Origin of the sequence: Ancylobacter sp. (assembly GCF_965249975.1) — a bacterium.
Classification (GTDB): domain Bacteria; phylum Pseudomonadota; class Alphaproteobacteria; order Rhizobiales; family Xanthobacteraceae; genus Ancylobacter.
In genome coordinates this window covers 230,687-342,362 of the sequence record NZ_CBDFNE010000018.1, presented here as the reverse complement: position 1 = coordinate 342,362, position 111,676 = coordinate 230,687, and the positions used below count along the sequence as shown (strand labels likewise).

Below are 111,676 nucleotides of genomic sequence, written 5' to 3'. Positions count from 1 at the left end.
GCGCGAGGCGAGGGCCACGCCGCTCCCCGCCCGCCTGCGTCTGCCGGGCCTCAATCTCTGGGGCCTGCTGGTGCCGGCGCTGGCGCTGGGCGGGCTGGAGGCGGCCGTCGCCTTCGGCCTGGTGCCGGCGCGGCTGATGCCGCCGCCGAGCGCCATCCTTGAGACCTTCCGCGAACTCTACGACCAGGGGCTTGTCACCCATCTCGCGGTCTCGACGGCGCGGGTGCTGGCGGGCTATGCGCTCGGCGTCGTGCTTGCCGTGCCGATCGGTGCGCTTGTCGGGCTGAACCGGCGGGCGGAATCGCTGCTCGACCCCACCTTTCAGGCCCTGCGCGCCATACCCGGCCTTGCCTGGGTGCCGCTGCTGCTGCTCTGGCTAGGTATTGATGAGGGGCCGAAAGTGACGCTTATCGCCATCGGCTCGTTCTTTCCGGTCTATCTCGGCCTCATCGCCGGCATCCGCAATGTCGACCGCAAGCTGGTCGAGGTCGGCGAGATGTATGGGCTGGGCCCGGTGGCGCTGGTGCGCCGCATTTTCCTGCCAGCGGCGTTGCCGAGCCTGTTCACCGGCCTGCGCCAGGGCCTCAGCCTCGCCTGGATGTGCCTGGTCGCCGCCGAGCTGATCGCCGCCACCCAGGGCATAGGTTACCTGCTGACTGACGGGCGGGAAGTGAGCCGTCCCGACATCGTCATCGCCGCCATCCTGATGCTCGCCCTGCTCGGCAAACTGTCCGACACGCTGCTGAAGCGGCTGGAGCGGCGTGCCTTGCACTGGCGCGATTCCTTCGAGACCCGGCTCGGCTGAGGAGGCCTGTGATGAGCGAATTGTTGCGGGTGCGCGTGGCCGCCAAGCGCTTCGGCACCACGGCCGTGCTGCGCCATATCGACCTGTCGGTAGATGAGGGCGAGATCGTCGCGCTGGTCGGCCCCAGCGGCTGCGGCAAGAGCACGCTGCTTCGCATCATTGCCGGTCTCGATCGGGATTATGATGGCGAGGTGGTGTTCGCCGGCCTGCGCCAGAGCGGGCTGAACCGCGAGATCGGCTTCGTCTTTCAGGAGCCACGGCTGTTTCCTTGGCTCGATGTCGCCGCCAATGTCGGTTTCGGCGCCGGCTCCGCAAACCCATCGCGCGTCTCGGCGCTGCTGGCGGAGGTGGGGCTCGCGGGACGCGAGCGGGCGCTGCCCAAGGAACTGTCCGGCGGGCAGGCGCAGCGCGCTTCCATCGCCCGCAGCCTCAACACCCAGCCGCGCCTGCTCCTGCTCGACGAGCCGTTCAGCGCGGTGGACGCCTTCACCCGGATGAAGCTGCAGGACCTGCTGGTGTCAGTCGCGCGTCAGCATGCCATCACCCTCATCCTGGTGACGCATGATGTCGACGAAGCGCTGTTTCTCGCCGATCGGGTCGTCACCATGGGCGCCCATCCCGGCGTGGTGCGCGATACGCTCAAGGTCGGGCTTTCCCGCCCGCGCGACCGCCGCGACCCGGAACTCGCCCGGATGAAGTCGGGCGTGCTCACGGAACTCTATGCCGCCCACGCCATCTGACGCAGGGCCGCCCGGCGACGGCGGCCCGCGCAAGGGTCCCACGGGCCGGCATTGCCGCTTTCACGACTGGGCCGCGCGCGGGGCGGGTCTGTAGTCATTGGCGATGGTCTCGCCGAAGGGTCCGGTGTTCACGGTGCCGCTGGGCTTGGCGAGGGTGTGGTTGAGCTTGAGGCGCGGCAGGGCGAGTTCGGCGACCCGGTAGGCCTCTTCGAGGTGCGGGTAGCCGGAGAGGATGAAGCTGTCGATGCCGAGATCGGCATATTCCTGCATGCGCGCCGCCACCGTCTGCCCCGAGCCGACCAATGCCGTGCCGGCCCCGCCGCGCACCAGCCCGACGCCGGCCCACAGATTCGGGCTGACCTCGAGCTTATCACGCCGCCCGCCATGCAGCGCCTGCATGCGCGACTGGCCGACGGAATCGAGCCGCGAGAACACTTTCTGCGCCGCCGCGATGGTGGCGTCGTCGAGATGGCCGATCAACTCGTCCGCCGCCTCCCACGCCTTGGCGTCGGTTTCGCGGGCGATGACATGCAGGCGGATGCCGAAGGAGACCTTGCGGCCCTCGGCCTCGGCCAGCGCGCGCACCTGTTTGATCTTGGCTTCCACCGCCGCCGGCGGCTCGCCCCAGGTGAGGTATTTGTCGACATGCTCGGCCGCGACCTTGTTCGCCGCCTCCGACGAGCCGCCGAAATACAGCGCCGGGCCGTTCTCCTGAAGCGGGGGAAAGAGCAGATGCGCGTCGTCGACCTTGATGTGCTTGCCGAAATAGGTGACGTGCTCGCCGGCCAGCAGGCGGCGATAGACGGTGAGGAACTCGTCCGTCACCTCGTAGCGCTCGTCATGATTGAGGAAGATGCCGTCGCCGGCATTCTCCACCGGGTCGCCGCCGGTGACGATGTTGATGAGCAGCCGCCCGTCGGAGATGCGGTCGAGGGTTGCCGTCATGCGGGCATAGAGGGTGGGGGAGGCAAGGCCTGGGCGCACCGCCACGAGATAGCGCAGCCGCTTGGTCGCGGGTGCCAGCGCGGAGGCCACCAGCCAGCTGTCCTCGCAGCTCTTTCCCGTGGGAATGAGCACGCCGTAATAGCCGAGCCGGTCGGCGGCCTGGGCGACCTGGCGGAGATAGTCGATATCGGTCTCGCGGGCGCCGAGCGCGGTGCCGAGATAGCGCCCGTCGCCATGGGTGGGCAGGAACCAGAGCACGTTGAGGCCGTCGCCTTGGGTCTGTGCGGGGCTGATGTGCGGCATGGGGGGTCCTGTCGGTTCGCGCGGGCGGCGCGGCCGGCCCTGGGGCGGAGGTGCTGCCGGAGCAGGTGAAGGTCACCGACTACGTGGCTGTGGTGTGAGGGTGTCATGAACAAGCCGCTCGACGCGCTCGCCCTGCGTCCGCCCGCCGATGGCGAGGCGGCGCTCGCCCGTCTTCAGCCGCTGTTCGACCGGATCGAGGAGGGGGCCGCCGAGCGTGAGCGCGAGCGTATCCTGCCTTTTGCCGAGGTGGCGCTGCTGCGCGAGGCCGGCTATGGCGCGCTGCGCCTGCCGCGCCCGGACGATGCCGGGCTCACCTTCCGGCAGTTGCTGAAGATCGTCATCCGCCTTGCCGCGGCGGATTCCAATGTTGCGCACATCTTCCGCAACCACTTTTCGGTTAATGAGATCTATGTGCGGCGCGCGCGCGAAGGGCAGGGCCTTCGCTGGCAGGAGGCGGTGGCGGGCGGGGCGATTTTCGGCCTGGGCAATATCGAGCTTGGTTCCAGGAGCGCCGGCGGCGTGCTGCCATCGACCACGCTTACGCCTGACGGCGACGGCTTCCGGCTTGACGGCACGAAATACTACACCACCGGCACCCTCTATGCCGACTATATGCTCGTGCGCGCGGCGACGCCGGATGAGCGGCTGGCTTCGGTCATCATTCCGGTGGCGCGCGAGGGGATCGAGATCGTCGACGATTGGGACGGTGTTGGCCAACGTCTCACCGCCTCCGGCACCGGCCATTTCCGCAATGTCCGCGCCGAGGCAGCGGAGGTCGTGTTTGACGCTGACGGCATCGGCTACGGCCTTGCCTATTCGAACACGCTGGCGCAGCTCTATGTAACCGCCATCGTTGCCGGCATCGCCCGCGCCGTGCTCAACGATGCGCGGCGCCTGCTGCTGGGGCGCAGCCGCACCTTCTATTACGCCACGGCGGAGCGGCCGGCGGAAGACCCGCTGCTGCTTCAGGTGCTCGGCGACCTCGCCACTGATGCCTTCGCGGCGGAGGCGGCGGTGCTGGCCGCCGCCGAGGCGCTCGATGCCGTCGGAGCCGCCCGGGACAGTGGACGCGACGACGAAAGCCTCGCGCATGAGGCCGCGCTCGCCGCGGCGAAGGCCAAGCTGATCGTCGACGAACTCGCCATCCGTGCCGGCGGGCGCCTGTTCGATCTCGCCGGTGCCAGCGCCGCCAGCCGCGCCCGCAATCTCGACCGCCACTGGCGCAACGCCCGCACGCTCGCCACCCATAATCCCGGCGTCACCAAGGCCGCTGCCATCGGTGCCTTCGAGGCGAACGGGACCAAGCTGCCGGCGAAGGGTTTCTTCTAGGGGGGCGGCCGGTGAACCGGAGTTCACCGGCCGTTGCCTGGTGCAGCGCCGCCGCGCGAGCGCCGCCGAGCGTCGTTGAGCACGGTGCGGGTGAGTCAGGTTGACCATGACACCGGAACGCCGCCAAAGGCAAAGCCCTAGACGGCGACCGACGTGTCAGGGTGCGTTTCAGCCGTAGCCGACGATGCCCTTGATTTCCAGGAAGTCACGCAGGCCGAAATCCGCGTATTCGCGACCATTGCCCGACTGCTTGTAGCCGCCGAACGGCGCGAACAGGTCCCAGTCCGGATAGTTCAGATAGATGGAACCGGCGCGCAGCCGGCCGGCGACGCGGCGCGCCTCGTCGAGATCCGTGCCCTGCACATAGGCGGCGAGGCCGTAGAGCGTATCGTTGGCGATGCTGATCGCTTCATCGACCGTCTCATAGGGGATGATCGACAAGACCGGCCCGAAGATCTCCTCGCGCTCGATGCGCATGCCCGGCTTCACGTCGCCGAACACGGTGGGCTTCACATAGTACCCCGTCTCAAGCCCGGCCGGCTTGCCGGTGCCGCCGATGACAAGCGTCGCGCCCTCGTCGATGCCAGCCTGAATGAGCGCCTGCACCTTGGCAAACTGCACATCGCTGACCAGCGGCCCGATCTGGGTCTCGACATCGGTCGGGGAGCCGACGCGCACGGTCTCGGAGGTGCGGCGGGCGATCTCCAGCGCTTCCGCGTGCCGTGCGGCCGGCACGAGCATGCGGGTCGGGGCATCGCAGGACTGTCCCGTGTTGGAGAAGCAGGCGAGCACGCCCTGGGACACGGCGGTTTCGAGATCGGCGTCCGGCAGCACGATATTGGCCGATTTGCCGCCAAGCTCCTGGGCCACGCGCTTGACGGTCGCCGCGGCGTTGCGGGCGACGTCGATGCCGGCGCGGGTCGAGCCGGTGAACGACACCATGTCGATGTCCGGGTGCGAGGAAAGCGCGGCGCCGACTTCCGGCCCCGTGCCATTCACGAGGTTGAACACCCCCGGCGGGAGGCCCGCCTCATGCACGATCTCCGCGAAGACCATGCCGGAGATCGGCGCGATCTCGCTCGGCTTCAGCACCATGGTGCAGCCGGCGGCGATGGCCGGCGCCACCTTGCACATGATCTGGTTGAGCGGCCAGTTCCAAGGGGTGATCAACCCGACGACGCCCACCGGCTCATGCGTGACCCGCGTGGTGCCGCGCGTCTCGTCGAACTCGAAGCGCCGAAAGGCCTCGATGGTCGCCTTGAGGTGCCCGAGCCCGGCATAGGCCTGGGAGTCGCGAGCACGCGCGATCGGCGAACCCATTTCGCGGCTGATTGCCTGGGCGACATCTTCGTAGCGGCGCTCATAGACCGCGAGCAGCGCCTCAAGAAGCGCGAGACGCTCTTGCTTGGACGTGAACTGGAAATGGGCGAAGGCGGCCTTGGCGGCGGCGACGGCATGATCCACGTCGGCCTGCCCGCCGAGCGAGATGGTGGCGAACGGTTGCTCGGTGGCGGGATCGATCACGTCGAGCGTCCGGCTGGCCGCCGGATCGACGAAAGCGCCGTCAATGTAGAAGGTGAGATAGCGGGACGTCATGGAATGCCTCGTCTCTGTGAAGGCGGCTCAGATGCCGAGCGCATTGCGCGCCCGGCCATAGGCTATGCGTATCGAAGCACCGATCGGCCACAAGCTGTGGAACGGGAAGGCCCTCGCGGGACGCACCGGCATGTCGAGGGTATCCGGCTCAGCGCCGGTTGCCCAGCGGGCGAGTTCGCCGCCCATGGCCGTCGCCATCGCGACGCCGCGGCCATTGTAGCCGATGCATGCCATGAGACCGGGAGCCGGCGCGGTAAGGTTGGGATAATAGTCGGCTGTGATGGCGAGTTGACTGTTCCAACCATGCGTCCAGCGGATGTTGCCGAGAAACGGCCACAGCCGCTTCGCGTAGCGCATGAGATCGGGAAACCCCGCCGGGCCGTGCAGTGGCCGCAGCCGGCTGCGCCCACCGATAAGCAGGCGATTGGCTGAATCGAGCCGATAATAGACGGTGATCGATTCGTGCTCATAGAGGACGTGGCGACCGGGCAGGATGCCGGCTGCCGCAGCCAAAGACAGAGGCTCGGAAGCGACGATGCCGCCATAGACCGGCACCACCGAGCGTTTGAGGCCGGGAAAGAGATCGTCCGTGTAGCCATTGGTCCCGAGGATCACCCGGTCGGCATCGATCTGGCCGCCGGAGGTCCGAACCGTCCACCCGCCGGCGCGCCGCGTCAGCGCCGACGCTGGCGTGTGGGCAAAAAGCCGCGCACCGGCTGTTGTGGCGGCATGGGCAAGGCCACGGCTATAGGCGAGGGGGTTGAGCGACCCGCCGCGCCGGTCGAGAGCGGCGGCGACGTAGCGATCGGTGCCCGTCGCCTCCTGCACGGCTGCACGATCAAGCCATTGGACGGGGGCTCCCCGCCGCTGCAGTTCGGCCGTCGCGCGCTGCAGGAAATCGACGGAGCCGCCGCTGAAGGCGGCGCGCAGGGTGCCGGTGCGTTTGGCGTCGCACGCGATCCCGGCCTCCTCGACGAGGCGGAAGACCTTGTCCGGCGCGGAGCCGGAGAACGCGACCATCCGGGAGCCAAGGTCCGGGCCGAAGGTCTTCTCGATCTCGGCAGGTTCGTGCTTGAGCCCGGCATTGATCTGCCCGCCATTGCGGCCCGAAGCCCCCCAGCCGACGCTGCGGGCCTCGATCAGTGCGACATCCGCGCCGGCGCGGGCCAGATGATAGGCCGCAGACAGCCCGGTGATCCCGCCGCCGATCACCACGATGTCGGCGCGCAGCTGGCCGGACAGAGGCGGCGCAAGCGGTTCGGGCCCCGCGGACGACGCGTAGACGGTGTCGGCGTCGCGCGGATCGCGATCCGCCCTGCGGGCGTGCCCGGGATCGGAATGGCTCACCGACACGCTCCTCGCGCATGATCGCATGGCATCGCCTCTCAGGCCCCCTGCAGGACGATGACGTCCTCCGGCGCCCAGGCAAGGCGCACCGACGCGCCCGGGTGCAGGTCCTGGATCTGCTGCATGTCCCGGCTGCGCACCTGCAAGGCGGCGCCGTCCGGCAATGTCAGGAGCAGGCGGTACTCCACGCCGAGATAGACGCTCTGGCGGACAACCGCCTCGACGGTGCCGGAGGCATCGACATGGATCTTCTCCGGGCGGATCGCGACGCGCACAGCCTGACCCGGCGGCCCGAGCCGCTGTGCCGGCGCCGTACAGCGCCAGCCCGCTCCGATGAGTGTGCCGCCCGCGCCGACGGTGCCGCTGAGAATATTGGCTTCGCCGATGAAGTCGGCGACGAAGGAGGTCGACGGCCTCTCATACAATTCCTGCGGAGTGCCGATCTGCACCAGACGGCCGCTCTCGAACAGCGCGATGCGGTCGCTCATGACAAGAGCTTCTTCCTGATCGTGCGTGACCGAAATGACGGTCGCGCCCAATTGCTTGACGATGCGCAGGATTTCCGTCTGCATGCTGCCGCGCAGCTTCTTGTCGAGGGCGGCCATCGGCTCGTCGAGCAGCACCAGTTCCGGCCCGAAGACGAGGGCCCGTGCCAGAGCCACGCGCTGACTCTGGCCGCCGGACATCTGCCGGATGGAGCGCGGGCCGAAGCCGGCAAGGCCGACGACCTCGAGCATCGCCTCCACCTTCCTGGCCCCCGTCCGGCGATCGCAGCCGCGCGCCAGCAACGGGAAGGCGACGTTCTCGGCGACGCTCATATGCGGAAACAGCGCGTAGTCCTGAAACACCATGCCGATATTGCGCTTGTTGGGCGGCGCGTGGGCGACGCTCTCGCCATGCATGCGAACGTCGCCGCTGTCCGGCTCCATGAAGCCGGCAATGATGCGCAGCGTCGTGGTCTTGCCGGAGCCGGAGGGGCCGAGCATGGTCAGGAACTCGCCCTTGTTCAGAGTGAACGCAATGTCGGACAGGGCGGCAACGTGGCCGAAGTTCTTGCAGACGCCGGCGAGCTCGAGCGCGTGAGGCGCGGTTTCAGCGGGGGAGGGCATCACGCGTTCCGTGTCTAGAGCAGGGTTATGGCGCCGAGACCGAGCGCGGAGATGGCGATGAGTATGGTGCCCACGGCGGCCATGGTCGGGTCGAGCTCGGCGCGCAGCTGGCTCCAGATCAGCACCGGGACGGTGCGCAGTCCGGGGTCGGTGAGGAAAATCGCCATCACCACCTCGTCCCAGGAGGTGATGAAGGCAAATATGCCGCCCGACACGACGCCCGGCGCGATCAGCGGCAGCAGAATCCGGCGGAACACATAAAGGCGGCTCCCGCCCAGCCCGAGCGCCGCGAGTTCGAGGTTGCCGTTGACGGCATGCAGGCTCGCCGTCACCGAAACCACGACGAAGGGCAGGGCGAGCACGGTGTGGGCAATGACGAGTGAGGCGAGCGTGCCCGACAGGCCCCAGCGCGCGAAGACGAGATAGACGCCGACGGCGAGAACGATCACCGGCGTCACCAGCGGGCTGAGCAGGAGGCCCTGCACGATGGCCTTGCCGCGGAATTCGGTGCGATAGAGGAAAATGGCCGCCGCCGTGCCGAGCGCCATGGAAAGACAAGCGGTGCCGATGGCCGTCTGGAGACTGGTGACGGTCGCCGCCCGCCATGCCGGATTGGCGAGCACGTTCTCATACCAGCGCAGCGAAAAGCCTTCCGGCGGGAAACGGATCACCGTGTCGGCGGCGAAGGAGATCGGCACGATCACCAGAGTGGGCAGGAGAAGAAACAGGGCGATGGCGAGGATGAGCGTCCAGAACGCGATCGCAGCAAGGAGCGAGCGGAGCTTCATGGCCGTGAAACCCTCGTGTGGGGGCGCCCCAGCCGGATCATCAGGCCCGCCACCGCGAAGATGGCGGCGGTCGCCAGCAGCAGGACGGCCGCCAGGGCGCTGCCGAAGCCGAGATTGAGCAATTCCGTCACCTGCGCCGCGACGAGCTGGGCGATCATGGTGTCGCGCGGGCTGCCGAGCAGAGCGGGCGTGATGTAGAAGCCGAGCGCGAGGGTGAAGCTGAGCAGCGCGGCGGCATAGACGCCGGGCAGGGTGAGCGGCAGGTAGACCTTGAAGAAGCAGCGCATCGGCCCGGCGCCGCAGATGCGCGAGGCCTCCATCAGCCTGATGTCCACCTTGCGCATGGCGGCGAAGATCGGCAGCACCGCATAGGGCAGCAGGATGTGCGTCATGCCAATGATGACGGAAAGCTTGTTGCGGATGAGCTGGATCGGCGCGTCGGTGAGGCCAATGTCCATCAGGAGCCGGTTCACCAGCCCGCTATCCTGCAACAGGATCATCCAGGAAAAGCTGCGCAGCAGAAGGCTGACCCAGAAGGGCAGCAGCAGGCACATCGCCAGCAGGGCGAACAGCACGCGGCCTGCCCGCGCCATCGCATAGGCATAGGGGTAGGCCAGCAGCAGGCAGATGACGGTCACGATGGCAGAGGTCTGGAACGTCTGCAGGATCACCCGGCCGTAGAGCGGTGTGCTCCACAGGCGGGCGTAATTCGCCAGTGAGCCCTCCGGCACGCTTGAGGCCAGCACAAGCGCCAGCGGATAGACGAAGAACGCCGCGAGGAACAGGAGCGCGGGCACGCCGAGCAGGGCGACCGCGCTGCGGCGCCGCCGGGCCGGCTGCGCCACCGGTGCGCCGCCATGGGCGAAGTCCGTTCCGGAAGGGGCATGGGCTGCTGACATCGTGTTCTCTTCGTGCCCGCCCGCGCCACGCGTCACGCGCGTCGCGGGCTTGGTCCGGCCTCCCGAAGCCGGCCGGTCACAGCCGGCATCCGGGTATGATCGCGCGGGGGCTAGATCATTTCACCGTTTCACGGAAACAGTGAAATGATCTAATTCTTTGTTTTGTCGCGTTTTCTTCACGCGAACCGGTATCCACTTCGCTCGAAAACGCTCTAGGCGGGGTCGGTCACAGCAGCAGCCATTCCTGGAAGCGCTCGTTCACGGTGGTTTCGTTTGCCGACCACCACTGGTAGTCGACCTCCACCTTCGTCGCGAGATGATCCGTGGGCAAATTGCCCTTGAAGGGGCTGTCGATGAGCGGGACGGCGGCCTTGTTGGTCGGGCCATAGGGCATGAGGGCGGCAAAAGCGGCCTGTGCCTCCGGCGAGGTGAACACCTTCAGCGCTTCCATCGCCTGCTTGCGGTATTTCGTGCCCTTGGGAACGACCCAATAGGCGTTCTGGGTCGTCCACTGACCCCAGGCAATGGCGACCGGGGCGGATTTCGCCGCCTGAAGGCCGCGTCCCACCCACACCAGACCCATGCTGGCCTCGCCGCTGGTCAGGAACTGTTCGGACTGGGAGCCGGTCTCCCACCAGATCAGGTGGTCGCGGATGGTGTCGAGCTTCTTGAGCGCCCGGTCGATCTCGAGCGGATAGAGATCTTTCGGCGCCACGCCATCCGCGAGCAGCGCAGCCTCGAAAATGCCGCCCGAGGCATATTTCCAGACCGCACGCTTGCCGGGAAACGTCGTCACGTCGAAGAAGTCGGTGAAACCTACCGGCTTCTTGCCGTCGAACTTGTCGGTACGATAGGCGATGACCGTGCCCTCGACATCTGCGCCGAGGCGGTAGTCGCCAGCATAACCCGGCAGGAAAGTGCCCCGGTCGATGACGCCGTAGTCGATGGCTTCAAGCCATTTGGCCTAGGCCGCCTGGCCGAAATTGTCGGCGACGACGATATCCCAGGTGACATTGCCGGCATCGGCCATCGCGATGATCTTCGCATCGCTGGACGGGCTGTCCTGCCGAACGGAGAGGCCCGGGGGCAGACGGTCGAACATCGCCTTGGCCTGCGCCTCCTGATAGGCGCCGCCATAGCTGGCGACCGTCAGGACCGTGCCGTCAGCGGCCCGGACCGTGCCCACCCAGGCGGGCATCGCCGATGTGAAGAGGCCTGCCGCGCCGATGCCCATGCCCTTGAGTACCGCACGGCGCGAGCTGCTGCCCTTGTCCTTGTCCATGAACATTCCTCTGGAAACGGCCGCATCGCTCGGCCCTGGCGCTAGATTGCCACCATGCCTCGCGGGACGGCAACAGCAATTTTCGTAAAAATGAAAATCTGTTGCCATTTTCATTTTTATGGATGCTAGATTGATGAACACTCGCAACATTCTGAAGATTGGAGGGGCTGCGCTGTGAACGAGCCGGTGAGCTTCTTTTGGAACGGCCGCCCCGTAGCCGGACAGGCGGGGGAGAGCCTCGCGGCCGCGCTGTGGCGGGCGGGCATCCGCACGACGGCGAGCACGCGCAAGCGGCACCGACCGCTCGGGCCCTCGGGCAGCTTCATCGCCGGTTGTCTCGCCGGCGTGGACGGGCGCCCGAACACCCGCCTCGATCGCGTGTTTCTGGCCGAGCCGGTGAGGGCGACGGAGCAGAACACCTGGCCTAGCCCCCGTTTCGATCTTCTGCGTGCCGCGCGCCTGTTGCCGGCGCGCCTCGTCTATGGCGGCTTCGAGCATGGCGCTTTCGCGCCGCGCCATCCGCGCCTGTTCACCGCGTGGGAGCGGCTGCTTGCCTTCCTCGCCGGTGTGGGTGACGCGACGCATGTCGAAGAGGGGCCCTTGCCGCAGGGACGTCGTATCGCCGTGGACGTTCTCGTCGTCGGTGGCGGCGTCGCCGGGCGTACCGCCGCGAACGCGGCCGTGGCCGAAGGACGGTCCGTTGCCCTCGTCTCACTCTCGCGGGAGCCCGGCAGCTTCGCCCGGGCGGTTGGCGCCGACTTGCCGGCGCTCGACCCGCGCGTCGACATCTTCAGCCGGACCGAGGTGTTCGGCATTTATCGCAAGGGAGGGCTCGTCGCGGCGGCGCCGTTCGATCCGCGGCAGGGGGCGCTCGTCTTCACGCCGGGGCGCACCGTGCTGGCTCTTGGTCGTCGCTCCATTCCTCCTCTGGTGCGCGGCAACCATCTGCCGGGCGTCGTGGATGCGCACTTCGCCCTGGCGCTGGCGGCCGACGCGGGTGTCGCACTCGGGCGGCGGGTGGTTGTCGTGGGCACCGGCGCCGAGACGGCGATCGCCACGCGGCTGAAGAATGCGGGAGCCAATGTCGTTGCCGTCGCGTCCGTCGGGAAGCTGCAGAGCATTCTCGGTCGCAACGCGGTGACAGGTGCGGTTCTCGACCGCCGTATCGCCTGTGACTGCCTAGTGCATGCCGGGCCCTGGCGCGCCGATCCGGGGCTCGGTTTTCAGGCCATGGCTGAGGGTCTCGGCCAGTTGGGAACCTCCACCGATGCCGGTTCCTCGGTGTCCGTCATCGGAGCGGCTGCAACGGCCCCGGACAGCCTCCTGCTGCCGGAGCGGCTCGACGCGGATGCCTATGTCTGCCCCTGTATGGATGTGACGGTTGGCGAGGTCCTGCACCGCATCCGTGAGGGTGAAACCGATCTCGAGGTGCTGAAGCGGCTGACCTCCTGTGGCATGGGCCCCTGCCAGGGCTTTCCCTGCTGGGAGATGCTCGCCGCCGTCGTCGCGAAGGCGGCACCGCAGGCTGCCCAGGCGGTGCCGCGCCCCAGCCACCGCGCGCCGCGTCGCGCCATCACCGTGGCGCAGGCCGCGGGCCTGCACGGACTGGTGGAGCCCGACCGATGAGCACCTCCCCCCTCAACCTTCCCTCCAAGGCGTCCGTCGTCATCATCGGCGGTGGCATCCAGGGCCTCGCCTGCGCCTTCAATCTCGCGGAACTCGGGGTCACCGGGGTGGTGGTTCTCGATGCCGGCTACTGGCAGGGTGGCGCCTCCGGCCGCAATGGCACGCTGATCCGCGGCGGTTTCGGCACGCCCGAATGGACCGGCCTGTTCCAGTACTCCAACCAGGCGTGGCAGAGCCTTTCGCGCAGCCTCGGTTACAATGCCATGTTCACCCGGCGGGGCTACATGATGGTGGCGGAGACCGACCGTACCGCCGACATGCTGCATTCCATCACCGGCATTCATGCGCAATACGGCGTGCGCAATGAAATGATCCGTGGCGCGCGGATAGCCGAGGTGCTGCCGGCGATTGACGGGCGGCAGGTGAAATGTGCGCTGATGCTGCCGGAGGGAGGCGTCGCCCCTCATCATGCCGCGATGAAGGCCCTGCTTCACGCCTGCGAGGACCGTGGCATCATGGTGCGCTATCGCACGCCGGTCACCGGCATCGAGCGCACCGGCGGGCGGGTCGCCGGCGTCACGGTGGGTGAACACCGCATCGCGGCGGACAGCGTGATGGTGGCCGCCGGCGGCCACAATCCGGAGGTGGCCGCTCTGGCGGGCGTGACGCTGCCCGGCTTCGGCATGCGCATCGAGGCAATGGCGCTCGAGCCGGTGCGCCCACTCATCCGCCCCGCCATCGCGCTGATCGACAGCCTCTGCTACATGCACCAGACCGGACGTGGCGAGGTGGTTGGCGGCACGGAGGTGCCCGAGCGCCCGCGAATGAGCCTCAGCACCGATCTTCCCGTGCTGGCGCAAACGGCCGCCGTCTACGCCCGGCTCTTCCCCCGGCTGCGCACGCTGCGCGTGCTGCGGCACTGGGCCGGTTTGATCCACGCCACGCCCGATTATGCTCCGTTGATCGGCGAGCACCCCGATCTCAAGGATCTATGGTTCAGCGCCGGCTGGTCCTATGGCTGGGCAGGTGGTCCGGGAACCGGCATACTTCTTGCGCGCGCGATTGCGAGGGGCGAAGTCGACAGCCGGATCGCGCCTTTCGCCATCGACCGGTTCGCGCGGGGCAAGCCGTTGAAAGACCCTGCAATCGTGCTTTGATCGTTGGCGCTTCGCCGCACTTTCCCTTCTGCCGAGGATGCATATGACGCCGGAAACCGCCGAACCGACCACGCCGTCCGCGCAGAACGAGCGCGAAATCGATACGGCGCAGCGCGAGGTCGGACGCCGGATCAAGGCGTTGCGGCTGTCCAACAGCCTGACCCTGACCCAGCTTTCGGAAAAGACGGGCCTGTCGATCGGTACGCTGTCACAGATCGAGCGCGGACTGACATCGCCGACCGTGCGAACCCTGTTCGGGCTGGGCACAGCGCTTGGCGTGTCGCCGGCCTGGATTCTCGATCCCGCCGTCTCGGGCGGCGGCGAGGATCCGTTCGTCACCCGCTCCGGCCGTGGCCAGTTACTGATCAGCAATCGTGGCCTCGAGAAGGTCATCATAACCCCTCCCGCCGCTTCGCGGCTGAAGGCCTTTCTCGTCAATCTCGACCCCGGCGCGAGTTCGGGAGACGAGCCCTATTCGCATAACGGGCAGGAGGTCGGCTATGTCGTCTCCGGCTCGATGGAGCTTGAGATCGGCGACAAGAGCTATGTGCTGAACGCGGGCGACTGCTTTGCCTTCGACAGCGATATTGCTCATCGGTTCTGGAACAGCGGCAGCAAGGCAGCCTCTATTCTGTGGGTCAACGCGCCCACGTCCTCCTAGCGGCTTCGCCGCTGGTGACGCCCACAGACAATGAGCAAGGCTCGCGCCTGCGCCTGCGCGGGCGCGGGCGCGGCTCAAGCGGCGCGAGAACGCGCCAGTTCCAGCGCGAAGTCGATCGCCTCGATCAGGCTTTCCTCATTGGCGACGCCCTTGCCGGCGATGTCGAAGGCCGTGCCGTGGTCGACGGAGGTCCGGATGATCGGCAGCCCCAGGGAGATGTTGACGCCGGACAGCGCCTTCCATTCCCCGGTCGCCGGGTCCACGTCGAAGCCGAGAAGCTTCACCGGCACATGGCCCTGATCATGATACATCGCCACCACGGCATCGTAGCTGCGCCCGCGCAGCTTGACGAAGACCGTGTCGCCGGGCACCGGGCCGATCACCGTGATGTCCGAGCCCTCATAGGTCGCCACCAGCGGGGCCGTCACGTCGATATCTTCACGGCCGAAGATGCCGCCTTCGCCGGCATGCGGGTTCAGGGCGGCGATGCCGATGCGCGGATGCGGGATGCCGAGCGAACGCAGCATGGCCGCCGTCAGGTCTATGACGCGGCGAAGCCGCGCCGGCGTGAGCTTTGAGGGGACATCGGCCAGCGCGACATGCGTCGTGAGATGGCTGACGCGAAACGCGCCATGGGCCAGCATCATGACGGAATCGCGCGCGCCGGTGAGGTCGGCGAGCATGTCGGTGTGCCCGGAATAGGCGTAGCCGGCGAGATTGAGCGCCTCCTTGTTGAGCGGCGCGGTGACGAGGCCCGCAATGGCCCCGGACTGGGCGAGGCGGACCGCCTTTTCGATGGCGAGATAGGCAAGGCGGCCGCCTTCCGCGCTCATCTGGCCGAGGCGGATCGGTTCGCGCTCGATTCCGGCTGCCAGGATGGCGAGCGGCGCGGGCTGCGCGGCATCTTCAATCTCGGGGATCGGCTGTGTCGCGAGCAGGGCTTCCGCCGCGCGCAGGGCGGTCACGCTGCCGATGACGAGTAGCGACAGTTCGCCGGCCTGCAGGCGGGGCGCGAGGCGGGCGCCGGCCTTGGCGATGATTTCCGGGCCGATGCCGGCGGGATCTCCCATGGTGATGGCAAGGCGCGGCACAGCCATGAAAGCGACCTTCTTTCCAGAATGCGTCATTTGATATCAAAAGTTATCATACGTGCGCAACGGCGTTGTTAGCGGTTCTCCGACGCCTCGTCGAACAGAGTGCGCAGCAGGTCGGGACGGCCGAAGCCGCCCGACTTCGAGACCACGCGCACGCCCTCGAACCGTCCGCCGTGCAGATACGACACGGCCAGCCCCGGCTCGCGTGCGCCCTCCACCGCGAGGCTGTCAGCGCCTATGGCCTGGGCCACGTCCCGCAGCGTCTCGCCGCCCGCCACGAACAGCGTGCCGGGCGGTGGGCAATGGACGAGCAGTTGCGCAAATCGCTCGGCAATGACGGAAGCTGCCGCGGCACGCGTCCCCTCGAAGGCCACGGTGACGATGCAGGACAGGCCTTGCGTGAGACGTTCAAGAACTGCGTCGATGTCCGACGGGTCCGCCGAAAGCCGGACATGCCGGCGCGGGTCCGGCGCGGCGGCATGGTCGATCTGCCCCCGCATGACCGGATGATGCGAGCCGATGAGTGCCAGCAAGGGGCTGCGCATCCGTGCCTCCGTCGGCGGCTCGGAGGCGTGAGGCGAGGTGGGCCGAGCCCGGGCGAGCGCGGCGGCGAGACCGCCGGTGCCGACCCACAGCACGCGGCCATCCTCGCGCATCTCGCGCGCGACGATGGCATCGAGATCGGCGTCGGTCTCGGCGTCATGTACGCGGATGTCGGCATGGAGCAGCCCCGCCGTACGCAACGTGGCGGCGATGTCACCCCAAAGTGGCTGAGCGGACTCCCTCTGCCACTGGCAACCCGCCCGGGTGACCCGTCCCTGGAAGGGAAAGGCCGGAGCGACGACGAGGCGCCAGCCGGCCATCCGCGTCGAGAGCGCGGCAAGCTCCGCCGCCCAATTGCCGCGCAGGAGGCTGTCGATCTTCTTGAAGGCGGGCGCACCGTCGAGAAGCCAGTCGGCGAAGCGGGCCTGGCGGCGGATCGCATCATCGCCCTTCATCTCTCGCGTGCCCGCGTCGATCGCCGCCACGGGGGGCAGCGCACGCAAGGGGTCCCAGAGAACCGGGATCGGGCAGCGGGGCGTGGCAAAGGCGGCGGCACTGTCCAGCGCGCCGGTCAGGTCGTCGGCGAGAATGCGCAGTCCCGTGCGTTCAAACACGGCGGCGATCCTGTCGCAGCACGGGAACGACGCGCAGGACGACGTTCAGCTGCCTCAACTCTTCCAACGCCAGGGGATCGATACCGTCATCGGTGACGATCTCCTGGATGTCGGCGACATCGCAGATGGTGCAGAAGCTCGGCGCGGTGAATTTCGAGCTATCCGCCAGCACCATGACGTGCCGGGCCGCGGCAATCATCGCCTGCTTCATCGCCGCCACATCGAGCGAGGTCTCTGTCAGCGTCCTGCCGGTGATGGCATGGGTGCCGAGCAGAGCCATGTCGGCATGCAGGCTGCGCAGGAAGTCCTCCCCGGGCCGGCCGACCAGCGTCGTCGATCCCGGCCGCACCGTGCCGCCCGGCACGATGAGATGCACCTCCGGGGCGTCGGCCAGCACCTGGGCGATGGCGAGGCTGTTGGTCACGGCGGTCAGCGGGAGCCGCCGGGCGGCGACGGCGCGCGCCACAGCAAGCACCGTCGTGCTGGCGTCGAAAATCACGCTCTGTCCGGGCCGGAGCTCCTCGGCGACGGCGGCAGCGATGGCGTTCTTTTCCTCGCGCCGCAGCTGCGCGGCGAGGGCGATGTCGGGCTCGAACGTGGCGCGCGCGGTGCTCTGCAGCAGGGCGCCGCCATGGGTGCGTTCCAGCGCGCCCTGCTTCACTAGATGTTCGAGATCGCGGCGGATGGTCGATGGCGAGGCGTTGATGGCATCGGCCAATTCCTGGATGCCCGCCGCGCCCTCGCGCCGAAGGCGTTCCAGGATGAGCGCTCGCCGTTTCGCCGGAATCATCTCCACGCGCCCACGCGGCGCCTCCTCGCCGCCGTCACCCTGGCTTTCGCGACTGTTCATGGCGCCTCCGTACCGCTGTGCGGGAGTGTCCGCGACGTGGGATGATCGATTCTGGAAGATTTTGACGGTTTTCGCGACGGTTTCCTACTGGCGTCGGCACATTTCCAACGCCTGGGTGCTTTGGGAAGCCGGTGCTCGGCAACCCTCCCGCGCTCGGCCGCAGGGCCTTTCTCCTGCGTGAGCCCTCTACGGAGAAAAGGTGGCTCCAAGGCGCCTGTCCCTCCCGAAAGGGTGCGGAAGTTATCCCCACAGGTTCAATGGGTTGAGGCGTAGGTCCGGCCGCAGGCCTTCTAGTGTCGCGACAAAATCGACCGAGGGCGCTTGACCGGGATCGGAAACGTCGTCAACAATGAGAACGTTCTCAGAGAACGTTCCCGTTAGTGGAGCGGCTCCGGGCACGGGAGGACTCACATGATCGACGCCACAGGTCGCCCCGACACCGGGGAGCGGCACCCTTCGTCTCGCGAAATGCGCGCCTCTGGCGTCAGCAAGTCCTATGGCGCGACCGTCGCGCTCGAACACGCGGATATCGCGCTGAAGGCCGGCGAGGTTCATGCGCTGCTCGGCGAAAACGGGGCGGGCAAGTCCACGCTCGTGCGCATCTTCACCGGCGCGGTTATCCCGGATCGTGGCGAGATGCGGCTGCACGGCGAGACCTACGCGCCGCGTTCCATCATCGAAGCGCGCAAGCGCGAGGTCGCCACGGCGTTTCAGGAGCTGAGCCTCGTCCCCAATCTGAGCGTGGCGCAGAATTTCCTGCTGCCGGCTCTTGCGGGGCGTGGTTCGCCGCTCATCTCGCATCGCCAGGTCATCGCCCGTGGCGCGGAAATCCTGCAACGTCACGGGCTCGCGCGTATCGATCCGGCCGCGCGCGTCGGCGATCTGCCGCTCGCCGAGCGCCAGCGCATCGAGATCGCCCGCGCGATCGAGAATGCCGGCCGCGTGCTGATCCTCGACGAGCCGACCGCCTCGCTGGCCGAGACGGACTGGCTGTTCGAACAGATCGGCAAGGCGCGGGCGCGGGGCGTCGCCATTCTCTACATCTCGCATCGGCTCGCCGAAGTGCGGGAAATCTGCTCGTCGGCGACCGTGCTGCGCAATGGCCGCTCCATCGGTACGGTGGGCCTCGGCAGCGCCAGCGACGGCGACATTTTCGAGATGATGGTCGGCCACCGGGTCGAGCATGCACGCCGTCCCACGCGGGTGGCGGACCCGGCCCGCGCGCCGCGTCTTGCCGTCGAGAATCTGGCCGGACACGGGCTGCGCGGGGTTAGCCTGCACCTCGGAGCGGGCGAAATACTCGGCGTCGCCGCGCTGGAAGGCCAGGGTCAGCGCGGTCTGTTCCGCCTCCTCGCCGGGCTGGAGACGCCGACCGATGGCGTGATCCGCGTCGACGGAAAGGTGGCCGCCTATCGCAGCCCGCGCGCCGCGCTGCGCTGCGGCTCGGGCATCAGCTATCTCCCGGAGGAACGCAAGACGGAGGGCATCCTCGCCGGCCTGTCGGCGGCCACCAATGTGGTTCTGCCGCTCCTGCCGCGCGTGGGCCGGGCGGGGTTCATCGGCCGGCGCGACGAGGAAAAGGCGGCGCAGCCTTCGGCGGACCAGGTGGCGCTGAACCCGCGCTATCTCGGCTTCGCCATCGGCGACCTCTCCGGCGGCAATCAGCAAAAGGCACTGATGGCGCGCACACTGGCCACCGGCGCGCGCACGCTGCTGCTGTTCGACCCCACGCGCGGCGTCGATGTCGGCACCAAGGAATCCATCTATGCCGCCATCCGCGCCTTTGCCGAGCGCGGCGGTTCGGTTCTCTTCTATTCCTCGGAACTGCCGGAGATCGTCCAACTGGCTGATCGCTGCCTCGTTCTCTATGGCGGGCAGGTGTTCCGCGAGCTGCAGGGTGACGACATCGCCGAGCAGACGCTGGTGGCGGCGATGATCGGCCATGACCCGCATGCGCCGGCCGGCCGTGCGCCCGCCCCCTCCGCCACCCCCGCCCACGTCGTCGCGGAGAATGCCCGATGAGCGACATCGCCACTGCGGGCGCCTCAGGGTCCGCCCCTACCGCTGTTCGTTCGGGCTTGGCCTCGCGTCACCGTCTCTGGCGGCTGACGCAGGGCGCCGGCCTGATCTTCGGTCTCTACGTGCTGCTCTATGCACTTTATGCCTACCAGCAGCCGCGCGCGCTCGACAGCTACGCCATCGCCGCACTGATGAACAACACGGCCCCGCTGGCGCTCGCGGCGGCCGGGCAGACGCTCGTGGTGCTGAGCCGCGGCTTCGATCTCTCGATCGCGGGTGTGATCTCGCTCACCAATGTCGTGCTCGCCGTCTATCCCCTGGAAGGGCCGGGCGGTGCGCTGCTCTCGCTGCTGCTCTGCCTCGCCATCGGCGGTGCCGTGGGGGCGGTGAATGGCTGGCTGGTGGCCTATCTCCGGCTCCAGTCCATCGCCGCCACGCTGGCGACCATGATCATCTGCCAGGGCATCGCGCTCGTCATCCTCAACGCGCCGGGTGGGGCGGTCTCCGACTGGATCGCCGACGAATTGACCGGGCGGCTGTGGGGTTTCGTGCCGGTGTCGGGGCTGGTGGTCGCCGTGGTGATCGGGCTCTGGCTGCTGGTGCGTCGCACCAACTATGGGGTCGCGCTCTATGCCATCGGCGCCGACGAGCCCGCCGCCGCTCTCTCCGGCGTGAATGTGAGGCGCACCCGCTTCCTCACCTTCGTCGCCGCCGGCATGCTGTACGGCCTCGCCGGGCTGATGCTGAGCGCGCAGACGGCGACCGGCAATCCCAATTCCGGCACGCCGCTGCTGCTGCTGTCCTTCGCCGCCGTGGCGCTGGGCGGCACATCGCTGAGCGGCGGACGCGGCGGGCTGTTCGCCTCGGTGATGGGGGCGGCGACGCTCACCCTGTTGCAGAAGGTGCTGTTCTCCAGCGGCGTCTCCTCCTTCTACACCGGCCTGTTCCAGGGCGTGGTGCTGATCGTGGCCGTGGTCTTCAGCGGCCTGCTGACCCGGATCGGAGAGCGGAAATGACGGTCATGAACGACAATCCGACCGCGCAGACCCGCTTCCAGCAGAAGGCCGACACACGGCGTAGCGCGCGCATCAGCGCCGAGACGGTGAGCACGCTTGCGGTGGCGATCCTGTGCGTCGTGCTGCTCGTCGGCGCACGCTTCATCAGCCCCTCGCTCGGCTCCTGGTCGCAGGTGGAAACGGTGCTGGTGCTCGGCTCCTTCCTGGTGGTGCTGTCCTTCGGGCAGGGACTGGTCATCCTCACCGGCGGGCTCGACCTGTCGCTGCCGGCAGTGGCCACGCTGGGCGGCATCCTCGCCACCAATTGGATCGGCGCCAGCGATCCCGGCGCCTGGTATCTGCTCCCGCTGGTGCTGCTGGCCTGCGGGTGTGTCGGATTCCTCTCCGCCGCCGGCATCGTCTGGCTGAAGGTGCCGCCCTTCATCATGACGCTGGCGATGTCGATCATCGTGTCCTCGCTGCTGCTGGGCTACACCAAGGGCACGCCGCGCGGCGCCGCCCCCGACGCGGCGGTGGCGCTGATGAAGGGCCATGTTCTCGGCCTGCCGGCGCCCGTCCTGTTCCTGGTCGCCTTCGTGCTGCTGGGCTGGCTGTTCCAGAGCCGCTCGATCTATGGCCGCTATCTCTATGCCATCGGCACCAATGTGGACGCGGCGCGCATTGCCGGCGCCCCGGTCACGGCGATGCGCATCCTGCCCTATGTGGTCAGCGCGGTCAGCGCCGGTTTCGCCGGCCTGATGCTGGTGGGCTATTCCAGCGGCGCCACGCTGCGCATGGGCGACAGCTATCTGTTGCCGTCCATTGCGGCGGTGGTGATCGGCGGCTCCTCCATCCTCGGCGGACGCGGCACGTTTCTCGGCACGGTGGGCGGGGCGATCCTGCTGACCACGCTCGGCACCATCATCTCCGCCATCGGCCTCGAATTCGGCCTGCGCACCATCATTGAGGGCGCCATCGTGCTGGTGGCGCTGCTGCTCCTGCGCGAGGAGCTTTTCCAGAAACTCGGCTCTCTCTGGCGTTGATCCCGGGCGAGCGAGACGAACGACAAGAACACGCAAGATACCAGGAGGAAACGACGATGATATCGACGCTGCTCAAGACTGCGACCGCCGCCCTGTTGCTTGGGGCGGCCTGCATGGCGGCCATCCAGCCGGCGCAGGCCGCGGGCCCCAAGGACGGAAAGAAATACAAGATCTATCTGAGCCTCAGCTATTCCGGCAATGCCTGGCAGTCCGAGGCCGCCAACATCGTCAAGGCGCTGGCGGCGACGCCGCCCTATAATGACATGGTCGAGCTGAAGGAGGTCATCTCCGGTGCCGACCCGCAGGCGCAGATCTCCGCCTATGAGAGCATGATCGACGCGGGCGCGGACGGCATTGTCAGCTTCCCGATCTCCGCTACCGCGCTCAACCGCACCATCAAGCGCGGCTGCGAGCAGGGCGTGCTGTTCTTCATGTACGACGCCACCGTGACCGAGAGCTGCGCCTACAATGTCAGCTATCTGTCCTCCGGCTTCGGCGAGAACTCGGCGCAGGCGCTGGTCAATGCGCTCGGCGGCAAAGGCAAGATCTTCCTGTCGCGCGGCGTGCCCGGCAACTCGGTCGACCAGCGCCACACCGATGGCGCCAAGCACATCTTCGCCAAATATCCCGGCATCGAAGTAGTCTCCGAGTATTACTCGTTCTGGGACGACCGCACGACCCAGCAGGAGACCGCCAAGGCTCTTGCCGCGCACCCGGATGTTCAGGGCATCTGGGCGCAGGCCGGCGAGTACGGCGCCATCCAGGCGCTGCTCGACAAGGGCGGAAATCTCGTGCCGGTCACCGGCGAGAACTCCAACGGCTTCCGCCTCGCGCTGGCCGATCCGGCGATGCAGGCCAAGGGGCTGACCGGCGTCTCGGCCGGTTCGCCGCCGGCGCAGTCGGGCTATGCCTTCAAGCTGATGATGGAAATCCTCACCGGCAAGCGCGAACTCAAGCCGACGAACATCGAATACCCGCTGCCCTGGGTTCCCGCCGATAAGGTCAAGCTGTGCGCGGGTGAGAAATTCGAGGACGGCTGCAACGTCTTCCCGAAGGATCGCGTGCCGTCCTCCTTTGTCACGGAAGTGCTGAATCCCGTCCTGCTGCCCGAGCTGAACATCGACTCGGCGCTGAACGGCACCCCGGTGAAGGGCGCGACCATCCAGCCGCTGCCGGCCGAGATCGTGAAGGCCGCCAATGAGCCGGGCATCAATTGCGGGCGCTGCGAGGCGGCCAAGGACCAGTACAAGCTCACCAAGGTTGCGCCGACCGTGAACTGAGGCGGCGGGAACGACTTCTGCCCGGCGCCGACAGGTGCCGGGCAGCCCCGGATGCCCGAACAGGGTGGCGCGGCATGCCGGTTACGAACGAAACTGCTTCCTGCCGCAGCGGAATGACAGGAACGCCAGCGATGGCGAGACAGGAGACAGGCCTTGAGCGACGTACAACGAGACAAGGGACGACGGGTGACGGTGAAGGACCTCGCACGCGATCTCGGCATGTCGGTCTCGACGGTCTCGCGGGCCTTCTACCCGGACGCCGTCGTCGCCTCGGAGACGCGCCGGCTGGTGCTGGAGCGGGCCGCTGCGCTCGGCTATCGCCCCAATCCCTTCGCCCAGAGCCTGATCACCAAGAAGACCCAGATCGTCGGCATGGTGGTCTCCGACCTGACCAACCCGTTCTATCCCGAAGTCATGACCGAGATGACGGCGATGCTGCAGGAGGCGGGCATGAATGTCATGCTCTCCGCCGCCAACCAGCCGGAGAAGATCGACGACGCAGTCGACCTGCTGCTGACCTATCAGCCGGACCTCGTCATCGTCCTGGCCGCCAACATGGCCTCGCACGCCCGCGAGAAATGCGAGGGCGCCGGGGCGCCATGCATCTTCTTCAACCGCCTCTCCGCCGATGGCCTCGGCTTCGGCGTGACCTGCGACAATGAAGCGGGTGGCCGGCGGGTCGCCGACCACCTGATCGACAGCGGTCACCGGCATCTCGCCTATGTCTCGGCCTTTCCCGGCGCTTCCACCAATGTGGAGCGCGGCAAGGGATTCTGCAGCCGGGCGGTGGAACGCGGCTTCGCGCCGCCGGTCGTGATCGAGGCCGGTCGCTTCAGCTACGAGGCCGGCTATGCCGCCGGGCTCGCGGCGGCGAAGGCGGAACGCCCGCTCGACGGGGTGTTCTGCGCCAATGACATCGTCGCCATCGGCTTCATCGCCGGGGTGCAGGAAAGCGGGCGGTTTCGTGTGCCGGACGACATCTCGGTCGTCGGCTTCGACAACATCACCATGGCCGGCTGGCCCTCGCATCTGCTGACGACGGTCGCGCAGCCGCTGGGGGGGATGATGGAGGCGACCGTCAGCCTCGCCCGCGAGCTCGCCGTCGACCGCGGTCAGGACCCGCACATTCTGCGCCTGCCGCCCGGCGAGCTGATCGAGAGAAACACCACGCGAAATCGCGAGGGAGGAACCCGATGACGGTGCAGCGACGCGCTCTTTTCGACCGCCTGACCAGCGTGCACCGCCCGGACTGCGCCCTCTTTGCCGATGGGCCGCTGCCGATGCCGGTCGCCGGGCCAGACGATCTGGCCCCCTTGCTCGGCTCGGATCAGGCGGCCCGCTATGCCGAGGCGTGCCGTCCGGTGTTCGAGGATCTGCGTCGGGTTGTCGGCCAGCTGGCGGGGTTGATGATCCTGGCGCAGCTCACCGACTCGTCGGAGGTGGCCGGTCTTGGTGAACTCGCCAGCTGCCGGCAGCGCTTCGCCGAAGCGGGCGAGCGCATCCGGCAGCTTGTCGCCCCCGGCGCCCTTGAGCCGCACCGGGAGCAGCTCGTTGCCGCGCATGCTTTTTCCGGCCTTGCGCTGGGAACGTTCTCCGAGCTTCGCCCGCGCGGCAATAACGAGGCCGCCTTCGACACCATCTCCCGCCATGTGCGCCGCGCCTACGCGCATCTCAGCGCCGCCACCGCTGAAAAGGCCGGGCTCGCCATGGTGGACCTGTCCCATGCCTGTTGCTCCTGCGGGCGCTGAGCGGCCCGTCGGAAGAAAGACAAAAGAACCAAAGGAAGGAAACGAGCCATGTCCGACTATTCGATCTGGGTGTGCGAATATTCCTATGTGAAGAACTACCACAAGAGCGGCGTGCTCTATGGCGCGCACAACCAGGGTTTCGTGAAGCTTCCCTATTGCTACGTCGTCATCAAGGGCCGTGATCATGTGGCCATGGTCGATGTCGGCTATAACGACAAGGAATATGGCAAGGTTCTGGGTGATCGCTTCGGCGTGGAGAACTGGCGCAACCCCACAACGGTTCTGGCCGAAGTCGGCGTGAAGCCGGAAGAGGTGGACACCTGCTTCATCACCCACGCGCATTTCGACCATTTCGGCAATGTCGAGGACTTTCCGAACGCCAAGTTCTACATTCAGGAGCGCGAGATCGCGAAATGGGTGTGGGCGATGTCGCTGCCCGACCGCCTGCGCTGGATGATGGTGGCGGTCGATCCCGGCGACATCGTGCGCGGTGCCGATCTTGCCCGGCAAAAGCGCCTCGTCACGGTCAACGGCGCTTTGAGCGATGTGCTGCCCGGCATCGATCTGCACGCGGCCGATGACAGCCACACCTGGGGTTCGATGTGGGTCACGGTGCGCAATGACGGACAGGCGCAGTCACAGGACACATGGGTGCTCGCCGGCGATCTCGTCTATGTCTTCGAGAACATCCATGGCCCGGGCGCGGCCGTCGACGAGAAGGAAGTCTACACGCCGGTGGGCCTCGCGGTCGGCAGCCAGGCCAATCTGGTGCTCGCCACCGAGGCGATGATGAAGCAGGTCGGCTACGACTCGCACCGCGTCATCCCGGTGCATGAAGAGCGGCTGCGCGACACCTTCCCCTCGCGCATCACCCGGGAAGGCCTGCGGATCACCGAGATCTGCCTCGCCGATGGCGAGACGTCGAAGGTGTCGGCATGACCGGCCCTGCTACGTCCCCGACCCCCGTGATCGCCATCGTCGGCGCCGGCCTGGTCGGCTCCGGCTGGGCGCTGGTGTTCGCCCGCGCCGGGCTGCGGGTCCAGATCTTCGATCCCGTCGCCGAGGTCCGCGCCCGCATCCTGCCCTGGGCGCGGGAGAGTGCGGCCGCGCTGGCCGAGGCCGGCCTGATCGCGGATGTCGGGGCGGTGATCGGCCGGCTGCAGGTGGTCGATACGCTTGAAGCGGTGCTCGACGGCGCCGCCTATGTGCAGGAATCGGTCTTCGAGCGCGTGGAGGTGAAGACCGACATCTGCCGTGCCATCGACGCCCTCATGGCGCCGGACACGATCGTCGGCTCGTCCTCATCAGGCATTCCCGCCTCGCGCTTCACCGAAGGCTGCGCCCATCGCGGGCGCTTCCTGATCGCCCATCCCGTCAACCCGCCGCATCTCGCCCCGGTGGTCGAGCTGGTGCCGGCGCCCTGGACCGATGCCGATGCGCTGGAAGGCGCGCGCGAACTGATGCACGCGGTCGGGCAGGTGCCGGTAACGCTCACCCGCGAGATCGACGGGTTCGTTCTCAACCGCCTTCAGGGGGCGCTGCTCAACGAGGCCTGGGCGCTCTATGACGAGGGCTATGCCAGCCTCGCCGACATCGACGCCACGATTTCGCACGGGCTCGGGCTGCGCTGGGCCTTTATGGGCCCGTTCGAGACGATCGACCTGAACGCGCCCGGCGGCATTGTCGACTATGCGGCCCGGCTCGGCGGCATGTACCACGCCATGGCGCAGAGCCGCACGCCGCGCGCCTGGCCGGAGGAGACCATTCGCCGCGCCGGCGCGGAGCGCCGTGCGGCCTTACCGGAAGCCGATCTCGCCGCGCGTCGCGCCTGGCGCGACAAGGCGCTCACCGGCCTCGCCGCCTTCAAGAAGGCCAGCGGGCTCGCCCCCTAGCCCCGGCTGCCTCTTCCCGCCTTCGCGACACATGCAAACGTAAGGACCAGTACCATGGCCGTAACCTATTTGAAGCGCGGCAAGCCCGCCGATGAGCGCTCGCAGGACGACCGCAAGGTTCGTGAGACGGTCGAGACGATCCTCGCCGACATCGAGGCGCGCGGCGATGCGGCGGTGCGCGAATTGTCGGAGAAGTTCGATCGCTATTCGCCGCCGGCCTTCCGTCTGACGCTGAGCGAGATCGAGGCGCTGATGGCGCGGGTGTCGGCGCGGGATATGGAGGACATCCGTTTCGCGCAGGAGCAGGTGCGCAATTTCGCCCAGGCCCAGCGCAGTTCGATGACCGATATCGAGATCGAGACGCTGCCCGGGGTCATCCTCGGCCACAAGAACATACCGGTGCAGTCGGTCGGCTGCTATGTGCCGGGCGGCAAGTTTCCGATGGTCGCCTCGGCGCATATGTCGGTGCTCACCGCCTCCGTGGCCGGCGTGCCGCGCATCGCCGCCGCCACCCCGCCCTTCAAGGGCGAGCCGAACCCGGCGGTGATCGCCGCCATGCATCTGGGCGGCGCGCATGAGATCTATGTGATGGGCGGCATCCAGGCCGTCGGCGCCCTGGCGATCGGTACCGAGACCATCGCGCCCGTCGACATGCTGGTCGGCCCCGGCAATGCCTATGTCGCCGAAGCCAAGCGCCAGCTCTATGGCCGCGTCGGCATCGACCTGTTCGCCGGCCCGACCGAGACCATGGTGATCGCCGACGACACGGTGGATGGCGAGATCTGCGCCACCGACCTGCTCGGGCAGGCCGAGCACGGCTACAATTCGCCGGCCGTGCTGGTCACCAACAGCCGCCGGCTGGCCGAGGACACGCTGGCGGAGATCGACCGCCTGCTCGGGCTCCTGCCGACCACGGAAACCGCGACCAAGTCCTGGGCCGATTATGGCGAGGTGATCCTGTGCGACACCCATGAGGAAATGCTGGAGGTCGCCAACGACATCGCCTCAGAGCACGTCCAGGTCATGACCGACCGCGACGACTGGTATCTCGCCAATATGCACTCCTATGGCGCGCTGTTCCTCGGCCCGCGCACCAATGTCGCCAATGGCGACAAGGTGATCGGCACCAATCACACGCTGCCGACTCACAAGGCCGGGCGCTATACGGGCGGTCTCTGGGTCGGAAAATTCCTGAAGACGCACAGCTACCAGAAGATCACCACCGACGAGGCGGCGGCGATGATCGGCGCGTACGGTTCGCGGCTGTGCCTGCTGGAAGGTTTCGTCGGTCACGCCGAGCAGTGCAATGTGCGTGTGCGCCGCTATGGGCGCAAGAACGTGCCCTATGGCGAGGCGGCGGAATGAGCGCTGCTCTGCCGTCGTTCCGGCTCGACGGACGCCGGGTGCTGGTGACGGGCGCGGGGCGAGGCATCGGCCTCGCCATCGCGCAGGCCTGCGCCGCCTCCGGCGCGGAGGTGACGCTCTGCGCCCGTTCGGCGGGCGAGATCGGCGCGGCGGCCGACGAATTGCGGGCGCAGGGCCTGAAGGCTGAGGCGTTGCCGGCCGATGTCACCGATGTGGAAGCGTTTGCCGCGCTCATCGCGGCGCGCCCGGCGTTTTACGTCTTCGTCAACAATGCCGGCATGAACCGGCCCAAGCCGCTCGCCGAGGTCACGGTGGAGGATTACGACGCCGTGCTGGGGCTGAACCTGCGCAGCGCGGTGTTCGCCGCCAAGGCTGTGACCGCCGCGATGATCGCGGCGGGGCGGGGCGGATCGGTGATCAACATGTCCTCGCAGATGGGGCATGTCGGTGCGGCCAACCGCACGATCTACTGCGCCTCGAAATGGGGGCTGGAGGGCTTCACCAAGGCGCTGGCGGTGGAACTGGCGCCCCATCGCATCCGCGTCAACACCATCTGCCCGACCTTTGTCGAGACGCCGATGACGGAGCCCTTCTTTCGCGACCCGGCCTTTCGAGCCGACGTGTTGCGGAAGATTCCTCTCGGGCGGGCAGGGCGCGTTGATGAAGTGGCCGCAGCGGCGGTGTTCCTCGCTTCGGATGCTGCGTCTTTGATGACGGGCAGCGCGCTGATGTTGGATGGCGGCTGGACAGCTTTGTGAAGGCTACCGCGCGTTACTGGTGCTGATTGGGGGTCTCCTCGACCGAAGGACGGCACGAGTGCGCGATCGAAGTGGCGGCGGTCGAGGAAAGGAGGGCTGTGTGAAATGCACAGCGGCGACTTGATCGCCCGGCGCCACCTCATTATGACTGACGGTCAGTCATAATGAGGTTTCACGAATGGCATCCCGTCGCGGCACGAGCCAGGATCGGGCGGGCGACATCCTCGCCGCCGCCGCCCGGCTCTTTCGGGAAAGAGGCTTCAAGTCGGTTTCCATTGACGAGATCGCTCAAGGAGCCGGCATCGCCAAGGGCACTTTCTACCTTTATTTCAAGACCAAGGATGATCTGCTGGCAAAGCTGGCGGAACTCGTGGTCGAGGATATGGTGCAGGCCGCGGAAACCGCCGGCCGAGCCGATAGCGGGGCGATCGATCGCTTCTGCGCAGCGGTGCTTGCCATGCAGAGTGTGGACCGGAGCGAGCACTATCTGGCCGATGCGCTCAATCATCTCGAAAACAGCGGCCTGCACGAATTGACGAACAGGGCTCTCGTGCGCCGGATGGCCCCAGTTCTTGCCGCCATCGTCGATCAAGGCCAGCGGGACGGTGACTTCAACGTCGAGGATGCGCAGGCGACTCTTGAGTTCTTGCTTGCGGGTCAGGCCGCGCTCCTTGGCGGCGGGGGCTTCCAGTGGTCGCCTGCGGAACACGCCGCGCGACTGCGCGCGACCTTCATCATCATCGAGCGGTCCCTTGGCGCTCCGGTGGGGGCGCTGGTGGAGCGATTTTCCGCTCTTGGAATTGGCAGGGAGGGCAGGAATTGACCGCCTCAACCGAAAGTTACTTCCTTTCGTTCTCCACGATGGAACTGGGAAACTAGTGTGATGAGTACCGTGATCATTGAGAAATATGTCGACGGCATCTGGGTCGAGAAGATCCAGCTTCCCGCCGCGCCACTGCGGTTTCTGGCGGGGCTGTTGCCGGACCGCGCCCGTCACGATTTGCGCCGCCATGGCTTGGATGTCGAAGCGCTGCTGTATGACGCATCCTCCTCCTCTGACCCGCACTGGATGGATATCGAAGAGAAGAAGGTCGCAAAGCGCATTCGCATTTCGCGCCGGGACTGATCTGATTGCCGCCGCGTCTCTGGGCCGGCGCGTCCTCTCTTGTGCCGCGGTATGGCATTGTGGAAAGCTCTGTGTCTGCGCGGGGACGTGGATAGCGGCGCGTCCTCATCGCGCCTAAGGAAGCGAACCGCCCCTCGGAACCCGCCGGCGATGAAGATCATCTGCATCACGCAGCTTCGGAATGAGGAGCGCTTCCTCCCCGGCTTTCTCCATCACATCGCGCCGCATGTGGACGGCATTGTCGCGCTTGACGAGGGCTCGACCGACGCCACGCCCGATCTTCTTCGCGCCGTGCCGAAAGTGATTTCGGTGCTGAACGAGCGCCGTCCCGCGCCACCCCATGCGCATGAATCGCAAAACCGGCACCGCCTGATTCTCGAAGCGGCGCGGTTGGGGGCGGACTGGGTGATCTGCGGCGATGCCGATGAGCGTTACGAAGAACGTTTCCTGCGCCGCCTGCGGCCGGTTCTCGAACGGCGCGAGGCGCGGGGGCAACAGGTGCTCGCCGTCAAAATCGTTAATCTCTGGAACAGCCGCAGCGAGTATCGGATCGACGGGCCGTGCGGGCCACGCTGGACGCCCCGCCTATTCAGGATTCCGCACACCGTCACCCGGCGCCCCGATCGCATGCACCAGCCCTGGTTCCCGCCCGAGCTGGACGGCGCCGCGCGCGGGTTCGTTCCCGCCTTCCTCTATCATCTCAAGATGATCGAGCGGCGCGACCGCGAGACGCGCCACGCCAAGTTCATGGCCGTCGATCCCGACGGCGAGCATCAGGCGGTCGGCTATGGGCATCTCATCGACGAGAGTGGGCTGACCCTGCGCCGCGTACTGCCGTTCAAGAGCTGTGTCGACCTGCCACGCGAGGCCTCGACGCCCCCGCCCGAGCCCCCCGCGCTGAAGGGATGCCTGGCCGATCCCGCCTTCGTCGAACGGTTCCGCATCGACACCGCCCGCCGTGCGCCGGCGGACGGGGGGGCCTGGCCGCATTTCTACGGTCTCGATTTCGAGACGCTCTTTGCCGAAAGGCGGGCCGCCGCAAGATGAACCATCGCTCTCCCGTGCCGGCCCGGCCGAAGAATCTTTTCGTCTTTCACCTCGAAAGCACATCGTGGCAGACCTTCAACGCCTTCCCGGAGGCGTTTCCGCACCTGCGCGCGCTGATGGCCGAGGCGCGGACCTATCGGCGCCATTATTCCTCCGCCACGTCTACCCAGATGGTGATGGCGGCGTTTCTGCACGGCAATGACTTCGAGATGGACGGCGCGGCGGGGCTGGCGCGGCCGGTGGGCAACAATCCGAGCCTGTTCACCCAGCTTGCGGCGCGTGGCTATGAGACGTCGTTCCTCTGCGCTTCTGCCTATCCCCGACTGCCGATCCTGCATCTCTTCAACACGTCGCTGCCGGAGGCGTGGAAGACGAACGACTTCGCCACGCTGCTCCAGGCGTTTGAGCAGCGGACCGCGCAGGGGCCGTTCGCGATCTATGTGTGGTGCCAGCTCCCCCATATCGAGGCGGACCTCGCCCTGGCCTCGCATGCGCGCCATCTCGACGAGCTGTTCGAGGGCAGCTGCGCCGCCACCGACACGCTGCTCGGCGCCATGCTTGAAATCCTGCGCCGGGCCGGTGCGCTGGAGCACACCACCACCCTCGTCTATGGCGACCACGGCGATGACCACGGCACGCACGGCTTCAAGACGGGGCTTCTGCACGCGGTCGAGCCCTATCCCGCTTTGATCCACACGCCCCTCGTCATTCGCGATGAGCGTCTGCCCATCGGCAGCGATGGCCGTCTTGTCAGCACGGTCGATCTCGCGTCCACCTGCCTCGACCTTCTGGGCATAGAGGGTGATTGGCCCTTCCCGCATTCGGGCCGCAGCCTGCTGGCCGAAGGGGCTCGCACCGTTGCCTTCGCGCAGAACCTCACCGCCAGCCAGGCCGACATGGACGGCTGGGACGTGAAGAAGGGCTTCGCGGCGCTCGACCATTCCCATGCACTGCTGGTGACCGCGCGTGGGATGCAATTGTTCAATCACCGGCTCGATCCCGGCGGCCACCACAACCTCTTGCACCATTTCGATGTCGGTAATGGCGGACGCGTGTTGCCGATCGATCTACCGAGGCCCCAGCATCAGCACTTCAGAACGCAGCGCCATCTGTGGCGATCCGGGGCGTTGCAGGAGGATGTCGCCCGTCTGCGCGACGCGCTGCATGCCCATGTCGCCGCGAAGAATGCCCATGCGCGCGAACGGCAGGCCAACGCCTCCATGCTTCTCGACCTCGCCGCCTTCGACAGGCTGGATCGCGCGGGACGCGAAGCGTTCCTGGGCTGTGCGCCCCCGAGGCCTCCGGATTACAGTGTTCCGCCTGCCTGGCCTTCCTCCGCAGCCGGGCCGACAGGCGCGAGGAAGCGCCCCCGCTGGAAAAAGTGGCTGCCGCGCATGTTTCAACCCCGTCCAAAGCGCTTGGGGGTCCGCTCATGAAAATCCAGGGTCTCCTGCAGGCGGCGGGCAGCGGCACGCGGCTCGGGCGTGGACCGAAGGCGTTCGTCGCGCTGGCCGGGCGAACGCTGCTTGAGCGCGCGGTGGACCAATTGCTGCCCGAAGTCGATTCCATCATCGTCGCGGTAGCCGCGGCGGATCTGGAGCGTGCCCGCGCCCTCATCGGCGATGAGCGGGTGGCGTTCGTGGAAGGGGCGGCCACGCGCAGCGCTACCACGCGCCGCCTGATGGCGCAGGCGACGGCGCCCTGGCTTATCCTGCACGACGTGGTCCACCCCTTCGCCGCGCCGGAACTGCTGCGCGCGCTGGTGCAGCAGGCGCATGTGAGCGGGGCTGCCGCGCCGGGCCTCGTCAATGCCGAGTTCCTGTACACCCGCAACGGCGAGCTGCTGCACCCGCCGGGCGCCGTGCTCATAGGCCAGAAGCCGGTTGCGTTCCGGCGCGACGCCGCCTGTGCCGGCTATGAGACGCTGCCGGAAGATGGGCTCGACAGCGATCCCAGCTTTCTCGACATTCTCGCGCTTGGTGGGGTCAAGACCGCCTTCGTGCCCGGCAGCGCCGTCAATCTCAAGATCACCACGCCCGACGACCTCAAGCTGGCGGAGGCGTTGATGGCCGTAGCCGGCTGAGCGTTCGCAAACCCGTCCGCCCGCGCCGGCGGTTGCGGGCTGCTGTCTCCTCGCGGAGAATATCGGCGCGCGGACGGTCGCTCGACCTTCGGCGCACCCGATTCTCTCCGGAGCCGTGCAGAACGAATGTCGCCTTCCCTCATGGAGCTCAGCGCGAGCGAGCTGTCCCGCCTCATCGCCACACGCGCTTTGGCGCCGTCCGAGCTGATGGAGGCGTATCTCGCGCGGCTTTCCGCCGCCAATCCCGCCATCAACGCCATCGTCTCGGCGGTCGATCCCGACGCGTTGCGGGGGGAGGCGCGCGCGCTTGACGACGTGCCGCCGCGCGGCTGGCTGCATGGCCTGCCGCTGGCGGTGAAGGACCTTGTCGCCGTGCGCGGCGTGCGGACGACCTATGGTTCGCCGCTCTACCGCGATCATGTTCCCGAAGAAGACGATCTGGTGGCGGCGCGGCTGCGCGCGGCTGGAGCCGTCTTCACCGGCAAGACCAACACGCCGGAATGGGGACAGGGCAGCCACAGCTTCAACCCGGTCTTCGGCGCCACGCGCAACCCTTACGACCTCACCCGCTCGGCGGGGGGATCGTCCGGCGGCGCGGCGGCGGCGCTGGCCGCCCGGCTGGTCCCGGTCGCGGACGGCTCGGACATGATGGGGAGCCTGCGCAACCCGGCGGCCTTCTGCAATGTCTATGGCTTCCGGCCGAGCTGGGGGCTCGTCCCCGCTGACGCAGCGGGCGACACCTTCCTCTCGACGCTGGCGACGGACGGGCCGATGGCGCGCACCATCGAGGACCTCGCGCGCCTGCTGGAAACGCTGGCCGGGCCCAATCCGGGCGTTCCCTTCGGCCGCGACTGTGCTTCGCTGGCGGACCGGCTGGAGACCGATCTGCGCGGCCGGCGCATCGGCTGGCTGGCCGATTGGGGCGGGGCCTATCAGTGCGAGCCGGGCATTCTCGACATTTGCGCCAAGGGGCTAAAGGTGTTCGAGGAATTGGGAGCAGAGGTCGAGGCGCTCGCGCCGCCTTTCCCCGCCGAGGAATTGTGGGACGCCTGGATCCGCCTGCGCGGTTTCCTCAATGCCGGCTCCAAGGGCGCGCTGCTCGCCGATCCGCACAGCCGCGACCTGCTCAAGCCGGAAAGCCGCTGGGAGATCGAATTCGGCCAGACGGTGACGCCGGCCCAGCTCTATGCGGCCAGTGTCACCCGCTCACGTTGGTATGCGCAGGCAGCGCGGCTGTTCGACGAATATGATTTCCTCGTCATGCCCTCAGCTCAGGTCTGGCCGTTCCCGGTCGAGTGGCGCTGGCCCGAGTCCATCGACGGCCATCCCATGGACACCTATCACCGCTGGATGGAGATCGTCGTGCCGGTCAGCCTCATCGGCCTGCCCGCCCTGGCGCTGCCCTGCGGTTTCGGTGCCGGCGGGCTCCCCATGGGGATGCAACTGATCGGCCGCGACGGCGCCGACGCCGCCGTCCTCGCCGCCGGCGAGCAGTATCACCGCGCCACCAACTGGCCGGCCGTCGCGCCCTCCTAGGGAGCGCGCCCGCCGGCCGGGCGCATCAGGCATGGGCGGCCCAGCCGACCAGCAAGCGCTCGATGAGCCGGATCGCCAGTTCCAGCGCGAAGGCCACGGCAGCGATGACGAAGATGCCGGCCACCACCACATCCGTGGCGAGGAAATTGGCGGCGGACTGGATCATGAAGCCGACGCCGCGCGTCGCCGCCACCAGTTCCGCCGCCACCAGCGTCGACCACCCCGCGCCGAGCGCGATGCGGGTGCCGGTGAGTATGGAGGGCAGGGCCGAGGGCAGCACCACCAGCCGCAGCAGCTGTGCCCGCGTGGCGCCCAGCGCCCGCGCCACATTCAGCCGGTTGCGGTCGACGCCTCGCACCCCGGCGGAGGTAGCGATGATGACCGGCGGCAGCATGGCGAGGGCGATCACCAGCACCTTGGCGCTCTCGCCGATACCGGCCCAGATGATGACGAGCGGCAGATAGGCCAGCGGCGGGATGGGCCGCAGGAACTCGACGATGGGATCGAGAATGCCGCGCCCCACCGTCGACAGGCCGATGGCGAAGCCGGCCGGCACGCCGATGATGAGCGCTGCCGCCAGCGCGGCGAAGACGCGCAGCAGGCTGGCGAGGAGATGCTGCGCCAGCGTGGCGTCGACGAAACCTTCGGTGACGAGCCGGCCGAGGCGCGACGCCACCGCCTGCGGGGAGGGCAGGAACAGCGCCGGCACCGCGCCGGAGGCGGTGGCGGCCCACCACACCGCCAGCAGGGCGCCAAGCGTGGCGAGGGGGATCCACAGGCGCGCCGGCACAGCAAAGGGCTGACCCGCCTCACCGGCCGGGACCGCGTCCGCGCGCGCGGGCCTCCGATCGTCAAAAGGAAAGCCCTCGGCGGGCACGATCAGCGGCAGGGCGCTGTCGGCAACGGGCAGCGGCGTGAAGAGGCTCATGACGGGGCTCCGGCAAAAATCGTCTCGCGCAGCCGCTCGCGGGCGGCGGCGAAGGCGGGGAGGGATTTCACCTTGCTGCCGAGCCCCTCATCGAGCGCCTGGCGGCCGAAGGAAAGCGGCTCGTCACGCAGGATGCGGCCGGGTTTCCCGGCGAGCACGACCAGCCGCGTGCCGAGATACAGCGCCTCGTCGAGCCCATGGGTGACGAAGAGTATGGTCTTGCCGGTGCGCTTCCACACGTCGAGCACGAGGTCCTGCATTTGCTCGCGGGTCAGCGCGTCGAGCGCGCCGAGCGGCTCGTCCATGAGCAGAATGTCGGGGTCGGCGATCAGCGCACGGGCAAGGCTGACCCGCTGGCGCTGGCCGCCGGAGAGCTGCCAGGTGGCGTGGTCGCCCTTGCCGGCGAGCCCGACCAGCTCCAGCGCCTCCTCGGCGCGGGCTGTCCGCTCGGCCCGCGAGCGGCCGCGCAGCTTCAGCCCGAAGGCCACATTGTCGCGGGCGCTGAGCCAGGGAAACAGCGCGTCGGTCTGCAAGACAACGCCGCGCTCGACCCCCGGCCCGGTGACCGGCTGCCCCTCGACCCAGATCTCGCCTGACGAGGGCGGCAGGAAGCCGGCCACCGCGTTGAGCAAGGTGGACTTGCCGCAGCCCGAGGCGCCCAGCAGCACGACGAACTCGCCGGCCGCCACCTTGAGGTTGATGTCGTCGAGAATGGTGGTCTCGCCCCCGCCGGGGGCCGGGAAGCGCACGCCAAGGCGGAACAGGGTCAGTTTCATCGCCCACTCCTCAGAAAAGAGAAAAGGCCCGGCATCCCTTCGGAGGCCGGGCCAAGTTACACTGCGGTCTCTCACATCGCCCGCAGCGCTCGGGAACCGGGGATCGACACGGCGAGGAGTCAGTTCAGCTTGGCCGCCTGTTCGGCCGGCACGCGGCTGACATAGGGGCTGTAATCGGTGAGCACGGCCTCGATGCGGCCCTGCTCCTTGAGGAATTTCGCCGTGGCGACGATGGCCTCGACCGAGCCGCCGCCCAGCAGGGCTTCGGAGAGCTGGTCGGCCAGCAGCGGGAATTTGTTGCCCTTGAGCAGCTCGGGGATTTCCTCCGGCTTGGCGCCGGTGAGCTTGGCGATGGCGGCGACCTGCGGCGAGGCGGCGGTCCAGCTGGCGCCGTTCTTCGCGTAGTCGGCGTAGGAATCCGCCGTCACCTTGACGAAATCGGCGACGATCTCGGGGTGCGCCTTGGCGAAGTCCTTGCGCACGATCCAGGCATCAAAAGTCGGGGCGCCCCATTTGGCGACATCGGCGGAGGAGGCGAAGACCGTGCCGGTCTCCTTGATCTTGCCGAGCGCCGGGTCCCAGACATAGGCGGCGTCGATGTCGCCTCGGGTGAAGGCGGCGGCGATTTCCGGCGGACGCAGATTGAGGATTTCGACCGTCTTCGGGTCGACGCCCCAGTGTTTCAGCGCGGCCAGCAGCGAGTAATGGGTGGTGGAGACGAAGGGCACGGCGACCTTCTTGCCCTTGAAATCTTCCGGCTTGGCAATGCCGGCGCCATTGCGCACCACCAGCGCCTCGGCGTCGCCCAGTAGGGCGGCGATATAGATGGTCTCGATCGGCACTTCGCGGCTGGCGGCGGCGGCGAGCGGCGAGGAGCCGACATAGCCGATCTGGATCGCGCCGGAAGCAATGGCGGCGATCACATCGGCGCCGCTGTCGAATTTGCGCCAGTCGATGCTGGCCTTGGTCGCCTTCTCATAGACGCCATTGGCCTGCGCCACCTTGGCCGGGTCGGCGCCGGTCTGGTAGCCGATGGTGACATCGGCGGCGAGGGCCGGCGAAATCAAGGTCTGGCCGGCGATCAGCAGGCCGAGCGCGGCCGTGGCGGCGAGAACGCCGCGGCGGGAAAAGCGGGTCATGGGATGTTCCATAGGCAGGCCGCCGGGGCGCGCGGCGCCCGCGTGACAGCTGGTGAAATGTCGGGTGAAGCTGGAAGGCCGCGATCAGCGGCGTCGACAGGTCCAGGTCATAAAGGTGCCCCCGTAGCGGGACGTGGCGCCGCAGGCGGAAGGCGCAGCGGCAACGTCGGTAGGGTCATATGACCAGAAGCGCCGGCAGTGGTCAATAGAAATCTACTCATGAAGTAGATTATTTGCGCGCCGAGCGCGCTGAAGCGTAAAGCGTTGGCGCGTCGTCCGAAACCGCGTCGGGTTCCAGCCGTGTGGCGACGGCTGCGGCGATACGGATGGCGTAATTCGTCACATCCGGCAGCCCCATCAGTTCGCCCACCGTACCGCGTGCCAAGGGGCCGGCGACATAGAGGTCCTGTGTCGGCACGCCGTCGCAGCCGATGGCCCGACCGTCGGCGGTGACCTCGATGCCGAGGCGCAGCTTGTCGGGCCGGGCAAGGCCGGCGCGCTCCAGTGCCGCCAGCACCGGATTGTCGGCGAAGACGCGCCCATGCGCCGGGCCGGTGGCGGTGAGCACGGCATCGAACGTCTCGCGCGTCACGGTTCCCGTGCGCCGGTCGCGGAAGCTCACCACGATGGCGTCGCCCTTGGCGTCGCCCTGCCGCTCCACCCCCCGCAGCGAGGCCGCGCGCAGGCGCAGCGTCCCCGCCGCGATCTTCTGGTCCAGCACCTCCTCCACCTGCGGGGCGATGCGGAAGCGGTGCACGTCCCAGAACGGGCGCAGATGGCGCAGCAGGCGCGCCCGCTCCGAGAGCGGCAGCGCATTCCAGATGGTGCTGCCCTGCAGCCGCACCTGGTCGAGCACGCAGTGCCAGCTCTTGCCCTCCGCCACGGCCTCCGCCACCGCCGCACGGATGCGCTTCACGAGGGCGCCGGCGGTGCGGGCCGGATCGGTGGCGAAATCGCCGTAGGGGTCGTGCTGCGCCGCCGGGTGACCGCGCGAGCGCAGGCCGCGGCGGGAGACGGCGACGATCGCGCCGCGATGGCCGCGCCGGTCGAGCGTTGCCACCAGATCGGCCATGGTCAGCCCGGTGCCGACGATCAGCACCCGGTCGTCCGGCCGCAGCGCCTCGAGCGCTCCGGCTTTCCACGGGTCGGGGAGAAAGCGCGGATGGCCGGCAAGTGCACGGGCGAGCGCGGTTGGCGGGCTGGGCGGGGCATGCGCCACCGCCAGCACCACGATCCCGGCCTCAAGAGTGGCGCCGTCGGAGGTGCGGATGCGGTAGCCGTGGCCGTGCGCCTCCACCGCCTCGGCGGCGGCGGCAATATGCTGGACGCGCGGGCCAAGTGCCGCCAGCTGTTCCGCGACATAGGTGCCGAACACGGCGCGGGCGGGGAAGTTGCGCCCCTCGCTGCGCCGCGCCGCCGGGTCGGCCTCGAGCGCGCCGGAGGCTTCCAGCCAATCGTTGAAATGCGTCGGCTGATCGGGCAGCAGCGACATGCGTGTCGCCGGCACATTGATGCGGTGGCTGGGATCGGCGGCGGAATAGGCGAGGCCGCGCCCGAGTTCCGCGCGCGGCTCGATGATGACGACCCGCTCAAGCCCGGGGCGCAGACGCAGCAGATGCCAAGCGACCGCGGCGCCGGAAAAGCCGCCGCCGACGATCGCCACCGGCACGCGATCGGGGCGCGGCTGCCCCGTGCTCACGACTGGGCCGCGCGCGGGGCGGGTCTGTAGTCATTGGCGATGGTCTCGCCGAAGGGTCCGGTGTTCACGGTGCCGCTGGGCTTGGCGAGGGTGTGGTTGAGCTTGAGGCGCGGCAGGGCGAGTTCGGCGACCCGGTAGGCCTCTTCGAGGTGCGGGTAGCCGGAGAGGATGAAGCTGTCGATGCCGAGATCGGCATATTCCTGCATGCGCGCCGCCACCGTCTGCCCCGAGCCGACCAATGCCGTGCCGGCCCCGCCGCGCACCAGCCCGACGCCGGCCCACAGATTCGGGCTGACCTCGAGCTTATCACGCCGCCCGCCATGCAGCGCCTGCATGCGCGACTGGCCGACGGAATCGAGCCGCGAGAACACTTTCTGCGCCGCCGCGATGGTGGCGTCGTCGAGATGGCCGATCAACTCGTCCGCCGCCTCCCACGCCTTGGCGTCGGTTTCGCGGGCGATGACATGCAGGCGGATGCCGAAGGAGACCTTGCGGCCCTCGGCCTCGGCCAGCGCGCGCACCTGTTTGATCTTGGCTTCCACCGCCGCCGGCGGCTCGCCCCAGGTGAGGTATTTGTCGACATGCTCGGCCGCGACCTTGTTCGCCGCCTCCGACGAGCCGCCGAAATACAGCGCCGGGCCGTTCTCCTGAAGCGGGGGAAAGAGCAGATGCGCGTCGTCGACCTTGATGTGCTTGCCGAAATAGGTGACGTGCTCGCCGGCCAGCAGGCGGCGATAGACGGTGAGGAACTCGTCCGTCACCTCGTAGCGCTCGTCATGATTGAGGAAGATGCCGTCGCCGGCATTCTCCACCGGGTCGCCGCCGGTGACGATGTTGATGAGCAGCCGCCCGTCGGAGATGCGGTCGAGGGTTGCCGTCATGCGGGCATAGAGGGTGGGGGAGGCAAGGCCTGGGCGCACCGCCACGAGATAGCGCAGCCGCTTGGTCGCGGGTGCCAGCGCGGAGGCCACCAGCCAGCTGTCCTCGCAGCTCTTTCCCGTGGGAATGAGCACGCCGTAATAGCCGAGCCGGTCGGCGGCCTGGGCGACCTGGCGGAGATAGTCGATATCGGTCTCGCGGGCGCCGAGCGCGGTGCCGAGATAGCGCCCGTCGCCATGGGTGGGCAGGAACCAGAGCACGTTGAGGCCGTCGCCTTGGGTCTGTGCGGGGCTGATGTGCGGCATGGGGGGTCCTGTCGGTTCGCGCGGGCGGCGCGGCCGGCCCTGGGGCGGCGCGTCTGTTTGTCGGTCAAATTTATAGACTAACGTGCCACCTCCCGGCAATCCGTTTTCACACGGATGGGCGGAATAGGGAGGAAAGGACAGGGATCAGATGTGATACATCAGGTCCGGATGCCGCGTCCGGCCATAGCTCACCATTTCTTCCAGCGTCATCCGGTCGAGAATGTCGGACAGCGCGTCGCGCACCCGGGTCATGACGATGCGCACCTCGCAGGCCTCGCGGTTGGCGCAGTCCTGGCAGGCCACATAGGCGCTCTGGCTGGCGCAGCCGATCGGCGCCAGCGGCCCGTCCAGCGTGCGGATGATGTGGCCGACGCGGATTTCCTTCGGCGCCCGCGCCAGCGAATAGCCCCCGCCCGGCCCCTTCTTGCTGCGCACCAGCCCAGCATTCCTCAGATCGAGCAGAATGGCGTCGAGGAATTTCTTCGGGATGTTCTCCGCCTGGGCGATCGCCGCGCCCATCGTCGTCGTCCCCGCCTCCAGCGACGCCAGATGCACCATCGCCTTCAGACCGTACTTCCCCTTGTTCGTCAGCATTCATCCACCCCGGCGCGCACGTCGACAGGGTAGATAGCAGGACGCTGCCGGGATGGGTACCTCCGAGGGAGCGGGACCCGGCGCCGTCGCCGGATCCGCCGAGGCTCAGTTGCCCGCGAGCTTCTTCTGCGCGGCGTCGTAATAGGAGCGGTCGATCCAGCTGTCGTAATCCACCTTCCCCTTCAACAGGCCGGATTCTGCCATGAACGCCTCTTCCGCCTGCAGCGCCCGCACCGCCTCCTCGGTGATGGCCGGGTTCTGCCAGAACTTGCCGTCGCTATAGGTCGCGCGCACCGCCTTCTCGCTGCTGCCGGTCTCGCGGACGAAAATGGCGATGGTCTCTTCGGGGTGCGCGTCGGCCCAGCGCGCGGCGGCGATGTCGACGGCGAGCAGCCGCGCGACGAGGTCGGGATATTTGCGAGCGAAGGTGGCGTTGACGCTCAGCACATGCGGCACCGCCCATTCGCGCTTGCCGGAGACGCCGGCATCGAAAAGCACCTTGGCGCCGCCGAGGTCGACCAGCTTCTGCGCCGGCCCGGTGCTCTCGACGATGGCGTCAATGTCCCCGCGCGTCAGCGCCGGCCCGGAACTCTCAATGCCGATATTGAGCAGCTGCACGTCCTTGATCGAGACACCCGCTTCCTTCAGCGCCTTGGCGAAGGTGGAATGGCGCACCGTGCCGGTGAGCACCGCGACCTTCTTGCCCTTCAGCTCGGCAATGTCCTTGATCGGCGAATCCGGGCGCACCACGACGAGCGTCTCGTTTGACGGCACCCAGCTCGACAGGCCGATCGCCTTCACATCCGCCCCGGCGGCGCCGAGGCGCAGCGAGGGGTTGTTGCCGATATAGGTGAAATCGATGGCGCCCGAGCCGAGCGCCACCGAGGCCGGGCCGCCGCCATCGAAGGTCGCCAGCTCCACGCGGATGCCGTCCTTGGCGAATTCCTGCTCCAGCAGCTTGCGGTTGCGGTAAAGGATGAATTTGAGATGCCCCGGCGCGGTCGAGCCGATGCGGATCACCTCCGGCTTGTCGGCGGCGCGGACGGGGAGGGCGCCCGCCAGCGGTGCGAGCGCGGAGAGGCCGAGCGCCTGGACGACGCGGCGGCGGGAGAGGGGAAGAAAACGAGGGGCCATGGCGAAGCCTTTCGGGGAGAGAACGAAAAAGGGAGCGGGCCGCGCTCAGGCGAAGCCCTTGTCCTCGCTGGCGCGCCAGCGCGTCGCCCGGGCCTCGAAGGCCACGAGGGCGTAATTGAGCAGGAAGCCGATGACGGTCAGCGTCAGTATCCCCGCATACATGCGGTCGGTTTCCAGCATCAGCGAGGAGTTCTGGATGAGGTAGCCAATGCCCGACTGGGCGGCGAGCATCTCCGCCGCGATCACCGAGAACAGCGAGCTTTTCACCCCCAGCCGCGCGCCGGCGACGATGGAGGGGATGGCGGAGGGAAGGATCACCTTGGCGAACAGGTCCCAGTCCGACGTACCCATGGAGCGCGCCGCTTTCAGGTGCAGCGGATCGACCGACTTCACGCCGACGATGGTGTTGATCAGCAGGAAGAACACCGCGGCATAGAAGGTGATGGCGATCTTGGAGGCTTCGCCGATGCCAAGCACAAGGATGAACACCGGCAGCAGCGCGAATTGCGAGGTGTTGCGCAGCGTCTGCACGAGAAAATCGCTCACCTTCTCGAACAGCGTGTAGCGCCCCATCAGCAGCCCGAGAGGAATGGCGACGACCACGGCGAGGCCGAAGCCGATCGCGGCGCGTTGCAGGCTGATGCCGATATGCTGGGCGAGCAGGCCGCTGCCGATCATCTCGCCCAGCGCCGCCAGCACCTGGCTGAGCGGAGGGAAGAAGATCGCGTTGATCCAGCCGAGGCGTGGCGCCAGCTCCCAGGCCAGGGCCAGCACCAGCAGCGCCGGCAGGCCGAGGCCGATGGCGCTGACGGCGTGGCGCAGCGAGGACGGGGCGGGCAGGAAGGCCGGCCGGCTCCACCAGACGCGCGGGGGAATGTCGGTCGAATTGTCGGTGGCGAGCGTCATCGCGGGCTCCTCAGGCGTTGTAGGCGGCGGCGAGGGCCCAGTCGCGCTGCGCCTTGCTCACCTCCTCGCGCAGCGCGTCCCACACCCGGGCGCGGTAGGCGTTGAAAGCGTCGCTGTTGCGGATGTCGATGTCGCGCGGGCGCGGCAGGTCGACCGCGATGGTCTCCTTCACCTGCGCCGGGCGGGCGGTCATCACCACGATCCGGTCGGCGAGGAAGATCGCCTCGTCGATGGAATGGGTGACGAACACCACCGTGGTGCGGATCTGCTCCCAGATGCGCAGCAATTCGCTCTGCAAGATGTCGCGGGTCTGGGCGTCGAGCGCGGCAAAGGGCTCGTCCATCAGCAGCACCTGCGGATCGGTGGCGAGCGCGCGGGCGATCGCCACGCGCTGCTGCATGCCGCCGGAGAGCTGCGAGGGATAGCGGTCCTCGAAGCCCTTCAAGCCGAACAGATGCAGGAAATGCCGCGCCCGCTCCCGCCGGGCGGCGCGGCCGACGCCGCGCACCTCCAAGGGGTATTCGATGTTCTGCAGCGCCGTGCGCCAGGGAAACAGCGCATATTGCTGGAACACATAGGCGGTCTCGGGGTGCGGGCGCGTCACCTTGCGCCCGTCAATGGCGGCGGTGCCGCCGCTCGGCTCGGTCAGCCCGGCGATGATGTCGAGCAGCACCGACTTGCCGCTGCCCGAGGGGCCGACGACGGTGACGAAGGCGCCCTCGGGGATATCGAGATCGACGCCCGAAAGCACGGGAATCCGGTCGCTCGACCGGCCGTCGAGGGTCACGCTCTGGCCGGGCTTCAGCTGGAAGGTCTTGCGCACGTCGCGCAGGGCGATGCGCTGGGCGGGGGCGCCCGCAGGCGCGAGGTCGGCGGCGGAAAGGCTCATGGCGCGGGGCTCCGGGGGCCGGTGGGCATCGCGGTGAGCGAGGCCTGGCGCAGGCGATGGGTGGGGTCGGCATCGGCACCGCCTTCGCGGCCCTTCTTCCAGCCGAGCGCGCGGGCATAGCCGCCGAACAGGCCGGCCGCGACGACGGCGTCCTCGGTGATGCCGGTGACGTTCTCGGGATCGGCGGCGACAAAGAGCGCATCGACCGGGCAGTAGATCTCGCACAGGAAGCAGGTCTGGCAGTCCGCCTGCCGGGCGATGATCGGCACGGCGCCGGGCACGGCCTCGAACACATCGGCCGGGCAGGCCTTCACGCAGACATTGCAGGCGGTGCAGCGGGCCTCGGAGAGGATTTCGATCATGATGCAGCGGCCTCCAGCGGCGGGCGGTCGAAGCTCAGCACCGGCTGATCGACACCGGCGAGGGTGAGGCGGCTGGCGAGGGCGGGGGCGCTGGCGGGGGCGTCGAGCCTTCGGTGCATGCCGCGCGTCTCGCTGCGCGCCGCGGCGGCGCGGTAGGCCCAGCGGCTGGAGGCGAGGAGCGCGGCGGCCTCGCGCAGGCGGAAGGCGCTCGCGCCCTCGCCCTGCCCATGGTCGCGCAGCGTCGCCCAGGCCGCGTCGAGACGGGCGAGCGAGGCGTTGAGCGTCGGCGCGCTGCGGAAGAAATTGCGCTGTACCGGCAGCATCTCGTCCCGCACCAGGGCCACCGCCTCGGCCGGATCGAGCGCGCGGGCGGCAGCGGCGGGGCGCAGCCCGGCCTGTCCCGCCGCTCGCACGGGCCGTTCCGCCGCGCGCGGGCCGAGGCGTTGCGCGAAGGCGGCCGCGCCCTTGCCGGACCACACGCCGGTGGCGATGGCCCAGGAGGCGTTCGGCCCGCCGCCGCCCGTTGCCGCGCCGGCAATGTCCTGCCGCTCCAGCGTGTCGCCGGCGGCGAACAGGCCGGGAATGCCGACGCCGCAATCGTCATCGGCACGCTTGAGCCCGCCCGTGCCGCGCACCGTGCCTTCCGAGCGCAGGCCGATCGGAAACAGCTCGGTGAACGGATCGATGCCGGCACGCTCAAAAGGGAGGAAGCAGTTGGGCTGGCCCCGGCGCAAAGCGTCCGGCAGCGCGCCGGTCGCGCGGTCGAGCCGGGCCGAAATGGGACCCTGCAGCGACTCCCGCGCCAGCACCGAAAAACGCTCGCCTGGGGGAATGTCGATGGCCGAGCCGTCCGCCCGATAGAAGCTCGCCCAGAAATAGGGCAGGCCCTTATTCACCGAGGAGTGCAGCGGCACGATGCCGTACTGGCTGGAAAACTCCATGCCGGAAAGGGCGGCGCCGAGTTCGGCGGCCATCAGCTGGCCGTCGCCGGTAAGCCCGGTGGCGCCGAGAATGCGCGAGCCGAAGGCGCAGCCGCCAGTCGCGAGCACCACGGCACCGGCCCGCGCCTCCCAGTTCTGGTTCAACTGGCGGGCGAAGCCGGCGGCGCCGGCCACCACATCGCCCGCCGTCAGCAGTTCGAGAGCGGGATGATGGTCGCGCACCGTGACCCCGGCCCGCACCAGAAGCTGGCGCAGGAAGCGCATATAGTCGGGGCCGCGCAGATTGGCGATGTAGAGCGCGCCCTCATCGTCGCGGGGAAAGCGATAGCCGCGTTCGGCGAGAACGTGGAGGTGCTGGGTCGCGGTGTCGATCACCCGCCCCATCTGCCGGATATCCGCTAACCCTTCAGAGGATTTCACCCGCTCGGCGATCAGCTTGGCGCGTCGCTCCGGCGTGGTGGCGAACCAGGTCCCGGTGTTGGACGGCGCGGTGGCGCCGCTGGTGCCGACATAACCCTTGTCCACCAGCACCACGCTGCACCCGGCCTCACGCGCGGCCAGCGCCGCCCAGCATGCCGCCGGCCCGCCACCGATGACGAGCACGTCGGAAGAGAGCTGGATCGTGTCGGCCATGGCGGTCTCCGAAGGCGCGAGGTGAAAAGCCGGGCGTCGTTCCAACCCGCGCGCTCTCCAATAGAAGATAAAAACGATAGATAATATTAACATTAAGGTCAAGCGGCTGCCCGGCGCGGCCCAAATCGCGGGCGAGGCCTACCCAAGACGGTCCCGGCGCCATAGGTCAGCGTCCGGTGCGGCGTCGCACCGGTCGCAGCAGGGAGCCTGCCCGTGAAGCCCTATGTCGTCTGCCTGATGGAAACCTCGCTCGACGGGCGCCTGCACCCAAGCCGCTTCACCGCCAGCCCGCAGGGCGGGCGCGCCGATTGGGGCCGGCTCTATGAGCAGATTCACGCGACGCTGAACGCCGATGCCTGGCTGGTCGGGCGGGTGACGATGGCGGAGATGGCCAAGGGCGTGCCCCATCCGCCGGCCGAGGCGGGGGCGGTAGACCGCCCGTTGCATGTCGCCGCGCGGGCGACGAGCTACGCTGTCGCGCTCGATCCCTCCGGTAAGGTGCATTTCAGGGGAGCGGAGGTCGGCGGCGATCGTTCCATCGCCTTGCTCGGGCGCGATGTGCCGGACAGCCATCTCGCCGAACTCGCGGCCGATGGCGTCTCGTACATCGTCGCGGAGGGCGAGACTATCGACCTCGCAGCGACGCTGGACATTCTGGGGCGGGAGTTCGGGATCAAACGCCTCGCGTTGGAAGGCGGGGCGCGCGCCAATGGCGCCTTCTTCGCCGCCGGGCTGGTCGACGAGTTCAGCGTGCTGATCGCCCCCGCGCTCGATGCCCGTCCCGGCAGCGAGGCGATTGTCGATGCCGGGCCGGAAGGTCTCGCCGGCAAGGTGAGCCTGTCGCTCCTCGCCGCCGAGACGCTCGATTACGGCGTGGTGCACCTGCGCTACGCGGTGACGCCGGCCTAGCGTGCCCGTTTAGGCCACGGACGCGCGGGGGTGCCGTCAGGCGCCGAAGCGCGGTTCGGGCACCCCGGTTATGCCGAGATCGTAGATCGCGAACAGGCTGCCGCGCAGCGCCCCGTCGCCGGGAAAGCGCGGCAGCGGCGGCTTGGCCATGGAGGTGACGTAGAGCACGTCAAGCTTCGGCCCGCCGAACATTACGCTGGTGACCTTCTTCACCGGCATGTCGATGATGCGGTCGACGCTGCCGTCCGGGGCGTAGCGCACCAGCCGCCCGTCATAGACCAGCGCGTTCCACAGGAAGCCCTCGGCATCGACGGTGGAGCCGTCCGCCGCGCCGCCCTTGGAAGTGTCGACCTTGGTGAAGGTGCGCCGGTTGGAGGCGGTGCCGGTGTCGATGTCGTAATCATAGGCCCAGATTTCGCCGGTCCAGGTGTCGGCGAAATAGAAGGTCTTGTCGTCCGGGCTGAAGCACGGCCCGTTGGAACAGATGATGCCGCGATCGACCGTGGTCAGGGTGAAATCCGGGTCCAGCCGGTACAGTGCGCCATGCGGGCCTTCTTCCATCGTGTCCATGGAGCCGGCGAAGAAGCGTCCGCGCCGGTCCACCTTGCCGTCATTGATCCGGGTGGTCGGCTTGTCGCTCTCGGGATCGACGATCAGGTCGCAGTCGCCGGAGCGGAAGTCGAGCGCGTGGAAGCCGGTCTGCAGCGAGACGATGGCGCCCTGGCCGTCCTTGCGCAGCGCCATGGAGCCGATCTTGGCCGGCACGTCCCAGGCCCGCACCTCGCGCCCGTCGGCCGTGGTGCGAAACACCCGGCCGTCGAAGCTGTCGATGAAATAGAGGCGTTCCTGCTCCGCGTCCCACAGCGGACCTTCGCCCAGCGTGGTCTTCACGTCGATGAGAACCTCGATCCGCATCGCTTCCTCCCATTGTCGTTCGCGTGGGGTCAGAAATTCACCTGGTCGCCGCCCTTGAGCTGCAGCAGCGCGCGGGCCTCGTCCGGAGTCGCGACCTCAAGCCCCAGGCCCTCGATCACCTTCCGCGCCATTCGCACCTGATCGGCGCTGGAGGTGGCCAACTTGCCCTTGCCGGCCCACAGCGAATCCTCCAGCCCGACGCGGATATTGCCGCCCATCGCCGCCGACTGGGTGGCAATGCGCAGCTGGCTCGCCCCCGCGCCCAGCACCGACCAGCGGTAATCCGCGCCGAACAGCCGGTCGGCGGTGCGCTTCATGTGCATCACGTCTTCCGGATGCGTGCCGATGCCGCCCAGCAGCCCGAACACCGACTGGACGAAGAACGGCGCCTTGACGAGGCCGCGATCGGCGAAATGGGCGAGGTTGTAGAGATGGGCGATGTCGTAGCACTCGAACTCGAAGCGCGTGCCATTGCCGTAGCAGGTGTCGAGTATGTACTCGATGTCCTTGAAGGAGTTGCGGAAAACGAGGTCTTTCGTCGCTTCGAGATGCGGCTTTTCCCAGTCGAACTTGAAGCTGTCGTACTTCTGCACGAGGTGGTAGAGGCCGAAATTGATCGAGCCCATATTCAGCGAGGCGACCTCCGGCTTGAAGGTCGCGGCGGGCAGCACCCGCTCTTCCACCTTCATGTAGGGACTGCCGCCGGAGGTGATGTTGATCACCGCATTTGTGCCCTGCTTCACCTGGGGCAGGAAGCGGGCGAAGGCTTCCGGCGTCTGGTCCGGCCGGCCATTCTCCGGGTTGCGCGCGTGCAGGTGCAGGATGGCGGCACCGGCCTCCGCCGCGCCGATGGCATCGGCGGTGATCTGTTCCGGCGTGATCGGCAGATAGGGCGACATGGTCGGCGTGTGGATCGCCCCGGTGCAGGCGCAGGTGATGATGACCTTGCCGGTGGGAACGGGGCGGGCGGTGGAGGCGGTGGACATGGGATCAGTTCCTGAGATGAGGTGTCAGCGGCCGATGTCGCGGTCGGCCCGCCGCTTCTGGGCGATGAGCGCCATCAGCCGGCGGTCCCGCCAGCGCTGGCGGGCGGGAAGTTGTGCGGCCGGGACGGCGGCGCGGCGCTCGGCCTCGACCCCGCCGGCCGCCACTTCGGCCCAATCCACCCGCTCGCGCATGCCCTGGAACAGGCCGGCATACATGGGCTGGTAGCGGGCGACGTAGTCGGCGATGCCGCCGGGCGCGTTGAGATCGATGGTCTCGAACGGGCCGATGAAGCTCCAGCGCAGCGCCAGCCCGTCCGCAATGCCGCGATCGACATCGGCGGCACTGGCATAGCCGCCGGCGACGAGGCGGAACGCCTCTTCCATCAGCGCGCCCTGCATGCGGTTCATGATGAAACCGTCGATCTCCTTCTCCATCCGCAGCGGCACCTGGCCGGCGGCGGCGAGGAAGGCGACGGCGCGCTCCAGCACCGCCGGATCGGTCCAGCGCGAGGGCACTACTTCCACCGCCGGCACCAGATAGGGCGGGTTGATCGGGTGAGCGACGACCCCGCGCGCCCGGCCGGGCACGGCCTCGAAAATGGCCGAGGGCAGCAGCGCGGAACTCGACGAGGCCAGCACCGCATCCGCCGGCGCCAGCCCGTCGATCTCGGCGAAGGTCGCGCGCTTATCCTCGATCCTCTCGGGCCCGCATTCCTGCACCCAGCGGACGCCGTCGAGCGCCTCGGCGAGGCTGGCGCAGGGGGTGAGCGCGCCGACGATGTCGTCCACGCTCCGCCCGTTCAGCAGGTCGTTGCGCGCGAGGTCCTCGCCCACCGAGCGCACATAGGCGAGCGCGGCGGCGGCGGCGTCCGGCGCCGGGTCCCACAGCCGCACCTCATGCCCGGCGCGGGCGAAGGTGATGGCCCAGGCGCGGCCGATCAGACCGGCCCCGACAATGGCGACGCGAGAGGGGGCACCCATCACAACGTCTCCACATTGCCGTCGACATTGAACGACATGGCCGAGAGGTTGCGGCCGGCATCCGAGAGCAGGAAGGCGACCGAGGACGCCACATCCTCCATCGTCACCATGCGGCGCAGCGAGATCTTGTCGAGATAGCGCGCCTCCATGTCGTCATAGCTCACGCCCACCTGCGCGGCGCGGTCGCGGATCACCCCTTCCATGCGCGGGCCGGCGACGATGCCGGGGAGGATGGCGTTGACGCGGATATTGTACGGCCCCAGCTCCTTGGCGAGTGACTGGGTGAGGCCGATCACCCCCCATTTCGCCGCCGCGTAAGGCGTGCGGTAGGCATAGCCGTGGCGGCCGGCCGCCGAGGACATGTTGATCACCGCGCCGCCGCCGGCGCGCTTGATGTGCGGCACGGCCTGCCGCGCGCAGAGAAACTGGCCGGTGAGGCCGATATCGAGGCAGCGCCGCCACTCCGCCGGGGCGATGTCCTCCACCGCGCCGGTGGGGCCGGCGATGCCGGCATTGTTGATCAGCGCGTCGAGCCCGCCCAGCGCGCCGAGAGCGGTGGCGAAGAACGCCTCTACCTGCCCCTCATCCGACACGTCGGCTTTCATCACCATGGTGCCCGGCAGTTCGGCCGCGGCGGCGGCGAGCGCGACGTCGGCCACGTCGCACAGAGCGAGGCGGCAGCCCTGCGCGTGCAGCAGGCGGGCAATGGCGAGGCCAATGCCGCCGGCGCCGGCGGTGACGACGATGCGCTGCCCTTCGAGGCCGCCGGCAAAAGATGTGGGGGACATGGGTCAGTTCCTCTTTTCGCGAAGGGCGATCACGGCGGCGAGCACGACGCCGCCGAACAGGATGGCGCGGAAGGCATAGGGAAGCGTGGTGCCGGCGAGCAGAGTCTGCAGCGCAGTCAGCAGCAGCGCGCCGCCGACCATGCCGAGGAAATGCCCGCGCCCGCCGGTGATGAGGGCGCCGCCCACCACCACGATGGCGATGGAGGGCAGCAGATAGTCGTCGCCCATGCCCAGACTCGCCTGGCCGGAAAAGCCGGTGAGCAGGATGCCGACCAGCGCCGCGCACAGAGCCGAGAGCACATAGACGCCGATCACCACCCGCCCGGTGCGCACGCCGGCCAGCCGCGCCGCCTCCATCGAATTGCCGATGGCATAGACCCGCCGGCCGAAGGCGGTGCGCCCGAGCAGCAGCGTGCCGCCGAGGACGAACAGCGCCAGCACGCCGAGCACGGGGGTGATGCCCGCGATCTTGCCGGTCATCAGCCAGCGCAGGGCGGGCGAGGCGAAGCCGGCCGGCGTGCCGCCAGAATAGAGCAGGGCGAGGCCTTGCAGGATGCCGTTCGCCGCCAGTGTCACCACGATGGGCGAGAGGCCGAGCGCCACCACGCCGAGGCCGTTCAGCAGGCCGATCAGCGCCGCGACGGCGAACACCGCCGGCAGGGCGTAGAGCAGGGCGGCGTCCGAGCCCTGCACCAGCCCGGCCAGCAGGATGCCGGAAAGGCCGATGGTCCACGGCACGGAAAGGTCGAGCCCGCCGGTGAGGATCACCGCGCCCTGGCCGAGCGCGAGGATGACGAGGAACGTGGAGAGCACCAGAAGCGCGTTCCAGAACCCCCAATTGGCCAGCGTGTTGCCGAGCACGAACTGCGTCGCGATCAGCACCAGCACAAGGCACACATAGGCCGGCAGGGCGAAGCGCAGCTCGCGGCCATGGCGCTGCAGGAAGCTCGGCGCCACGCTGCGGGCCGGCGTCGCCGCGCCGGCAACGAAGGCGAGGCGCCGGTCGCCGGCAGGGCGCTGGCTCACATGCGTGCCGGCGCGCCGCGCCGCGATTGCCCCACCCAGCCGCCGCAACTGGTCGCTGAGCACGGAATCGCGGCTCAGCGAGCCGATCAGCACGGCGGCGAGCAGCACGCCGCCTTCCGCGATGGTGGCAAAGTAAGCGGAAACGTTGAGCACCAGCAGGATGTTGACCACCACCATCAGCACCAGCGCGCCGAAAATGCTGCCGACCAGCCCGCCCTTGCCGCCGCCGAGCCTTGTGCCGCCGATCACCACCGCCGCGAACATGGACAGCAGCAGCGAATTGCCGACCAGCGGGTCGCCCGAGCCGGTCTGGGCGCTGACGAACACGCCGGACAGGCCGTAGAACCCGCCCGCCAGCACATAGGTGGCAAAGCGCACGAGGGTGACGCGGATGCCGGTGGCCATGGCCGAGGCGGGATCGCTGCCGACGGCGTAAAGCGCGACGCCGAAGCCGGTCTTGCGCAGCCAGGTCCAGAACAAGGCGGCGAGGCCGAGCAGCACCAGCGCCATCGGCACCAGCCCCTCCACCGCGTCGCCCATATAGAAGCTGCCGAGCGCGGGCGAAATGAAGCCGCCCGGCTGGTCCATCACCAGCAGCGTCGCGCCCTGGACGATGAACATAGTCGCGAGCGTCACCACGATGGGCTGAAGGCGGACCACGGCGACGAAGAAGCCGTTGAAGGCGCCGACCATCATGCCGATGCCGATGCCGGCCAGCGTCCACACCAGCACGGACGCCTCGGCGGCGGCCGGGTCCATGGAGCGCGCAAGCACCGCATTGACCAGCGAGATCACCGCGCCGGCGGAGAGGTCGAAGCCGCCGGAGAGCACCACCAGCGTCTGCCCCATCGCCGCCAGCGCCAGCGGCGTCGCGCCGGAAATCTGGAACGACACGTCGAAATAGGCGAGCGGCCCGGGGCTGAGCGCATCGACGAGCAGGAACAGGCCGAGAAACACCGCCAGCGCCACCAGCGGCGCGCGGTTGCGCCCGAGCCAGCGGCGCGTGGCGGACGGTGCGCGGGCCGATGCACGCGACCGGGCACGCGGGGCGGAGGCGACGGGAGTGGCAAGGTCGAGGCTCATGCGGCGGCTCCGTCGGTGAGACGGGTGGCGCCATGACCGAGCACGGCGCGCATGACCGTCCGCTCGTCCAGCGCGTCGAGTTCCAGCCGCGCCGTGACGCGGCCCTCATAGAGGATGATGGCGCGATCGCTGAGATGGACGAGTTCGGGGATTTCGGTGGAATGGAACAGCACCGCGCCGCCGGCATCGGCAAAGGCGCGGATCAGTTCGTAAAGCTGGTGCTTGGTGCCGACATCGATGCCGCGCGTGGGGTCGAACAGCAGCAGGATGCGGCTCTGCGCCACCAGCCACTTGGCGAAGGCGATCTTCTGCTGGTTGCCGCCTGAAAAGGCCCCGGCGGCCTTGAAAGCGGCAACCGCCGCGACATCCACCGCCGCGAACACCCGGTCGGTGGCGGCGCGTTCCGTGGCGCGGTCGATGAGACCGTGGCGGCAGAAGCTGTCGATCACCGGCAGGCTGGCATTGGTGGTGCCATCGAGATTGAGGAACAGCCCTTCCGTCTTGCGGTCCTCCGGCACGAAGCCGATGCGCAGCGAGGGGTGCAGCGCGTCCGCCGGGCTGGAGAGATGCACCGGACGCCCATCGACCAGGAGTTCGCCGCGCCGGATCGGCAGCGCGCCGAAACAGGCGGAGAACAGCTCCTTCTGTCCCATGCCCTGCAGCCCGGCGACGCCGAGAATCTCGCCCGGCCGCAGCACCAGGTCGACATCGCTGAGCTTGGCGCCCGCGGTGAGGCCCCGCGTCTCCAGCACCGGGGCAGGGCGGTCGGCCACCGGCACGGCGCGGCGCGGGGGAAAGGTCTGGTCGAGCGAACGGCCGATGATCATTTCCACCACTTGCGCATCGGTGAAATCGGCCACCGCGCCGCTCGCCACCCGCTTGCCGTTGCGCAGCACGGTCATGTCGTCGCAGAAGGCGCGCACTTCCGGCATGCGGTGGGAGATGAACAGAACGGTGATGCCGCGCGCCTTGGCGTCGGCGATCAGCGTGCCGAGCCATTCCACATCGCTGCCGGCCAGCGCTGAGGTCGGCTCGTCCAGCAGCAGCAGGCGCGGCTGGCGGTAGAGGGCGCGGGCGATCTCGATCTTCTGGCGCAGGGCGAGGTCGAGCCGGCCGATGTCGGTGTGGAGATCGACCGCGAGGCCGAGCCGGGCGAAATGCGCCGCGACGTCCTCGGCGACCTGCGTGCGCCGCAGCGTGCCGAGAAAACTCATCGGCGCGGCGGGGATCAGCATGTTGTCGAGCACGCTGAGGTCGCGCACCAGAGTGAGTTCCTGGAAGGCGGTGCGGATGCCGGCGCGGTGGGCGTCGCGCGGGGACCGCAGCCGCACCTCCTGCCCGTCAATGGCAATGGTGCCCTCATCAGGCTCGATAAGCCCGGAGAGCAGCTTCATCGTGGTGGATTTGCCCGCGCCATTCTCGCCGAGCAGGGCGTGGACCGTGCCGGCGCGGACCGCGAAGCTGACATCGCTGACCGCCCGGGTCGCGCCGAAAGCCTTCGACACGCCGGCGAGCGCGACGGCGGGCGGGGTGTGGGGATGGGGCATGGCCATCTCTCCCTTGGCGCGCGAGAGGGGGCGCCGGCACGCGGGCCGGCGTCGGCAGAACCGTGGGGCTGCGGGGAGCGCGCGCGAGGGCGGCGCGCTCCCTTGTTCGCGGCAGCGGCCGCTCAGTTCTCGGGCTGGCCGACGAGGGCGGCGTTCAGGCCGACTTCCGGGGTCTTCTCGGAGAAGATCGAGGCGAACCAGCCGGGATTGGCGATGATGGACGGCTTGAACACGTTGCAGCCGGCCTTCATCTCGTCCCAGCTGCCGGTCTCGCACAGCTTGATCGTCTCATTGGTGACGATCGGCAGAGGCAGGGTGACGTTGTGCGGCACTTCCTTGCCGTCGAGCAGTTCCGCCGCGAGCTTCAGCGCATAGGCGCCGGAATAGGGCGGGGAGGCGTAGGAGATGCGCGGCGCGCCGAGCGGCTTGTAGGCGCCGTCGGCACCCTCCACCTCGGTGCCGGCCTTCAGCATCTGGATGCGCCCGCCATTGGAGCCTTCGCCCGCGCAGGGCTTGAGCTGCTCGGCCGTGCGGCCGGCTTCCAGCTGCATCGCATTGGCGGTGTAGCAGCCGACCTGCATCCACAGCCCGTCAATGTCGTTCCAGTTGCGGGTGGCGAGCAGCTTGGAAAGCTCGGTGCGCGCCACTGCCTGGCTCCACAGCCCGACCGCCTCGCCGACGATCTTGATGCCGGGATGCTTGGCGAAGACTTCCTTCGCCGCATTGGTGCGCCCGCTGTCCACCGAGGTGCCGGGCACGCCGGTGACGAGGACGATGTTGCCCTTGCCGCCGAGCTTTTCCACCAGCCATTCCGCCGTGCGCCGGCCGGCTTCCGCCTGGTCGATGGTGACGTTGTAGGCGCAGGGCTCGGTGATCACCGAATCATAGGCGACGATCTTCACGCCCTTGGCGCAGGCGCTCTTCACCACCTGGTTCAGCGCGGTGGGCGAGATCGGGTAGACCACGATCGCCTTGGCGCCGGCCTGCACCATGGCGTTTATCTGCTGGATCTGGCGCTGGGCATTGGGCCCGGCGACCTGCACTTCGAGATCGATCTTGTCGCGCAGCGTCTTCGAGGCGGCCATGGCCTTGACCATGTTGGCAGCCTCGGCCTGCCAGTCATTGCCGATATAGCTCATGGACAGGAAAACCTTCTGCTTTTCCTGGGCCATGGCGGGGGTCACGGCGCCGGCGAGCGCGCACAGCGCCGCCAGCCCGATACGGGCTGTCATCCTCATTCGTCGTCCTCCCAAACGCGGCGCGTCTGTCGCGTGCCGTCGATTTTGATATTAGATCAAAAATCAAAACCGTCTTCAAGTCCCTCGCGCGCTGGGCTATGCTGACGCCATCCGCAGCCGGGAGTCGCTGATGTCCGATCTACGCGAACAGGTCGTTCCGCTTCACAAGCAGACGTTGCAGGAAGGCGTGTTCCGCCGGCTGTGCGAACTCATCCTCGAAGGGGGAATAGCGCCGGGCCAGTCCATCACCGTGGCGCATCTGGCCGAGGCGTTCGGGGTCAGCCCGATGCCGGTGCGCGAGGCGCTGACCAAGCTCACGGGCGCGGGCGTGCTCACCGTGGTGTCGGGGCGCACCATCGGCATTCCGAAGCTGACATCAGCGCGGCTGGAAGATCTGCGGCGGGTGCGGCTGGAAGTGGAGACCACGGCGGTGCGCTGGGCCACCGAGCGCCAGGACGGCACGCTGATCGCGGCGTTGACGCGGGCGTTCCAGCGGCTGGAGGAAGCGGAGAAGAACGCGGACGCCCAGCACTATATCGGCGCCAATTACGACTTCCATTTCCACATCTATCGTCACGCAGGATCGCCGATCCTGCTGACCATAATCGAAAATCTCTGGCTGCAGATCAGCCCGTATTTTCATCTGCTGCGCGGTTCGGGCAATTTCCGCATCTCGAACCATCAGCACCGGGCGATCTTCGACGCCGTGAGCGCCCGCGATCCCGAAAGGGCGGCGCGGGCGCTCGCCGCCGATATTGGCGGCGCCTATGAGGTGCTCGCCGCGCTCATCGGCTCGGGCGCGGGAGAGGGCAAGAGCAAGGCCCGCGGGCGCGTGCTCGCGTCCACCCCATGACGGGGCGGCCGGGCCATTAGTGGCCGAGCGACCAGCGCCGCTCGATCGGGGCGGGCTTGTTCTTGCGCGTGCCGCAGAGCGAGCAGCCGCAGCCGGCGAGATGTTCGCGCTTCACCACCTTCGGCTCGGAAGCGGTGCCTTCGGAACGGGCGAGCGCCTTGCGCAGCGTGCCGTTCATCGTGCTGAGCCGAGGCATCGCCATGGCGCGCGGCGCCGTGCCGCTGCACTCCGGGCAGCAGGCCGGCTGGTCCGCCTCGCTCATCGCGCTCCAGCCCTCGAAGGGCCCGCAATCGTCGCAGGCATAGGAATAGAGGGGCATCCTTGGATCCTCCATGAATGGGAACGGATGGCCCGTGGGCCATCCGGGAGAGCACATGGCCGTGGCCCGTGCGGGATCAGGGGTTCAGCCAGCCCTGCAGCAGCGACACGCCCGGCACCCAGCCGGTGACGATGCCGATGAGCACGGTGAAGGCGCCGGTGAAGCGCAGGATCGGCTGCTTCATGGTGAGCAGCAGGAAGTAGCAGAACCACAGCAGCGCCCAGCCGACCCAGTTCCAGCCCATCCAGAGGCTGATGGAACTGTCCGCCCCGCGCAGCGACTGGATCGCCACCGGCACGACGGTGATGGCGACGAACAGGCTGAACCAGCCGAGCCCGCGCCCGTCCACCTTGGTGACGCGGTTATAGGCCACCCAGAAATAGGTGGCGGTGAACAGCAAAGTGAGCGCCGCGCCCTTGATGGAGCCGGCATCCGCCTCCGGGTTGAACGCCCAGAACAGCGAGATGGCGAGCGTCACCACACCGGAGACGACGTTCACCACGATGATTTCGCGGTCCTCGATCTTTCCCAACAGCCACAGGCCGTTGAGCACGAGGACGGCACCGACGTAGAGCAAGCCAAGTCCGAGCAGCATGATGGATCTCCTCGGCCCCGGCCGGCAGGCCGACCGGGGCGCTCTGTGCCGGAGGGGTCAGCTGGCGCGGGCGACATCGACGCCCGACACCTGCTTTGTGGGCCCGGTGGAGTTGGGGTTGATGTCGAACTCGAAGATCTTGGTCGGGATCGCCACCGTGGCGCAGACATTGGGAATGTCGACGATGCCGGCGATGCGTCCTTCCACCGGCGCGGTGCCGAGGATGGAATAGGCCTGCTCGCCGGAATAGCCGAACTTCTTCAGATATTCGATGGCGTTGAGGCAGGCGCGGCGATAGGCGACATGCGCGTCGAGATAATATTGCTCGCCCGTGTGCTCATCCACCGAGATGCCCTCGAAGATGAGGTAGTCATCGAAATGCGGGTCGATCGGGCTCGGCTTGAAGATCGGGTTCACCACCCCGTATTTCGCCATGCCGCCCTTGATCAGCCCGACGCCGATATCGATCCAGCCCGCCATCTCGATGGCGCCGCAGAAGGTGATCTCGCCATCGCCCTGCGAGAAGTGGATGTCGCCCATGGAAAGGCCGCCGCCCTTCACATAGACCGGGAAGTAGCAGCGCGAGCCGCGCGACAGGTTCTTGATGTCGCAATTGCCGCCATGCTCGCGCGGGGGCACGGTGCGCCAGCCTTCCGCCGCCGCCTTGTCGCGCGCCGCGCCGGTCATCTGGCCCATCAGCGCCGTGTCGGAGAAGGGCAGGCAGGCCAGCGGCGGCACCCGGTTGGGATCGGTGGCGACCAGCGCCGCCTCGCGCCGGTTGGCCTCCGCCAGCAGCTTGTGGTCGGGCAGGCAGCCGATCAGGCCGGGATGGACCAGGCCGGGATAGCGCACCTTCGGGATGTGGCGTGAGGTGGTGTAGATGCCGTGGAAGTCCCAGCAGGACTTCACCGCGTCGGGATAGTGCTCGGTCAGGAAGCCGCCGCCATTATTCTTGTCGAACAGGCCGTTGAAGCCCCATTCCGAGCCCTCGATCGGCCCGATGTCGAGAATGTCGACCACCATCAGGTCGCCCGGCTCGGCGCCCTCGACGCCGAAGGGACCACTGAGATAGTGCACCTTGGTCAGGTTCACGTCGCGCACGTCATTGGCGCTGTCATTGTTGCCGATCTGGCCGCCGGTCCAGTCGTAGCACTCGACGCGGAATTCATCGCCCGGCTTGAAGGTCTCGACCATCGGCAGGTCGGGATGCCAGCGGTTGTGGGTCTTGATCGCCTGGTCTTCCGGCGCCTTGTTGAGATCGATCTTGAAGACGGTCTTGGCCATGAGCTTCCTCCTGTGAGGGTGCCGCGGCGTTGGCGCCGTTCCTGAAGGCGGGCGGCTGGAAAGCCACGCGCCCGCACCCTGCCGCAGCAGGCTAGGAAGCCGATGTAAGCGCTCTTCCCGCGCGGACCCCGCCGAATGTAAATTTTTGTAATCGTCCTGCGGCATGGCTGCGCAGCGCGGGGGCGAGCGGCTAGGATCGCTTCCAAGGCGACGATCTGTCGTCTCGATGCGCGAATGCACGGGGCGGGACGATGAATGAGGCGGTGCGCATGCCGCGCATCCTGATGGTCGATGACGACCGGCGGATGTGCGGTTTCGTGACCAAGTTTCTGACGCGCGAGGGTTTTGCGGCGGAGTTCGCGCTCGACGGCGCCACCATGCGCGACGCGCTCGCCGTCACGCCCTATGATCTCGTCATTCTCGACCTCACCTTTCCGCGTGGTGAGGACGGGCTGACGCTGGCGCGCGGCCTGCGCGCGGGCTGGGACATGCCGCTGCTCATGCTCTCGGCCAAATGCGAGACGGTGGACAAGATCGTCTGCCTGGAAATCGGCGCCGACGACTACCTCACCAAGCCGTTCGAGCCGCGCGAACTGCTCGCCCGCATCCGTGCTCTGCTGCGCCGGGCCCGTGGCCTCGCCCGCCCCGCCACCGCCCCGCCGCCGGAGCGGGCGAACCGCATCGGCTTCGGTGCCTTCCGGCTGGATCTCGACCGTCGCGAACTTACCGGCCCGGACGGGACGCGGGTCGATCTCACCGCGCATGAGTTCCGCCTGCTGGCGGCGCTGGCGGAACGTCCCGGCCGGGTGATGAGCCGCGACCAGATGCTCGATCTGGTGGCGAGCCGGCAATGGGCGCCGTTCGACCGCAGCATCGACGTGATGATCGGCAAGCTGCGGCGCAAGCTGGACGATGGCAGCGGCCGGCAGCTCATCCAGACCGTGCGCGGCGAGGGCTATGTGTTCACGCCGCCGGCAGCACCAGCGTGACGCGGGTGCCGCAACCCGCCGCGCTCTCGATGAGAAGATTGCCGCCGGACTGGCGGGCGAAGCCATAGACGGTGGCGAGGCCGAGCCCGCTGCCGCTTTCCGCCGGCTTGGTGGAAAAGAACGGGTTGAGCGCCTTCTCCAGCACCTCCGGCGTCATGCCGCAGCCCTCGTCCTCCACCGTCACCACGGCATAGGCGCCGGCCGGCATGTCCTCGAGCCGTCCGGGCGCGCCGGCGCCGAGATCGGTGAGCACCACGCCGAGCCGGATGAGGCCGGCGCCGCCCAGCGCGTCGCGGGCATTGATCAGCAGGTTGAGCAGGCTCGCCTCGAACGGGCGCGGGTCCACTTTGGCGGGGCAGGGGGCGGTCGGCCGGCTGAGTTCGAGCGCGATGCCGGGACCGAGCGCCGCGCGGGCGGTGGCGGCGGTGTGCTCGACCGCCTGCGCGAGGTCGATGGTGCGTGGCAGCAGGGTCTGGGCGCGGCCGACCGCGAGCAGCTGCCGGTTGGCGGCGGTGCCCTCCTCGACGGCGGCGAGCGCGTCGGCCACCAGTTCGCGCATCAACGCGCCGTCAGCCTCGCCGCCGCGCGCCAGCTCGTCCCGCAGTAGCTTGAGATTGCCGCCGACCACGGCGAGCAGATTGTTGAAATCATGGGCGATGCCGGCCGAGAGCTGGCCGATCGCCTCCAGCCGGCGGGCGCGGCGCAGCAATTCCTCCGCCTGTTCCCGCTCGCGGGCGAGGCGGTGGCGGTCGAAGCAGCGCGCGAGGATCGCCAGAAGCTCCGCCGGTTCGAACGGCTTGCAGACATAGTCGTAAATGCCGGCCTGCAACGCGCGTATGGCGGTGGGCACCGAGGCATAGGCGGTCACCATCACCGCCAGCAGGTCCGGCCGCGCGCCGATCAGCGCGGTGGCGAGCGCCACCCCGTCCTCATGGCCGAGGCGGATGTCGACCAGCGCCACCGCCGGCCCGTCCGCCAGCGGCCCGGCTAGCGCGGCATGGGCGCCGGCGCCGTCATGCGCGACAGTGATGGCATAGCCTTCCATCTCCAGCAGCAGAGCGAGGCTGGCGGCGAAGTCGTGATCGTCGTCGACGATCAGCACGCGCGACGGCGTGTCGGGGGCGGCCTCAAGCGACATGGCGGCTCTCCCCGGAGGCGGCGGGCAGGCGCAGCTCGACACGGGTGCCGGTGCCCGGCACCGAGTCCACGCGCACCTGCCCGCCATGGCGCTCGGTGATGCGCTGCACCAGCGCGAGGCCGAGTCCGAGGCCGAACGGCTTGGTGCTGAACAGGGGCTCGAACAGCCGCGCCCGCACCTCCGCGCTCATGCCGGCGCCATTATCCGCGACCGTGATCACCACCTGTTCGCCCTCGCGCGCGGTGGCGAGGCGCACCCGGCCCGGCGGCGCGCCGGCGGGGCGCTCCATCACCGCCTGCATGGCGTTCTGCACCAGATTGACCAGCACCTGCCGCAGCCTTTCGCCATCAGCCTCGATCATCCCGCCGCAGCGGAGGTCCAGTTCCAGCGGCACCGGGCCGAGGGCGCGCAGGTCGCCCGCCTGCTCGGCGATCCACGGGTCGAGCGCCAGCGGCACCATGGCGACGTTGGGCCGGCGGGAGAATTCCAGGAGGTCGTCGATGATGCGCACGCAGCGGCGCACATTGCGCTGGATGCGGTCCAGCTCGCCGCGCTCGCGCTCGCCGGTGAGGTTGCCCGCCCGTTGCAGCACCGCGACCGAGGTGGCCAGCGTGCCGAGCGGGTTGCGCAGCTCATGGCTTACCGTGGCGGTCAACTGGCCGAGCGCAGCGAGGCGCTCGCTGCGGGTCAGTTCCTCGCGGGTCTCGTAGAGCTTTTCCAGCGAGCCGACGAGGTTGCGCTCGGCGAGTTCCCGGCTCTCATTGGCGAGCACGATCCACCAGGCGCTGATCGCCAGCAGCGGCAGCAGCGCGAGGAAGATGCGCAGCAGCAGCGCGCCATTGTCGAGATGCGGCACGTCTTCGCCGGGGTCGATCAGCCGGTAGGTGAGCAGGAACAGCGCCCCCGTCACCACCGACAGCGCCACCAGCACGCCCGCCACCTTTAACAGCCGCTGCGGCATGTGCGGGGCGATGCGGCGGGTGAAGCCGTCGCCGAGATAGCGCGAGCGCGAGCTTTCAAGGTCCTGATGCGATTTCTTGCAGGCGTCGTGACAATGCGCGTCGAGGCTGCAGCACAGCGAGCAGATCGGCCGCTCATAGAAGCTGCAATAGGCCATGTCGTCCCGCTCATAGCCATGGTCGCAGATTTCGCAGCGCAGCACCGTCGCGCCCTCGGGGCCGAGCCCCGGATGCACCGGCGGACGGGCGAGATAATAGCGCCCGCGCGTGGCGAAGCCGATCAGCGTCGCGGTCAGAAAGGCGACGAGGAATGAGAAGGGCGCGGCATAGGCCTGCATCAGCGGCCCTAGCACGCCGGTGAAGGCGGTGAGCGAGACCAGCGAGCCCAGCGCCATGCCGCCGCAGCCGACGGGGTTGAAATCGTGCAGATGCGCGCGCTTGAACTCGATGAAGCCCGGGCTGACCTTGAGCGGCTTCAGCACCAGGAGATCGGCGACGATCGCCCCGACCCAGGCCATGGCGATGTTGGAATAGACGGCGAGCACCACTTCCAGCGTGTCGAAGATGCCGAGCAGCATCAACAGCAGCGAGATGAGGATGTTGAACACCAGCCACACCACCCGGCCGGGGTGATAATGCGTCACCCGCGAGAAGAAGTTCGACCAGGCAAGCGAGCCGGCATAGGCATTGGTGACGTTGATCTTGATCTGTGAGATCAGCACGAAGAAGGTGGCGCAGAATAACACGAGCGCCGGGTTCTCGAACACGTGGCCATAGGCCACGATATACATGTGGATCGGCTCCAGCGCCGCCGGGCGCGGCAGGCCGCTGCCGAGCACCAGCACCGCCAGCAGCCCGCCGGCGAGGATTTTCAGCCCGCCAATCACGATCCAGCCCGGCCCGGCGGCGATGACCGCGCTCCACCAGCGAATCCGGTTCGCGCTCGTCTTCTCGGAGAGGAAGCGCAGATAATCCGCCTGCTCGCCGATCTGCACCACGAGCGAGCACATCAGGCTGACCGCCGCGCCGAAGGCGAGCACGTCGAAGCCGCGCGAGCCGGTCTCCAGACCGGCGAAACTCACCCATTCGGCGATCTCGTCCGGCGCCTTCACCGCGATCATCACGAAAGGCAGGATCATCATCGCCAGCCACAGCGGCTGCGTCACCATCTGCAGCCGCGAGATCATGGTGATGCCCATGAGGGTGAGCGGGATGATGACCAGCGAGGAGACGATATAGCCCAGCACCAGCGGCACATCGGCATAGATCTTCAGCGCCTGCGCCATGATCGCGCCTTCCAGCGCGAAGAAGATGAAGGTGAAGCTGGCATAGATCAGCGAGGTGATGGTGGAGCCGATATAGCCGAAGCCGGCGCCACGGGTCAGAAGATCGAGATCGATGCCGTATTTGCTGGAATAATACCCGATCGGCAGGCTGGTGACGAAGATGAACAGCGACACCGCGAGAATCGCCAGCCCGGCATTCAGGAAGCCATAGCTCAGCGTGATCGAGGCGCCGATGGTCTCCAGCGCCAGGAACGAAATGCCGCCGAGCGCCGTGTTGGCGATGACGAAGGGCGACCAGCGCCGGAAGGAACGCGCGGTATAGCGCAGCGAATAGTCTTCAAGCGTCTCGTTGGCGATCCAGGAATGGTAGGAGCGCAGGGCGGGCAGTTCAGGCGTTTCCACGGGCTTGGCACCTTGTTTTGGCGCAGGCTAGTGGATCGGCGGGGGAGGGGCCAGACTTTCGTCGAAGCCGCCGCGTGGCCGGCGCGCCTTCTAGAGGCCGAGCAGCCGCTCGGCATTGCCGTGGCAGACCTTGGCGCGCACCTCCTCGGCGATCGGGGCGGTGTCGATGAAGGTGGCGGCGACGTCGGGATCCTCATAGGGATAATCGACCGAGAACATCACATTGTCCTCGCCCAGCGCCTCAAGCGTGGCGGCAAGCGCTACCGGATCGCACACGCCCGAGGTGGTCACCTTGATGCTGCGGCGGATAATGGCCGAGGGCAGCGCTTCCGGCGGCAGCGTCTCGCCGAGGTCGAACTGCCGCCGGCTGTCGAGACGCCAGAGCAGGAAGGGCAGCGTCTCGCCCATATGGCCGAGAATGATCCGCACGCCGGGAAAGCGGGTGAGCGTGCCGCCGAGGACCAGCCGCAGCGCATGGGCGGCGGTTTCCGCCGTCCAGGCCCAGACCGGGCCGCCGATTTCCGGCCGGTGCGCGAACATGGCGGGCTGGTCGGCCATGGCGCCGGGATGCAGATAGACCGGCACGCCGAGTTCCTCGACACGTTCCCAAAAGGGGAGGTAGCGTTCCTCGTCGAGATAATGCCCGTTGGTCTGGCCATTGATCAGCGCACCGCAAAAGCCGAGGTCGCGCACCGCCCGTTCAAGTTCCCCCGCCGCCGCCTCGGCGTCCTGCAAGGCGAGATGGGCGAAGCCGGCATAGCGGTCGGGCCGCTTGCTCACCTCGCGGGCGAGGAAATCATTGGCGTTGCGGGCAAGCCGTATCGCCTCCATGGTGTCACGCAGACCCTGCACCCCCGGCGTGGTGACGGAAAGCACCATGCGCGCGATGCCGGTGCGGTCCATCATCTCGAGCCGCAACGCGTCGAAATCGGCCAGACGCCGCTCGACATCGGCAAACAGCGCGTCGCTCTGCGTCGGCCGCGCCACATGGGCGGCGAGTTCGGGCGTGGTGAAGTGCTCTTCAAGCGCGATCTTGCGCATGGGTCGGCTCCTGCGATCACGGCGTCGGAACGGGGCATGCCACGGTGGGCGAGGTGGCGATCCTCGTTTCGCAGGCGAGCCTAACCGCCTTTGATCTCCGCGTCGCGACGGTTTGCGTCCCACAGGAGAGCGGCGCCGGGCTTTGGTTCACGCGAAGCGGGCCTTGTCTCTCTTCCACATGTCCGCTATCGTCGACATATGGACACCGATAACGCCCTTGCCGCCTTCGCCGCGCTCGCCCAGCCCACCCGGCTGGACGTGTTCCGCCTGCTCGTCGCCCATGAGCCGGAAGGCATGCCGGCGGGCGAGGTGGCGCGCCGGCTCGACGTGCCGCACAACACGCTCTCCACCCATCTCGGCATTCTCGCCCGGGCGGGGCTGATCGAGGCCGAGCGGCAGAGCCGGCTCATCATCTACCGCGCCCGGCTCGACGCGGTGCGCGAGCTCGCTTCCTTCATTCTCAAGGATTGCTGCGGCGGCAAGCCCGATATCTGCGCCCCGCTGATCGCCGATCTGCAGCCCTGCTGTCCCGCCGCGGGACAGAGCACAGACACACCTGCCGCCAAGGAGGCGCGCCATGTCTGAAACCACGCCGTCTGACCACGCGTCCGCCCATATCTACAACGTGCTGTTTCTCTGCACCGGCAATTCCGCCCGCTCGATCCTGGCGGAATCCATCCTCGCCAAGGATGGCCACGGCCGTTTCCGCGCCTTCTCCGCCGGCAGCCAGCCCAAGGGCGAGGTGAACCCGCTGGCTATCGCGACGCTGCGCAGCCTCGACTACCCCACGGACGGCCTGCGCTCCAAGAGCTGGGGCGAATTCGCCGCGCCCGACGCGCCGGTCATGGATTTCGTCTTCACCGTCTGCGACGGCGCGGCGGGCGAAACCTGCCCGGTCTGGCCGGGCCAGCCGATGACCGCCCATTGGGGCATCGAGGACCCCGCCGCCGTCGTGGGCACCGAGATCGAGAAGGAAGCCGCCTTCGCCCGCACTTTCCGCTATCTCAAGAACCGCATCGCCACCTTCGCCGCCCTGCCGATCCGCAGCCTCGACACCATGACGCTCGGGGCGAAGTTGCACGAGATCGGCCGCAGCGAGGGGGCGACCCAGCCCCGGCGCGACGTGGCGTGAGGAGAAGGTCATGAGCGCCGTCACCATCTACCACAACCCCGCCTGCGGCACCTCGCGCAACGTGCTGGGGTTGATCCGCAATGCCGGCCTTGAGCCTGTCGTGATCGAATATCTCAAGACCCCGCCGAGCCGCGAGGAACTCGTCTCGCTCATCGCCCGTATGGGGATCCGCGTGCGCGACCTCCTCCGCGAGAAGGGCACGCCCTATGCCGAACTCGGGCTCGGCGACCCCACGCTCGGCGATGACGCCCTTCTCGACGCGATGATGGCGCACCCGATCCTCATCAACCGCCCCATCGTCGTCACCCCGCGCGGCGTGAAGCTGTGCCGGCCTTCCGAGGCGGTGCTCGATCTGCTCGACGCCCCGCAGCGCGGCGAATTCCGCAAGGAAGACGGCGAGCTGGTCATCGACGCCGACGGCCACCGCGCCGCCTAGAGCACTTCCCCGATTCCTTGAATCGGGGAAGTGCTCTAGGCTATTGAATCCACGCATTTTCTTGACGCGAACCGGTATCCACTTCGCTCGAAAACGCTCTGAACGAGAACCGGAAACCCCATGTCCCAGACACTGGCGCTCACGCCCAGGCCGGCCGCGCGGCTGTCCTTCCTCGACCGCTACCTCACCGTGTGGATCTTCGCGGCGATGGCGCTCGGCGTCGTCCTCGGCACTTTGTTCACCGGCCTGCCGGAGGCGCTGAACACGCTCTCGGTCGGTTCCACCAACATCCCGATCGCCATCGGGCTGATCCTGATGATGTACCCGCCGCTCGCCAAGGTGCGCTATGAGGAACTGCATCTTGTCTTTGCCGACAAGCGGGTGCTGGTGCTTTCGCTGGTACAGAACTGGTTGATCGGCCCGGCGCTGATGTTCGCGCTGGCGGTGATTTTCCTGCGTGATTACCCGGAATACATGACCGGGCTGATCCTCATCGGCCTCGCTCGCTGCATCGCCATGGTGCTGGTGTGGAACCAACTCGCCTGCGGCGACAACCAGTATGTCGCGGGGCTGGTGGCGTTCAACTCGATCTTCCAGATCCTGTTCTTCTCCACCTATGCCTGGCTGTTTCTCACCGTGCTGCCGCCTCTGTTCGGGCTGGAGGGCAGCGTGGTGGATGTCAGCTTCTGGACCATCACCGAGGCGGTGCTGATCTATCTCGGCATCCCGTTCCTGGCCGGCTTCCTCACCCGCCGCATCCTGATCGCGCGCAAGGGACCGGACTGGTACGCCAATGTGTTCCTGCCGAAGATCAGCCCGATCACGCTGGGCGCGCTCCTGTTCACCATCGTTGCCATGTTCAGCCTGAAGGGCGGCGATCTCGTGCGCCTGCCGATGGACGCGGTGATCATCGCCATTCCGCTGACGATCTATTTCGTCGTGCAGTTCCTCATCAGCTTCGCCATGGGCCGGCTGATCGAGGCGGATTATCCGCGTACAACCGCCATCGCCTTCACCGCTGCGGGGAATAATTTCGAGCTCGCCATCGCGGTCGCCATCGCCGCCTTCGGCCTCGCCTCGCCGGTGGCCTTCGCCGCCGTCATCGGCCCGCTGGTCGAGGTGCCGGTGTTGATCCTGCTGGTACATGTCGCGCTGCGGCTCGGCAAAAAGTGGTTTCCACGCACAGCGCCCCATGCCTGAGAGGCGTCGGCTGATATTTCGGCAGCTGTCGAAATAGCGCTTGACCGCCGATAGCGCCATTGCCTAACTTATTTCCATGAATCTCGAAAAAGCCGCGCGCCAACTGGAATCCCTCGGCAATCCGACCCGATTGCAGATCTACCGCACGCTGGTGCGGGCGGGTCATGCCGGCCTGCCGGTCGGCGGCCTGCAGGAGCGGATCGGCATCGCCGCCTCGACGCTGTCGCATCATCTCAAGCGGCTCGTCGAGACCGGGCTGGTGACGCAGGAGCGGCAGGCGACGACCCTCATCTGCCGGGCGCATTACCCGGCGATGGATGCGCTGATCGGCTATCTCGCCGATGAATGCTGCGCCGATGCGGCCTGTGCCGCCACGCCGGCCGAAGACTCGGTCGCCTCGTGAGCGGCAATGTCCTCGCCCCGCCGCTCAGCGAGCATCGCCCGCCCGGCGCGCGCAGCCTGTTCGTCACCGGGCTCGGCATCGGCCAGGTCTGTTCCTGGGGCTCGCTCTATTACAGCTTCCCGCTGATCGCCGAGGCGATGGGCCATGAGCTTGGCTGGTCGAAAAGCGCGCTTTATGGCGCGGCGACGCTGGGGCTCGCCTTGGCGGGGTTGGCGGCCTATCCCATCGGCGCCGCCATCGACCGCGGCCATGGCCGCGCGATCATGACCATCGGCTCGGTGCTGGCCGGGCTGCTGCTGGTGCTATGGTCGCAGGTCGAGAGCCTCGCGCTGTTCTATGTCGCGGTGGCCGGCATCGGCGCGCTGCAGGCGGCGACGCTGTATGATCCCGCCTTCGCCGTCATCGCCCGCCGCTCCGGCCCCGCCCATGCGCGTACCGGCATCACCGCGCTCACTTTGTGGGGCGGCTTCGCCTCCACCGTGTTCATCCCTCTGGTGCAGCTTCTGCTCGACACGGTCGGCTGGCGCGACGCGCTCCTGGTGCTGGCGGCGATTAACATCCTCGTCTGCGCCGGCTGCTACTGGTCGGTGATCGACCCGGACGCCGACGCGCCGCAGCGTTCCGCCGCCAGCGGCCGGCCGGCGCTGAGCGGGCGGGCGGCCGTGGCCTGGGCGGCGCGCCAGCCGGTGTTCTGGGCGCTGGCGGTGGCTTTCACCGCCTATTCCGCCGCCTTCTCGGCCTTCACCTTCCACCTCTACCCGCTGCTGGTGGAGAAGGGGTTCGAAGTCTCCGCCGTGGTCGCGGCCATGACATTGATCGGCCCGGCGCAGGTGGCGGGGCGCATCGCCATCTGGGTGTTCGCGCCGCGCGCGCCGGTGCGGGTCATCGGCTCGCTCACCGTGGCGGTGTTCCCGCTGGCGCTGGTGGCGCTCGACGTGCTGCCGCCGAGCTTCCTATTGATCGCCCTTGTCGCCCTTTTCTATGGCGCGGCCAACGGCATCACCACCATTGTGCGCGGGCTCTCCGTGCCGGAAATGCTGACGCGGGAGGCCTATGGCGCCGTGAACGGGGCGATGTCGGCGCCGAGCACCGTGTCGCGCGCTGTGGCGCCGCTCGCCGGAGCCCTGATCTGGTCGGCCTCGGGCTCCTATGATGCGGTGCTGGCGTGCATCATCCTCATGACGGTCATCGTGGCCGTCGGCTTCTGGCTCGCCGCCTTCCTGTCGCGCCGCGCATCATCCGAGGTTGCCCGATGACAAGTGACGACTTCACCGAGGCGCTGGACCTCGCCCATTTCGACCGGCCGGACGCCGACAAGCTGGCGCCGGCCGCGCCGATGACGCATCCCCCGCGCATCCTGCTGCTCTACGGCTCGCTGCGCGGGCGGTCCTATAGCCGGCTCTTGGTCGAGGAGGCCGCGCGCCTCCTCACCGCCATGGGCGCTGAAACCCGCATCTTCGATCCCAGCGGCCTGCCGCTGCCGGACTCGGTGCCGGCCGACCACCCCAAGGTCGTGGAATTGCGCAGCCTGTCGGAATGGTCGGAAGGGCAGGTCTGGTGCAGCCCGGAGCGGCACGGCACGATCACCGGCGTGTTCAAATGCCAGATCGACTGGCTGCCGCTGGAATATCGCGGCATCCGCCCCACCCAGGGGCGCACGCTGGCGGTGATGCAGGTCTCCGGCGGCTCGCAATCCTTCAATGCGGTGAACACGCTGCGCGTGCTCGGCCGCTGGATGCGGATGGTCACCATCCCCAACCAGTCCTCGGTCGCCAAGGCGTTCGAGGAATTCGACGCGGCCGGGCGGATGAAGCCCTCGGCCTATTACGACCGCGTGGTCGACGTGATGGAGGAACTGATGAAGTTCACCCTGCTCACCCGCGAGCGCCGGGACTATTTCACCAGCCGCTACAGCGAGCGGCGCGAGGCGGCGGTGAAGGCGGCCATGACCGCCGAGGCGGATCTCGCCAGCCTCGCCATGACGGGAACCTCCCCGTCGCGCTGAACGGGCGCTTCCCCGCGCCTCTTCCGCACCATCCTGCCCCGCCGTCCCGCAACCGGTGGCGACGCAGGCGCAGGGCCGCGCCCCTACCATCCGCTTGCCGCGCGGGGGCCAGGGGCCGTCCGCCGTGCCGATGGGCTTGCGCAACTGGTATAATGAGATAATGTTGCTACCATCGAGCGGCCGATGATCGCCGATGCCTGGGAATCCATCAAGAGCCTCACCAATGGGGCCAATGGGAGGAAATGATGCGCCTGAAAACCCTTTCGCGCGCCTGCGCCACCGCCTGCGCGGCCCTCGCCTTCGCCGCCGCCGGCGCCCTGCCGGCCTCCGCCACGCCGGACAAGCCGGTGATCGCGCTGGCCAATGCCTATTTCGGCAATAGCTGGCGGCACCAGATGGTCGACGCCTTCAAGGAAGCGGCCGAGAAGGCCAAGGCCGAGGGCAAGATCGCCGACTACATCATCCTGAACGGCGACGGCACCGTCGCCCAGCAGAACAGCCAGATCGCCGAGCTGATCCTCAAGAAGGTCGACGCCATCGCCGTCGACGCCGCCTCCGAGACGGCGGTAAACGGCATCATCGAGAAGGCGTGCAAGGCCGGCATCAAGGTGGTGTCGTTCGATTCCGTCGCCTCCGCCCCGTGCAACTGGCAGCTCAATTTCGACTTCAAGGGCTACAAGCGCGACCAGGCCGAATGGGTGCTGAAGAAGATCGGCGGCAAGGGCAATGTCATCGTCGTGCGCGGCGTGAAGGGCTCGGCGCCGGATGCCGATATGTATGGCGCGCAGGAAGCGGTGCTGAAGAACTATCCGGATGTGAAGGTGGTCGCCACCGTCTATGGCCAGGCCACCGCCTCGGTCGCCCAGTCGGCCGTGGCCAACGCGCTGCCCAGCCTGCCGCAGGTCGACGCGGTGCTGGCGCAGGGCGGCTCGGACGACACCGGCATCGCCCAGGCCTTCGACCAGTATGGCGGCGCCTATGCGAACAAGATGCCGGTCATCGAGGGCGGCGGCTCGTCCAACTTCATCCAGTGGTGGGCGAAGCAGAAGCAGGCCAACGGCTATTCCACCATCTCGATGAACACCACGCCCGGCATTGGCGGCGCCGCCTTCTGGCTCGCCTATGAATTGGTCAAGGGCGCGAATCCGCCCAAGCTGATGATCATGCCGGTCGCCACCGTGACCGATGAGAACCTCAAGGACTATGCGGGGCTGCCCGCAGGCGTCATCGTCAGCCCGTCCTATTCCCAGCAATGGGTCCAGGACAATCTGATCAAGGCCAAGGCGGGCAACTGACCCGCTGACCGCCCGTCCCTGAAGCCGACCACGGACACGCATGATGACGGCAGCTTTCTCTGCCGCGCAGGACGCACCGGCACGCGTGGCCGGTGCGTCGGCGCCGCCTCGTCACACTCCCTCTGCGGCCGGGCCGCACGCGTTCGGCGAGGCCGACGGCGCCGCGCCGGCGCCGGTCGTGCGCCTGTCCGGCATCTCCAAGGCGTTTGGTCCGACCCGGGCCAATGACGCGGTGGATCTCGTCGTCGGCGCCGGCGAGGTGCTTGGCCTTGTCGGCGGCAATGGCGCCGGCAAGTCGACGCTGATGCGCATTTTGTGCGGCGTCACCCGCGCCGATGCCGGCCGCATCACGCTGCGCGGCGTCGACATCGCCACCGATCTCTACGACACCGTGCTGGCGCAGGCCGGCGGCATCCGCATCGTGCATCAGGAATTGTCGCTGTGCGACAATCTCTCGGTGGCGGAGAACTTCTTTCTGGAAGCGCCGGAGGCGGCGCGGGCGCTGCCCGGCTGGCGCCGGACCTACCGCGCCCGGGCGCGGGCGGCGCTGGACGAGGTGTTTCCCGATCACGGCATTTCGGTCGATGCCCGCGTCGCCCATCTCGCCATAGGCCAGCGCCAGATGGTGGAGATCGCCCGCGCCGTCGCCACGCCGCAGGTGCGCCTTGTCATCCTCGACGAGCCGACTTCCTCGCTGGGCCTGGAACGCAGCCGGCAGCTGCGCGCCTATATCAAGACCCGCACCGCGCAGGGGCTCGCCTTCATCTTCATCAGCCACAAGCTGCAGGAGGTGGTCGACATCGCCCACCGCGTTCTGGTGCTGCGCAATGGCCGCTCCGTCTGGTGCGGGCCGGCGGTGGAGGCGAGCGTCGAGGCGCTGGTGCGGGCGATGGGCGGGGCGAGCGAGAGCGAGATGCGCTCCCGCCGCGCCGGCCGCCCCGTCATCGGGGCGGAAGCGCCCGAACAGGTGCGCCTGTCCGGCCCGCTCGTCGCGGCCCTGGGGCGCGACGTGGTGCTGCGTGCCGGCGAGGTCGTCGGTCTCGCCGGGCTGGAAGGCTCCGGCCAGCGCGACCTGCTGCACCGTCTTCACCGAAGGCCGGGCGCCGGTATCGTGCCCAAGGGCAATGCCAGCTTCGTCTCCGGCGACCGGCAGAAGGAGGGCGTGTTTCCGCTGTGGAGCGTGCTCTCCAACATCGCGCTCGGCCGGCTGGAAGGCCGGGCGCCGTTCGGTCTGGTGCAGGAGGCGCGGGAACGCGAAGCCGCCCGTGCCGCGGCCGAGAAGCTGAAGCTCGATCCCGCCCGTTTCGATTCCCCCATTCTCGACCTCTCGGGCGGCAACCAGCAGAAGGCGCTCGTCGCCCGGGCGCTGGTGGGCGACGCCGGCACGATCCTGTTCGACGATCCCACGCGCGGCGTCGATGTCGGGGCGAAGGAGGATTTCTACGCGCTGATCGGCACGGTGGCGCGGGCGGGACGGCTCGTCATCTGGCATTCGACGGAAGACATCGAATTCCTGGAATGCGACCGCGTTCTGGTGTTCGCCGGCGGCCGCATCGTGCGCGAGCTGGTGGGGGCGGAGATCACCGAGCAGGCGATCGTCGACGCCTCCTTTGCCGGCGGCGGAACGAGCGAGCGCGATGCAACCGCCGGCGCGCGCGGGCTCGCCGACCGGCTGGTCGATCTGGCCCCCTTCGCCAGCCTCGCCGCCGTCTTCGCGCTCATGGCCTGGGTGAACCCGCTCACCGTCTCGCTGTTCGGCCTCGAACTGCTGCTCGGGCCGGCGCTGGCGCTGGTGCTGGTGGCGCTGGCGCAAATGTTCGTCGTCGGCGGCAGCGAGATCGACCTTGGCGTCGGCGCCTTCGCCGGGTTGGTCAATGTGCTGAGCGCCACGCTGCTGCTCGACACGCCCTGGCTCGGTGCGCTCGCGCTCGTCGCCTGCGTCCTCGCCTATGGGCTGATCGGGGCGACGATCCAGCTGCGGCGTATTCCCGCCATCGTGGTCACGCTCGGCGCCTCCTTCATCTGGATCGGCGTCGGCTACACGCTGCAGCCGACGCCGGGCGGCGCGTCGCCGGAATGGCTGTCGGCCGCCTTCGCCTGGACGCTGTTCGACGTGCCCGCAAGCCTCGTGCTCATCGGCGTGGCGGCGCTCGTCGCTCTCGCCATCGACCGTTCGCCGCTCGGCGTGGTGCTGCGCGGCTTCGGCAACAACGCGCCGGCGATGACGCTGGGCGGTTGGTCGCCGCTGCGCTACGCCGTCCTGCGCTACATGCTGGCGAGCCTGTTCGCGCTGGCGGCGGGGCTCTCGCTCACCGCCATCAACACCGCCAGCGACATCAATGCCGGCGGGCCGTTCACCCTCATCAGCGTCGCCGCCGTCGTCATGGGCGGCTGCGCGCTGATCGGCGGGCTGGTCTCGCCGCTCGGCGTGGTGGCGGGGGCGCTTACCCTCGCGCTGGTCGGGGCACTGCTCGGGGCGCTCGGCGTTTCCACCGACTACAATGCCGCCGTGCAGGGCTGCCTGCTTCTGTCCATGCTGGCGCTGCGCGCGCTTGCCGATCGCCGGGAGGCCCGCCGATGACCGCCCTGATCGAACGGCTGGAGCGCCACCGCTGGATCTGGTCCGCCCTCGGCGTGCTGCTGCTCTGGGCGGTTCTGTCGATCACCACCGGACGTTTCAGCCTGCATTCGCTCTCCGGCGTGGCGGTGTCCGCCAGCTTCCTCACCCTCGTCGCTCTGGGGCAGATGCTGGTCGTCACCACCGGGCGGGGCAATATCGACCTGTCGATCGCCAGCGTGCTGACGCTGAGCGCCTATGCCAGCATCGTGGTGGCGGCCGGTTCGGATGCGCGCCTGCCGCTGGCGCTGGCGGCGGTGCTCGGCATCGGCCTGGTGACCGGGCTCGCCAATGCGCTGCTGGTCGTCGTGCTGCGCATCCCCGCCATCATCGCCACCCTGGCGACCGGCTATATCCTCGCCACCGCGACGCTGATCGCCAATCGCTGGGCGGCGGGCTTCTCCATGAGCCCCTTCCTCAAGACGCTGGCCGCCGGCCGGGTCGAGGGCGTGCCGCTGATGCTGGTCATCGCGCTTGTCGCCGTGGCGCTCGCCGGCCTGCTGCTCGGGCGCACCGTCTATGGGCGCCGGCTCTCCGCCGTCGGGCAGAACGAGCGGGCGGCGGCGCTGGCCGGCATCCGCACCGGCCGCGTCGTCGCCGGCGCCTTCCTCGCCTCCGCCCTGCTGGCGGCGCTGACGGGAATGCTGCTCGGCGCCTATGTCGGCGGCGCCTTTCTGGAGATGGGCCAGCCCTATCTGCTGCAGTCGCTGGGGGCGGTGGTGCTCGGTGGTTCGCTGATCTTCGGCGGGTCCTCCACCGCGCTCGGCACGCTGTGCGGCAGCTTCCTGCTTATCCTCATCGTCACCACCATGCAGATCGCCGGCCTGCCGGCGGGCACGCAGGACATCGTGCAGGGCCTCGTCGTCATCGCCGTGCTGGCGCTGGCGGGCGGGCGGGCGGTGCGCCGGCGCCGCGCCGCTCCCAGGCCGGAGGGCGTCACGCCATGACCGCCGGCATTTCTCCCGAGGCCCTTCGGCTGGCGCTGTTCGGGACCCCGGAGCCGGAGCCGGAGGTGCGCCGGCTCAAGGCCGGTCCACTGAGCGCGGAGCTGATCGAGGGCAATCTGCGCAACATCCGCTTTCACGGCGTCGAGGTGCTGCGGGCGATCTCCTTCGTGGTGCGCGACAAGGACTGGGGCACCTATGCGCCCACGCTGCACGATCTCACGGTCGAGGAAGGGGAGGGGCGCTTTGCGGTTCGCTACCGCGCCGACTGTGTCGGTCCGGGCGGGGAGCGGCTGGTCTATAAGGGCCGCATCGAGGGCCGCCCGACCTGCCTCGTCTTCGAGGGCGAGGCGGTGCCGGAAGGCGACTTCCTCACCAATCGCTGCGGCTTCACCGTTCTTCACCCCATCGTCGGGCTCGCCGGCACCGAGGTCGAGGTGGAGCATGTCGATGGCCGCCGGGTGGTGGCCCGCCTGCCGGAGCTGATCGACCCGGCGCAGCCCTTCAAGGACATGCGGGCGATCAGCCACGCCGTTGCGCCGGGGGTGCGGGCGACCTGCCGGATGGAGGGCGACGCGTTCGAGATGGAGGACCAGCGCAACTGGTCGGACGCTTCCTACAAGACCTATGTCCGCCCGCTGGCCTTGCCCTGGCCCTATGTGCTGCCGGCCGGCGCGCCGGGGCGCCAGCGCGTGACGCTGGACATCGCGGCGGAAGGCGCCGTCGCGCCGACCCCGCGCGACGACGCGCCGGTGGTGCTCACGCCAGGCGCGACGCGCGGGCGGCTGCCGCTTTTCGGGCTGGTGATCGCCCCCGATCAGGCCGCCGCGACGTGCGACGCCACCGACGAACTGGCCGCGCTCGCCCCGCAAGAACTGCTGTTCCATTTCGACCCGACGGCCGGCCACGGCCCGGCTGAACTCGCCGCTTTCGCCCGTCTGGCGGGGCAGGGCGGGGCCAGCGTGCTGGAATATGTCGTCCCCTGCGCGCGCCCGCTCATTGAGGAGTTTTCCGACCTCGCCCGGCAGGTGGCAGCGGCCGGGCTGCGGCTGGATGCACTCGCCGTCAGCCCCGCGGTCGACCGGCGCTCCACCCCGCCCGGCAGCGTCTGGCCGCGCTGTCCGCCGCTGGAAGAGGTCTATGAAGCTGCCCGCCGCGCTTTCCCGGCCCTGCGGCTCGGCGGCGGCATGTTCAGCTATTTCACCGAGCTGAATCGCAAGCGCCCGCCGGTGGCGCTGCTGGACTATGTCACCCACTGCACCTGTCCCATCGTGCACGATGCCGACGACCGCGCGGTGATGCAGTCGCTGGAGGCGCTGCCCTTCATCCTGCGCTCGGCGCGGGCGTTCATCGGCGCGGACATGCCGTACCGCATCGGGCCTTCCACCATCGGCATGCGGCACAATCCCTATGGCGCGCGGGTGATGCCCAATCCCGAGCGCCGGCGGATGCCGATGGCGGAGCGCGATCCCCGGCAGGACGGGCTGTTCGCCGCCGCCTATCTGGTCGGCATGGCCGCGCGCCTCGCGGAAGCGGGGGTGGAGAGTTTCACCGGCGCGGCCCTCACCGGCCCGTTCGGCCTGCTGGCCGAGGACGCGCCGGCCCGCCGCCGTCCCGTGTTCCACACGGCGCGCTGGCTGGCGGCGCTCGGCGGTGCGCCGGCGATTTCCGTGGCCTCGGCCGATCCGGCACGTGTGCTGGCATTGGCTGGCGCCACCCCCGCCGGCGACCGTGTGCTGCTGGCCGCGAATCTGACGCCGCAGGAACAGTCCGTGACGCTGCCCTTCCCCGGCCGCGCGCAATTGCTCGACGTGGCGGCGGTGCTCGGCGGCGCCGGCCCGCGCCCGGTTGAGGCTGGGGCCGGGTCGCTCCTTCTCCCGGCCTATGCGGTGCTGCGGCTGGAAGGGTGACGGGTCACCCGGGCCGGGTGTAGAGCGCGCTGGAACGGTCGAGATGCTTGACCATCAGCGCCTCCGCCCCGTCGGCGTCGTGCCGGGCGATATGGTCGATGATCGCTTCATGCTCGACCAGCGTCACGTTTTCGCGGCCGGACCAGGTGAGCATTTCCGTATAGTACTGGCGCAGCCAGGAGAGCATGGCCTCGCTCACCGCCTCGAAGATCGGGTTGCCGGAAATCGCCGCGATCTGGGTGTGGAAGCGCATGTCATAGGCGATGAACTGCTTGGGCTCGCTCACCGCCTTGGCCTGCTGGTCGAGAATGCCGCGCAAGGCGGCAATGTCGGTCGCCTCGGCACGCTGGGCGGCTTCGCGCGCCATGCCACGCTCGAAAAAGCGGCGGGCCTGCTTGAGATGCTCCAGGCTGTCCGGCGAGGCGGAAAGCAGGATCTGCGCCGTAAGGTCCACCTGCTGGAACAGCGAGCGCGCGGAAAGCTGCTGCACGCGGGCCCGCTCGCCATGGGTGATGGCGATGAGGCCGATATTGGCCAGTGCCTGCATCGCCTCGCGTATGGCGGGGCGGCCGACGCCGAAGCGCTCCATCAGGTCGCGCTCGGAGGGCAGGGCATCGCCGGGCCCGAGTTCCCCCGAGGCGATCAGCGCCTTCAGGCGGTCGAACACCTCATGAGACAGTTTTCGTCGCACTATGGTGTCGGAAATGTCGGCCATTCACGCGCTCCTGCAGGGTCAGACCCGTCTCGCGCCGGGTCGGCATGTTGAGCATACCAGTCTCTCGCGCGCCCGCACACGGTTCAATGGCCGAAGAACCGCAGCGGCCAGAGGACGATCTGGGGAAACAGCACCATCAGGAACAGCACCGCGAACTGCACCAGCATGAACGGGGTGACCGCCTTCATCAGCGGCTCCAGCCGGATCCGCGCCACGCCCGAGACGACGTTGAGCACGGTGCCGACCGGCGGGGTGATCAGGCCGATCGAGTTGTTCACGATGAACAGCACGCCGAAATAGACCGGGTCGATGCCCGCCGCCTTGACGATGGGCATCAGCACCGGCGTCAGGATCAGGATGGTCGGCGTCATGTCCATGGCGGTGCCGACGATGATCACTACCGCCATGATGGCGAGCAGCAGCAGCGTAGGCTGGCCGAGCAGCGGCTCCAGCATGGTGACCAGGTCGCGGGTGATGTCCGAGACGGTGATGAGCCAGGAGGTGACGAGCGCGGCCGCCACCAGGAACATCACCACCGCCGTGGTCTTCGCCGCGGTGACGAAGACATCGAACAGCTCGGACACTTTCAGCTCGCGATAGACGCAGGTGGCGACGAACAGCGAATAGACGGCGGCCACCACGGCGGATTCGGTCGGCGTGAACACGCCCATCTTCAGCCCGACGATGATGATGACCGGCAGCATCAACGCCCAGGCGCCGTCCACCAGCGCCTTCAGCACCGCACCGGCGCTCTGGCGGGGCGGCGGCACGATGTTCTCCTTGCGCACCTCCCACCACCAGGCGCCGGCGAGAGCCGCGCCGATCAGGAGGCCGGGCACGAGGCCGGCGAGGAAGAGCTTGGTGATCGACACCCCACCGATCACGCCGAAGATGACGAAGCCGATGCTGGGCGGGATGATCGGGCCAATGACGCTGGAGGCCGCGATCAGCCCGGCGGAGCGGGCCTTGTCATGGCCGGCGCGCACCATCATCGGCACCAGCAGGGCCGAGAGCGCGGCCGCGTCCGCCACGGCCGAGCCCGACAGGGCGGAGATCACGCAGGCGGCGAGAATGGCGACATAGCCGAGCCCGCCCTTCACATGGCCGACGGCGGCGAGCGCGACATTGACGATGCGCTTGGACAGCCCGCCGGTGTTCATCAGCTCGCCGGCCAGCATGAAGAAGGGCACGGCCATCAGCGGAAAGGAATCCGCCCCGTTGATCAGGTTCTGCGCCACGATCTGCGGGTCGAAAATGTCGAGATAGTGCATCAAGGCGATGCCGGAGAGCAGCAGCGCGAAGGCGATCGGCATGCCGATGGCCATGGAGCCGAGCAGCGACAGCGAGAAGACGAGGATGGTCATGCGGCTTCTCCCGCGCGCGGCGTCCGGCCGCCGGAAAGTTCGCGCGCATCGGCGGCGAGGTGGCGGCGCTGCACCTCATCGACGCTCTCCTCCTCGGAGTCGCGCACGGCGATCAGGTCGTCTTCGCTGGCGCGGCCGCTCAGCACCCGCAACAGGTCGACCAGCAGCAGCGGCAGGGTGGACACGCCGAAGATGAGGCCGACGCCGTAGAACAGCGCGACCGATGCGCCCGAGGCGGGGGCGACCACGTCCCAGTTGATCAGCGTCTGGTCCCAGGTGCCGAGCATGAACAGCACGATGGCGTAGATGACGAGGCTGTGGCTCACCACGTAGCACAGCTTCTTGCCCCAGAGCGGCAGGCGCCGGACCAGCGAATCGACGCCGAGATGGCCGCGTTCGCGCAGGGCGACGATGGCGCCGAGAAAGGTCAGCCACACGAACATCCAGCGCGAGACCTCCTCGGACAGGGTGATGCCCGAGTTGAAGCCGTAGCGCAGCACGACATTGCCGAAGACCAGCACCACCATGCCGGCGAGCAGCAGCGCGCAGAGCGCCTTCAGCAGGAAGAAATAGGCGTTCACAAGCCGGGACATCCCGCGCCTCCTCGTGACGTCTGCAGGCAGGAAACCCGCCGGTCGCGTCGGGCGACCGGCGGCAGGGCGCGCGCTACTGCGAGGCGGCGATGGAGTCCTGCGCCTGCTTCACCAGGTCGACGCCGAGGCTCTCGCTGTATTTGGCGATCACCGGCTGCAACTTGGCCTTGAGGTCGGCGAGTTGGGCGGGCGTGAGCTCATTGATCTGCATACCGCGCTCCTTCAGCTCGGCGACGATCTTGGCGTCCTCCGCCCGGCTGACCTGACGCTGATAGACCTTGGCCTCGTTGCAGCTTTCCGTGAAGATCTTCTGCTCGGTCGGCGAGAGCTTGTCCCAGAGCTTCTTGCTCATCATCACCGCCCAGGGCGAATAGGCGTGCTTGGTGACGCTGACATATTTCTGCACTTCGTTCAGCTTGTTCACATAGATGATGCCGAACGGGTTCTCCTGCGCGTCGATGGCGCCGGATTCGAGCGCGGTATAGACCTCCGGCCACGGCATCGGCACGGCATTGGCGCCCAGCGTCTTGAAGGCGTCGATATAGACCGGGTTCTGCATCACCCGGATCTTCAGCCCCGACACGTCGTCGGCGGAGGAAATCGGGTGCTTGCTGTTGGTGACGTTACGGAAGCCGTTCTCGAAGAAGCACAGGCCGACGAGGTTCTTGTCCTGCAGCTTGGCCAGCAGCGCCTGGCCGACCGGGCCGTCCACCAGCGCATCGGCCTGCTTGTCATTGGCGAGCAGGAAGGGCAGGTCGAAAATGGCGTATTCCTTGACCAGGCCGACGATCGGCGCGGTGGAGGTGCCGACAATGTCCTGCACGCCGCCCTGGGTGGCGGAGATGGTCTGCGTTTCCGAGCCGAGCTGCGTGGCCGGGTAGACCTTCATCTTGATCTTGCCGCCGCTTTTCGCGTCCACGAGGGCGACGAACTTGTTCGCCCCCTGGCCGAGCGGATGCGCCTCGAAGGTGCTGTAGCCGAATTTGAGGGTGCGTTCCTGAATGTCGTCGGCGGCGTGCGCCACGACGGGGGCGGCGATCAGCGCGGCGGCCAGTGCCGTCGCAAGGCGGGCGTGAAGGATCATGTGGCGTTTCCTCGTGAGGGGTGATGGTGCCGGACCGTTCTGGTTCTCGGCGGGACCGGAGGCAGCGAGCCGCCTCCGGTGGCGCGGGTTGACGCCGCCTCAGGCGGCCTTGGGCGGGTTGCAGATTTCCTCGACCGAGCGCTGCACGGCCTTGGGGTCGAAGATCCGCTCCAGCCAGCCCTCGCGGAAAATCTGCGGCCGGGCCTGGTCGATGGCATAGAGCGCGCCGTCGGAGAACTTGCCCTCGGGGAAGATCTCGAAGGCGATCGCCAGCTCGATGGTGAGGTGCCCGAGCAGGAAGTCGGTCGCCGCCTGGCGCGGCACGCCGCGGCGCACGGCTTCATCCGTCGCCTCGCGCAGGGCGAGGCAGAGCGTGGCGCCGATGGTCTCGGCCAGCGCCGGCTCCATGATGGCGATCTGCTCCACCGTGCAGCGATGCGCCCGCATGACCGGCTTGTAGATGGTGCGGGCGATCTGCTCGCACTGGGCATAGTGCTCTTCCGGCCCCTGCATCAGCGCGCAGACGATGTGCTGCTTGGCGTGCACGCCGCCGAAGAAGTCGTTCTTCGCCTCTTCCGTCACCTCGTCGTTGAAGATCGGCGGGTGGCAGGGATGGGTGACGAAATAGGTGACATCGTCGCGCTGGGGCAGTTCGCCCGCATGTGGGGCGGCGGCGTCGAGCATGATGATCGCGGTGCCGGGCTTCACCTTCTCGATGAAGGTATGGGCGATCTTGCCGATGAGCCGGTCCGGCACGGCCATGAGCACGGCGTCGGCATCGGCGAGCGCATTGTCGCCGTCGATGCAGTCGAGCCCGGTCTTTTCCTTCAGGCGGGCACGGCCGGCCTCGGTCGGCTCGACATGCATCACCTCATAGGGCGAGCCCTGGAGATTGGTGGCGAGCCGGACGCCCATCTTTCCGCCGGCGCCGAGCAAGGCGATCTTTTTCATGTGAGGTCTCTCCCCTGGTCAATGGTTGGCGACGCCGCCCCGTGCGGCGCTGAAGAAGTCCGGCCGGCCCATCTGGCCGCCCTTGAACGTGATTTCGAGCCCGTCATGGGCGCCTTCCGCATAGGCGCGGCAGAGCGGCGAGCCGGGCGCGAGCGGCGCCAGCGCGGTCACCGCATAGATGCCGAGCGCCATGCCGGCATGACCCGACGTGTCGCCGCCGGAAATGACGGCGCGCGTCAGTCCGGCCCGGTCGACCACCGCGTCCAGCACGCGCCCGAGCCCGTCGCCGATGCGGGCATTCACCTCCGCCGGGGCGGCGCCGGCCGCGTCGATCGCGTGGCCGAGCGCCGGCACCGCCGGATCGTCCGGGCCGCTGGCGGTGAAGATGAGCGGGTCGCGGCCGGCCTCCAGCGCTTTGAGCGCCGCCGCCGTCCCGCGCGCGACCTCGCTCGCCCAGGCGCCCGCGTCCACCGCGCGGGTAGCGTCGAGCCTGATGCCCTCGAAGCCGTGCGCCAGCGCGTGCTGAATCTGGCCCGCCGTGATGGGCGAGCAGGAACCGGAGACGACGGCGATGTGCGCGGCCCGCGCCGGCGGTGCCGTCGGCGCTTCCGCCTCCAGCAGCCCGGCACGGCGCCAATAGGCGACGAGCGCATATTCCAGCCCCTGCGAGCCCAGGGCGAACAGGCGCTCGCCGCGCTGTTCCCACACCAGCCGCCCGGCCTGCGCCAGAGTCTCGTCGTCGAGCACGTCGAGCGCCAGGATGCGGGCGCCGGCCGCGCGCTCGGCGGCGAGTTGCGCCTCGGCCTTTCCGGTCTTCATGGCGACGAAATCGACGAGGCCGACCGGCAGGTCGGTCTGCCGTGCGAGGTGCCGGCGCACATCCGCCTCGTTCATCGGCGTCACCGGATGGCGCGCCATCACCGGGTGGCGGTCGAGCCGATAGCCGGTGCCGTCGATGGCGGCGAACAGATTGCCGAAGGCCTGGTAGCGGGCGATAGCCGGCGCGCCGACAACAAGCGGGTGCCAGGCGCCGCCGAGAATGCGCTCGCCGATTTCCGCCGCGCGGCCGATGGAGCCGACATGCGGCGCGGAATCGAAAGTCGAACAGACCTTGTAATGGCTGATCGGCGCCTTCAGCGCGGCCAGTTGCTCAAAGATCGGCGGCAGGTGCTCATCCATCCATTCCGGCGGCTGCGAGCGGGCGACGCCGGCAATGCCGATGCCGCGCCTGTCCTGGAAGCGGGCGAGCTGCGCCGGCGTCGGCGGGCCGAGAAACAGCACGGTCGGCAGGCCGGCGAAGCTCAGCACCTCCATCACCGCCGACGAGCCGGTATAGTCGTCGCCATAGAAGGCGACGAGCGGGCCGGGCGGAAGGGCGGAAGCCGGAGCGGGGCTCATGCCGCATAGGTCTCCAGCGCGCGGGCAAGCGCGGCATGGTCGCGGGCATAATCGGCGAGCGGTACGTCGCTCATCGCCGCTTCCCAGGCCTCGCGCAGCGACGCGACGCCCGCCGCCGGGCCGTCGGGATGGGCCATGATGCCGCCGCCGGCGGCGAAGATCAGATCCGCCGAACCCAGCGCGGCATAGGTGCCGGGCGCCTGCTTGGCGGACTGGCCGGAGGAGAACACCGGCATGGCGATGCAGGGCTTGTCGTCGAACAGCGGGGTGAGGCACGCGCGGGCCGAGGCGATGACGCTGTCGTCAGGCTCCGAGAACTTGTTGGCGAGGCCGTTGACATGCATGTGGTCGGCCCCCGCCAGCCGCCAGATCTTCTGCCAGGCGACATAGGACCAGCCGAGCATCGGCGCGCGCGAGAGATAACCCCAGCCATTGCGGTGGGCGTGCAGCGGCAGCTCGGTGAAGCGGCCGAGCTCGATCATGCCGACCAAGCCGACCGAGTTGAGGCTGGCCATGACGCAGGTGCCGCCGGCCTCGCGCACGAGGTCGTGGCGGCGGCGCATCTGGTCGATCTCGCCGGTGAGGTTGAAGGCGAACATCACCTTCTTGCCGGTGCGGTCGGCATGGTCGTTGATGACACGCATCACCGCGCGCACGCGGTCCTCGAAGCGGCAATGCGGGCCGTCGGACTGCAATTCGTCGTCCTTGATGAAGTCGATGCCCGCTTCCGCCAGCAGCTTCACGAGGTCCGCCGTCTCGGTCGGCCCGAAGCCCACGCTCGGCTTGACGATGGTGCCGATGATCGGGCGCCCCTCGACGCCGGCGAGGCGGCGCGTGCCCTCAATGCCGAATTTCGGCCCGCCATAGGCCCGCGCGAATTCCTGCGGCAGGCGGATATCGAGAAGGCGCAAGCCGGAGAACTGCTTCAGCTCGAACAGATTGCCGGCCACGGTCGCCAGCAGGTTCGGCAGCGAGGGGCCAAGATTGTCCATCGGCCAGGAAAGGGTGACGCGCGCCCGCTGGATCACCCCGCCCTCGGGACGGCCGGCGCCGGGCAGGGAGGGGGCCTCCGCGGTGCCCACGAGCTCCAGCGCCTCGATGCGGGCGGCGGAGCGCTCCTTCAGTTCCGGCGTTTCGCCGGGAATGGCGACGAAGGTGCCGCTCGACTGTTCGCCCGCCATCGCCTCGATGGCGCGGCGGGGATCATAGGCGGTCTCAACGAGATAGTCGGCTTCGATCCGGTGGGGCGCGGGCATGCGGCTGTCCTGGCTCGGCACGCAAGACCGCTCCGCCGCGCAAATGCGCGCCGCCCTGCCTTCCGTGCGCTTCCTCTATGGTGAGTCTCTGCTCACTCATATCTTGATATAGTCATTATACCAGTTGCGAGAGCGGCACAAGCGGTGCGCGGTCTCTGCGGTAGCGCGCGGCGGTAAATGCAGCTGCCGCGTCGATTGACTCGTTCAATAAATCCGCATACCGTCTGCGCATGTTCGGTGTTTCTACAAACGGTATGTAGACCGCATGACCCAGCCGGCCGCCCGCTTCCCCTTCTCCATCGGCCATGTCGCCAAGGTGACCGGCATTGCGGTGTCGACCCTGCGCTCCTGGGAGAACCAGGGCCTGCTGACCCCCAGCAAGTCGGCGGGCGGTCATCGTTCCTATGGCGAGGCGGAGATCGAGCGGGTTCGCCGCATCGACCGCATGCGCCGGGTGGATGGCCAGAGCCTTTCCGCCATCCGCCGGCTGCTCGACAGCGAGGAGGAGGCCGCTCCCGCGCCGGAAGGCGAGGCGGCGCCGGTCGCGTTCAATCATCTCGGCGCCCGCGTGCGCGGCCTGCGCCAGGAGGCGGGCATGTCGCTGCGCGAGCTTTCCGAGCGCACCGACATCGCCACCTCGCATCTCTCCATGTTCGAGCGCGGCGTCGCCTTCCTTTCCCCGGCGCGGCTCAACGCCATCGCCGAGGTGTTCGGCCGCACGCTGGCGGAACTGCTCGGCGGCACAAAGGGGCGCGATTTTCCCGTGGTTCGCCGGGGGCAGGGGCGCATCGTCGGCTCCTTCGGCCCCGGCGTCACCATCGAGCAGCTCACCGTCTCGCAGCGGCTGATGGACGCCGAAGTGTGGACCATCGACCCCGAGCGCGAGAGCGACGGCTTCTACGCCCATGAGGGCGAGGAGCTGATCTATGTGCTGGAAGGCTCGCTCGAACTCGCGCTGGCCGACCGTGACGCCGAGGTGCTGAACCCCGGCGATGGCGCCTATTTCAACAGCCGCATCGCCCATCGCTGGCGCAACACCGGCTCGGTGCCGGCCAAGGTGCTGTGGATCAACACCGACAGCGACCGCCTCTCCTCCATGAGCTTCGAGCGCACCGACCGCCGGCTCGGCCTCGGTGCCGGCATTGGCGAAGGCATCGGCGAGGGCGCGCTGAGCCTGGAGCTGCCCTCGGGCGCGCGCACCTTCCGCGTCATCGAAACCCACACCGAGGGCCACCCGACCCATATTCTGATCGAGCCGCTGGAAGGGCTGGACGCCGACAGCGTGGCCGGCAAGGCCCGCCAGTTCGCGCAGCGCTATGACAGCCTGCGCCCGATGCTGCTGCACGAGCCGCGCGGCCATTCCGGCGCCTTCGGTCTGGTGCCGGTGGCCTCCAGCGCGGCGGATTTCGGCGCCTTCTTCATCTCCTCCTATGGCTATCCGGGCCTCTGCGGTCACGCCATCATGGGCTACACGGCGGCGCTGCGCGCGCTGGGCCGCCTCACCCGCCATTCGCGCTTCACCATCGAGGTGCCGAACGGCATTCTCAGCGTCGAAGTGGGTGTGGACGGCGACGCCGACGCCATCGCCCTCGACATGCCGCCCGCCCTCATCGCGGAGGCGGGCCGGCGCGTGGCGATCGACGGGCTGGAGCTCGATGTCGCCATCGCCATGTGCGGCGACTGCACCGCGCTCGTCGATGCGCAGGCCGCCGGGCTGACGCTGGAGGCGGGCCATATCGACCGCCTGCTCGCCCTCGGTGACAGCCTGCGCCGCCATCTCAACGAGGCGCTGCCGCGCCGGCGCGGGGCGCAGCCCAGCGTCGATTCCGTGCTGTTCCACGGCACGGACGAGGCCGGCGCGGTGCGCCAGTTCCTCGCCATTGATCGCCAGAAATTCGACCGCTCCCCCGGCGTCGCCGGCCTTGCCTGCCTCCTCGCCCTGCGCGCCGCCACCGGCGCCGCGCAACCGGGGACGCGGCTCGACGCGGTCAGCCTGTTCGGCGGGCGTCTGTCCGGCGAACTCATCACCCTGACCCACGGCGCCGGCGGTGCCGTGGCCGCCACGACCCGGATCACGGGACGCGCGCACCTGAAAGCCGTGGCGACGCTCATCCAGGAGATGGGCGATCCTCTCGGCAGCGGCTTCCTGCGATAGGCCTCGCCTCAACACCAAACCAGAGAACTAGGGAACCGACGATGACCACCGCCTCGTCCCTCCGGCCGTCTCCGGCCGCCGGCTCGCTTTTCCGCTCTTTCGTCCTCATGTTCGTGGGCGCCGTCGTGCTGGCGCTCTCGACCTTCCAGTCCGCCTTCGCCGCCGATCCCAACCTCGTGCTCGACCGCATCCGCAAGAGCGGCGAGCTGCGCGTGCCGGTCATGATCGGCGAGGAGCCCGGCTATATCCGCGACCGCAACACGGGTGCGTGGAGCGGCTTCTACATGGACTGGGCGAACGACATCGCCACGCTGCTCAACGTCAAGGTGGTGCCGGTCGAGACCACCTGGGGCAACCTCGCCGCCGACTTCCAGGCCAACAAGATCGACATCGCCTTCGGCCTCAACCCGAACCCGAAGCGCGGCCTCGTGGTGGATTATCTCAGCGTGCCGCTGTTCACCGATGCCTGGGCCATCGTCACCAAGCCGGGCTTCGCCAAGAAGACCTGGGCCGAGCTGAACGACCCGTCGGTGCGTATCGTCGTGCAGAAGGGCGGCACGATGCAGGTCGTCGCCGAGGCGCTCACCCCCAAGGCGAACATCATCGTGGTGGAAGACCGCCCGCTCGGCATCATGGAGCTGCAGGCCAACCGCGCCGACGCGATGATCCTCGCCGTGTTCGACGCCATCGACGTCTCCAAGGCGATCAGCGGCCAGATCATCCTGCCGAGCCCGATGCTGCTCAACCCGGCGACCATCGGCATGCGCCGCGAGGAAGGCAATGAGGGCTACGAGAACTGGCTCACCAACTGGGTGAACCAGCAGCGCGCCCTCGGCCTCGCCCAGGGCAAGCTGCGCAAGGCCTTCGAGGCGCGCGGCATCGACCTCTCCGTGCTGCCGCCTGAATTCAACTTCTGACGTCGCCCCCCTCGTCGACGTCTCCTACGGTGCCGGCGCCCGCCGCCGGCACCGGCCTTTCCCTCCACCGCAAGGTCGCCGCGCCGTGTTCGACTGGTCCGTCATTACCCAAAACGCCCATCTGTTCGCCTGGGGACTGGTCGTCACCCTCGAATACACGGTCATCACCTGCGTCCTCGGGCTTGTCATCGGGCTGCTGATCGCCCTGGTGCAGCTCTCGCCGGTCAAGGCGCTGCGCGTTGTCGGCCGGCTGTTCGTCGAGTTCTTCCGCAACGTGCCGCTGCTGGTCTGGCTGCTGTGGAGCTATTACGCCCTGCCGATCTTCGCCGGCATCAACATCAGCAAGCAGGCGGCCGGCATTCTCGCCCTCAGCCTCTATGGCGGCGCCTATTACGCCGAAATCCTGCGCGCCGGCATCCAGTCGCTCGACCACGGGCAGGCGGACGCGGCCAAGGCGCTTGGCATGCGCTCCTGGCAGGCGATGCGCCGCATCATCCTGCCCCAGGCGCTGCGGCAGATGGTGCCCCCGCTCGCCGGCCAGACCATCATCCAGATGAAGAACACGACGCTGCTCTCGGTGCTCACCGTGCCGGACCTCCTCTATCAGGCGAGCTACGTCTCTTCCTTCACCTACCGGCCGATGGAGGTCTACACCGTGGTCGGCCTCATCTTCCTCGCCGTTCTCATTCCCTCCAACTATCTCGCGCGCCGGCTCGAGATGCGCCGTCACTGAGAGGGGGCCCCGCCATGACCCGTCTTCCCGCCGACGCCCCCGCGCTGGTCGAAGTGCGCCAGGTACGCAAGTGCTACGGCTCGCATGAAGTGCTGCGCGGCATCGATCTCACCGTCTATCCCGGCGAGGTGGTGGCGCTGCTGGGCTCGTCCGGCTCCGGCAAGACCACGCTGCTGCGCTGCGTCAACCTGCTGGAACAGCCGACCTCCGGGCGCATCGTCGTCGATGGCTCGCCCATTTTCGACCGGGCGCCGGACGGGCGCGACAATGCCCGCATCAGCGGCCGCGAGGTCGCCGCCATGCGCAGCCGCGTCGGCATGGTGTTCCAGCAGTTCAACCTGTTCCCGCACATGAACGTGCTGGCGAATGTGATGGAAGGCCCGCGCACCGTGCTGGGCGAGGCGGACGCCACCAACCGCGCCCGCGCCATGGACCTGCTCGCCAAGGTCGGCATGGCGGAGTTCGCCGACCGCATGCCCGGCCGGCTCTCCGGCGGGCAGAAGCAGCGCGTCTCCATCGCCCGCGCGCTGAACATGCGCCCCTCGCTGATGCTGTTCGACGAGCCGACCTCCGCGCTCGACCCGGAACTGGTCGGCGAGGTGCTTAACACCATGATCACGCTGGCCCGCGAGGGGATGACGATGCTGGTCGTCACCCATGAGCTGGGCTTCGCGCTGGAGGTCGCCACCCGCGTCGTGTTCCTCGATCAGGGCGCGATCTGCGCCCAGGGCACGCCGCAGGAGGTGCTGCTGCATCCCACGAATGAGCGCGTGCGCGCCTTCGTCAACCGTTTCCACGCCACCGCCGAGCTGATGCGCCCGCTGCTTCAGACCTGACGCGCCGCCCGGCGCCTTCCGCACCTCAAACGTCTTTCGCGCGGGGCCGCGTGCCGCGCCACGCCCCCGCTCTGTCCCGACACAGCCTTCCTGAAACGAGACCGCACATGAGCAAGACCAACTGGCAGGGCATCCACAGTGTCCTCGTGACCCCCTTCCTGCCCGAGGGGCCGATCGACTTCCCGCGCTTCGAGGCCCTCGCCGAGGCCAATATCGCCAATGGCGCCGACGGGCTCATCGTCTGCGGCTCGACCGGCGAGTTCTACGCCATGAGCGTCGCCGAGCGGGTGAAGCTGTTCGAGGCGACGGTGAAGGTCGCCGCCGGCCGCGTGCCGGTGCTGGCCGGCGTCTCCGATCTCCACACCGATGTGGTGCTGGAACTGACCAAGGCCGCCGAGACGACGGGCTGCGACGGCATCCTTGCCCTGCCGCCGATCTACGCCAAGCCGGACCTGCGCGAGGCCGAGCATTTCTACCGCCGCATCTGCGCCGCCTCCGGCCTGCCGGTCATGCTCTACAACAGCCCTGTGCGCATCGGCGTCAACATCACCCCCGATCTGGTGGCCCGCCTCGCCGAGATTCCGAACGTCGTCGCCATCAAGGATTCCTCCGGCGACATCCAGCAGGTCGCCGAGCTGTGCCAGAAGGTGAAGGGCGAGCTGGCGGTGTTTGTCGGCTATGAGACGATGATCCGCTCCTCCCTGCCGCTCGGCGTGGTCGGCGTGGTCGCCATGGCGCACCAGCTCTCCGGCCGCCTCGTGCGCGCCTATTTCGACGCCTGCGCCTCGGGCGATGCCGCCACGGCGGACCGTCTGGAGCCGGCGCTGTTCGCCATTTATCGCTGCTTCAAGAGCGGCAGCTTCTATGCCGGCATCAAGGCGGCGATGAACGCCCTCGGCCAGCCGGTCGGCATTCCGCGCGAGCCGCTGCTGCCCTTCACCGACGCGCAGCAGGCCACTGTGGCGAAGATCCTCGCCGAGGCCGATGTCGCCGCCCTCATCAACACGCTCGCCTGAACGGACATTATCATGCGCTCGACCCGCATCATCCAGGGCATCGATTCCCACACCGCCGGCTGCCCGCTGCGCCTCATCACCTCCGGCTTCGGGCCGATCCGCGGCGCCACCATGGTGGAAAAGCGCGCCGACCTGATGAGCCGCGACTGGCTGCGCCAGCTCGTGCTGTTCGAGCCGCGCGGCTCGTTCAACATGCCGGCCGCCGTGCTCACCGAGGCCTGCTCGCCCGACGCCGATATCGGCATGCTCATTCTTGAGCCGGACACCTATCCGCCCATGTGCGGCCACTGCGCCATGGCGGTCGCCACCATCGCGGTCGAGGCCGGCTACATCACCGCGCAGGAGGGCGAGACGCTGGTGCGGCTCGACACCCCGGCGGGCGTCGTGCCGGCGCGGGTGAAGGTGGAGAACGGCCGCGCCGTTTCCGTCACGCTGGAGATGCCGCTGAGCTTCCTCTACCAGCGCGACGTGTTCGTCGAGACCAAGAGCTTCGGCAAGGTGCGCGCCGACATCGCCTTCGGCGGCGATTTCTATCTCATCGTCAAGGGCTCCGACCTCGGCCTCGAACTGACCACCGATAATGCCTGGGCGCTGGTGAGCGCGGCGGCGGAACTGCGCGCCGGGCTGAAGGACATTCCGGTCCAGCACCCGACCCTCGCCCATGTCAACGAGATCTACCAGATCGAGATCGTCGGCGACGGCGACGGGGTGCGCTTCGACGGCAAGAACGTCGTCGTCTGCCCGCCCACCGTGATCGACCGCTCGCCCTGCGGCACCGGCACCGCCTCGCGCATGGCCATGCTGCACGGCAAGGGCGAGCTGAAGGTGGGCGATACGTTCCGCCATGCCGGCATTCTCGACACGGTGTTCACCGGCGAGATCCATGGCGAGGCCACCGTCGGCGAGCTGCCGGCGATCCGCTGCACCGTCACCGGCTCGGCCTATCTCACCGGCAGCTTCAATTTCTTCCTCGATCCCCATGACCCGTTCCAGCAGGGCTTCCGCCTGACGGGCGTCTGAGAAAACGGGTTCAGGAGAGGCACATGTCCCACGATTTCGACCCGAATGGCGTCACTGCCATCACCGATCACCTGATCGGCGGGCGGCGCGTCGCCGGCGACGGCGCGGAGATCGCGCTTGTCCGCCCGTCCGACGGCGCGGCGATCGGCACCATCCGCGCGGCGGACGAGGCGCTGGTGGACGCGGCAATGCGCAGCGCCGCCCACGCCCGCACCGCCTCCGGCTGGGCCACCGCCACGCCGCTGGAGCGGGCGCGGGTACTGAAGGCATGGGCCGACCTCATCGACGCGCGGCGCACCGAGCTCGGGCGGCTGGAAGCGGCGACGACGACCCGGCCGGTAGCCGACGTCCTCACCCGCGACCTCGTCCGCGCGGCCGGCGCCGTGCGCTACTTCGCCGAATGGGCCGACAAGATCGAGGGGTCGCTGATCGCCGGGGCGAACAGCGGCACCACCTTTCTCAAGCCCGAACCCTATGGCGTCATCGGCTCGATCGCGCCGTTCAACTTCCCGGCGATCAACGCCATCTGGAAGTCCGCCCCGGCGCTGGCGACTGGCAATGCGGTGGTGCTGAAACCTTCCGAGCTCACCCCGTCCTCGGCTGTCATGATCGCCGAGCTGGCCATCGAGGCCGGCCTGCCCGCCGGCCTGTTCAACGTGGTGCAGGGTGCGGGCGCTACCGGCTCGGCGCTGGTGCGCCATCCGCTCACGGCTAAGATCACCTTTACCGGCTCCTCCGCCACCGGCGCGCGGGTGATGGCGGATGCGGCGATGACCGGCACCAAGCCGCTGACGCTGGAACTCGGCGGCAAGACGCCCCAGCTTGTCATGGATGACGCGCACGACCTCGACGCGCTCGCCGCCACCATCGCCGGCGGGTTTCTGGCCAATGCCGGCCAGGTCTGCACCGCCGGCACGCGGCTGATCGCGCCGCGCCGGCTGCTGGACGAGCTGACGGACAAGATCATCGGCCTCGCGCAGGCGCGCATCGCCGGCCCCACCTGGGACAGCCGGGCCACCCTGCCGCCGATCATCAGCGAGAAGCAGGCGGAGCGGATCGACGCCATGCTCGCGCAGACGGTGGCGGACGGCGCCACCGTGCTCACCGGTGGGCGGCGCTGCGCCAACATGAATGCCGGCGCCTATGTCGAGCCGACGGTGCTTTCGGGCGTGCCCGACACCTCGGTCGGCTTCCGCGAGGAATTCTTCGGCCCGGTGCTCTCCGTCTACGCCTATGACGACGAGGACGAGGCGCTGGCGATGGCCAACCATCCCAGCTACGCGCTCGCCGCCAGCCTCTACACCACCAGCGCCGCCAAGGCGCTGGCGCTGCCCGCCCGCCTCAACGCCGGCACGGTCTGGGTCAATGGCCATGGCCGCCAGCCCGATTTCGCCACCCCTCAAGGCGGCTTCGCCGGCTCCGGCTTCGGCAAGGAAATGGGGCGCGCGGGGCTCGAAGGCTTCCTGCGCTTCAAGACCGTCTGGCTCAACCACGGCTGAAAAAATGTCCGAACACGCATATGACTACATCGTCGTCGGCGGCGGCGCGGCGGGTGCCGTGCTGGCGAGCCGGCTGTCGGAAGCCTCGAACCTCAAGGTCGCGCTGATCGAGGCCGGGCGCGATACGCCGCCCGGCGCGGAGCCGGCCGACACGCTCGATGCCTATCCGATCGTCGCCTATTTCAACCGGCTCTATCACTGGCAGAACCTGTCCATCCACCTGAACGACCCCAAGCCCGGCGCGGCGGGGCGGCGCTACGAGCAGGCGCGGGTGATGGGCGGGGGCACCTCGATCAACGGCCAGTTCGCCTTTCGCGGCGTGCCCTGGGACTATGAGCACTGGCGCGAGGACGGCGCCGAGGGCTGGGGCTGGGACGACGTGCTGCCCTATTTCCGCAAGCTGGAAACCGACCTCGATTATGGCGACAGCCAGCTGCATGGCAGCCACGGCCCGCTGCCGCTGCGCCGCATCCCGGAAAAGGACTGGTCGCCCTTCGCGAAGACCGTGGCGAAGGTGCTCGACAAGAAGGGCGTGGCCAATATCCGGGACCATAACGGCGTCTTCGACGACGGCTATTTCCCGATGACCATCAACAATGTCGATGGCCAGCGCGTCTCCACCGCCCGCGCCTATCTCACCCGCGAGGTGCGTGCCCGGCCGAACCTCACCATTCTCGCCGAAACCGAGATGACGGAGCTGCTGTTCGAGGGCCGCCGCGTCACCGGGCTGAAGGCGCAGGGGCCGCAGGGGCCGATGACGCTCAAGGCGCGGGAGGTGATCCTCTCCACCGGCGCGCTGCAGACGCCGGCCCATCTGCTGCGCGCCGGCATCGGCCCGGCGGCGCATCTGAAGGAGTTCGGCATCAATGTGCGGGCGGACCGGCCCGGCGTCGGCCAGAACCTGCAGGACCACCCGATGGTGGCCTTCGCCGCCTATCTGCCGAAAGCCGCGCGCCTGCCGGCCAGCCAGCGCCGCCACATCCAGCTCGGCTATCGCTATTCGTCCGGCCTGCCGGAGACCACGCCGGGCGACATGTTCGTGCTGCCCTCCAACCGCGCCGCCTGGCACCCGCTCGGCCGGCGGCTGGCCTCGATCCTGGTCTGCGTCAACCGGCCCTATTCCACCGGCGAGGTACGGCTTCAGGGAAGCGACGCCGCGACCGCGCCCTTCGTCAATTTCCGCCAGCTCTCCGACGAGCGCGACCTCGCGCGGCTGGAGGACGGCATGCACCGGCTCTGGGGCATCGTCACCGATCCGGCGATGGACGGGGTGATCGAGAGCATCTTCCCCGCCACCTTCTCCGAGCGCGTGCGCAAGCTCGGCGCGGTGAGCCGCACCAACTGGTTCATGACGCTGATGGCCGCCGGCATCATGGGCACCGGCCCGCTGGCGCGTAAGCTGATGATCGAGAATGTCATCACCCCCGGCCTCAAGGCGAAGGAGATGATGGCCGACCGCGAGGGGCTGCGCGCCTGGATCCGCGAGAATGCCTGCGGCAGCTGGCACGCCTCCGGCACCTGCCGCATCGGCCGCCCGGACGATCCGCGCGCCGTGGTCGACAGCGCCGCCCGGGTGATCGGCGTCGAGGGGCTGCGCGTGGTCGATGCTTCGATCATGCCGGCGGTCATCAGCGCCAACACCATGCTGACGACGATCATGGCCGGCGAGAAGATCGCCGACACCATCAAGTCCGGCCGCTAGGAGAGGGGCCCGCCATGACGATGAGGCGCTGGATCTCGACCATCGACAGCCACACGGCGGGCCACCCCACCCGCGTCGTCACCGGCGGCGTGCCGCCGCTCAAGGGCGACACGGTCGACGCGCGGGCGGAGGATTTCCGCGCCCGCTTTGATCCGCTGCGCACCTTCCTGCTGCATGAGCCGCGCGGCCATGCGGCGATGGTCGGCGTTGTCATGACCGAGAGCACGCGCGCGGATTTCGGCGCCTTCTTCCTCGGCAGCTACAAATATCTTGAGATGTGCGGCCACGCGACGATCGGGCTCGCGGTCACGCTCGACCATATGGGCCTGATCGGCCCGGCCGACGCGCCGCACTCCTCCTTCACGCTGGAAGTGTCGGCCGGCATCATCACCGTGCATGTGCGCCGCGAACAGGGGATGGTCGCGGCCGTCACCTTCGAGAATGTCCCGGCCCATGTCGCCGCCTGCAATGTGCTCGTCACCGCCGCCGGTTTGAATGTCAGCGCCGACGTGGTGTGGGGCGGCAACTGGTACGGCCTCATCGCCGCCCGCGCCGCCGGGGTGGAGCTGGCGCCGTCCGGCGTGTCCCATGCCATGGCCGTCGGCGCCGCGCTGAAGGCGGCGCTGAATGCCGGCATCAATGAGGGCCGTGTGCCCGGCGCCGCGCGCCCGGTCGATTCCATCCTGTTCTACGAGACCGAGGCGGATGAGGAGGGGCTGGTGAGCCGCCAGCTGGTGGTGCTGGAATCCAACAAGTTCGATCGCTCGCCCTGCGGCACCGGCTCTTCCGCCCGGCTGGCGCAGCTGGTGACGCGCGGCGAACTGCGCCTCGACCAGCCCATCCGCACCCGCAACATTCTCGGCGTCGATTTCACCGCCACCGCGCGGGCCGTCGCGGAGGAGGCCGGCGCCCAAAAGGCCGGCGCGATCTTGCCGCATATTGTCGGCCTCGCCCATATCACCGGCGAGCACCGCTTCGTACTGGCGCAAGGCGACCCGCTGGCGGACGGATTCCTCTGCCGCTGACGCTGATCCGCCCCTCATTCCGGCCCCCTGGAGACGATGATGACCGACCTTTTCACCTATGATGAAACCATTGAGCTGCTGATCGACGGCACCTGGTGCCAGGGCTCCGAGGGCAAGAGCGAGGCGCTGGAAAACCCGGCCACCGGCGAGGTGCTCGCCACCGTGCCGCACGCTTCCGACGCCGATCTCGCCCGCGCGCTCGACGCCGCGCAGCGCGGTTTCAAAGTGTGGAAGGCGATGACCGCCCAGGCGCGCTACACGCTGATGATGAAGGCGGCCGATCTCATCGAGGCGCGCAAGGAGCGCATCGGGCGCATCCTGACGCTGGAGAACGGCAAGCCGCTGGGCGAAGCCGTGCCGGAGGTGCAGTTCGCCGCCGACGCCACCCGCTGGTACGCCGAGGAGGGCAAGCGCGCCTATGGGCGCATCGTCCCCGCCCGCATGGCCAATGTCCGCCAGATGGTGCTGAAGGAGCCGGTAGGCCCGGTGGTGGCCTTCGCCGCCTGGAACTTCCCGTCTTCCAACGTCATCCGCAAGATCGCCGGCGCGCTCGGCGCGGGCTGCTCGATCATCATCAAGCCGGCGGAGGAGACCCCCGGCACGGCGGTCGCCATCGCCCGCTGCTTCCAGGAGGCCGGCCTGCCGGCGGGCGTGCTGAATGTGGTGTTCGGCGCGCCGGCCCATGTCAGCCGCGTGCTGCTGGCCTCGCCCATCCCGAAGGCGGTGACGCTCACCGGCTCCACCGCCGTGGGCAAGGAACTCGCCCGGCTCTCCGCCGATACGCTCAAGCGCTGCACCATGGAACTGGGCGGCCATGCGCCGGTCATCGTCCATGGCGATGCCGATCTGGAGCTGGCCGCCCGCACCCTGGTGGCGTTCAAGTTCCGCAATGCCGGCCAGGTCTGCACCTCGCCGACGCGCTTCTTCATCCAGGAACAGATCTACCAGCCCTTCGTCGCCCGCTTCGTCGAGCTGGCCTCCGCGCTGAAGGTCGGCAACGGCCTCGACGCCGCCACCAATATGGGGCCGATGATCGGCCGCCGCCGCCTCGCGGCGATGGAGGAGCTGGTGAACGACGCCGTCGCCAAGGGAGCGAGCCTGAAGCTGGGCGGCACGCGCATCGGCAATCAGGGCCACTTCTTCGCCCCGACGGTGCTCGCCGACGTGCCGGCGGATGCGGCGATCATGTCGAACGAGCCCTTCGGCCCCGTCGCCCCGCTCACCTCGTTCTCGGGCTTTGACGAGGTGATCGAGCGCGCCAATGCGCTGCCCTATGGCCTCGCCTCCTTCGTCTTCACCCGCTCCGGCGCGCTGGCGGCCCGCACCGAGGAGGCGCTTGACGCCGGCCTCGTCGGCGTCAACCACATGGCCGTCTCCACGCCGGAGACGCCGTTCGGCGGTGTCAACGAGTCCGGCTATGGCTCGGAAAGCGGCATTGAGGGGCTCGACGCCTTCCTGCGCACCAAGTTCGTCACCGAACTCGCGGCGCTCTGAAGCTTATGTCGGGGGCGGATCGTTCGCGGTCCGCCCCTGAACGCCTCTTGCAAAACCGCCAGGGGCTTTGGCGTTTAGCGCACCGTGGCGCGCGGCGAGAGCGTGCCGGGGGCGAAGAGGCCGCCGGGCGCGAAGCACGCCTTCAAATGCCGGGCGAAAACTTCCACCGCCGGGCGCGGCGTCTGCCGGCGCAGCCGCAGGCTCACCAGCCGCACGGGCGGCAGCGTATCGGTGAGCGGCACCGAGGCGACGCGTCCGCCATCCGGCGTGATCTGCGTGCGCGGCATGACGTTCTGGATGGTGTAGCCCCGCCCATGGCCGACGAGGCCGCGCGTCAGCTCATAGGCGCGTGAGCGGAAGGCGATGTGCGGCTCCACGCCCACGGCGTGGAACAGGCCCATGAAATAGTCGCGTGAATGCGGCAGGTCGAGCAGGATGAACGGCTCGTCGCGCAGGTCGGCGAGGCTGATGCGCTCGCGCTGCGCCAGCGGATGGTCCGGGTGCAGCACGGCATAGGGCGGCAATTCGGCCAAAGGCTCGGCCATCACCTCCTCCGGACGCGCGAATTCATAGGACAGCGCCATTTCCGTGCGGCCGGAAATCACCGCGTCGAGGATCAGCTGCTGGTCGCCCTCGTCGAGGCTTACCGTGATGCCGGGATGGGTGCCGGCGAAGGTCGAGAGCAGGCCCGGCATGAAATGGGTGGCGATGGTCCAGAAGCAGCCCACCGCGATCTCGCCGCGCACCTCGTCCGCCATGGCGCGGGCGTTCTGGCCGAAATCTCGCGCATGGTTCAGCAGCAGCCGCGCCTCGTTGATGATGCGCGTGCCGGCGGTGGTGGTCGTCACGCCTTTTGCATGGTGACGCACGAACACCTGCACGCCGTACTCCGCCTCGAACTGGGCGATGGCCGCCGAGATCGAGGGCTGCGAGACGTTCAGATGCCGCGCCGCCTCGGTGAGATTGCCGAAATCGGCCGTGGCCACGACGTAGCGCAGCGCGCGCAGGGAGATATTCATCAGGTTTTTCTATGCCGAGAAGTGAATCATAATATTTTACCGATCCATCGGCCCCAAGCAATATTTCCTCACGGGAAAAGGATGCTTCAATGATCCGCACAGGGCAGGACTATCGGCAGGGTCTCCAGGACGGCCGCGAAATCTGGATGGATGGCGAGCGGGTGAGGGATGTCACCACCCACCCCGCTTTCAAGCCGATCGTCGATGTGCGCGCCCGCATGTACGACATGGCGCATGAGGCGGCCTATCAGGACCGCCTCACCTATGTCGAGGAGAACAAGCGCAACACCATTTTCTACAAGCCGCCGCGCGAGACCAAGGACTGGACCGACAAGGTCGAGGCGGTCGATCTGGTCATGAAGGACATTGGCGGCGTCGTCACCCGCGTCGGCGATGAGACCATCGGCGAAGTCTGGTCGCTCATCGACGGCCGCGACGTGCTGGCCGAGTTCGACCCGCGCTTCGCCGACAATGTCGACAAGCATGTGCAGAACATCTTCGACAACGACATCTTCCACATCTCCGCCAACACCGACCCCAAGGGCGACCGCTCCCTGCCGCCGCAGGAGCAGGACCCGGACATGATGGTGCATGTGGTCAAGGAGACCGATGCCGGCATCGTCATTCGCGGCGCGAAGTACGAAACCGCCGCTGCCTATGCCGACCAGGCCTTCCTCAAGCCGACCGTCGGCGCCTGGACCAATGAGACGCTGTCCGACTACGCCGTCGGCGGCATCATCTCGATGAGCGCGCCCGGCGTGAAGCAGATCTGCCGCTCTTCCTTCGCCGGCCGCACCAACCCGCAGGATTACCCGCTGGCCAACAAGTTCGACGAGGTCGAATCCCTCGTCATCTTCGACAATGTGCTGATCCCGTGGGAGAACGTGTTCTTCTACCGCCACACCAAGGCGGCGCAGTACATCCGCGCCACGCTGCACCGCTACTCGGCGTTTCCTTACGTCCATCGCCTGCTCTACGTCGCCGACATGATGATCGGCGCGGCGATGTGGAACGCGAAGCAGACCGGCCTCGACAAGCTGCAATCGGTGCGGGAGAAGCTGGCCGATCTCGTCTGCTACCGCGAGGGCATCAACGCCCATCTCACTGCCTCCATCGCGCTGGCGGAAAAGAGCCCCGGCGGGCTGCTGATGCCCAACCAGTCGCTTCTCTATGCCGGCCGCGTGCATGGCTGTTCCAACCTGCCGGCGATGATGCACATCGCCCGCGAATTGTGCGGCGGCCAGATCTGCGTCACCCCCAACGCCGCCGCCTTCCAAAATGCCGGCTCGGGCGACTGGCTGAAGAAGTTCTACACGCTGAACAAGCAGTGGGAGGCGGAAGACCGCCGCAAGCTGCTGGCCTTCGCCCGCGACCTGCTCAACTCCGACTATGCCGGCCACCGGCTGACCTTCGTCCAGTTCGCGCAGGCCCCGCACTTCAACCACCTCAACGCCGTCTACAACGCCTTCGACTTCTCCGGGCCGCTGGATTTCGTCCGCAAGGCGGCCGGGCTGTCGGACAAGGTGACCGGCAAAAACTGAGGAGCGACGCCGATGCACGCCATCGACCCCGCCGCCTTCCGCCACGCCATGGGCCGCACCGCGGCCGGCGTGAGCGTGGTGACAAGCGACGGGGCGCATGGCCGTGTCGGCGTCACCGTCTCCAGCCTGTCCTCGCTCTCGCTGGAACCGCCTTCGCTGCTGTTCTGCCTGCACCGCGACAGCCGCTGCCTGCCGGTGCTGCTCGCCAATGGCGTGTTCGCCGCCAACATCCTCGCCCAGGGCCAGCAGCGCGTGGCGGATAGCTTCGCCGGGCTGGTGCCGGAACTGCGCGAGGATCGGTTCCAAGCGGGCGAGTGGGATGGCCTCGCCACCGGCGCCCCGCTGCTGCGCGGCGCGCTGTGCCGCTTCGACTGCCGGCTGGCCAATGTGTTCGAGCATGGCACCCACCGCATCGTCGCCGGTAATGTGGTGGCGATGGAAACCCATGCCGAGCATCCGCTGGTCTATTCCAACCGAAGCTACCGCCGGCTTGAAGTGGCGTGAGCGCCTCTTTCCGTCCCGTCCCTCTCCAGCAAAGAGCTCCTTCATGCCGACGCATAAGCGCATCCGCCCTTTCAACACCAAGCAGACCTATCCCGAGCAGAAGCTGAACAACGACCTCTCGCAGGGCGTGGTGGCGCGGGGGACCATGGTGTTCCTGCGCGGGCAGGTGGCGCAGGACCTCGACACGCGCGAGAGCGTGCATGTCGGCGATGCCGGCGCGCAGGCCGCCAAGGCGATGGCCAATATCAAGCTGCTGCTGGAAGAGGCGGGCAGCGAGATGAGCCATATCTGCCGCATCGTCGTCTACCTCACCGATATCCGCTACCGCGAGGCGGTGTATCAGGAGATGGGCAAGTGGATGGAAGGCGTGTTCCCCTGCTCCACCGGCCTTGTCGTGCCGGCACTGGCGCGGCCGGAATGGCTTGTCGAAATCGAGGTCACCGCCGTCATTCCCGACGCGGCGTGAGGGCGCGCTTATGACCTTTTCCATTTCCGCCCGTTGCCCGCGCACGGGGCAGTTCGGCATCGCGGTGTCGTCCTCCTCGCCGGCGGTGGCGGCGCGCTGCGCCCATGCCCGCGCCGGGGTGGGAGCGGTGGCGACGCAGAACATCACCGACCCCACGCTGGGGCCGAAGGGGCTGGACCTGATGGCCTCCGGCCTCTCGGCGCCGGAGGCGCTGACCCGGCTGCGGGCTTCGGGCGCTTATATCGACTACCGGCAGATCGCGCTCATTGATGCGCAGGGCCGCACGGCGGGCTTTTCCGGCGCGAAGACGCTCGGCACCCACCACATCGCCGAGGGCGAGGGCGTGGTGGCGGCCGGCAATCTTCTCGCCTCAAAGCATGTGCCGCAGGCGATGGTCGATGCCTTCACCGCCGCTTCGGGACCCCTCGGCGACCGGCTGGTCGCCGCCATGCAGGCGGCGCTGGCGGCCGGCGGCGAGGAGGGGCCGGTGCATTCGGTCGGCATGCTCATCGTCGACACGGTGGCGTGGCCGGTGGCGGACCTGCGGGTGGACTGGCACGAGAGCGACCCCCTCGGCGCGCTGGCCGATCTGTGGGAACTGTGGAAGCCGCAGATGGACGCCTATGTCACCCGCGCGCTCGACCCTTCCACCGCGCCGTCCTATGGCGTGCCGGGGGATGAGTGAGGGGGGAGACTCTTTTGCATCTCTTGCCGTCATCCCGGCCGGAGCGCAGCGGAGAGCCGGGATCGGTCTCCACCTGTCACACGATCCCGGAGCGGGCCGCTGGTCCGTCCGGGATGACGCCTTTCAAGCAGCCCCGTCAAGCCAGCCCTGATCGGACACACTGTCCACCTCATCGGCCTCATCAGCCTCGGGCTTCCGCTCGGGTCATAGGCGGACATAAAGGCCGTCCGGCGGCGGCCATGGCCACCACCCGCCCGCGCGAGCGCGCGGCCTGACATTTTAGCGAAAGGGCGTTGATTATCATGAGCTTGCCGCCCGTCCGCCTGTTCGTGCTCAATGGCGCCAACACCAATCTCTACGGCCTCGACCCTACCGGCCCCTATGGCGCGCTGACGCTGGAAGATATCGCGGAAGATTGCCGCGTGCGGGCGCAAGTGCTTGGCGGAGAAGTCGATTTCCGCCAGTCGAACCATGAGGGCGTGCTGGTCGACTGGATTCAGGAGGCCCGCACCGCGGCGGATGGCATCGTCATCAACGCCGGCAGCCTCTCCTACACCTCCATCGCCCTGCTCGACGCCCTGTCAGCGGTGAAAAAGCCGACTTTTCAAGTACATGTGAGCAATGTGTTCACCCGCGAACCCTTCCGCCATCATGCTCCACTGGCGTCAGCGGTAACGGGGTGCATTATCGGCCTCGGCCCGAGCGGCTATGGCGTCGCCGTGGAAGCGCTGATCGCACATATCCGGCGGCGATAAAAGCATTTAATATCAGAGTGATACGGCCTAGAGCCCGCTGACGACGCCGGAGATCAGATTGGCGCCATAGAGCGCCTCAAGGTCGAGGCCGGCACCGTCGCGCACCGGCGCCATCGAGGCTATCAGCCGTTGCAGTTCTGCCTCCGCCACCCGCCGCGCCGCTTCCGCCTCCGCCACGCTCACCGCCGTGAAACGCAGGGTCGCGCCCGGCAGCAATCGGCCGGCACGCGGCAAATCGGCGGAGATGACGGTAGCGATTTTGGCATAGCCGCCAATGGTTTGGTGGTCTGCGAGCAAGAGGATCGGCAGGCCCGAGCCTGGCACCTGGACGGCGCCGGTGACGATGCCGTCCGAGACAATATCGGCACCGCCACGGAAGGTGAGCGGCGTCCCGTCGAGCCGCATTCCCATGCGGTCCGCCTCGCGCGAGACGCGGTAGGGGGTATGGAAGAAAGCTTCCAGCGCCGCTTCGGTGAACGCGTCCGCCTGCGGGCCGGGCACCGCGCGCAGCGTCACTTCGCCGTCAGTGGCGGGCGCGGAGGGAAGCGCGAGGCACGGGCCTAAAGCGCTGGCATTGCTTATGTTCAGCCGGTCGCCCGCCGCCAGCGCGCGCCCTTCATGGCCGCCAAATCCGCCCTTCGAATCGGTCGACCACGACCCAAGGACAGGCGGAACGTCGATCCCGCCGGCAAAGGCAAGCACGGCGCAGCCCGATCCGGTCAGCGCGCCGATCCGCACCCGCGCGCCCTCCGGCACATCGATGGCCCGCCACGCGCCATAGCGCTGCGTTTCGCCGCCGACATTCACCTCAATCTCCGCCTGCGCGCCCGCCAGTGCCATCCGCAGCGGTCCGTCGCAAACCTCAAATACCGGGCCGAGCAGGCGAATTTCCAGCGCCGCCGCCCCGGCCGCATTGCCCACCAGCGCATTGGCGAGCCGCAGAGCCATGCTGTCCAGCGCGCCGCACACCGGCACGCCATAGGCCTGGAAGCCGACGCGGCCGAGGTCCTGCACCGTGCTCTGCAGGCCGGGCTGGAGGATGTGCAGGTAGCCGGTCACGTGGAAAGCCCTTCGGTTTCCGGGACATAGCACCCCTGCGCAACCGCGCTGGCGGTGGCGGCATGGGCGTCGGCATCCACCGGCACGAACCGCACCCCATCGCCCGGCGCGAACAGGGTCGGCGGCGCCTTGCCGGGGTCGAAGAAGCGCAGCGGCGTATGGCCGATGAGATGCCAGCCGCCCGGCGATTCCACGGGGTAGATGCCCGTCATGCGCTGGGCAATGGCGACCGAACCCGCCGGGACACGAACGCGCGGATTCGTCCGTCGCGGCAGGTCGAGCGATGCCGGCAGGTCACCGAGATAGGCGAAGCCGGGCAGGAAGCCCTGCGCATAGACCCGGTAGAGCGTGCCTGCATGGAGGTCGATCACCTCCGCCTCGCTCAACGCGGTCGCCGCCGCGACCTCGGCGAGGTCCGCCCCGCCCGCGCCTCCATAGAGCACCGGTACCCGCCAGATGCGGCTGGGACCGGCGGTGAGCGCCTCGTCCAGCTCAAGATCGCCAATAAGCCGTTGCAAAGTCTCCGCATTGGTCGCGAGCGGGTCGTAATGGACCAGCAGGGAGCGGAAGCTGGGCACGGTCTCCACCAGCCCATCCGGCGGGGTGGCGGCCAAAAGCGCGGCGGTGCGGTGGACGAGGGCGTTGATCGCGGGGTCGATGCACTCCCCGAACTCGACCGCGAAGGCGGTGTCGCCGGCGGGCAGGAAGCGCGCCCGCGCACCCAGGCGCCGCGCCGTCGTCGCCGTGTCGTCCCCCATCCCTGCCTCCGCCGCGTTCCGCCCTGAAAGGCTCTGTCGTATAAGGACTTCAACGCGCCGGCATCAGCCCTTTGGGAGCTTCCGTGACAAAACGCATCAACATCAATGCCGATCTCGGCGAGGGCTACGGGCATTATGCGATCGGCAATGACGACGCGATCCTGAAGATCGTCAAGAGCGTGAACGTCGCCTGCGGCCTGCATGCCGGCGACGCGACGATCATGCGCGATGTGTGCCTGAAGGCGAAGGCGAACGGCGTTTCCGTCGGCGCGCATCCCGGCTTCAACGATCTCTGGGGCTTCGGGCGCCGGCAGATCCGCATGAGTGCGGACGATCTCGAATATCTCGTCGCCTATCAGCTCGGCGCTCTGGCCGCTATGGCGACCTATGCGGGGATGAAGGTCACGCATGTGAAGCCGCATGGCGCGCTCAACAATATGTGCGCGGTGGAGCCCGACTATGCCCGCGCCGTCGCCCGCGCCATCAAGGTGGTCGACCCCTCGCTCTACTATCTCGCTTTGTCCGGCACGGAGATGGAGCGGGCGGCGGTCGATTTCGGCGTGCCACTGGCGCGGGAGGCCTTCATCGACCGGCTTTATGAGGATGACGGCAATCTGCGCGCGCGCGCCCATGGGGATGCGATGATCCGCGATCCCGCCGTCGCGGCGGCGCGGGCGGTGCGCATGGTGCTGGAGGGCGAGATCGTTTCGGTGAGCGGCAAGCGCATGCCGACCCGGTTCGATTCGCTGTGTCTGCATGGCGACGAGCCTTCCGCTCTTGCGGTGGCCAATGCCTGCTGCGAGGCCCTGCGTGCGGCCGGGGTCGAACTGGTCACGCTGCCGGAGATGATGCAGGGCGAGCGATAGCCGGAATGGAAACGGCAAAGGCCGGGCGCGGCGCCGCGGTGCGGCTTCCGGCCCGGCCCCTTGAGGCGTCGGGAAGGGCCGGCGCGTGAGCGCCGGTCTTCCTGGTCAGTGCGCGCCAAGCGCGTTCTTGCGGGTCTTCCACAGCGAGAAGACGATGCCGCCGGCGATCATCGCCACCGTTACGCCAAGCGAGATCGCGGGGTCGAGCTTGCCGTAATAGTAGTTCCAGAAGATCTTGCCACCGATGAACACCAGCACGAGCGCCAGAGCGTATTTCAGGTATTCGAAGCGGTGAACCATGGCGGCCAGGGCGAAGTAGAGGGCGCGCAGGCCGAGGATCGCCATGATGTTGGCGGTGAAGACGATGTAGGTGTCGGTGGTGATGGCGAAGATCGCCGGCACCGAGTCGACCGCGAAGATCAGGTCGGCGATGTTGATGACCACCAGCGCCAGGAACAGCGGCGTCACCCACAGAACCATCTTGCCCGTCACCGGGTGCGGCTGGCGCACGATGAAGCGCTGGCCGTGCAGCTGCGGGGTCACCCGCAGCACGCGGGAGAGCAGGCGCACCAGCGGGTTCTTGGAGATGTCCTGTTCGCCTTCCTTGACGATCAGCATCTTGATGCCGGTGCCGATCAGGAACGCGCCGAACAGCAGCAGCACCCAGTCATATTCCTGCACCAGTGCCGCGCCGACGCCGATCATCAGGCCACGCAGCACCAGTACCGCAATGATACCCCAGACCAGGGCGCGGTACTGATAGATGCGGGGAATGGCGAAATAGCTGAAGATCAGCGAGATGACGAAGACATTGTCGATCGACAGCGCCTTCTCGATCGCATAGCCGGTGAAATACTGCATGCTGGCGTCGGCGCCGCGCGAGTACCACACCCAGCCGCCGAACAGCACGGCGACGGCGATATAGAACAGCGAGAGTCTGAGGCTTTCGGCAATGCCCAGTTCCTTCTCGCCCTTGTTCAGCACGCCGAGATCGAAGGCGAGCAGGACGAAGACGACGGCAAGGAAGCTCAGCCAGAGCCAGGCGGGCGTGCCGACAATGTCGGCGGTGATCAGCGCAATCAATGTGTCCATGGGGTCCTCGGTTCAGGCTCCACGGCGCGCGACAGCACGCCGGGCTGCGGCACCGCGGAGGGCGACGCAGCCCGTTCGTGCGGACATGCGGGGAGCATGGGTGGATTGAGGGCCGACATGGCGGCGGTGCCGTCAGAGGGACCCGGACCTCAGTTGGGCGAAAGGGGAAGGTCAGCGCAGGCGCGGCAGGGCCAGATCGGTGAAACGCCCGGGGCGGCGCGTGGCCCGCACCTCGACTCTCTCGCGCCCTTCGCGGCGCAGATAGTCGATCTGGGCGAGAATCTGGCGCTTGATGCGCTTGAGTGCCATCAGGCGTTCGCCGTCCGGCTGCTCGCGGCGGCGTTCGGCCGCGAGTTCGACATCGAGCAACTGGCTCCGGGTCGTCAACGACTTGAGGAACTGGTCCACGTCAACCTCCTTTCAACGGGGACAAGATGACGTGGACGCGATCATAGTTCCAATGCATAGTCTCAATAGTATCGATAGTCAGGAGCTATGAGGCTTGGCCTTCCGTCCCACCCATCGCCAGCTGGAATATGCCGTGGCCCTGGCGGAGACCGGTCATTTCGGCGCGGCGGCGCGTCGCTGCCATGTCTCGCAACCCACGCTTTCGGTGCAGATCGCCCAGTTGGAAGCGCAGCTCGGCACCCCGCTGTTCGACCGCACGCCCGGCCGGGTGCAGCCCACCGCCATCGGGATGCGGGTGATCGAGGCAGCACGGGAGGTGCTGCTGACGCTGGACGACATCGTCGCGGTGGCGGCGAGCGGGGCGCGCAATCTCGGCGGGCTGATCCGGCTCGGCGTGGCGCCAACCTTCGGCCCCTATTTCCTGCCGCATCTTCTGTCTCCCCTGCACGCCCGTTTCCCGTCGCTGCAGATCTACATCAAGGAGGAGCGCCCGGCGGCGATCCTGCGCGAGGTGGTGTCGGGTGCGCTCGACTGCGGCCTCGGGCCGGCGCCGGATTCCGGCCACGCCGTCACCTTCCGTCGGCTGTGCCGCGAGAGCATTTTTCTCGGCGTGCCGAAGGACCATCCGCTCGCCGCCCTCGGCCATGTCGATCCGCAGGCGCTGCGCGGTGAGCGGCTGCTCACCCTCGGGCGCGGGCATCATCTGTTCGAGCGCACGCGCCAGCTCGCGGCGGCCTGCGGCGCCGAGATGCGGGAGGATTATGAAGGCACCAGCCTCGACGCGCTGCGCCAGATGGTGCTGATGGGCATGGGCATGTCGCTGTTTCCCGAGCTCTACGCCCGTTCGGAATTCCGCATGGAGGACGACATCGCCCTGCTCACCCTCGATGGCTGGCCGGCCAGCCGGGAGATGGGCTATTTCTGGCGCGCTGGTAACGGGCGGGCGGCACAGTTCGAGGAACTGGCGCGCGAGAGCGAGGCGACCTGCGCCTCGCTCGGCCTCGGTTCACGGTAAGCCCCGCTCAGCCGGCCTCTCCCGCCTCGATCCGGCGCGTCCTCAGCGAGGCGCGCAACAGCGCGGCGATGAATACGATGCTCATCAGCAGCACGATGGTCGGGGCCGGGGCGCTGTCGAGGAAGAAGGAGAGGTAGACGCCCAGCAGCGAGGCGATCACTGCCACCGCCAGCGCTGCCGCCAGCATGGCGCCGAAGGTGCGGGTGAGGAGAAAGGCGATAGCCCCCGGCGCGATCAGCATGGCGATGGCGAGGATCAGCCCCACGGCGGTGAGCGCGCCGACAATGGTGAGCGAGATCAGGCACAAAAGGCCGTAGTGGAGCCACCCGACCGGCAGCCCGACGGCGCGCGCCTGCACGGGATCGAAGGCGTGCAGCAGGAAATCACGCCACTTCACCGCGATCACCGCCGCCACCACGATGGCCACCAGCGCCGTCTCGCCGATGTCGCGCCAGGAAACGCCGAGCATGTCGCCGAACAGGATATGGTCGAGATGCACCTCGGACTGGATCTTGACGTAGAGCACCAGCCCGACACCGAACATGCCCGAGAACACGATGCCCATCACCGTGTCCTGCTTGATGCGGCTATTGTCCTTGAGATAGCCGGTCGCCACCGCGCAGAACATGCCGGCGGCGAAGGCGCCGAGCGCCAGCGGAAGGCCGAGGATATAGGCCAGCACCACCCCGGGAAATACGGCGTGTGAGATGGCGTCGCCCATCAGCGACCAGCCCTTCAGCACCAGGAAGCAGGAAAGCAGCGCCATCGGCACCGCCACGAGCCCGGAGATGACGAGCGCGTTGACCATGAAGTCGAACTGGAACGGGGTGAGCAGCGTCTCGATCATGCCGACGCCTCCGAGCTCATGGCTTCCGCCGCCCGCCGCCGCGCCGCCAGCATGCCGTGCTTGGGCGCGAAGACGAAGGCGCTGAGGAAGACCGCCGTCTGCAGAACCACGATGATGCCGCCGGTGGCGCCGTCGAGGAAATAGCTGGCATAGGCGCCGAGAAAGCTGGTGCCGGCGCCGATGGCGACGGCGATCGCCAGAAGCCGGGGGAAACGGTCGGCCAGCAGATAGGCAGTGGCGCCGGGCGTCACGACGAGACAGATGACGAGGAAGGCACCCACGGTCTGCAGCGCGGCGACCGTCGACGCCGCCAGCAGGGTAAAGAACAGGATTTTCAGCGCCGTCGGCTTGAGGCCGATGGAGCGCGCATGCGCCTCGTCGAAGAACACCGCCATCAGGTCGCGCCACTTCACCAGAAGGATCGCCAGCGACAGCGTGCCGATGATCGCCAGTTGCAGCGTGTCCTCCGGCGTGATGGTGAGGATGTTGCCGAGCACGATGGTCTGGATGTTCACCGAGGTCGGCGACAGCGAGACCATGAACAGGCCGAGCGCGAAGAAGGAGGAGAAGATCAGCCCGATGATGGCGTCCTCCCGCAGCTTGGTGCGCTGGTTGAGAAACAGCATCGCCGCTGCCGCCAGCCCGCCGGAGAAGAAGGCGCCGATGGCGAAGGGCAGGCCGAGCATATAGGCGCCGGCGACGCCGGGCACGATGGCATGGGACAGCGCGTCGCCGATCAGCGACCAGCCCTTGAGCATGAGATAGCAGGAGAGGAAAGCGCACACTGCCCCGACAAGGGCCGAGACCCACATGGCGTTGCGCATGTATTCATAACCGAAGGGTTCCGCCAGCAGCGTGATCACGGGGCGTTCTCCCGCGTGCGGGGCGCGCATTCGCCCTTTTCGCCGTAGAACACCAGCGGGCGCTCGTCGTCGGTCAGCACGGCGAGCTGGCGGCTGTCGTCATCCGCGTGCAGCCCCGCCCCGCTCAACACGAAATGGCGCAGCACGCCGCCGAAGGTCTTCTCCAGATTGGCCTCGGTGAAGGTCTCCGCCGTCGGGCCATAGGCGAGCACGGTGCCCTTCACCAGCACGGTGCGGTCACAGAACTCCGGCACGCTACCGAGATTATGGGTCGAGACCAGCATCACCCGCCCCTCGTCGCGCAGCGCGCGCAATAGGGCGATGATCGCCTCCTCGGTCTTCACGTCGACACCGGTGAAGGGTTCGTCGAGCAGGATCACCTTCGCGTCCTGCGCCAGCGCGCGGGCGAGGAAGACCCGCTTCTTCTGGCCGCCGGAGAGTTCGCCGATCTGCCGCTTGCGGAACTCGCTCATATTGACGCGGGCCAGTGCGTCGGTGACCGCCGCCCGGTCGGCGGCGCGGGGAATACGCAGGAAGCCCATATGGCCGTAGCGGCCCATCATCACCACGTCTTCCACCAGCACGGGGAAGTTCCAGTCCACCTCCTCGCTCTGCGGCACATAGGCGACGAGATTGCGCTTCAGCGCCTCGGCCACGCTGGCGCCAAGAATGCTGATCTCGCCCGAGGCGAGACGCACGAAGCCCATGATTGCCTTGAACAGGGTCGACTTGCCCGAGCCATTGACCCCGACCAGCGCGGTGATGGTGCCGGTTGGGATGGCGAAGCTGGCGTCGCGCAGGGCGGTGTGGCCGTTGCGATAGGTCACCGAGACATGGCGGACGGCGAGGCCCTCGGCGGTGGGGGGAAGGTCGAGCGCGGCGTTCACTGTGACAACCCCTTGGCGAGGCCCTTTTCCAGCGTGCCTGTCGTGACGGTCAGCAGATCGATATAGGTCGGCACCGGCCCGTCCGCCTCGCTCAGCGAGTCGACATAGAGCACGCCGCCATAGAGCGCGCCGGTCTCCCGCGCCACCTGCTGCGCCGGCTTGTCGGAAACGGTGCTTTCGCTGAACACGGCCGGGATCTTGTTGGCGCGCACCGCGTCAATCACCTTGCGCACCTGCTGCGGCGTGCCCTGCTGGTCGGCATTGATCGGCCAGAGATAAAGCTCCTTCAGCCCGAAATCCCGTGCGAGATAGGAGAAGGCGCCCTCGCTCGACACCAGCCAGCGCTTGTCGGCGGGAATGGCGTCGAGCTCGGCGCGGATCGGCGCGACGGCGGCCTCGATCTTCGCTTTGTAGGCGCTCGCATTGGCCGCATAGGTCGCCGCGTTCGCGGGGTCGTATTTCATGAAGGCGTCGCGAATATTGTCGACATAGATCAGCGCATTGGCGGGCGACATCCAGGCATGGGGGTTCGGCTTGCCGCTGTAGGGCCCCTGCGAGATGCTGATCGGATCGACGCCGGCGGAGACGACCACGCTCGGCACATCCTTGAGATTGCGGAAGAACTTCTCGAACCAGAGTTCGAGATTCAGCCCGTTCCAGAGGATCAGCTGGGCGCCCTGCGCGCGCTGTATGTCGCCGGGCGTGGGGGCGTAGTTATGAATCTCAGCGCCCGGCTTGGTGATTGATTCCACTACCGCCGCGTCGCCCGCCACGTTGCGCGCCATGTCGGCGATGACGGTGAAGGTGGTCACCGCCTTGAATTTCGGCGCGGCCGGCGCGCTTTCCTGCGCCGCGAGGCCAGTTACACCGGAGGCAACGATACCGGCCGCCACCAGGCTCCGCAGAACCGCCCGTCTCGACCCGTACCACATGCCCGTCTCCTCTTGCGAATGAGTTGCAAAATCATATTAGGGCGCGCATCGGGATTTGCAACTGCGAACGAGTTGCAGAAATGGGGCGTGGACAGGCCTGGCCGTGCGGCCCGGTGCGGTCACGGCGTGATTTTAAAGCTCTCGGCGGCGGCCCCACGGCAGGCGTGGAACATGGCGACGAAGGCGCCCGCTCGGTTGGGGAGGCCGCTTCGCTCCCAAAGCGTTCCCGCGAAGGGGTTGTCCGGCGCGGGCAGGGCGCGCAGCAGGTCGGGCAGGGTCGCGTTAACGCAGCCGAAGACCATCGCGCGCACCGCTTCCACGCCGCAGGCACGTCCGGCCGGATTGAGCTCTGCTGGCCGTATCTCCCTTAACCTCCTGTCCGCGCCTACGAGGAGGAAGGATCGTTCCCCGGACGGGGCGCCTTCGGCGCGCAGGAGGTCGTCCAAACGCTGGCGTTCGACGGCGTAATGAAAGCTCTTGCAGGCCCCGGGCGGGGTCGCCTGCGCCGTCGCCATCAGCGGGGCGGCGAGCATCAGAGCGAGGCCGATGCAAAGAGCGGTGGAGGTCAGCGGCCGCAACGCGGCACAACGCGGCGCCCGTTCTCCTCGACCGCGCCGCGCGGGTGTGGCGAAAAAGATCATGACGGTTCGCCTCGACAACGTCATCAGGTTACGCTCCATGCGTGCAAGGGCGTTTGCTACTCCGCGTGAAAGCGTACGCGCGGGGCGAAGGCATCTCCATGGGCGGGCAGGAGGCCGGTTTGGAAGTCGGTGCGCGGGAAGACAGCCGGGCTGCCTTGGCGCAGGAGGGCGTTTCTGCACCAGTGGTCGACCATGTCTTGAGCTACAACCGAGTCGGTTCGCTTGATGCCGCCGTGGGGCTTGTGGCGGTATTTCTTGCTGTCATTTTTTCTGCGACTTTGATCATATTTGCGAGACGTATTGAGGCTGCGACGCGACCCGATGTGCTTGATATCGCCGTTCATATGGACGGCCTTTTGTACGCGTATGATTTCTCCGCCCCACTTATTCCCGCGCTATTCGGTGCTTTCCTGATTTCCGTCGCGCTTGGGATGTTTGCCGCCCTGTCACCCGCGTCATGGCGGTCCACTGTTTTCATCGCCTTTATCACGAAGCTTAAGCAGAAACGTTTTTCGCGATGGCTGCTAGGTAGGATGTTGGCGCGGCTCGCGGGTGAGACCGACCCCGCGCGCTTTGTGCGCCGCTTCGTGTTCATGCCGGCCTGGTTTCTCATGGCGACAGGTGGCCTGTTTCTCGCGTTGAGCGTGCCGGTCGCGATGTGGGAGGTGCGGGCTTTCGAGGTGTTCACGCCGGAGGGCTATTATGTCTCGCCCCTTTTCCCGTGGAGCACGCCGCGTCTCCACCCTTGGGCGTCCGCGGCTTATGTCGAGACGGGCTGCAGCCATTATTCCCGAAAGGGCCGCACTGATAATTCGATGATCTACCGGGTTACATTGGCCGACCGCACCGTAGCCTACCCCACCTATGTGAAGCCGGTTCGTGGCTCTTGGCTCGATGGAATGGAGACGATCGACAAAACCCTCCGCTCCGCAGGAGTGAGGTTCACGCCTTGGAGCCTGAACGATCCTTATGATCCTCGCTGCATCCGTGCGATGCGACGTAAGTTCTCCGCGGATGAATTTGCACGACTCCGGCGCATTCTGCGCTTTCCGAACTGACACTGGCGAAACCGTGGCAAACGGCAAGACCGCGATCGCTCTCCGGGTCATGGATGGGGGCCAGCCGGAACCCGGCGCCCGGCTCCAGGGTTAGGCTGCGGGAGGATCATCCATGAGCCATATTCGCTACGAGATCGTCGAGCATGACGGCGGCTGGGCCTACAAGCTCGGCGATGTCTTTTCGGAAACCCATCCCACCCATGACGCGGCGCTTGCCGCCGCGCGCGACGCGGCTGCACGGCAGTCCATCTCCGGCGAGACCCGGCCCATCGCCTATCAGGATCGCAGAGGGCGCTGGCATGAGGAGGTCGCGCAGGGCGGCGACCGTCCGGAGGTGGAGGTCGAGGATACCGCCAAGGCTTCTTCGCGCGACTGAGCCGTGATCGGGACGGCGGCTCTGCCGTTCGGCCTCCTGCGGAAAGGCATGCGCCTTCGCCGCCACCCGTCCGCGTAAATCTGCCGCACCGCACAAATCC

The 111,676-nt window shown here is 68.1% G+C and carries 107 protein-coding genes (1 of these 107 only partly in view); 55 read left to right on the top strand and 52 right to left on the bottom strand.

The annotated features are described in order from the left end of the window. Both ACP2AH_RS14545 and ACP2AH_RS14540 read left to right on the top strand, forming a co-directional pair. Positions 1-805: the 3' portion of an ABC transporter permease gene (locus ACP2AH_RS14545; protein ID WP_425106458.1), read on the top strand. 26 nt of this gene lie to the left of the window's left edge; the window shows 805 of its 831 coding nt (coding positions 27-831); its start codon lies off the left edge, out of view; it ends in the stop codon at positions 803-805. 11 nt (positions 806-816) lie between these two features. After that, on the top strand, positions 817-1,545 hold the full coding sequence (locus ACP2AH_RS14540) for an ABC transporter ATP-binding protein (protein ID WP_425106457.1): 729 nt from the start codon (positions 817-819) through the stop codon (positions 1,543-1,545). A 60-nt stretch (positions 1,546-1,605) separates the two neighbouring features. On the opposite strand, the gene ssuD (ACP2AH_RS14535) is transcribed toward ACP2AH_RS14540, so the two are convergent. Continuing rightward, positions 1,606-2,793, bottom strand: coding sequence for an FMNH2-dependent alkanesulfonate monooxygenase (ssuD, locus tag ACP2AH_RS14535; protein ID WP_425106424.1), 1,188 nt, complete (start codon positions 2,791-2,793; stop codon positions 1,606-1,608). Positions 2,794-2,898: 105 nt separating this feature from the next. Here ssuD (ACP2AH_RS14535) and ACP2AH_RS14530 point away from each other — a divergent pair, with 105 nt between their 5' ends. Beyond that, positions 2,899-4,122 (top strand): acyl-CoA dehydrogenase family protein, encoded by a 1,224-nt coding sequence (locus tag ACP2AH_RS14530; RefSeq protein WP_425106456.1) that lies wholly within the window; start codon positions 2,899-2,901, stop codon positions 4,120-4,122. A 168-nt stretch (positions 4,123-4,290) separates the two neighbouring features. On the opposite strand, the gene ACP2AH_RS14525 is transcribed toward ACP2AH_RS14530, so the two are convergent. From ACP2AH_RS14525 to ACP2AH_RS14495, 7 genes are all read right to left on the bottom strand, one after another. Next, on the bottom strand, positions 4,291-5,718 hold the full coding sequence (locus ACP2AH_RS14525) for an aldehyde dehydrogenase family protein (protein ID WP_425106455.1): 1,428 nt from the start codon (positions 5,716-5,718) through the stop codon (positions 4,291-4,293). A 27-nt stretch (positions 5,719-5,745) separates the two neighbouring features. Further along, positions 5,746-7,065, bottom strand: coding sequence for an NAD(P)/FAD-dependent oxidoreductase (locus ACP2AH_RS14520; protein ID WP_425106454.1), 1,320 nt, complete (start codon positions 7,063-7,065; stop codon positions 5,746-5,748). A 38-nt stretch (positions 7,066-7,103) separates the two neighbouring features. Continuing rightward, on the bottom strand, positions 7,104-8,174 hold the full coding sequence (locus ACP2AH_RS14515) for an ABC transporter ATP-binding protein (protein ID WP_425106453.1): 1,071 nt from the start codon (positions 8,172-8,174) through the stop codon (positions 7,104-7,106). 14 nt (positions 8,175-8,188) lie between these two features. Further along, positions 8,189-8,962 (bottom strand): ABC transporter permease, encoded by a 774-nt coding sequence (locus ACP2AH_RS14510; RefSeq protein WP_425106452.1) that lies wholly within the window; start codon positions 8,960-8,962, stop codon positions 8,189-8,191. Continuing rightward, the gene (locus ACP2AH_RS14505) at positions 8,959-9,861 is read right to left on the bottom strand and encodes an ABC transporter permease (protein ID WP_425106451.1); all 903 of its coding nucleotides are present in this window, start codon (positions 9,859-9,861) and stop codon (positions 8,959-8,961) included. The genes ACP2AH_RS14510 and ACP2AH_RS14505 overlap by 4 nt, the downstream gene beginning before the upstream one ends. Before the next feature lie 226 nt (positions 9,862-10,087). After that, complete coding sequence (locus ACP2AH_RS14500; RefSeq protein ID WP_425107045.1) at positions 10,088-10,774, bottom strand: extracellular solute-binding protein; 687 nt, start codon at positions 10,772-10,774, stop codon at positions 10,088-10,090. A gap of 51 nt (positions 10,775-10,825) precedes the next feature. Continuing rightward, positions 10,826-11,143: a hypothetical protein gene (locus ACP2AH_RS14495; protein ID WP_425106450.1), complete on the bottom strand. Its 318-nt coding sequence runs from the start codon at positions 11,141-11,143 to the stop codon at positions 10,826-10,828. Between the two features lie 174 nt (positions 11,144-11,317). Between ACP2AH_RS14495 and ACP2AH_RS14490 the strand changes: the two genes are divergently transcribed. Genes ACP2AH_RS14490 through ACP2AH_RS14480 form a run of 3 tightly spaced genes read left to right on the top strand, consistent with a single transcriptional unit; the run spans position 11,318 to position 14,587 of the window. Further along, positions 11,318-12,769 carry a 2Fe-2S iron-sulfur cluster-binding protein gene (locus ACP2AH_RS14490; protein WP_425106449.1) on the top strand — a complete coding sequence of 484 codons (1,452 nt, stop codon included), beginning with the start codon at positions 11,318-11,320 and terminating at the stop codon, positions 12,767-12,769. Next, entirely contained in the window at positions 12,766-13,926 is a 1,161-nt protein-coding gene (locus tag ACP2AH_RS14485) for an NAD(P)/FAD-dependent oxidoreductase (protein ID WP_425106448.1), read from the top strand. Before ACP2AH_RS14490 ends, ACP2AH_RS14485 begins: the two co-directional genes overlap by 4 nt. A gap of 43 nt (positions 13,927-13,969) precedes the next feature. Beyond that, positions 13,970-14,587 carry a helix-turn-helix domain-containing protein gene (locus ACP2AH_RS14480; RefSeq protein WP_421698159.1) on the top strand — a complete coding sequence of 206 codons (618 nt, stop codon included), beginning with the start codon at positions 13,970-13,972 and terminating at the stop codon, positions 14,585-14,587. 74 nt (positions 14,588-14,661) lie between these two features. Here ACP2AH_RS14480 and pdxA read toward each other — a convergent pair whose 3' ends face one another. From pdxA to ACP2AH_RS14465, 3 genes are all read right to left on the bottom strand, one after another. After that, the gene (gene pdxA / locus ACP2AH_RS14475; RefSeq protein WP_425106447.1) at positions 14,662-15,684 is read right to left on the bottom strand and encodes a 4-hydroxythreonine-4-phosphate dehydrogenase PdxA; all 1,023 of its coding nucleotides are present in this window, start codon (positions 15,682-15,684) and stop codon (positions 14,662-14,664) included. Positions 15,685-15,752: 68 nt separating this feature from the next. Next, complete coding sequence (locus ACP2AH_RS14470; protein ID WP_425106446.1) at positions 15,753-16,838, bottom strand: four-carbon acid sugar kinase family protein; 1,086 nt, start codon at positions 16,836-16,838, stop codon at positions 15,753-15,755. Beyond that, positions 16,831-17,688 carry a DeoR/GlpR family DNA-binding transcription regulator gene (locus ACP2AH_RS14465; protein ID WP_425106445.1) on the bottom strand — a complete coding sequence of 286 codons (858 nt, stop codon included), beginning with the start codon at positions 17,686-17,688 and terminating at the stop codon, positions 16,831-16,833. Before ACP2AH_RS14465 ends, ACP2AH_RS14470 begins: the two co-directional genes overlap by 8 nt. Before the next feature lie 411 nt (positions 17,689-18,099). On the opposite strand from ACP2AH_RS14465, the gene ACP2AH_RS14460 reads away from it, so the two are divergent. From ACP2AH_RS14460 to ACP2AH_RS14385, 16 genes are all read left to right on the top strand, one after another. Continuing rightward, the gene (locus ACP2AH_RS14460) at positions 18,100-19,710 is read left to right on the top strand and encodes a sugar ABC transporter ATP-binding protein (protein ID WP_425106444.1); all 1,611 of its coding nucleotides are present in this window, start codon (positions 18,100-18,102) and stop codon (positions 19,708-19,710) included. Further along, a complete protein-coding gene (locus tag ACP2AH_RS14455) occupies positions 19,707-20,723 on the top strand; it encodes an ABC transporter permease (RefSeq protein WP_425106443.1) in 1,017 nt (338 codons plus the stop codon). Before ACP2AH_RS14460 ends, ACP2AH_RS14455 begins: the two co-directional genes overlap by 4 nt. A 5-nt stretch (positions 20,724-20,728) precedes the next feature. Further along, on the top strand, positions 20,729-21,745 hold the full coding sequence (locus ACP2AH_RS14450) for an ABC transporter permease (RefSeq protein ID WP_425106442.1): 1,017 nt from the start codon (positions 20,729-20,731) through the stop codon (positions 21,743-21,745). Between the two features lie 56 nt (positions 21,746-21,801). After that, on the top strand, positions 21,802-23,025 hold the full coding sequence (locus ACP2AH_RS14445) for a sugar ABC transporter substrate-binding protein (protein ID WP_425106441.1): 1,224 nt from the start codon (positions 21,802-21,804) through the stop codon (positions 23,023-23,025). A gap of 153 nt (positions 23,026-23,178) precedes the next feature. Continuing rightward, entirely contained in the window at positions 23,179-24,222 is a 1,044-nt protein-coding gene (locus ACP2AH_RS14440) for a LacI family DNA-binding transcriptional regulator (RefSeq protein ID WP_425106440.1), read from the top strand. Then, positions 24,219-24,773: a hypothetical protein gene (locus ACP2AH_RS14435; protein ID WP_425106439.1), complete on the top strand. Its 555-nt coding sequence runs from the start codon at positions 24,219-24,221 to the stop codon at positions 24,771-24,773. Before ACP2AH_RS14440 ends, ACP2AH_RS14435 begins: the two co-directional genes overlap by 4 nt. A gap of 48 nt (positions 24,774-24,821) precedes the next feature. Continuing rightward, the gene (locus ACP2AH_RS14430; protein ID WP_425106438.1) at positions 24,822-25,712 is read left to right on the top strand and encodes an N-acyl homoserine lactonase family protein; all 891 of its coding nucleotides are present in this window, start codon (positions 24,822-24,824) and stop codon (positions 25,710-25,712) included. Further along, on the top strand, positions 25,709-26,665 hold the full coding sequence (locus ACP2AH_RS14425) for a 3-hydroxyacyl-CoA dehydrogenase (RefSeq protein WP_425106437.1): 957 nt from the start codon (positions 25,709-25,711) through the stop codon (positions 26,663-26,665). The genes ACP2AH_RS14430 and ACP2AH_RS14425 overlap by 4 nt, the downstream gene beginning before the upstream one ends. A 54-nt stretch (positions 26,666-26,719) precedes the next feature. Then, positions 26,720-28,030 (top strand): histidinol dehydrogenase, encoded by a 1,311-nt coding sequence (hisD, locus tag ACP2AH_RS14420; protein WP_425106436.1) that lies wholly within the window; start codon positions 26,720-26,722, stop codon positions 28,028-28,030. Next, positions 28,027-28,788 carry an SDR family NAD(P)-dependent oxidoreductase gene (locus ACP2AH_RS14415; protein ID WP_425106435.1) on the top strand — a complete coding sequence of 254 codons (762 nt, stop codon included), beginning with the start codon at positions 28,027-28,029 and terminating at the stop codon, positions 28,786-28,788. Before hisD ends, ACP2AH_RS14415 begins: the two co-directional genes overlap by 4 nt. A gap of 178 nt (positions 28,789-28,966) precedes the next feature. Next, complete coding sequence (locus ACP2AH_RS14410; protein ID WP_425106434.1) at positions 28,967-29,611, top strand: TetR/AcrR family transcriptional regulator; 645 nt, start codon at positions 28,967-28,969, stop codon at positions 29,609-29,611. A 60-nt stretch (positions 29,612-29,671) separates the two neighbouring features. Then, positions 29,672-29,914 (top strand): hypothetical protein, encoded by a 243-nt coding sequence (locus tag ACP2AH_RS14405; RefSeq protein ID WP_425106433.1) that lies wholly within the window; start codon positions 29,672-29,674, stop codon positions 29,912-29,914. 51 nt (positions 29,915-29,965) lie between these two features. Further along, complete coding sequence (locus ACP2AH_RS14400; RefSeq protein ID WP_425106432.1) at positions 29,966-30,961, top strand: glycosyltransferase family 2 protein; 996 nt, start codon at positions 29,966-29,968, stop codon at positions 30,959-30,961. A gap of 14 nt (positions 30,962-30,975) precedes the next feature. After that, positions 30,976-32,397 carry a sulfatase-like hydrolase/transferase gene (locus tag ACP2AH_RS14395; RefSeq protein ID WP_425106431.1) on the top strand — a complete coding sequence of 474 codons (1,422 nt, stop codon included), beginning with the start codon at positions 30,976-30,978 and terminating at the stop codon, positions 32,395-32,397. Further along, entirely contained in the window at positions 32,394-33,044 is a 651-nt protein-coding gene (locus ACP2AH_RS14390; protein WP_425106430.1) for an IspD/TarI family cytidylyltransferase, read from the top strand. Before ACP2AH_RS14395 ends, ACP2AH_RS14390 begins: the two co-directional genes overlap by 4 nt. A gap of 126 nt (positions 33,045-33,170) precedes the next feature. After that, on the top strand, positions 33,171-34,580 hold the full coding sequence (locus ACP2AH_RS14385; RefSeq protein ID WP_425106429.1) for an amidase: 1,410 nt from the start codon (positions 33,171-33,173) through the stop codon (positions 34,578-34,580). Between the two features lie 25 nt (positions 34,581-34,605). Here ACP2AH_RS14385 and ACP2AH_RS14380 read toward each other — a convergent pair whose 3' ends face one another. The 11 genes from ACP2AH_RS14380 to ACP2AH_RS14330 form a co-directional block, all read right to left on the bottom strand. Continuing rightward, a complete protein-coding gene (locus ACP2AH_RS14380; protein WP_425106428.1) occupies positions 34,606-35,508 on the bottom strand; it encodes an ABC transporter permease subunit in 903 nt (300 codons plus the stop codon). Then, entirely contained in the window at positions 35,505-36,284 is a 780-nt protein-coding gene (locus ACP2AH_RS14375; protein ID WP_425106427.1) for a taurine ABC transporter ATP-binding protein, read from the bottom strand. Before ACP2AH_RS14375 ends, ACP2AH_RS14380 begins: the two co-directional genes overlap by 4 nt. 119 nt (positions 36,285-36,403) lie before the next feature. Beyond that, positions 36,404-37,423, bottom strand: coding sequence for a taurine ABC transporter substrate-binding protein (tauA, locus tag ACP2AH_RS14370; protein WP_425106426.1), 1,020 nt, complete (start codon positions 37,421-37,423; stop codon positions 36,404-36,406). A gap of 229 nt (positions 37,424-37,652) precedes the next feature. Further along, entirely contained in the window at positions 37,653-39,122 is a 1,470-nt protein-coding gene (locus ACP2AH_RS14365; protein ID WP_425106425.1) for an FAD/NAD(P)-binding protein, read from the bottom strand. Further along, entirely contained in the window at positions 39,119-40,306 is a 1,188-nt protein-coding gene (gene ssuD, locus ACP2AH_RS14360; RefSeq protein WP_425106424.1) for an FMNH2-dependent alkanesulfonate monooxygenase, read from the bottom strand. Before ssuD (ACP2AH_RS14360) ends, ACP2AH_RS14365 begins: the two co-directional genes overlap by 4 nt. 144 nt (positions 40,307-40,450) lie before the next feature. Further along, entirely contained in the window at positions 40,451-40,900 is a 450-nt protein-coding gene (locus ACP2AH_RS14355) for an RrF2 family transcriptional regulator (RefSeq protein ID WP_425106423.1), read from the bottom strand. 105 nt (positions 40,901-41,005) lie between these two features. Next, positions 41,006-42,034 carry an aliphatic sulfonate ABC transporter substrate-binding protein gene (locus ACP2AH_RS14350; RefSeq protein WP_425106422.1) on the bottom strand — a complete coding sequence of 343 codons (1,029 nt, stop codon included), beginning with the start codon at positions 42,032-42,034 and terminating at the stop codon, positions 41,006-41,008. 45 nt (positions 42,035-42,079) lie between these two features. Further along, entirely contained in the window at positions 42,080-42,940 is an 861-nt protein-coding gene (locus ACP2AH_RS14345; RefSeq protein WP_425106421.1) for an ABC transporter permease, read from the bottom strand. A 10-nt stretch (positions 42,941-42,950) separates the two neighbouring features. Continuing rightward, positions 42,951-43,829, bottom strand: coding sequence for an ABC transporter ATP-binding protein (locus tag ACP2AH_RS14340; protein ID WP_425106420.1), 879 nt, complete (start codon positions 43,827-43,829; stop codon positions 42,951-42,953). Next, entirely contained in the window at positions 43,826-44,191 is a 366-nt protein-coding gene (locus ACP2AH_RS14335; protein ID WP_425106419.1) for a 4Fe-4S binding protein, read from the bottom strand. The genes ACP2AH_RS14340 and ACP2AH_RS14335 overlap by 4 nt, the downstream gene beginning before the upstream one ends. Beyond that, a complete protein-coding gene (locus tag ACP2AH_RS14330) occupies positions 44,188-45,765 on the bottom strand; it encodes an FAD-dependent oxidoreductase (protein WP_425106418.1) in 1,578 nt (525 codons plus the stop codon). The genes ACP2AH_RS14335 and ACP2AH_RS14330 overlap by 4 nt, the downstream gene beginning before the upstream one ends. A 213-nt stretch (positions 45,766-45,978) precedes the next feature. Here ACP2AH_RS14330 and ACP2AH_RS14325 point away from each other — a divergent pair, with 213 nt between their 5' ends. Further along, positions 45,979-46,674 (top strand): dihydrofolate reductase family protein, encoded by a 696-nt coding sequence (locus ACP2AH_RS14325; protein ID WP_425106417.1) that lies wholly within the window; start codon positions 45,979-45,981, stop codon positions 46,672-46,674. Positions 46,675-46,710: 36 nt separating this feature from the next. On the opposite strand, the gene ACP2AH_RS14320 is transcribed toward ACP2AH_RS14325, so the two are convergent. From ACP2AH_RS14320 to ACP2AH_RS14290, 7 genes are all read right to left on the bottom strand, one after another. Further along, positions 46,711-47,589, bottom strand: a complete 879-nt coding sequence (locus ACP2AH_RS14320; RefSeq protein ID WP_425106416.1) for an SMP-30/gluconolactonase/LRE family protein — start codon at positions 47,587-47,589, stop codon at positions 46,711-46,713. Between the two features lie 29 nt (positions 47,590-47,618). Further along, positions 47,619-48,575 carry a 3-keto-5-aminohexanoate cleavage protein gene (locus ACP2AH_RS14315; RefSeq protein ID WP_421698126.1) on the bottom strand — a complete coding sequence of 319 codons (957 nt, stop codon included), beginning with the start codon at positions 48,573-48,575 and terminating at the stop codon, positions 47,619-47,621. Between the two features lie 24 nt (positions 48,576-48,599). Next, entirely contained in the window at positions 48,600-49,556 is a 957-nt protein-coding gene (locus tag ACP2AH_RS14310; RefSeq protein ID WP_425106415.1) for a 3-hydroxyacyl-CoA dehydrogenase, read from the bottom strand. Continuing rightward, complete coding sequence (locus ACP2AH_RS14305) at positions 49,556-50,344, bottom strand: SDR family oxidoreductase (protein ID WP_425106414.1); 789 nt, start codon at positions 50,342-50,344, stop codon at positions 49,556-49,558. The genes ACP2AH_RS14310 and ACP2AH_RS14305 overlap by 1 nt, the downstream gene beginning before the upstream one ends. Positions 50,345-50,347: 3 nt before the next feature. Continuing rightward, positions 50,348-52,453 carry an ABC transporter permease gene (locus tag ACP2AH_RS14300; RefSeq protein WP_425106413.1) on the bottom strand — a complete coding sequence of 702 codons (2,106 nt, stop codon included), beginning with the start codon at positions 52,451-52,453 and terminating at the stop codon, positions 50,348-50,350. Next, complete coding sequence (locus ACP2AH_RS14295; protein ID WP_425106412.1) at positions 52,450-54,000, bottom strand: sugar ABC transporter ATP-binding protein; 1,551 nt, start codon at positions 53,998-54,000, stop codon at positions 52,450-52,452. The genes ACP2AH_RS14300 and ACP2AH_RS14295 overlap by 4 nt, the downstream gene beginning before the upstream one ends. 122 nt (positions 54,001-54,122) lie before the next feature. After that, positions 54,123-55,172 (bottom strand): sugar ABC transporter substrate-binding protein, encoded by a 1,050-nt coding sequence (locus ACP2AH_RS14290; protein WP_425107044.1) that lies wholly within the window; start codon positions 55,170-55,172, stop codon positions 54,123-54,125. 196 nt (positions 55,173-55,368) lie between these two features. Here ACP2AH_RS14290 and ACP2AH_RS14285 point away from each other — a divergent pair, with 196 nt between their 5' ends. Beyond that, positions 55,369-56,091 (top strand): GntR family transcriptional regulator, encoded by a 723-nt coding sequence (locus ACP2AH_RS14285; protein WP_425106411.1) that lies wholly within the window; start codon positions 55,369-55,371, stop codon positions 56,089-56,091. Between the two features lie 16 nt (positions 56,092-56,107). Here the strand turns inward: ACP2AH_RS14285 and ACP2AH_RS14280 are convergent, their stop codons facing one another. From ACP2AH_RS14280 to fmdA, 3 genes are all read right to left on the bottom strand, one after another. After that, a complete protein-coding gene (locus tag ACP2AH_RS14280; RefSeq protein ID WP_244378437.1) occupies positions 56,108-56,410 on the bottom strand; it encodes an FmdB family zinc ribbon protein in 303 nt (100 codons plus the stop codon). Between the two features lie 76 nt (positions 56,411-56,486). Beyond that, positions 56,487-57,005 (bottom strand): AmiS/UreI family transporter, encoded by a 519-nt coding sequence (locus tag ACP2AH_RS14275; RefSeq protein WP_244378436.1) that lies wholly within the window; start codon positions 57,003-57,005, stop codon positions 56,487-56,489. A gap of 57 nt (positions 57,006-57,062) precedes the next feature. Then, the gene (gene fmdA, locus ACP2AH_RS14270) at positions 57,063-58,289 is read right to left on the bottom strand and encodes a formamidase (protein WP_244378434.1); all 1,227 of its coding nucleotides are present in this window, start codon (positions 58,287-58,289) and stop codon (positions 57,063-57,065) included. 269 nt (positions 58,290-58,558) lie between these two features. Between fmdA and ACP2AH_RS14265 the strand changes: the two genes are divergently transcribed. Then, on the top strand, positions 58,559-59,278 hold the full coding sequence (locus ACP2AH_RS14265) for a winged helix-turn-helix domain-containing protein (RefSeq protein ID WP_425106410.1): 720 nt from the start codon (positions 58,559-58,561) through the stop codon (positions 59,276-59,278). Here the strand turns inward: ACP2AH_RS14265 and ACP2AH_RS14260 are convergent. The 3 genes from ACP2AH_RS14260 to ACP2AH_RS14250 all read right to left on the bottom strand — a co-directional run bounded on the left by ACP2AH_RS14260 (position 59,253) and on the right by ACP2AH_RS14250 (position 64,104). Beyond that, on the bottom strand, positions 59,253-60,416 hold the full coding sequence (locus ACP2AH_RS14260; protein WP_425106409.1) for a response regulator: 1,164 nt from the start codon (positions 60,414-60,416) through the stop codon (positions 59,253-59,255). The genes ACP2AH_RS14265 and ACP2AH_RS14260 overlap by 26 nt on opposite strands. After that, complete coding sequence (locus tag ACP2AH_RS14255; protein ID WP_425106408.1) at positions 60,406-63,063, bottom strand: ATP-binding protein; 2,658 nt, start codon at positions 63,061-63,063, stop codon at positions 60,406-60,408. Before ACP2AH_RS14255 ends, ACP2AH_RS14260 begins: the two co-directional genes overlap by 11 nt. Before the next feature lie 90 nt (positions 63,064-63,153). Beyond that, positions 63,154-64,104 (bottom strand): amidohydrolase family protein, encoded by a 951-nt coding sequence (locus tag ACP2AH_RS14250; RefSeq protein ID WP_425106407.1) that lies wholly within the window; start codon positions 64,102-64,104, stop codon positions 63,154-63,156. 198 nt (positions 64,105-64,302) lie between these two features. Between ACP2AH_RS14250 and ACP2AH_RS14245 the strand changes: the two genes are divergently transcribed. The 11 genes from ACP2AH_RS14245 to apnL all read left to right on the top strand — a co-directional run bounded on the left by ACP2AH_RS14245 (position 64,303) and on the right by apnL (position 76,046). Beyond that, positions 64,303-64,689: an ArsR/SmtB family transcription factor gene (locus ACP2AH_RS14245; protein WP_425106406.1), complete on the top strand. Its 387-nt coding sequence runs from the start codon at positions 64,303-64,305 to the stop codon at positions 64,687-64,689. After that, entirely contained in the window at positions 64,682-65,236 is a 555-nt protein-coding gene (locus tag ACP2AH_RS14240; RefSeq protein WP_425106405.1) for an arsenate reductase ArsC, read from the top strand. The genes ACP2AH_RS14245 and ACP2AH_RS14240 overlap by 8 nt, the downstream gene beginning before the upstream one ends. Before the next feature lie 10 nt (positions 65,237-65,246). Further along, on the top strand, positions 65,247-65,672 hold the full coding sequence (gene arsC / locus ACP2AH_RS14235; protein WP_425106404.1) for an arsenate reductase (glutaredoxin): 426 nt from the start codon (positions 65,247-65,249) through the stop codon (positions 65,670-65,672). Between the two features lie 120 nt (positions 65,673-65,792). Next, positions 65,793-66,872, top strand: coding sequence for an ACR3 family arsenite efflux transporter (gene arsB / locus ACP2AH_RS14230; protein ID WP_425106403.1), 1,080 nt, complete (start codon positions 65,793-65,795; stop codon positions 66,870-66,872). Between the two features lie 76 nt (positions 66,873-66,948). Then, a complete protein-coding gene (locus ACP2AH_RS14225) occupies positions 66,949-67,275 on the top strand; it encodes an ArsR/SmtB family transcription factor (RefSeq protein ID WP_425106402.1) in 327 nt (108 codons plus the stop codon). Beyond that, positions 67,272-68,531 (top strand): MFS transporter, encoded by a 1,260-nt coding sequence (locus ACP2AH_RS14220; RefSeq protein ID WP_425106401.1) that lies wholly within the window; start codon positions 67,272-67,274, stop codon positions 68,529-68,531. Before ACP2AH_RS14225 ends, ACP2AH_RS14220 begins: the two co-directional genes overlap by 4 nt. Next, positions 68,528-69,280, top strand: coding sequence for an arsenical resistance protein ArsH (arsH, locus tag ACP2AH_RS14215; protein WP_425106400.1), 753 nt, complete (start codon positions 68,528-68,530; stop codon positions 69,278-69,280). Before ACP2AH_RS14220 ends, arsH begins: the two co-directional genes overlap by 4 nt. 245 nt (positions 69,281-69,525) lie before the next feature. Further along, complete coding sequence (locus ACP2AH_RS14210) at positions 69,526-70,575, top strand: ABC transporter substrate-binding protein (RefSeq protein WP_244378405.1); 1,050 nt, start codon at positions 69,526-69,528, stop codon at positions 70,573-70,575. A 40-nt stretch (positions 70,576-70,615) separates the two neighbouring features. Continuing rightward, positions 70,616-73,156 (top strand): ATP-binding cassette domain-containing protein, encoded by a 2,541-nt coding sequence (locus tag ACP2AH_RS14205; RefSeq protein ID WP_425106399.1) that lies wholly within the window; start codon positions 70,616-70,618, stop codon positions 73,154-73,156. After that, positions 73,153-74,139 carry an ABC transporter permease gene (locus ACP2AH_RS14200; protein WP_425106398.1) on the top strand — a complete coding sequence of 329 codons (987 nt, stop codon included), beginning with the start codon at positions 73,153-73,155 and terminating at the stop codon, positions 74,137-74,139. The genes ACP2AH_RS14205 and ACP2AH_RS14200 overlap by 4 nt, the downstream gene beginning before the upstream one ends. Then, a complete protein-coding gene (apnL, locus tag ACP2AH_RS14195) occupies positions 74,136-76,046 on the top strand; it encodes a D-apionate lactonase (RefSeq protein WP_425106397.1) in 1,911 nt (636 codons plus the stop codon). Before ACP2AH_RS14200 ends, apnL begins: the two co-directional genes overlap by 4 nt. A gap of 4 nt (positions 76,047-76,050) precedes the next feature. Here apnL and ACP2AH_RS14190 read toward each other — a convergent pair whose 3' ends face one another. The 7 genes from ACP2AH_RS14190 to ACP2AH_RS14160 all read right to left on the bottom strand — a co-directional run bounded on the left by ACP2AH_RS14190 (position 76,051) and on the right by ACP2AH_RS14160 (position 83,407). Further along, positions 76,051-76,761 (bottom strand): transcriptional regulator NanR, encoded by a 711-nt coding sequence (locus tag ACP2AH_RS14190; protein ID WP_425106396.1) that lies wholly within the window; start codon positions 76,759-76,761, stop codon positions 76,051-76,053. Between the two features lie 83 nt (positions 76,762-76,844). Then, positions 76,845-78,125 (bottom strand): TRAP transporter large permease, encoded by a 1,281-nt coding sequence (locus tag ACP2AH_RS14185; protein ID WP_425106395.1) that lies wholly within the window; start codon positions 78,123-78,125, stop codon positions 76,845-76,847. Further along, on the bottom strand, positions 78,122-78,718 hold the full coding sequence (locus ACP2AH_RS14180; RefSeq protein WP_425106394.1) for a TRAP transporter small permease: 597 nt from the start codon (positions 78,716-78,718) through the stop codon (positions 78,122-78,124). The genes ACP2AH_RS14185 and ACP2AH_RS14180 overlap by 4 nt, the downstream gene beginning before the upstream one ends. 73 nt (positions 78,719-78,791) lie before the next feature. Beyond that, a complete protein-coding gene (locus ACP2AH_RS14175; protein WP_425106393.1) occupies positions 78,792-79,802 on the bottom strand; it encodes a TRAP transporter substrate-binding protein in 1,011 nt (336 codons plus the stop codon). A 99-nt stretch (positions 79,803-79,901) separates the two neighbouring features. Next, the gene (locus ACP2AH_RS14170) at positions 79,902-80,753 is read right to left on the bottom strand and encodes a phosphogluconate dehydrogenase C-terminal domain-containing protein (protein ID WP_307019326.1); all 852 of its coding nucleotides are present in this window, start codon (positions 80,751-80,753) and stop codon (positions 79,902-79,904) included. A gap of 18 nt (positions 80,754-80,771) precedes the next feature. Then, the gene (locus ACP2AH_RS14165) at positions 80,772-82,151 is read right to left on the bottom strand and encodes a four-carbon acid sugar kinase family protein (protein WP_425106392.1); all 1,380 of its coding nucleotides are present in this window, start codon (positions 82,149-82,151) and stop codon (positions 80,772-80,774) included. Then, positions 82,148-83,407, bottom strand: coding sequence for a ribulose-bisphosphate carboxylase large subunit family protein (locus ACP2AH_RS14160; protein ID WP_425106391.1), 1,260 nt, complete (start codon positions 83,405-83,407; stop codon positions 82,148-82,150). The genes ACP2AH_RS14165 and ACP2AH_RS14160 overlap by 4 nt, the downstream gene beginning before the upstream one ends. Before the next feature lie 265 nt (positions 83,408-83,672). Here ACP2AH_RS14160 and ACP2AH_RS14155 point away from each other — a divergent pair, with 265 nt between their 5' ends. The 10 genes from ACP2AH_RS14155 (at position 83,673) to ACP2AH_RS14110 (ending at position 95,804) form a co-directional block, all read left to right on the top strand. Further along, positions 83,673-85,562 (top strand): proline racemase family protein, encoded by a 1,890-nt coding sequence (locus ACP2AH_RS14155; RefSeq protein ID WP_425106390.1) that lies wholly within the window; start codon positions 83,673-83,675, stop codon positions 85,560-85,562. Positions 85,563-85,603: 41 nt separating this feature from the next. Beyond that, complete coding sequence (locus tag ACP2AH_RS14150; RefSeq protein WP_425106389.1) at positions 85,604-86,479, top strand: transporter substrate-binding domain-containing protein; 876 nt, start codon at positions 85,604-85,606, stop codon at positions 86,477-86,479. Positions 86,480-86,564: 85 nt separating this feature from the next. Further along, positions 86,565-87,212 carry an amino acid ABC transporter permease gene (locus ACP2AH_RS14145; RefSeq protein ID WP_425106388.1) on the top strand — a complete coding sequence of 216 codons (648 nt, stop codon included), beginning with the start codon at positions 86,565-86,567 and terminating at the stop codon, positions 87,210-87,212. Between the two features lie 14 nt (positions 87,213-87,226). Continuing rightward, on the top strand, positions 87,227-88,048 hold the full coding sequence (locus ACP2AH_RS14140; RefSeq protein WP_425106387.1) for an amino acid ABC transporter ATP-binding protein: 822 nt from the start codon (positions 87,227-87,229) through the stop codon (positions 88,046-88,048). Positions 88,049-88,155: 107 nt separating this feature from the next. Continuing rightward, on the top strand, positions 88,156-89,064 hold the full coding sequence (dapA, locus tag ACP2AH_RS14135; protein WP_425106386.1) for a 4-hydroxy-tetrahydrodipicolinate synthase: 909 nt from the start codon (positions 88,156-88,158) through the stop codon (positions 89,062-89,064). Positions 89,065-89,076: 12 nt separating this feature from the next. After that, positions 89,077-90,084, top strand: a complete 1,008-nt coding sequence (locus tag ACP2AH_RS14130; protein ID WP_425106385.1) for a proline racemase family protein — start codon at positions 89,077-89,079, stop codon at positions 90,082-90,084. A 23-nt stretch (positions 90,085-90,107) separates the two neighbouring features. After that, positions 90,108-91,583, top strand: a complete 1,476-nt coding sequence (locus tag ACP2AH_RS14125) for an aldehyde dehydrogenase family protein (RefSeq protein WP_425106384.1) — start codon at positions 90,108-90,110, stop codon at positions 91,581-91,583. A 4-nt stretch (positions 91,584-91,587) separates the two neighbouring features. Continuing rightward, positions 91,588-93,285: a GMC family oxidoreductase gene (locus ACP2AH_RS14120; RefSeq protein WP_425106383.1), complete on the top strand. Its 1,698-nt coding sequence runs from the start codon at positions 91,588-91,590 to the stop codon at positions 93,283-93,285. Positions 93,286-93,299: 14 nt separating this feature from the next. After that, positions 93,300-94,310 (top strand): proline racemase family protein, encoded by a 1,011-nt coding sequence (locus tag ACP2AH_RS14115; RefSeq protein WP_425106382.1) that lies wholly within the window; start codon positions 93,300-93,302, stop codon positions 94,308-94,310. A 39-nt stretch (positions 94,311-94,349) separates the two neighbouring features. Next, complete coding sequence (locus ACP2AH_RS14110) at positions 94,350-95,804, top strand: NAD-dependent succinate-semialdehyde dehydrogenase (RefSeq protein WP_425106381.1); 1,455 nt, start codon at positions 94,350-94,352, stop codon at positions 95,802-95,804. Between the two features lie 74 nt (positions 95,805-95,878). Here the strand turns inward: ACP2AH_RS14110 and ACP2AH_RS14105 are convergent, their stop codons facing one another. Beyond that, a complete protein-coding gene (locus tag ACP2AH_RS14105; protein ID WP_425106380.1) occupies positions 95,879-96,823 on the bottom strand; it encodes a LysR family transcriptional regulator in 945 nt (314 codons plus the stop codon). An 89-nt stretch (positions 96,824-96,912) separates the two neighbouring features. Between ACP2AH_RS14105 and ACP2AH_RS14100 the strand changes: the two genes are divergently transcribed. From ACP2AH_RS14100 to ACP2AH_RS14080, 5 genes are all read left to right on the top strand, one after another. After that, a complete protein-coding gene (locus ACP2AH_RS14100; RefSeq protein WP_425106379.1) occupies positions 96,913-98,364 on the top strand; it encodes a 4-hydroxyphenylacetate 3-hydroxylase family protein in 1,452 nt (483 codons plus the stop codon). A gap of 12 nt (positions 98,365-98,376) precedes the next feature. Further along, the gene (locus ACP2AH_RS14095; RefSeq protein ID WP_425106378.1) at positions 98,377-98,868 is read left to right on the top strand and encodes a flavin reductase family protein; all 492 of its coding nucleotides are present in this window, start codon (positions 98,377-98,379) and stop codon (positions 98,866-98,868) included. A 43-nt stretch (positions 98,869-98,911) separates the two neighbouring features. Further along, positions 98,912-99,334, top strand: coding sequence for a RidA family protein (locus ACP2AH_RS14090; RefSeq protein WP_425106377.1), 423 nt, complete (start codon positions 98,912-98,914; stop codon positions 99,332-99,334). Between the two features lie 10 nt (positions 99,335-99,344). After that, positions 99,345-100,019, top strand: a complete 675-nt coding sequence (locus ACP2AH_RS14085; RefSeq protein WP_425106376.1) for a DUF1028 domain-containing protein — start codon at positions 99,345-99,347, stop codon at positions 100,017-100,019. A gap of 293 nt (positions 100,020-100,312) precedes the next feature. Further along, positions 100,313-100,774, top strand: a complete 462-nt coding sequence (locus ACP2AH_RS14080) for a type II 3-dehydroquinate dehydratase (RefSeq protein ID WP_425106375.1) — start codon at positions 100,313-100,315, stop codon at positions 100,772-100,774. Between the two features lie 27 nt (positions 100,775-100,801). On the opposite strand, the gene ACP2AH_RS14075 is transcribed toward ACP2AH_RS14080, so the two are convergent. Then, positions 100,802-101,833 (bottom strand): biotin-dependent carboxyltransferase family protein, encoded by a 1,032-nt coding sequence (locus ACP2AH_RS14075; RefSeq protein WP_425106374.1) that lies wholly within the window; start codon positions 101,831-101,833, stop codon positions 100,802-100,804. After that, a complete protein-coding gene (pxpB, locus tag ACP2AH_RS14070; RefSeq protein WP_425106373.1) occupies positions 101,830-102,591 on the bottom strand; it encodes a 5-oxoprolinase subunit PxpB in 762 nt (253 codons plus the stop codon). The genes ACP2AH_RS14075 and pxpB overlap by 4 nt, the downstream gene beginning before the upstream one ends. A gap of 83 nt (positions 102,592-102,674) precedes the next feature. Between pxpB and ACP2AH_RS14065 the strand changes: the two genes are divergently transcribed. Then, positions 102,675-103,457 (top strand): LamB/YcsF family protein, encoded by a 783-nt coding sequence (locus ACP2AH_RS14065; RefSeq protein ID WP_425106372.1) that lies wholly within the window; start codon positions 102,675-102,677, stop codon positions 103,455-103,457. 105 nt (positions 103,458-103,562) lie between these two features. Here the strand turns inward: ACP2AH_RS14065 and ACP2AH_RS14060 are convergent, their stop codons facing one another. Both ACP2AH_RS14060 and ACP2AH_RS14055 read right to left on the bottom strand, forming a co-directional pair. Then, on the bottom strand, positions 103,563-104,549 hold the full coding sequence (locus ACP2AH_RS14060) for a TerC family protein (protein WP_425106371.1): 987 nt from the start codon (positions 104,547-104,549) through the stop codon (positions 103,563-103,565). A gap of 171 nt (positions 104,550-104,720) precedes the next feature. Then, complete coding sequence (locus tag ACP2AH_RS14055) at positions 104,721-104,957, bottom strand: hypothetical protein (RefSeq protein WP_421698075.1); 237 nt, start codon at positions 104,955-104,957, stop codon at positions 104,721-104,723. A 94-nt stretch (positions 104,958-105,051) separates the two neighbouring features. On the opposite strand from ACP2AH_RS14055, the gene ACP2AH_RS14050 reads away from it, so the two are divergent. Further along, a complete protein-coding gene (locus ACP2AH_RS14050) occupies positions 105,052-105,972 on the top strand; it encodes a hydrogen peroxide-inducible genes activator (protein ID WP_425106370.1) in 921 nt (306 codons plus the stop codon). 7 nt (positions 105,973-105,979) lie between these two features. On the opposite strand, the gene ACP2AH_RS14045 is transcribed toward ACP2AH_RS14050, so the two are convergent. From ACP2AH_RS14045 to ACP2AH_RS14025, 5 genes are all read right to left on the bottom strand, one after another. Beyond that, positions 105,980-106,819: a metal ABC transporter permease gene (locus tag ACP2AH_RS14045; protein WP_425106369.1), complete on the bottom strand. Its 840-nt coding sequence runs from the start codon at positions 106,817-106,819 to the stop codon at positions 105,980-105,982. Next, positions 106,816-107,643, bottom strand: a complete 828-nt coding sequence (locus tag ACP2AH_RS14040; protein ID WP_425107043.1) for a metal ABC transporter permease — start codon at positions 107,641-107,643, stop codon at positions 106,816-106,818. The genes ACP2AH_RS14045 and ACP2AH_RS14040 overlap by 4 nt, the downstream gene beginning before the upstream one ends. Before the next feature lie 35 nt (positions 107,644-107,678). Beyond that, positions 107,679-108,569 carry a manganese/iron ABC transporter ATP-binding protein gene (locus ACP2AH_RS14035; RefSeq protein ID WP_425106368.1) on the bottom strand — a complete coding sequence of 297 codons (891 nt, stop codon included), beginning with the start codon at positions 108,567-108,569 and terminating at the stop codon, positions 107,679-107,681. Beyond that, entirely contained in the window at positions 108,566-109,501 is a 936-nt protein-coding gene (locus ACP2AH_RS14030) for a metal ABC transporter substrate-binding protein (RefSeq protein WP_425106367.1), read from the bottom strand. Before ACP2AH_RS14030 ends, ACP2AH_RS14035 begins: the two co-directional genes overlap by 4 nt. Before the next feature lie 119 nt (positions 109,502-109,620). Then, positions 109,621-110,142: a hypothetical protein gene (locus tag ACP2AH_RS14025; RefSeq protein WP_425106366.1), complete on the bottom strand. Its 522-nt coding sequence runs from the start codon at positions 110,140-110,142 to the stop codon at positions 109,621-109,623. A 98-nt stretch (positions 110,143-110,240) separates the two neighbouring features. Here ACP2AH_RS14025 and ACP2AH_RS14020 point away from each other — a divergent pair, with 98 nt between their 5' ends. After that, complete coding sequence (locus ACP2AH_RS14020; RefSeq protein WP_425106365.1) at positions 110,241-111,200, top strand: hypothetical protein; 960 nt, start codon at positions 110,241-110,243, stop codon at positions 111,198-111,200. Between the two features lie 112 nt (positions 111,201-111,312). Further along, positions 111,313-111,576: a DUF2188 domain-containing protein gene (locus ACP2AH_RS14015; protein WP_425106364.1), complete on the top strand. Its 264-nt coding sequence runs from the start codon at positions 111,313-111,315 to the stop codon at positions 111,574-111,576. The last annotated feature ends 100 nt before the right edge of the window (positions 111,577-111,676 follow it).

Coding starts and splice junctions, on each gene's coding strand:
- ACP2AH_RS14335 (WP_425106419.1), bottom strand. CDS start 44,191: ATGATCGAAATCCTCTCCGAGGCCCGCTGCACCGCCTGCAATGTCTGC.
- ACP2AH_RS14115 (WP_425106382.1), top strand. CDS start 93,300: ATGACGATGAGGCGCTGGATCTCGACCATCGACAGCCACACGGCGGGC.
- ACP2AH_RS14465 (WP_425106445.1), bottom strand. CDS start 17,688: ATGAACAGTCGCGAAAGCCAGGGTGACGGCGGCGAGGAGGCGCCGCGT.
- ACP2AH_RS14315 (WP_421698126.1), bottom strand. CDS start 48,575: ATGTCCACCGCCTCCACCGCCCGCCCCGTTCCCACCGGCAAGGTCATC.
- ACP2AH_RS14045 (WP_425106369.1), bottom strand. CDS start 106,819: ATGATCGAGACGCTGCTCACCCCGTTCCAGTTCGACTTCATGGTCAAC.
- ACP2AH_RS14460 (WP_425106444.1), top strand. CDS start 18,100: ATGATCGACGCCACAGGTCGCCCCGACACCGGGGAGCGGCACCCTTCG.
- ACP2AH_RS14240 (WP_425106405.1), top strand. CDS start 64,682: ATGTCTGAAACCACGCCGTCTGACCACGCGTCCGCCCATATCTACAAC.
- ACP2AH_RS14320 (WP_425106416.1), bottom strand. CDS start 47,589: ATGCGGATCGAGGTTCTCATCGACGTGAAGACCACGCTGGGCGAAGGT.
- ACP2AH_RS14250 (WP_425106407.1), bottom strand. CDS start 64,104: ATGCGCAAGATCGCGCTTGAAGAGCACTTCACCACGCCCGAACTCGCC.
- ACP2AH_RS14155 (WP_425106390.1), top strand. CDS start 83,673: ATGACCCAGCCGGCCGCCCGCTTCCCCTTCTCCATCGGCCATGTCGCC.
- ACP2AH_RS14110 (WP_425106381.1), top strand. CDS start 94,350: ATGACCGACCTTTTCACCTATGATGAAACCATTGAGCTGCTGATCGAC.
- ACP2AH_RS14210 (WP_244378405.1), top strand. CDS start 69,526: ATGCGCCTGAAAACCCTTTCGCGCGCCTGCGCCACCGCCTGCGCGGCC.
- ACP2AH_RS14095 (WP_425106378.1), top strand. CDS start 98,377: ATGCACGCCATCGACCCCGCCGCCTTCCGCCACGCCATGGGCCGCACC.
- ACP2AH_RS14180 (WP_425106394.1), bottom strand. CDS start 78,718: ATGTCCCGGCTTGTGAACGCCTATTTCTTCCTGCTGAAGGCGCTCTGC.
- pxpB (WP_425106373.1), bottom strand. CDS start 102,591: ATGGGGGACGACACGGCGACGACGGCGCGGCGCCTGGGTGCGCGGGCG.
- ACP2AH_RS14130 (WP_425106385.1), top strand. CDS start 89,077: ATGCGCTCGACCCGCATCATCCAGGGCATCGATTCCCACACCGCCGGC.
- apnL (WP_425106397.1), top strand. CDS start 74,136: ATGACCGCCGGCATTTCTCCCGAGGCCCTTCGGCTGGCGCTGTTCGGG.
- ACP2AH_RS14515 (WP_425106453.1), bottom strand. CDS start 8,174: ATGCCCTCCCCCGCTGAAACCGCGCCTCACGCGCTCGAGCTCGCCGGC.
- ACP2AH_RS14435 (WP_425106439.1), top strand. CDS start 24,219: ATGACGGTGCAGCGACGCGCTCTTTTCGACCGCCTGACCAGCGTGCAC.
- ACP2AH_RS14090 (WP_425106377.1), top strand. CDS start 98,912: ATGCCGACGCATAAGCGCATCCGCCCTTTCAACACCAAGCAGACCTAT.
- ACP2AH_RS14225 (WP_425106402.1), top strand. CDS start 66,949: ATGAATCTCGAAAAAGCCGCGCGCCAACTGGAATCCCTCGGCAATCCG.
- ACP2AH_RS14410 (WP_425106434.1), top strand. CDS start 28,967: ATGGCATCCCGTCGCGGCACGAGCCAGGATCGGGCGGGCGACATCCTC.
- ACP2AH_RS14310 (WP_425106415.1), bottom strand. CDS start 49,556: ATGGGTGCCCCCTCTCGCGTCGCCATTGTCGGGGCCGGTCTGATCGGC.
- ACP2AH_RS14350 (WP_425106422.1), bottom strand. CDS start 42,034: ATGGCCCCTCGTTTTCTTCCCCTCTCCCGCCGCCGCGTCGTCCAGGCG.
- ACP2AH_RS14245 (WP_425106406.1), top strand. CDS start 64,303: ATGGACACCGATAACGCCCTTGCCGCCTTCGCCGCGCTCGCCCAGCCC.
- ACP2AH_RS14295 (WP_425106412.1), bottom strand. CDS start 54,000: ATGCCCCATCCCCACACCCCGCCCGCCGTCGCGCTCGCCGGCGTGTCG.
- ACP2AH_RS14525 (WP_425106455.1), bottom strand. CDS start 5,718: ATGACGTCCCGCTATCTCACCTTCTACATTGACGGCGCTTTCGTCGAT.
- ACP2AH_RS14290 (WP_425107044.1), bottom strand. CDS start 55,172: ATGGCCCAGGAAAAGCAGAAGGTTTTCCTGTCCATGAGCTATATCGGC.
- ACP2AH_RS14415 (WP_425106435.1), top strand. CDS start 28,027: ATGAGCGCTGCTCTGCCGTCGTTCCGGCTCGACGGACGCCGGGTGCTG.
- ACP2AH_RS14345 (WP_425106421.1), bottom strand. CDS start 42,940: ATGACGCTCGCCACCGACAATTCGACCGACATTCCCCCGCGCGTCTGG.
- ACP2AH_RS14190 (WP_425106396.1), bottom strand. CDS start 76,761: ATGGCCGACATTTCCGACACCATAGTGCGACGAAAACTGTCTCATGAG.
- ACP2AH_RS14340 (WP_425106420.1), bottom strand. CDS start 43,829: ATGAGCCTTTCCGCCGCCGACCTCGCGCCTGCGGGCGCCCCCGCCCAG.
- ACP2AH_RS14405 (WP_425106433.1), top strand. CDS start 29,672: ATGAGTACCGTGATCATTGAGAAATATGTCGACGGCATCTGGGTCGAG.
- ACP2AH_RS14305 (WP_425106414.1), bottom strand. CDS start 50,344: ATGTCCCCCACATCTTTTGCCGGCGGCCTCGAAGGGCAGCGCATCGTC.
- ACP2AH_RS14085 (WP_425106376.1), top strand. CDS start 99,345: ATGACCTTTTCCATTTCCGCCCGTTGCCCGCGCACGGGGCAGTTCGGC.
- ACP2AH_RS14030 (WP_425106367.1), bottom strand. CDS start 109,501: ATGTGGTACGGGTCGAGACGGGCGGTTCTGCGGAGCCTGGTGGCGGCC.
- ACP2AH_RS14165 (WP_425106392.1), bottom strand. CDS start 82,151: ATGAGCCCCGCTCCGGCTTCCGCCCTTCCGCCCGGCCCGCTCGTCGCC.
- ACP2AH_RS14285 (WP_425106411.1), top strand. CDS start 55,369: ATGTCCGATCTACGCGAACAGGTCGTTCCGCTTCACAAGCAGACGTTG.
- ACP2AH_RS14510 (WP_425106452.1), bottom strand. CDS start 8,962: ATGAAGCTCCGCTCGCTCCTTGCTGCGATCGCGTTCTGGACGCTCATC.
- ACP2AH_RS14170 (WP_307019326.1), bottom strand. CDS start 80,753: ATGAAAAAGATCGCCTTGCTCGGCGCCGGCGGAAAGATGGGCGTCCGG.
- ACP2AH_RS14060 (WP_425106371.1), bottom strand. CDS start 104,549: ATGGACACATTGATTGCGCTGATCACCGCCGACATTGTCGGCACGCCC.
- arsB (WP_425106403.1), top strand. CDS start 65,793: ATGTCCCAGACACTGGCGCTCACGCCCAGGCCGGCCGCGCGGCTGTCC.
- arsH (WP_425106400.1), top strand. CDS start 68,528: ATGACAAGTGACGACTTCACCGAGGCGCTGGACCTCGCCCATTTCGAC.
- ACP2AH_RS14150 (WP_425106389.1), top strand. CDS start 85,604: ATGACCACCGCCTCGTCCCTCCGGCCGTCTCCGGCCGCCGGCTCGCTT.
- arsC (WP_425106404.1), top strand. CDS start 65,247: ATGAGCGCCGTCACCATCTACCACAACCCCGCCTGCGGCACCTCGCGC.
- ssuD (WP_425106424.1), bottom strand. CDS start 2,793: ATGCCGCACATCAGCCCCGCACAGACCCAAGGCGACGGCCTCAACGTG.
- ACP2AH_RS14355 (WP_425106423.1), bottom strand. CDS start 40,900: ATGCTGACGAACAAGGGGAAGTACGGTCTGAAGGCGATGGTGCATCTG.
- ssuD (WP_425106424.1), bottom strand. CDS start 40,306: ATGCCGCACATCAGCCCCGCACAGACCCAAGGCGACGGCCTCAACGTG.
- ACP2AH_RS14205 (WP_425106399.1), top strand. CDS start 70,616: ATGATGACGGCAGCTTTCTCTGCCGCGCAGGACGCACCGGCACGCGTG.
- ACP2AH_RS14530 (WP_425106456.1), top strand. CDS start 2,899: ATGAACAAGCCGCTCGACGCGCTCGCCCTGCGTCCGCCCGCCGATGGC.
- ACP2AH_RS14275 (WP_244378436.1), bottom strand. CDS start 57,005: ATGCTGCTCGGACTTGGCTTGCTCTACGTCGGTGCCGTCCTCGTGCTC.
- ACP2AH_RS14430 (WP_425106438.1), top strand. CDS start 24,822: ATGTCCGACTATTCGATCTGGGTGTGCGAATATTCCTATGTGAAGAAC.
- ACP2AH_RS14015 (WP_425106364.1), top strand. CDS start 111,313: ATGAGCCATATTCGCTACGAGATCGTCGAGCATGACGGCGGCTGGGCC.
- fmdA (WP_244378434.1), bottom strand. CDS start 58,289: ATGGCCAAGACCGTCTTCAAGATCGATCTCAACAAGGCGCCGGAAGAC.
- ACP2AH_RS14495 (WP_425106450.1), bottom strand. CDS start 11,143: ATGGACAAGGACAAGGGCAGCAGCTCGCGCCGTGCGGTACTCAAGGGC.
- ACP2AH_RS14375 (WP_425106427.1), bottom strand. CDS start 36,284: ATGAAACTGACCCTGTTCCGCCTTGGCGTGCGCTTCCCGGCCCCCGGC.
- tauA (WP_425106426.1), bottom strand. CDS start 37,423: ATGACCCGCTTTTCCCGCCGCGGCGTTCTCGCCGCCACGGCCGCGCTC.
- ACP2AH_RS14140 (WP_425106387.1), top strand. CDS start 87,227: ATGACCCGTCTTCCCGCCGACGCCCCCGCGCTGGTCGAAGTGCGCCAG.
- ACP2AH_RS14300 (WP_425106413.1), bottom strand. CDS start 52,453: ATGAGCCTCGACCTTGCCACTCCCGTCGCCTCCGCCCCGCGTGCCCGG.
- ACP2AH_RS14400 (WP_425106432.1), top strand. CDS start 29,966: ATGGCATTGTGGAAAGCTCTGTGTCTGCGCGGGGACGTGGATAGCGGC.
- ACP2AH_RS14445 (WP_425106441.1), top strand. CDS start 21,802: ATGATATCGACGCTGCTCAAGACTGCGACCGCCGCCCTGTTGCTTGGG.
- ACP2AH_RS14280 (WP_244378437.1), bottom strand. CDS start 56,410: ATGCCCCTCTATTCCTATGCCTGCGACGATTGCGGGCCCTTCGAGGGC.
- ACP2AH_RS14020 (WP_425106365.1), top strand. CDS start 110,241: ATGGGCGGGCAGGAGGCCGGTTTGGAAGTCGGTGCGCGGGAAGACAGC.
- ACP2AH_RS14125 (WP_425106384.1), top strand. CDS start 90,108: ATGTCCCACGATTTCGACCCGAATGGCGTCACTGCCATCACCGATCAC.
- ACP2AH_RS14260 (WP_425106409.1), bottom strand. CDS start 60,416: ATGTCGCTTGAGGCCGCCCCCGACACGCCGTCGCGCGTGCTGATCGTC.
- ACP2AH_RS14040 (WP_425107043.1), bottom strand. CDS start 107,643: ATGCGCAACGCCATGTGGGTCTCGGCCCTTGTCGGGGCAGTGTGCGCT.
- ACP2AH_RS14385 (WP_425106429.1), top strand. CDS start 33,171: ATGTCGCCTTCCCTCATGGAGCTCAGCGCGAGCGAGCTGTCCCGCCTC.
- ACP2AH_RS14485 (WP_425106448.1), top strand. CDS start 12,766: ATGAGCACCTCCCCCCTCAACCTTCCCTCCAAGGCGTCCGTCGTCATC.
- ACP2AH_RS14175 (WP_425106393.1), bottom strand. CDS start 79,802: ATGATCCTTCACGCCCGCCTTGCGACGGCACTGGCCGCCGCGCTGATC.
- ACP2AH_RS14025 (WP_425106366.1), bottom strand. CDS start 110,142: ATGATCTTTTTCGCCACACCCGCGCGGCGCGGTCGAGGAGAACGGGCG.
- dapA (WP_425106386.1), top strand. CDS start 88,156: ATGAGCAAGACCAACTGGCAGGGCATCCACAGTGTCCTCGTGACCCCC.
- ACP2AH_RS14120 (WP_425106383.1), top strand. CDS start 91,588: ATGTCCGAACACGCATATGACTACATCGTCGTCGGCGGCGGCGCGGCG.
- ACP2AH_RS14160 (WP_425106391.1), bottom strand. CDS start 83,407: ATGCCCGCGCCCCACCGGATCGAAGCCGACTATCTCGTTGAGACCGCC.
- ACP2AH_RS14425 (WP_425106437.1), top strand. CDS start 25,709: ATGACCGGCCCTGCTACGTCCCCGACCCCCGTGATCGCCATCGTCGGC.
- ACP2AH_RS14105 (WP_425106380.1), bottom strand. CDS start 96,823: ATGAATATCTCCCTGCGCGCGCTGCGCTACGTCGTGGCCACGGCCGAT.
- ACP2AH_RS14450 (WP_425106442.1), top strand. CDS start 20,729: ATGAACGACAATCCGACCGCGCAGACCCGCTTCCAGCAGAAGGCCGAC.
- ACP2AH_RS14480 (WP_421698159.1), top strand. CDS start 13,970: ATGACGCCGGAAACCGCCGAACCGACCACGCCGTCCGCGCAGAACGAG.
- ACP2AH_RS14505 (WP_425106451.1), bottom strand. CDS start 9,861: ATGTCAGCAGCCCATGCCCCTTCCGGAACGGACTTCGCCCATGGCGGC.
- ACP2AH_RS14185 (WP_425106395.1), bottom strand. CDS start 78,125: ATGACCATCCTCGTCTTCTCGCTGTCGCTGCTCGGCTCCATGGCCATC.
- ACP2AH_RS14380 (WP_425106428.1), bottom strand. CDS start 35,508: ATGAGCCTCTTCACGCCGCTGCCCGTTGCCGACAGCGCCCTGCCGCTG.
- pdxA (WP_425106447.1), bottom strand. CDS start 15,684: ATGGCTGTGCCGCGCCTTGCCATCACCATGGGAGATCCCGCCGGCATC.
- hisD (WP_425106436.1), top strand. CDS start 26,720: ATGGCCGTAACCTATTTGAAGCGCGGCAAGCCCGCCGATGAGCGCTCG.
- ACP2AH_RS14390 (WP_425106430.1), top strand. CDS start 32,394: ATGAAAATCCAGGGTCTCCTGCAGGCGGCGGGCAGCGGCACGCGGCTC.
- ACP2AH_RS14100 (WP_425106379.1), top strand. CDS start 96,913: ATGATCCGCACAGGGCAGGACTATCGGCAGGGTCTCCAGGACGGCCGC.
- ACP2AH_RS14540 (WP_425106457.1), top strand. CDS start 817: ATGAGCGAATTGTTGCGGGTGCGCGTGGCCGCCAAGCGCTTCGGCACC.
- ACP2AH_RS14265 (WP_425106410.1), top strand. CDS start 58,559: ATGCCGCGCATCCTGATGGTCGATGACGACCGGCGGATGTGCGGTTTC.
- ACP2AH_RS14200 (WP_425106398.1), top strand. CDS start 73,153: ATGACCGCCCTGATCGAACGGCTGGAGCGCCACCGCTGGATCTGGTCC.
- ACP2AH_RS14330 (WP_425106418.1), bottom strand. CDS start 45,765: ATGGCCGACACGATCCAGCTCTCTTCCGACGTGCTCGTCATCGGTGGC.
- ACP2AH_RS14455 (WP_425106443.1), top strand. CDS start 19,707: ATGAGCGACATCGCCACTGCGGGCGCCTCAGGGTCCGCCCCTACCGCT.